Origin of the sequence: Bacillus badius NBRC 15713 (assembly GCF_001591605.1) — a bacterium.
GTDB classification, from domain to species: domain Bacteria; phylum Bacillota; class Bacilli; order Bacillales; family Domibacillaceae; genus Pseudobacillus; species Pseudobacillus badius.
Map to the genome: position 1 here is coordinate 1 of NZ_BCVF01000016.1, position 83,738 is coordinate 83,738.

72 protein-coding genes are annotated in these 83,738 nt (G+C 43.0%); 18 read left to right on the forward strand and 54 right to left on the reverse strand.

What is annotated here, in order from left to right; translation table 11 throughout:
• Positions 1-126 precede the first annotated feature (126 nt).
• The 15 genes from BBA02S_RS09760 to BBA02S_RS09830 form a co-directional block, all read right to left on the reverse strand.
• Positions 127-633, reverse strand: coding sequence for a flavin reductase family protein (locus tag BBA02S_RS09760; protein WP_041113041.1), 507 nt, complete (start codon positions 631-633; stop codon positions 127-129).
• Positions 634-975: a DUF3870 domain-containing protein gene (locus BBA02S_RS09765; protein ID WP_041099486.1), complete on the reverse strand. Its 342-nt coding sequence runs from the start codon at positions 973-975 to the stop codon at positions 634-636.
• A 72-nt stretch (positions 976-1,047) separates the two neighbouring features.
• Positions 1,048-2,172 carry a muconate cycloisomerase family protein gene (locus BBA02S_RS09770; protein ID WP_041099484.1) on the reverse strand — a complete coding sequence of 375 codons (1,125 nt, stop codon included), beginning with the start codon at positions 2,170-2,172 and terminating at the stop codon, positions 1,048-1,050.
• Positions 2,138-2,818 (reverse strand): 3-oxoacid CoA-transferase subunit B, encoded by a 681-nt coding sequence (locus tag BBA02S_RS09775; RefSeq protein WP_041099482.1) that lies wholly within the window; start codon positions 2,816-2,818, stop codon positions 2,138-2,140. Before BBA02S_RS09775 ends, BBA02S_RS09770 begins: the two co-directional genes overlap by 35 nt.
• On the reverse strand, positions 2,811-3,500 hold the full coding sequence (locus BBA02S_RS09780; RefSeq protein ID WP_041099480.1) for a CoA transferase subunit A: 690 nt from the start codon (positions 3,498-3,500) through the stop codon (positions 2,811-2,813). The genes BBA02S_RS09775 and BBA02S_RS09780 overlap by 8 nt, the downstream gene beginning before the upstream one ends.
• Positions 3,501-3,522: 22 nt before the next feature.
• Positions 3,523-4,239 carry a carboxymuconolactone decarboxylase family protein gene (locus tag BBA02S_RS09785; RefSeq protein ID WP_041099478.1) on the reverse strand — a complete coding sequence of 239 codons (717 nt, stop codon included), beginning with the start codon at positions 4,237-4,239 and terminating at the stop codon, positions 3,523-3,525.
• A 259-nt stretch (positions 4,240-4,498) separates the two neighbouring features.
• Complete coding sequence (locus BBA02S_RS09790; protein WP_041113040.1) at positions 4,499-5,344, reverse strand: alpha/beta fold hydrolase; 846 nt, start codon at positions 5,342-5,344, stop codon at positions 4,499-4,501.
• A gap of 262 nt (positions 5,345-5,606) precedes the next feature.
• Positions 5,607-6,377, reverse strand: coding sequence for a dioxygenase family protein (locus BBA02S_RS09795; RefSeq protein WP_041113039.1), 771 nt, complete (start codon positions 6,375-6,377; stop codon positions 5,607-5,609).
• Positions 6,378-6,447: 70 nt separating this feature from the next.
• On the reverse strand, positions 6,448-6,990 hold the full coding sequence (locus BBA02S_RS09800; RefSeq protein WP_041099472.1) for an FAD synthetase family protein: 543 nt from the start codon (positions 6,988-6,990) through the stop codon (positions 6,448-6,450).
• A 133-nt stretch (positions 6,991-7,123) separates the two neighbouring features.
• Complete coding sequence (locus BBA02S_RS09805; RefSeq protein WP_041099470.1) at positions 7,124-8,671, reverse strand: 4-hydroxyphenylacetate 3-hydroxylase family protein; 1,548 nt, start codon at positions 8,669-8,671, stop codon at positions 7,124-7,126.
• Positions 8,672-8,912: 241 nt separating this feature from the next.
• Positions 8,913-10,724, reverse strand: coding sequence for a XylR N-terminal domain-containing protein (locus BBA02S_RS09810; RefSeq protein WP_052477217.1), 1,812 nt, complete (start codon positions 10,722-10,724; stop codon positions 8,913-8,915).
• Positions 10,725-11,219: 495 nt separating this feature from the next.
• Complete coding sequence (locus tag BBA02S_RS09815; protein ID WP_041113038.1) at positions 11,220-11,783, reverse strand: glycerophosphodiester phosphodiesterase; 564 nt, start codon at positions 11,781-11,783, stop codon at positions 11,220-11,222.
• Entirely contained in the window at positions 11,783-12,151 is a 369-nt protein-coding gene (locus BBA02S_RS09820; protein WP_169799354.1) for a hypothetical protein, read from the reverse strand. The genes BBA02S_RS09815 and BBA02S_RS09820 overlap by 1 nt, the downstream gene beginning before the upstream one ends.
• 628 nt (positions 12,152-12,779) lie before the next feature.
• The gene (locus BBA02S_RS09825) at positions 12,780-13,493 is read right to left on the reverse strand and encodes a GNAT family N-acetyltransferase (protein WP_041113036.1); all 714 of its coding nucleotides are present in this window, start codon (positions 13,491-13,493) and stop codon (positions 12,780-12,782) included.
• A gap of 16 nt (positions 13,494-13,509) precedes the next feature.
• Positions 13,510-14,619 (reverse strand): mandelate racemase/muconate lactonizing enzyme family protein, encoded by a 1,110-nt coding sequence (locus tag BBA02S_RS09830; RefSeq protein ID WP_041099467.1) that lies wholly within the window; start codon positions 14,617-14,619, stop codon positions 13,510-13,512.
• A gap of 107 nt (positions 14,620-14,726) precedes the next feature.
• Here BBA02S_RS09830 and BBA02S_RS09835 point away from each other — a divergent pair, with 107 nt between their 5' ends.
• Positions 14,727-15,992 (forward strand): hypothetical protein, encoded by a 1,266-nt coding sequence (locus tag BBA02S_RS09835; RefSeq protein WP_041113035.1) that lies wholly within the window; start codon positions 14,727-14,729, stop codon positions 15,990-15,992.
• 50 nt (positions 15,993-16,042) lie between these two features.
• On the opposite strand, the gene nhaC is transcribed toward BBA02S_RS09835, so the two are convergent.
• The 4 genes from nhaC to glnA all read right to left on the reverse strand — a co-directional run bounded on the left by nhaC (position 16,043) and on the right by glnA (position 22,222).
• Positions 16,043-17,464: a Na+/H+ antiporter NhaC gene (nhaC, locus tag BBA02S_RS09840; protein WP_041099463.1), complete on the reverse strand. Its 1,422-nt coding sequence runs from the start codon at positions 17,462-17,464 to the stop codon at positions 16,043-16,045.
• Positions 17,465-17,593: 129 nt separating this feature from the next.
• Positions 17,594-18,688 (reverse strand): amidohydrolase, encoded by a 1,095-nt coding sequence (locus BBA02S_RS09845; protein WP_041099461.1) that lies wholly within the window; start codon positions 18,686-18,688, stop codon positions 17,594-17,596.
• Positions 18,689-18,961: 273 nt separating this feature from the next.
• Positions 18,962-20,812 (reverse strand): asparagine synthase (glutamine-hydrolyzing), encoded by a 1,851-nt coding sequence (asnB, locus tag BBA02S_RS09850; protein ID WP_041113034.1) that lies wholly within the window; start codon positions 20,810-20,812, stop codon positions 18,962-18,964.
• Between the two features lie 75 nt (positions 20,813-20,887).
• Positions 20,888-22,222: a type I glutamate--ammonia ligase gene (gene glnA / locus BBA02S_RS09855; RefSeq protein WP_041113033.1), complete on the reverse strand. Its 1,335-nt coding sequence runs from the start codon at positions 22,220-22,222 to the stop codon at positions 20,888-20,890.
• A 433-nt stretch (positions 22,223-22,655) separates the two neighbouring features.
• On the opposite strand from glnA, the gene BBA02S_RS09860 reads away from it, so the two are divergent.
• Positions 22,656-23,048, forward strand: coding sequence for a hypothetical protein (locus tag BBA02S_RS09860; RefSeq protein ID WP_041113032.1), 393 nt, complete (start codon positions 22,656-22,658; stop codon positions 23,046-23,048).
• Positions 23,049-23,103: 55 nt separating this feature from the next.
• Here the strand turns inward: BBA02S_RS09860 and BBA02S_RS09865 are convergent, their stop codons facing one another.
• The 12 genes from BBA02S_RS09865 to BBA02S_RS09920 form a co-directional block, all read right to left on the reverse strand.
• Positions 23,104-23,451, reverse strand: coding sequence for a rhodanese-like domain-containing protein (locus BBA02S_RS09865; protein ID WP_223662996.1), 348 nt, complete (start codon positions 23,449-23,451; stop codon positions 23,104-23,106).
• A gap of 136 nt (positions 23,452-23,587) precedes the next feature.
• Positions 23,588-23,953: a YidH family protein gene (locus tag BBA02S_RS09870; RefSeq protein WP_041113031.1), complete on the reverse strand. Its 366-nt coding sequence runs from the start codon at positions 23,951-23,953 to the stop codon at positions 23,588-23,590.
• A gap of 171 nt (positions 23,954-24,124) precedes the next feature.
• Positions 24,125-24,523 (reverse strand): hypothetical protein, encoded by a 399-nt coding sequence (locus BBA02S_RS09875; protein ID WP_041099451.1) that lies wholly within the window; start codon positions 24,521-24,523, stop codon positions 24,125-24,127.
• A 178-nt stretch (positions 24,524-24,701) separates the two neighbouring features.
• Positions 24,702-25,925: an MFS transporter gene (locus BBA02S_RS09880; protein WP_041099449.1), complete on the reverse strand. Its 1,224-nt coding sequence runs from the start codon at positions 25,923-25,925 to the stop codon at positions 24,702-24,704.
• A 226-nt stretch (positions 25,926-26,151) separates the two neighbouring features.
• Positions 26,152-27,495, reverse strand: coding sequence for an aspartate aminotransferase family protein (locus tag BBA02S_RS09885; protein WP_041099447.1), 1,344 nt, complete (start codon positions 27,493-27,495; stop codon positions 26,152-26,154).
• A gap of 28 nt (positions 27,496-27,523) precedes the next feature.
• Complete coding sequence (locus tag BBA02S_RS09890; protein WP_041113030.1) at positions 27,524-28,981, reverse strand: CoA-acylating methylmalonate-semialdehyde dehydrogenase; 1,458 nt, start codon at positions 28,979-28,981, stop codon at positions 27,524-27,526.
• Between the two features lie 121 nt (positions 28,982-29,102).
• Positions 29,103-30,698: a PucR family transcriptional regulator gene (locus tag BBA02S_RS09895; RefSeq protein ID WP_082040153.1), complete on the reverse strand. Its 1,596-nt coding sequence runs from the start codon at positions 30,696-30,698 to the stop codon at positions 29,103-29,105.
• Between the two features lie 180 nt (positions 30,699-30,878).
• Positions 30,879-32,852, reverse strand: a complete 1,974-nt coding sequence (locus BBA02S_RS21745; RefSeq protein ID WP_052477216.1) for a methyl-accepting chemotaxis protein — start codon at positions 32,850-32,852, stop codon at positions 30,879-30,881.
• Between the two features lie 179 nt (positions 32,853-33,031).
• The gene (locus tag BBA02S_RS09905; RefSeq protein WP_041099443.1) at positions 33,032-33,460 is read right to left on the reverse strand and encodes a cell wall hydrolase; all 429 of its coding nucleotides are present in this window, start codon (positions 33,458-33,460) and stop codon (positions 33,032-33,034) included.
• Between the two features lie 221 nt (positions 33,461-33,681).
• Positions 33,682-34,395, reverse strand: coding sequence for an NAD(P)-binding domain-containing protein (locus BBA02S_RS09910; RefSeq protein ID WP_231557128.1), 714 nt, complete (start codon positions 34,393-34,395; stop codon positions 33,682-33,684).
• A gap of 90 nt (positions 34,396-34,485) precedes the next feature.
• On the reverse strand, positions 34,486-35,001 hold the full coding sequence (locus BBA02S_RS09915; RefSeq protein WP_041113029.1) for an isoprenylcysteine carboxyl methyltransferase family protein: 516 nt from the start codon (positions 34,999-35,001) through the stop codon (positions 34,486-34,488).
• Positions 34,998-36,068 carry a type III polyketide synthase gene (locus tag BBA02S_RS09920; protein WP_041113028.1) on the reverse strand — a complete coding sequence of 357 codons (1,071 nt, stop codon included), beginning with the start codon at positions 36,066-36,068 and terminating at the stop codon, positions 34,998-35,000. Before BBA02S_RS09920 ends, BBA02S_RS09915 begins: the two co-directional genes overlap by 4 nt.
• A 242-nt stretch (positions 36,069-36,310) precedes the next feature.
• On the opposite strand from BBA02S_RS09920, the gene BBA02S_RS09925 reads away from it, so the two are divergent.
• Positions 36,311-36,727: a PaaI family thioesterase gene (locus BBA02S_RS09925; protein WP_041099437.1), complete on the forward strand. Its 417-nt coding sequence runs from the start codon at positions 36,311-36,313 to the stop codon at positions 36,725-36,727.
• An 88-nt stretch (positions 36,728-36,815) separates the two neighbouring features.
• Here the strand turns inward: BBA02S_RS09925 and BBA02S_RS09930 are convergent, their stop codons facing one another.
• The 3 genes from BBA02S_RS09930 to BBA02S_RS09940 form a co-directional block, all read right to left on the reverse strand.
• Complete coding sequence (locus tag BBA02S_RS09930) at positions 36,816-38,258, reverse strand: aldehyde dehydrogenase family protein (protein ID WP_041113027.1); 1,443 nt, start codon at positions 38,256-38,258, stop codon at positions 36,816-36,818.
• Between the two features lie 375 nt (positions 38,259-38,633).
• A complete protein-coding gene (locus BBA02S_RS09935; protein WP_231557127.1) occupies positions 38,634-39,989 on the reverse strand; it encodes an aminotransferase family protein in 1,356 nt (451 codons plus the stop codon).
• A 262-nt stretch (positions 39,990-40,251) separates the two neighbouring features.
• Positions 40,252-41,658 (reverse strand): sigma-54 interaction domain-containing protein, encoded by a 1,407-nt coding sequence (locus BBA02S_RS09940; protein WP_052475246.1) that lies wholly within the window; start codon positions 41,656-41,658, stop codon positions 40,252-40,254.
• A gap of 297 nt (positions 41,659-41,955) precedes the next feature.
• On the opposite strand from BBA02S_RS09940, the gene BBA02S_RS09945 reads away from it, so the two are divergent.
• Genes BBA02S_RS09945 through BBA02S_RS09975 form a run of 7 tightly spaced genes read left to right on the forward strand, consistent with a single transcriptional unit; the run spans position 41,956 to position 49,516 of the window.
• Complete coding sequence (locus BBA02S_RS09945; protein WP_169799355.1) at positions 41,956-42,912, forward strand: D-2-hydroxyacid dehydrogenase; 957 nt, start codon at positions 41,956-41,958, stop codon at positions 42,910-42,912.
• A 28-nt stretch (positions 42,913-42,940) separates the two neighbouring features.
• A complete protein-coding gene (locus BBA02S_RS09950; protein WP_197072547.1) occupies positions 42,941-43,699 on the forward strand; it encodes a class II aldolase/adducin family protein in 759 nt (252 codons plus the stop codon).
• 16 nt (positions 43,700-43,715) lie between these two features.
• Positions 43,716-44,747 (forward strand): DctP family TRAP transporter solute-binding subunit, encoded by a 1,032-nt coding sequence (locus tag BBA02S_RS09955; RefSeq protein ID WP_231557126.1) that lies wholly within the window; start codon positions 43,716-43,718, stop codon positions 44,745-44,747.
• A 32-nt stretch (positions 44,748-44,779) separates the two neighbouring features.
• Positions 44,780-45,274: a TRAP transporter small permease gene (locus tag BBA02S_RS09960; RefSeq protein ID WP_041099431.1), complete on the forward strand. Its 495-nt coding sequence runs from the start codon at positions 44,780-44,782 to the stop codon at positions 45,272-45,274.
• Positions 45,271-46,617, forward strand: a complete 1,347-nt coding sequence (locus BBA02S_RS09965; protein WP_041113026.1) for a TRAP transporter large permease — start codon at positions 45,271-45,273, stop codon at positions 46,615-46,617. Before BBA02S_RS09960 ends, BBA02S_RS09965 begins: the two co-directional genes overlap by 4 nt.
• Positions 46,618-46,659: 42 nt before the next feature.
• A complete protein-coding gene (locus BBA02S_RS09970; RefSeq protein WP_052477213.1) occupies positions 46,660-48,279 on the forward strand; it encodes an amidohydrolase in 1,620 nt (539 codons plus the stop codon).
• Positions 48,272-49,516, forward strand: a complete 1,245-nt coding sequence (locus BBA02S_RS09975; RefSeq protein WP_041099427.1) for a M20 family metallo-hydrolase — start codon at positions 48,272-48,274, stop codon at positions 49,514-49,516. The genes BBA02S_RS09970 and BBA02S_RS09975 overlap by 8 nt, the downstream gene beginning before the upstream one ends.
• Positions 49,517-49,624: 108 nt before the next feature.
• Here the strand turns inward: BBA02S_RS09975 and BBA02S_RS09980 are convergent, their stop codons facing one another.
• Positions 49,625-49,963: a hypothetical protein gene (locus tag BBA02S_RS09980; RefSeq protein WP_041099425.1), complete on the reverse strand. Its 339-nt coding sequence runs from the start codon at positions 49,961-49,963 to the stop codon at positions 49,625-49,627.
• A 351-nt stretch (positions 49,964-50,314) separates the two neighbouring features.
• Between BBA02S_RS09980 and BBA02S_RS09985 the strand changes: the two genes are divergently transcribed.
• The gene (locus tag BBA02S_RS09985) at positions 50,315-51,382 is read left to right on the forward strand and encodes a thermonuclease family protein (RefSeq protein ID WP_052477212.1); all 1,068 of its coding nucleotides are present in this window, start codon (positions 50,315-50,317) and stop codon (positions 51,380-51,382) included.
• 61 nt (positions 51,383-51,443) lie between these two features.
• Here BBA02S_RS09985 and BBA02S_RS09990 read toward each other — a convergent pair whose 3' ends face one another.
• The 3 genes from BBA02S_RS09990 to BBA02S_RS10000 all read right to left on the reverse strand — a co-directional run bounded on the left by BBA02S_RS09990 (position 51,444) and on the right by BBA02S_RS10000 (position 54,586).
• Positions 51,444-53,096 (reverse strand): FMN-binding glutamate synthase family protein, encoded by a 1,653-nt coding sequence (locus BBA02S_RS09990; protein WP_052477211.1) that lies wholly within the window; start codon positions 53,094-53,096, stop codon positions 51,444-51,446.
• 327 nt (positions 53,097-53,423) lie between these two features.
• Complete coding sequence (gene fdhD / locus BBA02S_RS09995; protein ID WP_041099423.1) at positions 53,424-54,227, reverse strand: formate dehydrogenase accessory sulfurtransferase FdhD; 804 nt, start codon at positions 54,225-54,227, stop codon at positions 53,424-53,426.
• Complete coding sequence (locus tag BBA02S_RS10000) at positions 54,224-54,586, reverse strand: Na-translocating system protein MpsC family protein (protein ID WP_041100249.1); 363 nt, start codon at positions 54,584-54,586, stop codon at positions 54,224-54,226. The genes fdhD and BBA02S_RS10000 overlap by 4 nt, the downstream gene beginning before the upstream one ends.
• Positions 54,587-55,029: 443 nt before the next feature.
• Here BBA02S_RS10000 and fdhF point away from each other — a divergent pair, with 443 nt between their 5' ends.
• The 4 genes from fdhF to BBA02S_RS10020 all read left to right on the forward strand — a co-directional run bounded on the left by fdhF (position 55,030) and on the right by BBA02S_RS10020 (position 60,281).
• The gene (gene fdhF, locus BBA02S_RS10005) at positions 55,030-57,957 is read left to right on the forward strand and encodes a formate dehydrogenase subunit alpha (RefSeq protein ID WP_041113025.1); all 2,928 of its coding nucleotides are present in this window, start codon (positions 55,030-55,032) and stop codon (positions 57,955-57,957) included.
• Between the two features lie 18 nt (positions 57,958-57,975).
• The gene (locus BBA02S_RS10010) at positions 57,976-58,455 is read left to right on the forward strand and encodes a helical membrane plugin domain-containing protein (protein ID WP_041099419.1); all 480 of its coding nucleotides are present in this window, start codon (positions 57,976-57,978) and stop codon (positions 58,453-58,455) included.
• A gap of 286 nt (positions 58,456-58,741) precedes the next feature.
• A complete protein-coding gene (locus BBA02S_RS10015; RefSeq protein WP_041113024.1) occupies positions 58,742-59,554 on the forward strand; it encodes an ABC transporter ATP-binding protein in 813 nt (270 codons plus the stop codon).
• A 169-nt stretch (positions 59,555-59,723) separates the two neighbouring features.
• The gene (locus tag BBA02S_RS10020; protein WP_052477210.1) at positions 59,724-60,281 is read left to right on the forward strand and encodes a hypothetical protein; all 558 of its coding nucleotides are present in this window, start codon (positions 59,724-59,726) and stop codon (positions 60,279-60,281) included.
• A 156-nt stretch (positions 60,282-60,437) separates the two neighbouring features.
• Here the strand turns inward: BBA02S_RS10020 and BBA02S_RS10025 are convergent, their stop codons facing one another.
• The 5 genes from BBA02S_RS10025 to BBA02S_RS10045 form a co-directional block, all read right to left on the reverse strand.
• Positions 60,438-60,671, reverse strand: a complete 234-nt coding sequence (locus BBA02S_RS10025) for a hypothetical protein (protein WP_041099414.1) — start codon at positions 60,669-60,671, stop codon at positions 60,438-60,440.
• A gap of 24 nt (positions 60,672-60,695) precedes the next feature.
• Entirely contained in the window at positions 60,696-62,168 is a 1,473-nt protein-coding gene (locus BBA02S_RS10030) for an NCS1 family transporter (protein ID WP_041099412.1), read from the reverse strand.
• 130 nt (positions 62,169-62,298) lie between these two features.
• The gene (gene hydA, locus BBA02S_RS10035; RefSeq protein WP_041099410.1) at positions 62,299-63,708 is read right to left on the reverse strand and encodes a dihydropyrimidinase; all 1,410 of its coding nucleotides are present in this window, start codon (positions 63,706-63,708) and stop codon (positions 62,299-62,301) included.
• A gap of 21 nt (positions 63,709-63,729) precedes the next feature.
• Positions 63,730-64,998 (reverse strand): NAD-dependent dihydropyrimidine dehydrogenase subunit PreA, encoded by a 1,269-nt coding sequence (gene preA, locus BBA02S_RS10040; RefSeq protein WP_041099408.1) that lies wholly within the window; start codon positions 64,996-64,998, stop codon positions 63,730-63,732.
• A gap of 29 nt (positions 64,999-65,027) precedes the next feature.
• A complete protein-coding gene (locus BBA02S_RS10045) occupies positions 65,028-66,413 on the reverse strand; it encodes an NAD(P)-dependent oxidoreductase (protein WP_052475240.1) in 1,386 nt (461 codons plus the stop codon).
• A 415-nt stretch (positions 66,414-66,828) separates the two neighbouring features.
• On the opposite strand from BBA02S_RS10045, the gene BBA02S_RS10050 reads away from it, so the two are divergent.
• Both BBA02S_RS10050 and BBA02S_RS10055 read left to right on the forward strand, forming a co-directional pair.
• On the forward strand, positions 66,829-67,371 hold the full coding sequence (locus BBA02S_RS10050) for a hypothetical protein (protein WP_052475239.1): 543 nt from the start codon (positions 66,829-66,831) through the stop codon (positions 67,369-67,371).
• Positions 67,368-67,757, forward strand: a complete 390-nt coding sequence (locus BBA02S_RS10055) for a hypothetical protein (protein WP_041099406.1) — start codon at positions 67,368-67,370, stop codon at positions 67,755-67,757. The genes BBA02S_RS10050 and BBA02S_RS10055 overlap by 4 nt, the downstream gene beginning before the upstream one ends.
• Positions 67,758-67,891: 134 nt before the next feature.
• Here the strand turns inward: BBA02S_RS10055 and BBA02S_RS10060 are convergent, their stop codons facing one another.
• The 3 genes from BBA02S_RS10060 to BBA02S_RS10070 all read right to left on the reverse strand — a co-directional run bounded on the left by BBA02S_RS10060 (position 67,892) and on the right by BBA02S_RS10070 (position 71,760).
• Positions 67,892-68,650 (reverse strand): ABC transporter ATP-binding protein, encoded by a 759-nt coding sequence (locus BBA02S_RS10060; protein WP_041099404.1) that lies wholly within the window; start codon positions 68,648-68,650, stop codon positions 67,892-67,894.
• Between the two features lie 4 nt (positions 68,651-68,654).
• The gene (locus BBA02S_RS10065) at positions 68,655-70,973 is read right to left on the reverse strand and encodes an ABC transporter permease (RefSeq protein ID WP_041099401.1); all 2,319 of its coding nucleotides are present in this window, start codon (positions 70,971-70,973) and stop codon (positions 68,655-68,657) included.
• 160 nt (positions 70,974-71,133) lie between these two features.
• The gene (locus BBA02S_RS10070; protein WP_041099399.1) at positions 71,134-71,760 is read right to left on the reverse strand and encodes a TetR/AcrR family transcriptional regulator; all 627 of its coding nucleotides are present in this window, start codon (positions 71,758-71,760) and stop codon (positions 71,134-71,136) included.
• 541 nt (positions 71,761-72,301) lie between these two features.
• Between BBA02S_RS10070 and BBA02S_RS10075 the strand changes: the two genes are divergently transcribed.
• On the forward strand, positions 72,302-73,537 hold the full coding sequence (locus BBA02S_RS10075; RefSeq protein WP_041100242.1) for a Zn-dependent hydrolase: 1,236 nt from the start codon (positions 72,302-72,304) through the stop codon (positions 73,535-73,537).
• A 200-nt stretch (positions 73,538-73,737) separates the two neighbouring features.
• On the opposite strand, the gene BBA02S_RS21750 is transcribed toward BBA02S_RS10075, so the two are convergent.
• The 8 genes from BBA02S_RS21750 to BBA02S_RS10125 form a co-directional block, all read right to left on the reverse strand.
• Positions 73,738-75,441, reverse strand: a complete 1,704-nt coding sequence (locus BBA02S_RS21750; protein WP_041113023.1) for a methyl-accepting chemotaxis protein — start codon at positions 75,439-75,441, stop codon at positions 73,738-73,740.
• Between the two features lie 296 nt (positions 75,442-75,737).
• Entirely contained in the window at positions 75,738-76,007 is a 270-nt protein-coding gene (locus tag BBA02S_RS10085) for a hypothetical protein (protein WP_041099395.1), read from the reverse strand.
• A 405-nt stretch (positions 76,008-76,412) separates the two neighbouring features.
• Positions 76,413-77,678: an ethanolamine utilization protein EutH gene (gene eutH / locus BBA02S_RS10095; protein ID WP_041099390.1), complete on the reverse strand. Its 1,266-nt coding sequence runs from the start codon at positions 77,676-77,678 to the stop codon at positions 76,413-76,415.
• Positions 77,679-78,021: 343 nt separating this feature from the next.
• Positions 78,022-78,687: a DUF1266 domain-containing protein gene (locus BBA02S_RS10100; RefSeq protein WP_052475238.1), complete on the reverse strand. Its 666-nt coding sequence runs from the start codon at positions 78,685-78,687 to the stop codon at positions 78,022-78,024.
• Between the two features lie 16 nt (positions 78,688-78,703).
• Positions 78,704-80,206, reverse strand: coding sequence for a J domain-containing protein (locus BBA02S_RS10105; protein WP_041099388.1), 1,503 nt, complete (start codon positions 80,204-80,206; stop codon positions 78,704-78,706).
• Positions 80,206-81,906 carry a molecular chaperone HscC gene (locus BBA02S_RS10110; RefSeq protein WP_041113022.1) on the reverse strand — a complete coding sequence of 567 codons (1,701 nt, stop codon included), beginning with the start codon at positions 81,904-81,906 and terminating at the stop codon, positions 80,206-80,208. Before BBA02S_RS10110 ends, BBA02S_RS10105 begins: the two co-directional genes overlap by 1 nt.
• Before the next feature lie 192 nt (positions 81,907-82,098).
• A complete protein-coding gene (locus BBA02S_RS10115; protein WP_041099384.1) occupies positions 82,099-82,737 on the reverse strand; it encodes a FusB/FusC family EF-G-binding protein in 639 nt (212 codons plus the stop codon).
• A gap of 240 nt (positions 82,738-82,977) precedes the next feature.
• Positions 82,978-83,253 (reverse strand): CD3324 family protein, encoded by a 276-nt coding sequence (locus BBA02S_RS10125; RefSeq protein ID WP_041099380.1) that lies wholly within the window; start codon positions 83,251-83,253, stop codon positions 82,978-82,980.
• Positions 83,254-83,738 lie beyond the last annotated feature (485 nt).

An 83,738-nucleotide genomic window follows, 5' to 3' on the forward strand; every position in this document is an offset into this window, starting at 1 on the left:
TCTGAGCCGGCTTGTCAACCAAGCCGGCTTTTCTCCAAATGTGCATGGATTGTATATAAAAGAGTTAAATAACTTATCAATTGTTCCTTCACGCATATAGAAATATTTGCTAATTCATTTTAGTCCTTATTTTACATAATTATAAAACTCGGCCGGAATCGGGCCAAAACAGCGCCGGTGATAAAGCATTGGATCTTTCTCCTTATCAAGACGAATATTAGTCACATTGCCGATAAGCACTGTATGATCACCTGCTTCCACCGCTTGGAACGTTTCACATTCAAATACACCAAACGCTGCTTCAATAATAGGCAAACCGGTTTCAGACATTTCCCATTTGCACTGGCTAAACCGATCTACTCCTTTTGTAGCAAACGTTTTACATAGGTCCTGTTGTTCCCCTGCTAATACATGGACAGCAAATTTTCCGCCTTCTGTAAATGCCTTAATTGTAGAAACTCCATGGTCAATAGACCAAAGGATCATTAATGGATCAAGTGACACCGAAGCGAATGAATTTACAGTCAAACCAACGGGTGTTCCATCTTCTGATACTCCTGTAACAATTGTGACACCTGTTGGATAGTTCCCCATTACTTCTTTAAAGAGCAATTGTTTTTCTGCTTTATCCATTTACTCTCTCTCCTTTTTTAATTTTCTTGCTTCTAGACTGTCTTTATACCTTTGATGAGCCACTTTTAGTGCCACAATAACCGCCTGCTGGGAGGGAGCTATAAAATCGCTTGTAATTTCCTCAATCAATGGTTTGATATCCTTGCTGAAGTCATAACCGATAATCATTCTTTTAAAGTAATCCTGAGCAAGGTTTGTTAGAAAAGTAAATTCGGCATTTAGGATAATATGACTCTCCTTATGAATTTCAAGCACGATTCCGGCATATTTATAGTTTTCATACATGCTTGTATTTTGCGGTGCCTTCGCGTAAGCAGTAATCAATACACTTGTCATTCGCATACAATTACATCCTTTCAAGATCCCGTGTATCTAAGGCATTCGCCCTTTGAGGGAGTATTTCCCCTTATAAGTTTATACTATATACACTTCTCTTGAATAATGTTTTACCTTTTCCTTATCTATCTCCATGCCAAACCCTGGACCTTCCGGCACTTTCACTTCAAAGTTTTCGTACTCAATTCGGTTGAGGGTCACGTTATCTTTAAATAACAGCGGTCCAAATAATTCTGTACCAAATGCCATTTCTGGAATAGTAGAATATAACTGTGCACAGATAGCTGTCCCAAGTGAAGATTCAATCATTGTTCCTCCGTATAGAGGAATGCCAGAGGCTTCCGCAATAGCTGCTGTCTTTTTAACAGCAGTTAAACCTCCTGCTTTTGCTATTTTTAAAGCAAATACATCCGCTGCACGGTGTTTGGCAATTTGATAAGCTTCGTGAATCGTTCCAACCGATTCATCTGCCATGATCGGCACTTTAAAACGGGAAGAAAGCCTCGCCATACCTTCATGGTTCCAGCGAACAAGCGGCTGTTCAACTAAATCCACCCCGCCATCTTCCAAAGCTTCGATGCAATATAGAGCAGTGGCTTCGTCCCAAGCCTGATTGACATCGACCCGTATACTTCCGGCATTCCCAACTGCTGCTTTAATCTTTATCACATGAGCTACATTTGCTCTCGGATCACCCTTTCCGATTTTCAGCTTAAAAATGTTATGCTTTCTTTCGGCCAAACAGCGCTGTGCTTCCTCGATGTCCTTTGCAGTATCCCCGCTCGCCAGTGTCCAGGCAACAGGCATTGAAGAATGGCACTTTCCGCCAAATAAATCATAGGCCGGAATATTTTGTGTTCTGGCTGTCAGATCAATCACTGCTGCTTCAACAAGCGCTTTTGCATAATAATTTCCCTTTACATGAAGGTTGATCTTATAAGAAAGGGCATCGAAGTTTCTAGCGTACTCCCCTATAATGAGCGGCTTAATATATTTTTCAATGTTAAATTTAATGGCTTCCGGACTTTCTTCTGAATAGGAGGCTCCCCCAATTGTCGCTACTTCTGCCCACCCCTCCACGCCATCCTCGCTTCTTATACACGCTAACACAATTGTTTGCGTTACAATCGTATGCATAGCTAAATGATGAGGACGGATTGTCGGCAGATCAACTACGTATATATCCAGCGAATGAATTTTCATTATTATCAATCCTCTGCTCTATAAATTCCGCTTCTGTTTTTTTCCGCACTTCTTCTATTGTCACTCCGGGCATTAATTCAATTAACTGTAACTTGCGATTAACTACTTTAAATACAGCCATCTCTGTAATAATCATGTCCGCACTTCTTGTAGAAGTAACAGGAAAAGTGCATTTCTTTAACAGCTTGCTCGTGCCATCCTTTGTCGTATGTGTTGTTGTTACTATTACTTTTTTTGCTCCTACAAGCAAATCCATGGCGCCTCCTACCCCCATGATGTTCTTCCCCGGTACTGCCCAATTGGCGATAACACCGGTTTGATCGACTTGCAGCACACCAAGAATTGCAACATCTATGTGCCCCCCGCGGATCATGGCAAAAGACTCTGCACTGTTAAAGAACGAAGCACCAATTGTTTCGCCGACTGGCAGCTTTCCTGCATTCACCCTGTTTGGATCGATATGTTCTTCTTCCACGTCCGCTACGCCAAGAAGCCCATTTTCCGTATGCAAGTGGATATTTTTATCATCAATATATTTTGCGACTAATGTAGGGATCCCAATACCGAGATTAACAATGCAAGGCCCTTTTAATTCACTTGCTGCTCGCTTGGCAATCAATTCTTGAATGTCATTCTTCTCACTCACAGCTGACCACCCCGGCTTTCGTCAGTATTTTCTTCGCTTTAATTATCTTGTCTACAAACAAGTGCGGTGTCACAATTTCTTCTGGAGAAAGCTCTCCCTGTTCAACGATCTCATCTACTTCAGCAATAACAACATCAGCTGCAGTTGCCATTAACGGGTTAAAATTACGGGCCGTTTTATAGTAGATGAGGTTTCCAAGGGTATCCGCTTTATGGGCCTTAATTAAAGCGATATTTGCCCGGATTGCCGGTTCAAAGACATATTTGACTCCATCAATTTCCCGTTCTTCTTTTCCTTTCGCCAGTTCCGTTCCCACACCGGTTTTCGTGTAATAACCGCCAATTCCTGCTCCGCCCGCCCTCATGGATTCCGAAAGAGTTCCTTGAGGCAACAGTTGCAATTCAATTTCCCCTTTTTGATAATAATCGCCAACCTCCCGATTGCTTGTAAAATATGATCCAATCGCTTTCTGAATTTTACCTTGCCTAAGAAGCACACCTAATCCCCGGCCGGCTTCACCAAGGTTATTGCTAATAACTGTCAGATCGGTTACATCTATCTCAGCCAGCCCATCAATTAGTGTAAGAGGCGCGCCGATTAGACCAAACCCTCCGACCATTAATGTATGGCCGGACTGTACACAAGATAAGGCTTGCACTGCATTGCCATGGATTTTGTCCATACATTTCACCACCGCTTCAACTTTATTTTTCAGCTAACGAATCACTTGCCTCAAACCAAGCAGGAATACCGGCTGTTAATAAACAAATAAATCCTACATCCGCTAACTCCTCTTCAGAAGCTCCGTTCTCCCTGGCTGTCTTCATCCATTTTCCTGCTTGTTGGCCCTTTAATTCTGTAATGAAGATTCCGACCATTAAAAGCTGCTTCATTTTCCTGGAAACCACTGCATCGTCCATTATTTTTTCTATCAGCAGATCGTCTCTCTCCGATCGCAGCAGCGATAATGCTCCTTCAATAAAGGTTGTGTCTTCGCCGTCCATTAACTGAATTATTTGTATAAGCAATTCTTCCATTGTTCCGGCATTCTTTATGGAAACAGAGTTTCTTTTTCCTTGTAACGATAGAGCATACTCTAATGACTTCATAGCCGTATTTAATGCTTTAGCTCCATTGTATAGGTAGGGAACCATTAAATACTCTACCAATTCTGGTATGGTAGCACCGGCATCTATTGCTCCTTTTGTGTGATAGAGCATGCTGCGTTCATACAACCTTGCTGCGTTCATGCCGACTAAAAGAATATCCTTTTCTTTTCTTGTTAGTGCACTATCACTCATAATGCCTCCACGCAAATTTGTATAACATTCAAGCGATTCAGGGCTATAGTCATGCATTTTTTGCACCCATCCCGGCACGGTATCGTATACTTCTTTAAAATAGGCCAATCCACTTCTCATTCTTCAACACCCTATCCCAATGATTTATAAAAGCAGCATTTACATCCCTTGCCTCCACCAAAAATTCTCATTGTTCAAGCTTCTGTGTAATTGCCACAAAAAAATGGCTGCCTCAAACATTGCTACCTACTAAGATAACAATTGTTGAAGACAGCCATTCGTTCATTAGTTAGTATTAAAAAGGGTATTTTTTAATAGCTAATGAATAGGCAATCACTTATTCATTTATATTTATATTTTACACCAAATTCTAAATATTTCAACTTTTGATATAGATATTCTCTAAAAATTCTGTGATCGCCTGATTAATCTCTTCCCTATTCTCAAACACCATAGTATAGTGATTGCAGGCTGAAACAATCATCTCGATATTTTTTGTATATTTTTTTGTTTCAATATAGTCTGTCTCATAAAATAATGGAGGAAATGGGCCGATTTCTCCTTTGGCATATACTAACAAAACAGGGCATTGAATAGAGGCGCATACTTCTTTTGGCGAATAAGAATAAAAACTCTCAAAGTCAGCCAAAGTTTTAGACTCACATGACTTATGTTCCCAATGGTCCCCTTCTCTCCGAATTTCATACTGGACAGTATTTTCTAATATAGGAGACCATTCTACACCCAAACGTTCATAAATCTCTTTTGTTTCCTGAATATAGCTCTCAGGCGAATCATAGTCTTTACTCAATCTTCCAAGTGACGGCTTTACGATATCACGCTGATGATTAGACATTAAAGCAGCACCATCCAATAAAATAACAGCTTTCACAGAATCTAATTTACTGGCGACAATAGTTGAAATAAATGCTCCCATTGAATGCCCCATTAGAATAGGATTCTCAATTTCCAATTCATTGATTAAATCAATAATATCCTCTGCATGCTGAAAGATTGAAGGCTTCTTATCCATCCGTGAGCTGTTGCCTCTCCCTCGTAAATCGAGGGCAATAAATCTGTAATCGTCTTTTAACGCTTCAGCGTAGTAATGCATATTTTTATGTGTTCCTGTTAATCCATGAATAGCAATGATCGTGCCTTTTTTCCCAGGATAATCAGCTAGCTGAAGCTTGCGACCATTTATCTCTTTCATGTACATTTTCATACTATTCGCTCCTTGTAACAAAAAATGGCTGCCTTAAATATTGCTATCAAACTTTGATAGCAGTTATTTAAGACAGCCGGTTTGTTCATTAGTTGATAACTTATTTTATCATATCCCCCTTAAAACCTAGACCATTATCTAAACTGCCTCGGGAGTGTCAAGCGCTGTCCGACTATTTTTCTAACTATCTCCTATGCTGTTTTCTATAGGGAGAAAAAGAAGGGCTATGAGAATTCCCCCTCTTTAGTTTGTAATTTTCATCTTATTCAATCCGCATCACAAAATCTAATGATGCTTCTTTGTGGCCTCCTTTATCTACAAGCTTCGTAAGAAGAGACGTACGGACACCGTTTGCTACATCTGTATCCAGCCATTCATCCCCTTCAAAGAATACCTGCGTAATAAGAGGTTCATGGCCTTCCTTCTCAAATTTCATATGCAAATGTGCCGGACGGTAAGGATGATAGCCAGCTGCCTTCACAAATTCCCCCGTCGGCCCATTTGTCGGAATTTGATATGGAACCGGCACAATCGAATGGACCTCGAAACGTCCATTTTCATCTGTATAGAAATGTCCTCTTAAATTATAGTCAGGTGCGTCCGAATCAAAATTAGAATAAAACCCATCCGCATCATCCTGCCACCATTCCACTCTTGTCTGCGGAAGCGGCTGGCCGTTTACCGAGCTGACAGTTCCGCGAAATACCAGTTTCTCTCCTTTCTCGTCCGGTCTCTGCGGGAGGACAAACGGCTGCTCTTTTAACAGCGGGGTTCCCTCTACAAAATAAGGACCTAGAAGAGAAGGCTCTGTTCCCGGAAGACCTTTGTATTTTGCTTCTAAAACATACGTTTCTATGAATACGTCCAAAAACAGGGGAACTTCTCCGCTTGTGCCCAAACGATTGGCCCACTTTACGAAATTGGTATATTCTTCATGATTGATTTGCTGCTCGTCTAAAAAGTTTTTCATATGCTTAACAAAACTTGCATATATTTCCGTTACTCGTTTATTTTTCACGATAGATTCGATCATAAGAATTGCTCCTTTTCAAATTAATTTTTTGTTTGTAAATAATGTAAGGTTCCTTTATGCTATTTTGAATTTAAACACTTGCAAATAACTCTCTTCCGAGTAACTCATTTGCCAGATGCTCCTTCTGCTGGTGTAGTAAGTTTCTAATTCTAGTAGAAGAGACAGTTTGCCCGTTTGCACACTTAACTAGAGGGTGAATAAACGTATTAAAGCGAGCAGCCAGATCTTCCGTTGTTCCCCGTTTCCCCTTTCCAAATTGAAAATTAGGTCCCACCCATATTTCTTTTGGAGATAAAGCTTCCAATTCCTTTAGAAAGTCTCCTGCACTCTTTGCCAAATAATCCTTATCAAATCTCGCCACAATAACATAATCGATACCCAGCTTCTTCAAAAAATGCACTTTTTCCTCTACGCTCGTTAAAACCATTTGATTTTGAAAAAAGGCTCTCGGCGGAGGATCAAAAGTGTAAACTACTGAAGAAATGTTACATTGGCGTGCACGACGTACCGCCTTCTTAATGAGTGACTGGTGTCCAATATGAATGCCATCAAATGCGCCAATCGTCACAATAGACTGTTTCAAATGTAAACTGTTGTTTTTGATTACTTCCATAGAAGCCCCTCCATGTCCTCACTCTCCTGACCACATACCCATTTCTCCTCCAATAGAGCAAGTGGATTTTATATTACACGAGCCTCTTGTGAGATTATTTAATGCAAACTTCTATCTCATTTGTTTTGACTTGTCACTTTGAAAAATAGCTGACATCATCGGGATTAATCCATGTCTTATTCTGCCAGCCATCTAAATCGTAATCATTCATACATTCCTCAACAAACCTTTCCATCATCTCTGCTTCTCCATTGCTATTAGCAACGACAAGGTTCTCAAGACGAATGTTTTCGTGATTGCCGGAATAGTTTCTTTCATATAATTCATGTCGGCCTCCATACTCTGTTCCTACTACGTCCCAGAGCAATTTAATTAACTTGATTTTATTTACCGCATCAACATCGTTTGAACCTCTGTACAGCTTATCGATAATTGGCCGGAGTTCCGGATTCTTGAAATCTCGTATGCTTGAAGGTTGAACAATTAAGCTTCCTGCCACCACATTTTCAATAACTTCTTTAATTTTCGGCCACCCTTCCGACATGAAGACACGATAAGCAAGACCATAATTTAAGTTAGGCAAAACTGTGCCGTTCTTCCCCTCGTTCGGGTTCATTGCCATCGCATCGCTTAGTGCCCAGAACATATTCTTCCAAGCTATGACTTCTCCAACATTGGCTTGTACGCCACGAAATTGATCGGTTCCATTTACCTTGACTGCCTTAATCAATAAGCCGGCGATAAAATCTAACTTTACTGCCAGCCTTGTGAGGCCATGGAACGTAAACCGATGCAAAAAACCGCTCTCTGCAAAGAAGTTATTAATCTTTTCTACATCTTTATAAATTAAAATGTTTTCCCAAGGTATTAAGGCGTTCTCAAATACAAGAACGGCATCATTTTCATCAAAACGGCTGCTGAGTGGGTAATCAAATGGACTCCCCATAACTGCAGCATTCATTTCATAGGAAGTCCGGCATATCAATTTGACACCCGGCGTATCCATTGACGCAACAAAGCACAGAGCCATATTTTCATCCTTAATCGGCGCTGCTCCATAATGAGCGACAAAGTTATAATTTGTTAGAGCAGATCCAGTAGCAACCATTTTTGCACCGCTCACAATGACGCCTTCTTCCGTTTCTCCTACGGCTTTAATGAAAATATCTTTTACTGCTTCTAACGGCTTATTGCGATCCACTGGCGGATTAATAATTGCATGGTTGAAAAACAAATTCTTCTCTTGCGCTTCTTTGTACCACCTTCTCGCATTATCAGCATAGGGAGCGTAATAATCAGGATCAGCACCAAGAGTTGCCAAGAAAGAAGCTTTGTAGTCTGGAGACCTCCCCATTTGCCCATAGGATAACTTTGCCCATTCAGCAATCGCATTTCGTGAGGCTAGCAGATCTTCTGCTGTTTTATCAAACTGGAAAAATTTTTGCGTATATCCGCCATTGCCGGTATCTGTCTCTACCGTTAAAACGTTTTTTGTTTTTTCATCATGCAAAGCATCATAAAGACGTGCAATTGAACGGGCTGAATTGCGGAAAGCTGGATGAGTCGTTACATCTGCTACCTTCTCACCATGGATCCATACCTCGCGCCCATCTCTTAAACTTTCCAAGTACTCTGCTCCTGTTAAAGGTCTATTGCCTGTAGCCGTTGATTGTGCGTTCATTTCTATTCCTCCTTATTTTTCCCCTCCGCTTTTAAAGCGCTTTCATGTTGTAATTAAATTATGCAGATTATTTAGAATAATTTGAACTGCAAAAATATAGGGTGTATTCGTGTCTTTATTTCAGTTTTTGTGGTTTGAATTTCAAAGAGATGTTTAAGACATAAATTATTTATGTTAACTCTTGTCTATTAAAGACAAAAAGATCGCCTATTCAATCCCGAAGAACGAATAGGCGATCTTTTTATATTTTTAATACGGTAAAAGCATCCTCTCCCTCTATCACCCGTAAAGCAAAATAAATCTGTACAGCTAATTGACAGTTGAAACGTCCGATTCCTGTCTTTAAGTTAGATCGACAAAGCGACTCAATCTTTTCCATCCGATAACGCAATCCCGCAATGGATAAATGTAAATCGTCAGCTGTTTGCTGAAGGTTGCCGTTATGTTCTAAATAAGATTTTAATGTAATAACTAAATTTCCCTGACTTAGTTCATCGTGCTCAATTAAATCGCCAATTGTCCTTCTACAAAACTCAATCAACTCCTGCTGATTACTGCCTTTTAAGAACATAATAACCGGTTCCAATTCTTCAAAGCAGGAAATCCTGCTGTCTGTCGGATAAGCGATCTCCAAAAAGTCACATATTTGGCAAGCATCTTCATAACTTTTTGATAAGTTTTTTAAATGATCGACTTTGCGCCCAGTTCCGATATACATCTTTACATACTTAAATTCTTTTTGAATGGCAGACTGCAACTTTGCTGAAAACCGTTCTATTTTTGAATAGTCTTCTTCTAACAACACAAAGATAATGTATTGATCTTTCAAAAACACCTCCATCTCTGGATACAGCAAGCAAATATAATGGAGGATCCCTTTCCGTTTTGAATCAGTGTCAACTTTCAATGTAAGAATGCGGCTTGAGTGGTGGGGGTTAAGATTAAAAATATGTGTATACCTTTGAAGAGTGTGTTCGTCATAGTTATTATTTAAAATTTCTTCAAAAAAATCTTCTTTTTTTCTCCAGAGAGCTTTCGTTAATTTATGCTGATGAAACATTTGTATTGAGAAAACTGTAAGTGCCCGTTCGGTTATCATTCGCTCCTTTTGCAAAAGTTCTTCGTTGCCAATAACAACTAAGCGGCCGAGGTTTTCATTATGAGCGCGGATAGAGAATGTATCAATCTGCTTTAGCTTCTTCTTACGCCCTCCCTTATCCTTTATCCAGTTTTGATAAGCCTCTTCATCCTCTGAACACACAAAAGCGCATTCCAACTTTTCAAAATAATAATCGATCACAATGCTTTTTTGCAGCGTGTCGGCAAGAAAGTGAATGGTATCTTTGACACTCTTGTCTGCCAGCAGCATGTCCGTTAATTGCTTTTGAACTTGCTCTGAATGGATAATATTTTCATTCAACTGCTGAACTTCTTTATAAGCGCGATCTAGCTCTGATAATAGCGATTCCGCTTTATAGTACCGCAAATCTTGCTGATGGCGCTTATCCTGTTCATCAACTGTTTTCGCCACAAAACGGCAGTGCGGATCCCCCTTTCCTTGGCATTGCTCTTCAATAACCAATACCTCTTTTCCGAAAGTTTTCGTTAAATAACCACTTGCATAACCAATAAGCGTCCAGCAAATCGGATCCTCACTGTAGCCATAATGATTAACGTGTTCCACGGCTTCAAAGGAGTTTTTCCAAAAACCTGTAAAACAAAGGCCTGCCTCGTTCAGTTCAATTACATCCTGTTCGACTGTAACTATTCCTTCTAATGTGTGTAAATAAGGACCTGCCAATATAAGCTCCTGCTTTGAATCCCAATTAAACATTTTTTCAATGGTTTCTCCATCTCTATATCCCCAAGCCCATCCATATCTCATTAAAAATCCCTTTGCCCGCTCCATCCCTAAGGTATTGACTAAATCCCTGCGCAGAATCCCCAATGCTTCCACAGGCACTAGAGCCATTCTTCTATCACTAAATTTAATCTCGCCAGTACGGGGATTTACATCAATTAAATTGTCAAAAAGCAACTGATAAGATTTCATTTCTCCCCACCCCCAGATCAAAAATGTTTACGCTTACAATAATCTATATTTAAAATATTAGCAATATTCGTTCTCATTACAAACCATAAAAAAGTGCAGGCTAAAGCTGTTTTTATATACTTTTTTACAGTTGTATAAAAAGCCTTCATAAAAATAACCGCTTTTATATGTTTTTATAAAAGTTAACCTTTAGTTTTATTTATATACTTTATGGAGGTTGATCTTTTTACGGTTTTCTCTTTTTGTTAAGTAACAATAAAGTCATTTAAAAAATAATAAAGTTGTTAAAGAAACATCAGTCATGCTATTTAACAATTGGGCCAGATTGTGGAGGATAATTGCTGCAAACGGGGTGTTGATAAAAATTACAATGCTATCCGTGTTTAAATATCAAAAATCTCGCCAATTCACAATCGATTGACGAGATTTTATATTTTTCTTAAAATCCCATTACGTAGAACACCTTTGTCATATTCATTTATTCTAACAATGATATTAAGGTATAATCACATCTGTTTCAATCAATCGAGGATGAATACTTTTCGCTTTTTCATATGCTTCAGCAGAATTAACTGAGTATACATGCAGTTTTAGGCCTGCTTTTTTAATTTCTTTGGCAGTTTCTTTATCTACATTGTTAATTGATGTTGAGTAAATGGCGTTATCATATTGTTTTAATTCTTCAATATCAGCATCTACATTTTTTAATGCATTTCCAAGGAATGTCACAGTTGCTTCTGGGTACCATTCGTTAAATTGATTTCGAATATCATCATTGCTTAGTACAAAGAATGAATGATTTAATACTTTGGCTTCCTCAGCTTCTTCCATAATACTGTCTACGAATTCCTTATCACCCCAGTCGCCTTTTGAACCATCAAAATTAATACCAATATTGTATTTATGAGCTTCCTCTAAAACTTCCTCAAGTGTTGGTACTTTATAATCTGTTACATTTCCTTCTTTATCTTCAATATCAAAACTTTGAATTTCTTCTAATGTTAAATCTTTTACCTCTCCAGAGCCTGTCGTAGTACGGTCAACCGTTTTATCATGCATTAATATGTATTGGCCGTCCTTGGTTTTTTGGACATCAATTTCAACAAAGCCATACCCCCTAATAGTCCAGCCTGAGTTATCGCTTCTAATGTGTTCTCAGGAGCCGCCACTTGTGCGCCACGATGAGCACTTAACTCCGTTTTGCTGCTTTGTAACCAGTTATCATTCGGGGCTGCACTTGCAGCACCTCCAAACAAAGATGTTGCCAACATAAACGGCACAGTCAACGACAAGATTCTTTTCTTTTTCACTGTTCTCCACTTCCTATTCTTTAATATTTGGTGCGCTTTCACAATACATAAACAGTGTAAATAGCACATTAATTTTTTATTACGTTTAAGATAATTTTGTTGTTTTTTGTCGTTCACTTAAAAAACACTTGTTGACTATGTGCTTCAATCTGCCATTGGCCTGTATAGTAAACCTTCCCCTATTAAAACATTTGTTACAAGCAGCCTGACCAGCAAATACCAGCGGATTGTGCAGCAGCACATGTGAAGAAGTTCTGAAGCGAATGTTACCTGTATGTTGCGCGGCAACTGAGTAACGTTCCATAAGTCGATATCGAAAATTCTTTAAACCAATGATGCTCAAGTGAATGAAATGAGAGAAATCATCGTTTATCTGCATGTTCAATTTGTTCTAAAATTTCTCTGTATACTTTTGCATACGGCTTTTTATATTGTTCAGGGTTTTGCATTTCTGCATCAATAATTTAATTCAGATTTGATATTCATTTAAATATTTAGGATCACATTCCGCAGCCAAATAATAAAGAATCAACTATTACAAACAATAACCGATTAAGTTTAGGATTTTTAAATTTCCCGACTAGTTTACACTGTTTTAAATAGCAAAAAGCCATCTATTCATTCCAAAGAGCAGATGGCTTTTTGCTTTACATATTCTTTATTAAAGGTGAAATTCAGTTTAGGGACTTAGCCCATTGTAGAGATTTAAAAAGGTACACTATTCAATTAACGGATAATGAAAAAATCATCCCTGTGCAACATTTTTTCTAAAATCAACCCACTGCACACCTTCACGGTTTTCCATACGGATTCCTCTCCATCCCTGTGCAAGCAATTTCTGCTGTCCGGCTGTGTCATCCATACGGAGAGTTGTAAATTCCCAGTTTTCTTTGCTGTTATCCTTGTCTAGTTCCTTGACGAAGATGTAACGCAGACGATTGCCGTATTTTTCTTTCAGTGCAGCAATCTCCATTCCTTGGGCAAATTTATCCTTCAAGCTAGGAATGTTAAAGGGGGCTACTGTACAACAAACATACTTGTATTGTTTGTCAAGAAGCTCTAATTCTTTCATGATCCATTGGGCAAGCGTCTTTTGCAGACCATTTCCGCGATAATCCGGATGTACATTTGAAATTTCCTGATAGATTACATCCAATAATTCCTCTTCTGTTAAACCGATATCGCGGCCTAAATGGCCATCCTCGTCGACGGGAGGCTCCATGAGCGCCCGGAAAGCGATCAGCTGATCGTCTGCAAATGCGCCGATTACCAATCCTTTGCCTTCTAGAATGTATTGAAATTGTTCACGAGAAAGCGGCTCTAATACTGCCTTGTTTTCCAACGTTTCCGTCACGAACTGCTGCAATGCCAAAATATCGTCCAGCTGAGCAAGCGACAACGGCACAATACGGACGGATTGGCCGCTGCTATTTAATGTTCCTTCATAAATTACTTTCATCACAGTTCCTCCTTTATTACCGGATAGTTGCTTCAAAAACCGTTAAATCTGCCAACGTATGTTCATCCACATCCACACCAAGTCCCGGCTTGTCAGTTAAGCGGATAAACGGTACATCATACGCCAAATTCCCAACATCTTTTGAGAACTTTAACGGCCCAGTTAATTCTACGCTAGTAATGACTTTTTTCGCGAAAGCGACATGAAAGCCGGCAGCAGAGCCAATGGATGACTCGACCATGGAACCGACCTGGCATTCAAGTCCGGCCATTTCTGCTTGATGAGCAAGCTTTACAGCAGGGTAAATGCCTCCGCATTTCATCAATTTGATATTCACTTTATCAGCAGCCTTTTTCTCGATTACTTCACGCATTTCGCGAGGACCTTTTAGTCCTTCATCCACCATTAAAGGGATGTCTGTCTTTGACCGGATAAAGGCCATCCCATTCATATCATCCGCTAATACAGGCTGCTCCAGCCAGTCGAGGTTTGCTTCCTGAAGAGCGCGAATGGCCGTTAACGTTGTAGCGCTGTTTACCCAGCCTTGATTCACATCTACGCGAATAGCAATCTCCTCTCCTACTCGCGCTCTGACCGCTTTAACGCGCTCAACATCTCTTTTTACATCCTTGCCCACCTTCATTTTAAATGATTGATATCCCTGTTCGACCATAGCAGCCGCCTCTTCAGCCATATGCTCCGGCTCTCCAATGCTTAACACGTGTGTGATCGGAAACTCGTTGTGATAGCGCCCTCCGATTAACTGATAAACCGGCTGTCCCAGCTTTTTACCTAAAATATCGAAGCAAGCAATGTCAATGGCGGCCTTAGCAGCTGGCGCTCCATAAACAGTTTTGTTCATGATATCATGCAGCTTCTCCAACTCGAGCGGGTTTTTGCCAATAACAGCGGGAGCCAATGTATTTTTTAATGTATAAAACGCTCCTTCCCAGGTTTCGCCTGTTACATGTTCATCGGCGACGCTTTCTCCGTAGCCCGTAATTCCCTCGTCCGTTTCAACCTTTACAATGATGGAAGGCATGTAGTCGTATGTGTGATAACTGACGATAAATGGCGTGTGTAAAGGGAAATGAGCTGCGTATAAGTGAATAGCTGTAATTTTCATAAAATGTTCTTCCTTTCAGTTTACAATAGATTTTTATATTTGGTATAGTTATCGTTAAATAGACGCTAAATAACTAAAGTTTTACATTTCATATAGGAGCTGGAATGATGACAATAAAAATTGCAGTAGTTGGTTCAGCGGATTTTATCCGCACTATTTTATCAGTTGTTCCTCAGATCGGCGAGCTGGAAATCGAGCCGTATATCTATGAACGGCCGGAGGAAGCTGCCGAGCTTATCAAGTACTTGAAGCCTTGCGATGCTGTATTTTTTTCCGGGGCCCTGCCCTACTATTTTTCCAAAGATCTACACGAATCGCTGCCTATCCCTTCCCATTATCTGGAGCAGGATGAAACAGCCATTGCTACATCGCTTCTTGCTGTCATTTCTCAAAAAAACATTTCATTAGAACGGATCTCCATTGATTTAACCGAATATGTCTTTATTAAGAATGTTCTTGCGGATATTGGCGTGAAGCGTGAACCTATTCATGTCATTGATTATGCGGATAAGCTGCCCAATAAATTTGATATAAATGATATTGTTCATTTTCATTACTCCCGCTTTAAGTCCGGAAAAATCGACCTGGCACTTACAAGCATCCATGCTGTATACAACCGGCTCCGTGAGCTTGGCGTTCCAGCCCAGCGAATGGTTGATCCAATCAAATCATTAGTGCGAGGCCTGCAAGATACGAAAGCGCAGGCAGAGCTTGTAAAAAGCCACTCGGCTACTATTGCGGCCGGCTATATTTCCTTAAAGCAGCCGGAAGAAGCACAAACACTGTATTTGGAGGCTTTTGCCCGGGAGATGAATGCGTCTATTCAACAATCGGCAGAGTCTGCTTTTTCATTGTACAGCACCCGCGGCGATATTGAAATCGTGATGAATAGCGATGCATTTCACGAATTTCTGCTCAAATGGGAAGAACCGGTCGCCGTAGGCTTTGGGTATGGATTTACCGCGGCCGAAGCCAGCCAAAATGCCAAAATTGCGCGCAGTTTTGCCCTCCAGCATGATCATGAAAGCTGCGGGTATATTTTAACAGAAGAGAAGGAATTGCTCGGACCGTTTCCGAAAGAAAAGAAAACGCAGCGATTAAAAAACGATCACCCTGAGCTGCTTCGAATAGCAAAAGAAACCAAAATGAGCCCGGCAAACTTATCAAAGATCATCCAATTTAGCAAATCACGGCAATCAGTGCAATTTACAGCTGCTGATCTTTCAGCCTACCTCCAGGTTACCCGCCGTTCAACCGAACGAATCTTAAAAAAACTCGTCGATCACGGATTTGCAAAAGTCGTTGGCGAAGAAATGACTTATCAGCAAGGCCGGCCGCGCTCCATTTATGAATTAAATATGCCGATTTACTAATGAAGGAAAAGAAAAGTTCATTTCTATGAGCTTTTCTTTTCCTTTGCTTTTTATTGGTTAACTGCAGCTTCCTCTTGCTGCTCTAACGCCAATTTCTCCTCTGAAGTCAGCTTTGTGATTGAAAAACCGGTTAAAGCATAAATGATGGAAAGGATCGGAACAACAAAATTCAGCACCGCATAAGGAGCATATTCAAATGTATGGACTCCCAGTGTTCCTAGTATAAACACTCCGCACGTATTCCACGGAATAAATACAGAGGTTAATGTTCCTCCATCTTCAAGAGCACGGGAAAGGTTTTTCGAATGCAGCCCTTGTTCCTGATAGGCTTTTGCATACATTCTTGAAGGAATAACAATAGAAATATATTGTTCAGAGCAAGTTGCGTTTGTTGCAAAACAAGAAACAACCGTTGATGCTACAAGGGTTTTTGCTGTTTTGGCCAGCTTTAGAATTTGTTTGACAATAGCTTCAAGCATGCCTGTGTTCTCTAAAACTCCGCCGAACGTCATGGCCACAATCGTCATCGAGACAGTATACATCATCGACTCCAAGCCGCCGCGGTTAAACAGGTTATCTACCATCTCATTCCCGGAATCAATGACGAAGCCGCTTTGCAGCGCTTGGACTGCTTCCGCAAAAGAGCCGCCTTGAATAAATACTTGAGAAGCAAAACCAAGGGAAATTCCGATAATAAGCGCAGGAATGGCAGGTACCTTTTTAGCTACTAATATAATAACAAGAAGCGGAATCAACAGTAAAAAAGGCGAAATAACGAAATTATCCTGCAGCGCTCCCATCGTTTGTTCAATATCTGCTGTATCCAGCCCGTTTTTTCCGAAATCTTTGCCTAAAAAGGCGTAGACGCCCAAAGCAATGAGCAACCCGGGAACAGTCGTGTAAAACATATGGCGGATATGCACAAATAAATCCGTATTCGTTAAACCAGCCGACAGGTTTGTCGTGTCTGAAAGCGGTGACATTTTATCCCCGAAATAGGCTCCTGAAATAACAGCTCCCGCAATCATTGGTGCGGGAATTCCCATGCTGAGGCCGATCCCCATGCCGGCAACACCAATCGTTCCCATTGTCGACCATGAACTTCCGATTGCCAAGGATACAATCGCACAAATTAAAGTAATAGATACTAAGAATAATGAAGGCGTAATAATTTTTAATCCATAATAAATCATCGTGGCGACGATGCCTCCGCCAATCCAGGCGCCAATTGTTAAGCCGACCAGTATAATAATTACAACAGCCGGCAGCGCCAGGCGGATTCCTTTGTACATCGCTTCTTCAATTTCTGACCATTTAAATCCTGAACGCCAGGCCACAAGCGCTGCTGTCGTTGTGCCGACAATCAGCGGAATGTGCGGCCCTTGCTTCAAACCTACTACAGTTATGCCCATGACAATGATCATCACAACCAGCGGAATAATAGCTACCCAAAAAGACATCTCTTTTTTCATTTTCTTCCCTCTATTCGTCATTTTTTGGAAAAATTTCAATTGTCGCATAATAGACGCTAATAGGGTAATAATAACTTCTCGATGGCTGTACGTCAATTTGAATTTTTATTTTTTTGTAAAAACTTTTTCTTATTTAACTCTTTTTAATGTTTCTGCTAAAATTCGTGCGCCCATCGGCAAGACCGTTCGATCAAATGTCATCTGCGGATGATGCAGGCCGGGAACTAAGCCAACGCCCGCTCCAATCATTGTTGCCTTCACTTCAGGATGCTTGGTTGTATAAAAATGAAAATCATCGCTTCCCGAAATAACGATCGGTGAAGCAGCCGCCTGGTCTCCTGCCACATGCCGGATCGCTTCTTCTGCCACAGCCGCAGCTTCAAGCGACACTTCCGCTCCTGGCGTATAATCGTACCATTCAAATTCAATGTCAATGCCATAAAGGTTTTTTAATCCTTCTATGCCTTCTGTGATGCGATCTTTAAGAACTTGCAAGACTGAATTTTTCTGCGCGCGCACATCCATGGCAAACTCAACGCTTCCTGGAATAATATTGGCATTCTCCCCGCCAGCCATAATTTTTGTCAATTTCGCCGAATAGCTTTCAAACGGCGACAAGTAAATGGATTTAATAAATTGATGAAGAGCTACCACAACATCAATGGCATTTTTTCCTTGATGAGGCCTTGCCCCGTGAGCATCAACCCCAAGGATTTTTCCTTCCAGAAAAATGCCGGCTCCATGATAAATCGCCGGCGCAAATTGGCCAAGCGGAAGCTCTTCGAGTGGACGCACGTGGACGCCAAACAGGTGGGTGACTCCCTCCATTGCTCCCCGTTCAATCATCGCTACTGAGCCATTTCCTTTTTCTTCAGCAGGCTGGAAAATAAAGCGCACCTTTTTATTTAACGGTTCATTTCGCAAATGAAGCAAAGCGCCGAGCACCATCGCCATATGAGCATCATGCCCGCATGAATGATTGGCCCGGAACACGCCATCTACCTCTTGCCACAATGCATCCATATCCGCACGAACCGCTACTGCTGTCTCCCCTTCTCCAATTTCGGCAATAACGCCTGTTACATCTGGAAAACGGCGGTACGGCACATTTAGCTCGTCCAAAATCCCCGCTATTTTTTCGGTCGTTCCCTTCTCCTGCCAGCTCACTTCAGGGTGCTCATGGAAATAGTTAAACCATTCCATCATTTTGTCTTCAATATTCATGCTTCTCTCTCCTTTTTCTATCCATCGCTTCGAAATAGTTCAGTGAGCAGCTATGCTAGCATTCCTGACATTTGCTTTCCACCTTCCTATTTATCTAAATATTATCATTTTTTTAATTAGGTATCTGTACTTGCTTTTAAATTTTTTTGTCATGCAGCCGATGAACGGTTACTAGCTGACAAACTGCCAGCCTAACCCCTATGACCCACCATCGTCTTTAAATAAGCCAGCCGCCGCGTTTATACACTAACGCGACGGCGGCTGTTCTGTTGATTAATTATCCACGATATTAATATTGTAGTGCTCCAGCCAGCCATTTATTTGGACAAGATGCGCGATAAGCTGAGGGCCTGTCATCAGCTGGCCAAACCAAGGTGCTTTAAAAGAGGAGCCGTTAGAATTAATAATATCTGTGACTTTTGTTTTTGACAGTATTTCAAGAATAGGAGAGGAGGGTTTATCAATGATATCCGTCAACTGTTTCGTGACGCGTGCGGTGTATTCTGGGTGATAGGTTTTCGGATAAGGGCTTTTTTTCCGGTAAAGCACATCATTAGGCAAAACCCCTTCTAAAGCGAGGCGCAAAATCCCTTTCTCCCTTCCGTTCAGCATTTTCATATCCCATGGAATATTCCAGGCGTACTCTACAAGCCGGTGATCAGCGAATGGAACGCGAACCTCTAAGCTTGCCCCCATGCTCATGCGGTCTTTGCGCTCAAGGAGTGTCGTCATAAACCATGTCATGTTCAAATAAAACATTTCCCGGCGACGGGCCTCCAGCGGACTTTCCCCATCTAACCGGGGCGTTTCCTGAATAGTCTCTTCGTACCGGTCTCTTACATATCGCTTAAGATCGAGCCGTTTCTGCCAATGCGGAAGCAGCAGCCGCTGCCTTTCTTCCTGGGATTTCATCCATGGAAAGCTGTCATCATTCAACAGCTCCTCTCTATAAAACCACGGGTAGCCTCCAAAGATTTCGTCGGCGCATTCGCCAGATAGAGCAACGGTAAAGTTCGGTTTGATCTGTTCACAAAACCATAACAAAGAAGAATCCACATCCGCCATTCCCGGCAAATCTCTTGCTTTCACAGCATCCGTTAAATAATCAGCCAGCTGATCATTTTGAATAACAGCAGCATGGTGAACTGTTCCTAAATGCTGCTGCATTTTTTCAATCCACGGTCTATCTTCATCCGGCTGAAATGTGCTTGATTGGAAGTACTGGCGGTTATGAATGTAATCAATAGAATACGTATGAAGCGGACCATGGCCTTCTTCTCTAAAAAAGTCGGCGGCAAACTGGCTGATCGCGCTTGAATCCACTCCTCCTGATAAAAACGTGCAAACCGGCACATCAGCTGTCAGTTGCCGCCGGACTGCATCTTCCATAAGAAACCTGACTTGCTCTGCCGTTTCCTTTAATGATTGGTTATGTTCTTTGCTAACGACATTCCAATATCTCCAAATCTTCAGTCCGTTTCGGCAATAGCTGAGTGCATGGGCGGGCCTCAATTCTTTTATGCCGCGAAAAATTCCGTGACCCGGCGTGTGGGATGGGCCTAACCCAAGCACCTCCTGAAGCCCTTCTCTTCCTATCTCACTTTTAACAGCCGGATGGGACAGGATCGCTTTCAACTCTGAGCCGAATACCAGCGAGCCGCCCCCTTCTTTATAAAAGAGCGGCTTTACGCCTACACGATCCCTTGCCATAAAAAGCCGCTCCTTGTTCTCATCCCAGACAGCAAATGCAAAAATGCCATTTAAATGATCAACGCATTTTTCGCCCCATTCTATATAAGCTGTCAGCAATACTTCCGTGTCAGAACGAGAACGAAAAGCATGCCCTGCCTTTAATAATTCTTGGCGAAGCTCTTCGGTATTGTAGAGCTCTCCGTTATAAACGATTGTGTAATGGTGTTTGTTGACTGTCTTTTTCATCGGCTGGATTCCGCCGGCAGGATCGACTACAATGAGCCGAGTGTGTCCAAACGAGACATGCCGGCTGCTCCAAATATTCGAAGCGTCCGGACCGCGCTTCGCCAGCGTCTGTGTCATTTTTTCCACAATGAACGCCTGAGTTGTCAAATCCTGATGCCAATTAACCCAACCTGTTATTCCACACACTCGCTATCACTCTTTCCTGTTAGATTTTCGGGGCCGCTCCGGCCTTTTTATTCATCAGCAGAACAACAATGCCCTTTAGTATTGTGTGATATACTGCTCGCGCTCCCACGGGTGAACTTGCGTGCGGAATAAATCCCATTCAATTACCTTGGCTTCAATAAAATGTTCGCATAAGTGCGGACCTAGAGCCTGAGTCATCACCTCGTCTTTCTGGAAATTTTTGATCGCCTGAGCAAGAGTCGGCGGCAAATCCACAATGTTGCTTTCTTCCCGCTCTTTTTTAGACATCGCATAAATATTTTGATCCACCGCAGCAGGCGGCGTTAATTGATTTTTGATGCCATCTAGTCCGGCTGCCAGCTGCACAGCCATGGCTAAATAGGGATTGGCCGAAGGATCAACACTGCGCACCTCCACACGTGTGCTAAGCCCCCGCGAAGCCGGAATGCGGATCAGCGGGCTCCTATTCCTGGCAGACCAGGCTACATAACAAGGAGCTTCATATCCAGGAACTAATCTTTTATAAGAATTGACTGTCGGATTGGTGATCGCCGTGAAATTAGGAGCATGCTTCAAAATACCGGCGACAAACTGTCGAGCTGTATCACTTAGTTCAAGGTCACCCTCTTTGTCATAAAAAACATTTTCGCCGTCTCTGAACAAAGATAAGTTGCAATGCATGCCGGAGCCGTTTACTCCGTACAAAGGCTTTGGCATAAATGTCGCATGCAAGCCGTGCTTGCGGGCAATCGTCTTTACGACTAATTTAAACGTCTGAATGTCATCACACGCCTTCACAGCATCTGTATATTTAAAATCAATCTCGTGCTGGCCGGGTGCTACTTCATGGTGGGAAGCTTCAATTTCAAATCCCATCTCTTCTAATTCCAGCACAATATCGCGCCGGCAGTTCTCCCCCAGATCTGTAGGAGCAAGATCAAAATAACCGCCGCTGTCATTTAATTCGAGAGTTACTCCTCCTTTCTCATCTAGTTTGAACAAAAAGAATTCAGGCTCAGGTCCGACATTAAAATCAGTAAACCCCATTGCCTTCATTTCATTTAATATCCGCTTTAAATTGCTGCGGGGATCTCCCTCAAAAGGTGTTCCATCCGGATGATAAATATCACAGATCAATCTGGCAACTTTCCCTTTTTCAGCTGTCCAAGGGAATATAACAAACGTATCCAGGTCAGGATATAAATACATATCCGACTCTTCAATGCGGACAAATCCTTCAATGGAAGAGCCATCAAACATCATTTTGTTGCTTAATGCTTTCTCCAATTGAGAAGAAGGAATTTCTACATTTTTGATCGTTCCTAAAATATCCGTGAATTGCAGCCGGATGAATGTCACATTCTCTTCTTGAACTAATTTAGAAATCTCTTCTCGGCTAAATTTCACCATATCCTTCTCCCCTTATATTCATTTTTCATTTATAAAAGTACTGTCTCTCCCATGAAGCAATCAGGATTCTCACGCTGAAAACATCTCCGCTTCTTTACTATTATTATTTAACATGCGATGATATTTTGTTCGTTTTCAGTCTTCTGCAGCAAAAAATCTATCCCAACACCCCATGCTCAGTTGTGAACAAGCTTTCTGAAAAAACTGATGCAAAAGGCAAACCACCATTCCCGTGGTGTTTGCCGATATTTATTATATGTGCGCAAAATAAATCCGAATAATATATTGTTCAGATTTATTTCATCTATTTTTGATATCGCTTCAGAGGCTACAATAAAAAATAACCTATTTTTATAAACAGAAAGATTAATTTTCTGATAATCTAGCTTAAAAAAGGGAATAAGAGTAAAAAAACAAGAAGGAGTGAATGATGATGAGGAAAAATAAACTCATTCAAAAAGCCAAGAAAACAGTCAGCCACGCAGCTGATTATGTAAAAGAAAAAGCGAAGGAACTAGCCAATCCGCCTTCCACTTCGGTTCCTAAGCTGGAAAGGTATATTGAGAGCCATCCTGAAACGAATGTGACTAAACAAACTTGGCTTGGGATCACGTTTCGGTTTTACTATTTAGAAGAAGATGAAGCTTCCTATTATATGGAAAGAAAAGGCCCCTATCTTTTACAGCTGGATGCCTATGATAATGAGGGAAAAGAGCTTATCGCTTACCGTTCCTATAAAGACCGGCGCAAGCTGCATGACACCATGCCCTCCCTTTCACAAATCCTCCGCTCTAAGCACCGCAAAAAAGCCGGCTCATTTGCATAATGAGCCGGCTTTTTTGCCGTTGCAAGAAAACAGGTTTTGCTGTTTTGCCAGTGATTTATGCGGATGCCGGTGAATAAACTGCTTCCTTCTTGCAGCAGTAGCCTTTCACTTTGAATCCGTATTTCTTCAATTGCCGGATGCTTAAATTACGAAGCACTTTGTCTGAGACAATCACAATCACTTCTTTGTCGGCAATTTCGTTATGCTGCCTTGCTAAGTACGGCAATGGAATGTGAATCGCCGACGAAACTGGATTGCGGTTTGCTTCATGAAAATCACGGACATCCACCAATTGAACATCTTCGTTTTGATTACATTGAATTTCTTCTGCTCCGACAACCGGAACATAACGTTTATAAAGTACAGGCAGCATCAGCAATAGAATTATGCCCACTAGAAACACGATCAGTCCCTCCAACTCAAATCAGGCGTATATTTTAACAAATAAAGAAAGGAAGGAGCACCTGAAATACCCCTGTATGTATAGTAAACCAAACGAAACCGCGAGTCAAGATTTTCCGCTTGATCCTGCGGCAAGATTATAGAATGGTTATAAAATAAAATCCCAGCATAAAAATCAGTATACTGACCGCAATAGTGACAACGGCCATTACAACTGATGACGAACGAAAGGACGCTTCGTTAATCTCCTTTCGTTTCATGAAGTAGCTAAACGATCCCATAATCAAAATAGCCAGACCGGTTGCTAAAGAAAAAATCATCATCAGCAGCGAAATTTCATCGGTAAGCTTGCTCACCTTTGATCCGTAATTAAAATGCAGCGTGACTGCCAGAAAACCAATTCCCACAACAGCAAGACCCGTGCGCAGCCAGGCAAGAAAAGTACGTTCATTCGCTAAATGCTGCTGAATGTATTTTGACTCATCAGCCTTTTGTCCTTTCATGGTCGCCTCTCTCCGTTCTTGCGTGTAATTTTAATATCCTCCCCTCCCTCATTTTACATATCAAGAAACAGTATGCAACTTCTCTGCCTGCCCTTCTGACAAATTCGCACAAAAAAAAAGCTTTTCGAACGCGGACTGCCGCCCATTCATCGAAAAGCTTTCTTCTATTTATTACACAGGAATCCCTGTTTCCTCTTTCACATAGGCAGCTATCACATCGACAGACAGTTGCAGATTATTCGTTAACAAACTGTTTTTTATATACGACAGCTTATTGCCTTCAACAGCATAGGACTGAATGTTTAAAATACTGTCAATATAAAGAATCCCTTTATGGGTAATCATCGGTATTGTAATTTTATCGCCGCCATTTTCTACTGGAGCTGATGGAATAGCGTCCATTCCATTAAGCATTCCTTCTCTTGTCAGCTGTTCCATAATCGATGGATAGGAGGGCATCCCCTCAGTCATCATTCGATGCAACTCAGCAATATCGTTTGGATCGTTCCCCAGATAATATTGAACATAATAAGCAAGGGTGACTTGTTCTCTTTCGGTTAATGTTTCCATTTTCCATTTCCTCCTTTGTTCTTGTTGTTATATTTCGACAGAAAAGAGGAACATTCCTGCAAATCCCAAATAGCTTTTATACAGCCTAAATTCGAATGAAGAAAAGGAAAAAAGCTTTTTCAATAAACCTTTTTAATGACAGACAACCCGCTTCAGACAAGGATTTGCCTCGGTTTTCTTATCCGCCTGTCGTTTGCTGCTCCTTCGGAATCGCTAGTTTTTCTCCTGCCGCTTGCTTATGCAATTGTGTCGAAAAAATGAAACTTAGCAACAACAGCACACTGCAAAGCACCAAGGAAGAACGAATCCCGCCAGCATGGTCGACGAGCCATCCGCCAAGCCCAGGGCCAAGCAGCTGCCCGGCAGCGAAGTATACAGTTACATAGCCTAGGGCCACAGGAGCATACGACGGGTGAATTTGCTCTGTCGATAGTGCCTGAATAAGCAGCAGCATTCCAACAACCGTGATCCCCCATAAAAGCTGGCTGGCCATAAACCCTGCATATACTGGAAAAACAACCGGGAGAGCCATGGCAGACGCTCCGATAAAGAGAGCAGTAAGCAGCGACTTCTTCCGGCCGACCCGATCTGAAATCGTCCCCCATAGCGGACCGCTGAAAATGGACAGTAAACCGCCAGCAGCCATAATTTGTCCGGCTTCATAACGATTAATGTCCGATTCCAGCATAAAGCTGAATAAAAAGCTTTGTGGAATCAAATAAGCAAAGCCAATCAATCCATAAATAAGAGCCACGAGCAGCACCCTTTTATGAACGTACACTTCGCGAAACAGGGATTCTTCTGCTTGTGCATTTTTGCGGGCAGGGATCGGCGGATCGCGCAACACGATTTGAGCGGCAAGGGCAGATAGCAAAGAAAGAAGGCCGTATACAGCCCAGAGATAGCGCCAGCCGCTCATCGAAAACCATGCGGTGAAGAACGGAATCATTGCACTGGAAATTAAAGTCCCTAACCCTAATCCGCTGCCAAGAAAGCCGATCATCATGCCCCGCTGCCGCGGGAACCAGCCGACGACAATATTCACAAGCGGGGTATAAGTAAAAGCCGTCCCAATGCCAAGAATCGCCATTCCGAGCATGCAAGAGAAAAAGCTTTGAACGAACGACAGATAAAATAAACCGGCGGCGACGAGCAGCGTTCCAATCACGACTAGACGCTTTGATCCCCACTTTGCAGCCATAATTCCCGCAAAAAGAACAAGTCCCAGATACCCGATGGACGTGATCGTTCCCAGCATTCCTGCCTGTTCATATGTAAGGGTCAACTCCTCCTTCATAAAAGGCATTAAAATCCCGTAAGACATTCGTCCAAATCCTAGTGTGCTGATGGTTACCATGACACACGTTAACGCATATTTCCACATCTGCTGCTCTCGTTCCATCCCCATCCCCCTTTACAGCTGCTCCCCTTTATTTTCTCAGGCATCCCATACAAAAAGTAACATGGGCCGCCTTGCTCATAATAGGAAATAATCTCCCATTTCAACTTCTATTACGGTACTCTTCATCAGTGTACCATAATAATTTACTGAATTGTCAAATAATTATATTTGGTTTTTATTAGATCAGAAAAGGCTGCGCCAGAAAATCCAACGCAGCCCTCTCCATTTATTGAAGTGCACGCAAGCAGTCTTTTAATGTTTGCGTAATAAACTGAAAATCTTCTTCGGTAATGCTTAACGGCGGAGCCAGCTGCAATATGTTATTATAACCAGCTACTGTGTCCCCATTTTTCCCGACAATCAATTTCTTCTCCTTGCATAGCCCAATTACTTTATTGACTAGCTCCACACTTGCCGGTTTCTTTGTTTGCTTATTCTCTACTAATTCTATTCCGATTAAGAGGCCTTTCCCTCTAATATCTCCAATAAACGGCAAATCCTTGACCTCTTCCAATTCTTTAAGCATCCGTTCTCCAAGAACACGGGAACGCTCAATTAATTTCTCATTTTCATAGATTTCCATATTTTTCAGCGCTAGCGCACAAGCAGCCGGATTGCCGCCGAATGTATTGACATGACGAAGGCGGTCATATTGCCCGTCGCCGCAATATGCTTCATAAATCTCTCTTTTGACAGCAGTAGCAGACAGCGGCAAATAGGCACTTGTAATTCCTTTTGCCATTGTAATAATGTCAGGCTTTACATCATAATGCATAAACCCAAATGGCTTTCCTGTCCGTCCGAACCCGCAAATCACTTCATCGCAAATCAGCAGCGCTCCATGCTTTTCACAGATTTCCTTTACTTTTTTCATGTAATTTTGCGGCGGAATAAGACAGCCTCCACCCGTGATGATCGGTTCCATAATCATGCCGGCTACTGTCTCGCTCAATTCCCATGTCATCACCCGATCCACTTCTTCCGCACTTTCCAGCGTCTGTTCATCCTCTGGACGGCGATAGAGATCCGGCGGATTTACATGGATAAATCCGGGTGCGAGCGGCTCATATTTATATTTTCTTTCTGCCTGCCCGGTCGCTGACAACGCTCCCATTGAGTTGCCATGATACGCACGGTAGCGGGAAATAAACTTATACCGGCTATGGCCTCCTTTTTGCTGGTGATATTGCCGGGCAATCTTAAATGCCGTCTCATTTGCTTCCGAACCGCTGTTCGAGAAAAAAATGACATACTCGCCGCCCAGCCATTCATTCAATTTTTCAGCCAGCTTAATAGCAGGAACATGGCTTTGGGCCAGCGGAAAATAAGGCATTTCCAACAATTGCTCATAAGCAGCTTCTGCCAGCTCTTTTCTTCCATAACCAGTATTCACACACCACAGTCCAGACAAGCCATCCAGGTACTTATTTCCATCTATATCAGTTACCCAGGCGCCTTCTGCTTTTTGGGCAATCAGATTTGCCGGAGCGGGAGCCGATCCTCTCATTGCATGCCAGACAAAACGTTCATCCTTCTTTTGCAAATCCTGTTCCTTGTGTGTTACTTGCATGTTTATTTCCCTCCTTTTTACTATTCTCTTAATGACGGGCAGTCATCATCTTTTTACGCGTATAAAACTCTACTCCGTCTTTGCCGTTCGCATGAAGATCACCATAGAAGGAGTTTTTATAACCGGAAAACGGGAAAAATGCCATCGGAGCCGGCACGCCCAGATTAATGCCCAGCATGCCCGCATCGATTTCTTCGCGGAATTCGCGGATGGCCTTGGCGCTATCTGTATACAGACAAGCCCCATTCGCGAATTCCGATTCATTCGTAATCGCGATTGCTTCCTGGAGGCTGTCAGCACGCACAATGGAAAGCACAGGCGCAAAAATCTCATCCTGCCAGATTTTCATGTTCGTCTTTACATGATCAAAAATTGTCGGGCCGACAAAATACCCTTTCTCTCCTTGGCCTTCTTTTCTGCCATCACGAACGATTACTGCCCCTTGCTGTTCGCCGCTGTCAATATAACCGATCGTCCGTTCTTTATGTGCTTCACGGATCACCGGTCCGAGAAATACATCTTTATCCATGCCATTGCCCATTTTGAGGGCATCGGCTTTTTGTTTAAGAAGGCTGACGAGTTTGTCGCCAATATCGCCAACCGCCACCACAACGGAAGCAGCCATGCATCTCTCACCCGCTGAACCGAAAGCAGCGCTCGTAATATTCGTGGCGGCATTTTCTAAATCAGCATCAGGCATAACGATAGAATGATTTTTCGCTCCGGCAAGTGCCTGCACACGCTTGCCGTTCGCTGCCGCTGTCTTATAAACGTATTCAGCTACCGGCTGAGAACCGACGAAGGAAATGGCCTTCACATCGTGATGCTCCAAAATTCCGTTCACCACATCATGCGCACCGTGAACGATATTCAACACTCCATTCGGAAGGCCGGCTTCCATAAATAATTCAGCTAAACGGTTAGCCAGTAAAGGAGTGCGTTCCGACGGTTTTAAAACAAAGGTATTTCCGCAGGCAATAGCGAGAGGAAACATCCAGCACGGCACCATCATCGGAAAGTTAAAAGGTGTAATGCCGCCAACGACCCCAATCGGATAGCGGTACATTCCTGATTCAATCCCGGCAGCAATATCCGGAAGCTGGCTGCCCATCATAAGGGTCGGAGCACCGGCAGCAAACTCGACACACTCAATGCCTCTCTGCACTTCTCCGTAAGCTTCGTTATAGCTTTTTCCGTTCTCCCGCGTAACGATCTCAGCCAGCTCTTCCCAATGCTTCACTAACAGCTGCTGGTAACGGAACAAGATGCGGGCGCGCTGCGGGACCGCCACCTTTTTCCATGTCTGAAACGCTTCTTTCGCAGCTGTGACCGCCTGTTCCACATCATCCTTAGTGGAAACCTTGAGTCTGGCAATTACTTCCCCAGTGGCCGGGTTAGGAACTTCTTCTATCTTCTGGCTGGATGACTCTGTCCATTGTCCATTAATGAAGTTTTTTACTGTTTTAACGTCTTTTGTCACTACCATCGCAAGCCCTCCTGGAATGTTTTAAACTCTCTTCATAGCCTTATTATAGATGTCGCAGATAGCGCTTTCATTAGACAAAAGGTAAATTTATCTGAATATTCGTTCTACACTTTGTCTTGATTTAGCTATTACCGCTGCTGCCTGAAAGATATTCGTGAGCCGAAACGGCAAATTCAATGGCCTGCCGTTTCGGCGGCTCCATAAAATCCTCGCCTAGAAGCTCATATAGCTTTTCCAAACGGTGATAGAGGGTTTGTCTCACAATATACAGCCGTTCTGCTGTTTCTTTTTTCGAACCGTTGCATGCTAAATAGATTTTTAGCGTATTCATTAATTTAGCATGGTGAACCTCATCATATGATAAAACAGGCGCTAAATAATCCCAAACAAATTCATGGAGCATTTCTTGTTCATGAAGGGCATAAATCAGTCTGTATATATGTAAGTCTTCATAAAAATACTCCTGCATTCCCAATGGAATATTTTCCTTAATGGCCGCAGCTATTTTTGCTTTTTCATAACTGGATTGCACTTGTGTTAGTTTATCAACAATCGTTCCTGCACTAATTTTCACAGGTGCTGAGGAGTAATTTTCCATATCGCCTGCTTTTTTCATGGAACGGATTCCTGCGTGTATACGCTGCTTGCAGTTATCTTCTTTTCTTTGATCAAGGAGGATAAACACCATCTCATTTTTGCCGGCCGTTGCTAACAGGAAGAACCCTTGTTCCTGAAAAATAGAGCGCAGCAGTACCTTTAAATAGGTGCTATTGGAACTTTCCTCATCGATTCCAGCGGTTTGCAGCAGGAAAACGACGGCGCGTTCCGGCTTTAATCCCGGCTTAATCTCTTTAAGAAAGCGGGTAATTTGCTCCTCGGTATGTTTGCCTTCAAGCCACTTTTGAATCCAATCTGCTTCTTTTGCCTTTCTCCGCTCTTCTATCCATAATTCTCGTAAAATCACTTGCGCAAGCGCCGTAGCGGTACGATCGAGAATAAGAGTTTCAAATTCAGTCACCTTTCCTGTTTCAAAGATGATCATCAGCTCTGCGAAGCTTTGGCTCCAAATATGAATAGGCTGCCGTGCTATGCTGCTTTTCTCTGACGTGCCCTTAATGACTCGATCTAAAAGGGCGCGTTCTTCTTTTGCCGGTTTATTTGAAACAATCTCGGGGTGCCCTTCTTTCGGAAGATACACAACGGGCAGTTGAATTTGCTTGTGCATCATGTTAAGAACTTTCTCCCTCGGTCCGGCCTCCAGAAGCACTTGATTGATCCTCCGGGAATAATCCTCTAAATCGGTAATCATTTGATATTGTTTTTTAATAATAAGGGTATGCACACCTTCAGTAATATCAACAAACCGCACTTCTTCATGAAAAACGATAATTGGAAAATCATGCATATCGGCAAGTCGAAGAATCTCAGCAGGAATTTCATCCATGTATTTCCCTAATTCAATACAGAGTCCAGCCGCCCGGCAATCAATCAGCTGCTGCACAAGCAGCCGGAGCGTTGCTTTTCCCGACTTCCAGCCCACTCCTGTGGAAAGAATCAATTCATCACCGTTCAGCAGATTGCTTACATCGGAAACTTCTATAACATGCACCCATTTAACCGCCCGGTGCCGGCCATTGTGTCCAGCTACCATCTTGGCCTGCTGAAAATGATCCAGCTCTAAAATTTCCTGAACGGATAGCTTCATTTCATTCTTCACGTCGCTCCCCACGCCCCTTAAAGAATTGATTCTATTTTTATCCAGTTTAATATCAAAGCTGGTAATATTCAATTATATGAAAAACTTAAAAAATCCCGGGAAAAGCCTTCCCGGGGTTTTCATCTCCTTTGTCGATCCGGCCAAAAAGTCAACATCCACTCATCTCAAAGCTGACAGTCACTACCATGTAAATCTTTTTAATAAGCTATTTAACTCTCGAGCCACGTCTGCTAATTTATTTGCATCGCCTTTCACCTTTTCCATGGAATGGTTAGCTTGCTGGGCGGCAGCAGCCGTTTCTTCTATGCCTGCTGCAGATTCTTGAGAAATAGAGGCGATATTCTCAACAACCAGCTGAATAGTGGCAGATTCCCCATTGATCTGTGTGAGATAGTCTGAAATGGCTGCAATCTGTTGGCCCAGAGCAGAAATCGCTTTTGTAATTTCCTCAAATGTCGCCCCGGTCATTTGAATTTGCTCCGCTTCTGCTTCTACTTTCTTGAAGCTATCTGTTAACGATGCTGTCACTTCTTTAGAACCTTGCTGAATATGGCTGACAGTCTGAGTAATGCCGCTAATAGAATGAGTCACTTGTTCTGAAAGCTTACGCACTTCTCCTGCGACTACCGCAAATCCTTTTCCATGCTCTCCTGCCCTGGCCGCCTCAATGGCTGCATTCAGTGCTAGAAGGTTTGTTTGTTCAGCAATGTCATGAATCACCTGCACCATCGTTGAAATCTGCTTTGTTTGCTCGTCTAAATCTTTCACTTGAAGCACCGATGCTTTGACAACCTCCTGAATCGCATGCATATCACGAACAGAGGTATCCATGAACGTTTTTCCTTTAGCCGTTAAATCCAATACCTGCTTTGTTGTTGCTGCCATGTCCTCCCCATTCTGATGTGCATGTTGAATGTTCTTAGAAAATCCGCTCATCTTTTCTGCAAGCTCCGCCGATGAGTGCGCCTGTGTTTCCGCTCCTCCTGACAATTCCTGCATAGTCGCAGCAATCTGTCCGCTCCCTTCGTTCATTTCACTGGAAATATATTCAAGGTCATAGCTTTGCTTGGTAACAATATCGGCCGTAACTGAAATGCGTTCCACTACCTCTTGAAAATTGGAGCGCATGGCTACTATCGCCTTCATTAATAAGCCGATCTCGTCCTTTCTCCTGTTATCTTCAACGGCAGCGTTTAACTTACCTTTGGAAAACTCATCCATAAAATTAGCCGCTTTCTGAATAGGTTCAGCAATGGAGCGGCTGAAAAGAAAAGCAGCAGCCACGGCGCATAATAAGGTGAAGCCGCCGATCATTAATGCCAGCGTGATCATTTTCTGCTGGGCTTCAGCAATAACCGATAGATCCTGTGCAATTTCGATCATGCCAATCACTTCAGTTTTAGTAGGATCAAACATTGGCAGGTATGTATGAAGAAAATTCCCCTTCTTTATAGAAACTTCTTTCCCGGAAAGTACCTTGTCCGTAATCGATGTATCTGTTAATTGTTTTCCCGTATTTTCCTGTACAGATGAAAGAACCACTTCACCTGATGGATTATACAGTTGAATATCCCCTCCTTGCGCTGTCTCCTTTAACTGCTGAAGAAAATTGCTGTCAATTCCCATTTGCAATGTGCCAATGACTTCATGATTAAACATAATGGGCGCAAATGCCCGAACAGCCAGTCCGCTGTTCCCAAATTCAAACCCGGACACACTCTCTCCTTTTAAGGCTTTTTGCACAGCGGGAAGCTTGCTTTTATCATCTCCATGCTTTTCAAGGTTGTGCCCCCTTAGAAATACATTCCCCTTTTTGCTGCCGAACTCAAAAACACTCACGCTATGCTCTTTTTGAAGCCGCTCAAAAACAGGCTGGACTTTCGCAGCGAGCATGGCCCGGTTATTTGTTTTGAACGCTCTGACTAACTCTTCATCTTGTCCATATCTTTTTGTCAAATCTAATAGCTCAGTTGAAGTCCGTTCCAGGCTTTTTACAACTGATTGTTTAGTTGATTGCTCGCTTTGCTGTGTAAACACTGAAAAAGCCCGGTTGGCATGAGACAATAAAACAAAGCTTAACAGCAGCAATGGAATAATAGAAAATGATAATAAAACAACAAACACTTTAGTCCTCAATGATGTCAACTTAAACAAAATGCTTCCTCCTTGCCCTTAAACAGGAACAATTTACTAATCTTTCAAATTGCTCACATTATAACTTATGATCTACTCTTTTTGCATATATAGGTCTTTTTATTTACAAAATCTTAATAAAAGAACTAAAAAAGAAGCCGCTGTTGGCGGCTCCTTGGCAGAGAATCATTCGTTTTTTCTTAAAAAACATTGTATATATTTTCGCACTCTTCACCTGTCGGCTGATAGAAGCAATGAAGCTTATAACGGGCCACAAGCGGCTGATCGTACCATGTCGGCGGGCAATTTCCTTCCGGCCGAAAATACCATAAAGCATATTTCGACGGCCAAATCCTTTCCCCATTAACAGCCCTTCGAGCCAACCTTCTCTCGCTTTCCCGCGGCCGCTGGTAGAAGTATCCTTTTTGTACGGCCTCAAAAGCATGCGGCTGGTATACCATTTGCGGAATCGTACGCAATCCTTTAAAATCCGAGCAATTAGCCCTGATTCTATTGACGCCCACATTGCCAACCATAAGCATTCCTTGTGTTCCTTCACCTTCCGCCTCTGCCCGCAGCAGCCTCGCCAGCAAATCAATATCAGACGCTCTATGTTTTACGACTGCCATGCCTTCACCTCCGCAGCATATCTCTTTTATTATATTCTGCACTCCCCAAATGATGAATCGCCCTCTTCGAAATAAGGCTTGGACAAGCCCTATCCAACGGAGGGGACGAACCAATTATCATTGAGGCGGTTAGACAAAAGATTTCCCGGGCAATGCCCGCTGCAGCTGCGTACCTTGCTTTTTATAAGCTCCTGCACAGCTTTTTGCGGTGTGCAGTCGGATCATGTGGACAGCTTAGACGCTGCTTCATTGTCCAAACCGACTTTCAACTCTTTGACAACCTCTTTTCCAAAATGCCCCAGTGAGCCTTCGCTATAGGAGCGCATCACCTCTGGCGAAAGTGCTCTTAAGGCTCTCTCTGCATATTGAGGGTCTAGCCCCTGCTTCGCAAATTCCGTCTCTATTTCCACAGCTGTTTTCACCGCATAGTACGTAGCCAGCTTGTTAACCTTCATAACCGTCTCTTCGCTATCCCACTTCATTTCTCCAAGGTCAAAAAATAGGTGCTTCACTTGATCGGGGAGCAGCGATTCTGTAATGAACAGGCCTTCCCCTCGTTTAAACAAATCAGCCGCATGTCCCATAAATTTCACTCCCCACACAGATAGCTGCGGAAATTCTTTTTTTATCTCTATTGTATGAAGAGCTGTAGCCATATTGATGATTGCTGTCCCGGAGAATACGCCATTCTCAGCGATCACATCTCGCAAAAAAGGAAGGACTTCTTTTGCTGGAAGAGCCAATACCAGTATATCCAAACCTGACATTTCCTTTTTGTTCATCGTGTATCCGTTCGGGTAGTTTCCCACAAATTGGCGCGCCTTCAGCATTTCAGGATGATATACGCCTATTTCCCGATTCTTTTCACACCAATGATGCATCATAGCTGTTCCTAACATTCCCATACCCGCCAGACCAATTTTTATCTTTTCCATGATTGCCCCAACCTTTTTCTTTATAATGGATCTCCTTATTATTTTGACAAAACCCGCGCTGCTGGTCTACTCTGCAAAAACCGCTAGCAGCTACTGACTTTCCAATCTTTCCAGCGCTTTTTCCTCTGCAGGGATTCTTATAAAAAGCAGCAGGAGGGCATTGGCCACGGAGAAAATCAGAGCCGTTCTCCATGCGCCAAATATAAGCGGAAGAGAGGCGATTTCCATTGCTACCACCACGTAATTAGGATGGGGAATCCAGCGGTATGGCCCGCGTTTCACTTTAGAGGCTCCCGGCAGCACAAGGATTTTTGTATTCCAAAAGGGACCAAGAGAAGCGAGAGACCATACACGGAGAAGTTGAGCAATTAAAAAGCCGGCAAAAAACCATTGCCATCCCGGAGCCAGGTCCATTCCTATGTAGAATACTTCTGCCAGCAAAGAAACAAAGAATAGTACATGGAGCAAAACAATCCACTTATAGTGTTCCGCCCCAAACTCAATCGCTCCCTGCGCTCTCATCCGTTTTTCATTGGATCGAGCATAAATGACCTCTAGCAGCCGTTGAAGAACAACGAATGTAAATACAAGAAAGAAAAGGCTCACTTGTTGATTTCCCCCCACTCCATCCATACCATTTCCGAGCTGAAACCCGGGCCCAAAGCTGTCAGCAGCCCCGTTTCTCCAAGGGACGGGCCGTTCTCGATTACTTCCTTGAGCACGTATAAAACGGTAGGTGAAGACATATTTCCATAGGAAGCTAGCACGTTTCGCGAAACAGCTGTTTTGTCATCTGAGAATCCCAGAGACTGTTCATAAGCATCCAGCACCTTTTTTCCCCCTGGATGAGCAACGAAATGATCAATGTCAGCCAGTTCCTTCCCAAGCTTACTCAGAAAAGAGAGTGCATTAGGCTTTAGCCAGCTCTCTACAATGCTTGGAATATCCCTTGAAAATATAACGTGCAGCCCTTCGTCTTTGATTTCCCATCCCATTACATCCTCTGAATCAGGCATCAGTGTGGATTGGGTGTCTTTCGTAAAAAATCCCTTCCCTGTCACTTTTGCCGCTTCTCCTGTTACCAAGGCACAGGCTACCCCATCAGCAAATAAAGAGGTTCCGATCAGGTTGCTTTTCGACATATCATCGTGCTGAAAGGTGAGGCTGCACAGTTCAATGCAGAGTACAAGCACGTTGGCTTCAGGATAAGCAAGGCAATAGTCATGCGCCCGGCTAATTCCTGACGCGCCGCCCGCGCACCCCAATCCCCAAATCGGAATTCGTTTGGTGTGAGCGGGAAAGTTCAATTGATTCATAATCCGAGCATCGATCGTTGGTGTAGCCATACCTGAACTGGATACAAAGATAAAAGCATCAATGTCTTCTTTATCAACGCCTGCTTCCTGCAAACATTTCTCCACCGCCCGGCTTCCAAGCTGCACCGATTCTTCAATATATTTATTGTTTTTTTCCTCCAATCCCCTTTCTTCTTCAAACCAGGAAAGAGGGGCAGCAAAATAGCGCTTTTCAATTTGGCCGTTGCCAAACACCCGCAGCAGCCGCTCAATATCAGTATAATGCTTTCTAAATAAACTTCTGACTACCTTTACAACTTCCTGCTGATCAAAGCAATACGGCGGATTCTCAGTCACAACATTCCGGATAAACGGCATCTCTCTTCTCATCCCTTCTGACAACCAATGATTTTATCTGTATCTTTCCCTCTTTAATTGTCTCATACACCCTCCTCCCGCTCGTTTTTCATTTGCCGGTTTTCTCGCCTGATCCAAATGTGTATTCTAACGATTTTTTTACGGTCGTTCAGTTCACCATTAAAGAAGGAGATTTCTCAAAGCTGCCGAATAGTATAGGTATCAGTTTGAAAGCGCTTATTTACATAGGAGGATGAGTACGTATGATAAAGACAGTAAATTTAAACGAAGTGATCCGCGGGGAAAGCGCTCCGCCCGCGTGTGATACAACACTCGGTGTAAAAGCATTGGAGGCTGGAGAAGGGTATGCGAAAGGACAATGGATTATTGAGGACCGCCTATTGAATGGGAATGGCGTCATTATGGGAGGATTTGTCGCGGCAGCTGCCGATATTATGATGGCCTATGCTATTACTCCCTTATTAACCGAAGATCAAACATTTGCTTCCATTAATCTGCAAACAACCTTTCACCGTCCGACATTTACAGGCGAAGTAGACATAGAGGTAAAGGTGGAGAAGTTTGGCCGGACTGTTTCTTATCTGACGGCTGATTTAATGCAGAACGGCAAATTAACGGCAAGTGTCACCTCTTCTATTATGATCATGGCTAAAAAGTAATCATTTGCCGGCTTTAGTATGTGAACCGCTAGCAATAGCCCTTCCCCTCTGCGAGTGGGAAGGGCTATTTTTTTAATAAAAGGACCGATTACATCCGGTCGACATACACCGTTTTTACTTGCGTATAGAATTCGATGGCTGTTTTTCCCTGTTCACGTGAGCCGGTGCTGGATGCTTTACATCCGCCAAATGGAACTTGCGGTTCCGCTCCAGCTGTTTCGGAATTCACATGAACAATCCCTGCTTCAATGTCATCCACAAAACGGTTGGCCAGCGTAAGATTATTCGTACAAATCGCTGCACTTAAGCCATATTCTGTATCATTAGCCATATCAATGGCTTCTTCATAGCTATTGACTTTAAATAGCGCAATCACAGGACCGAAAATTTCCTCTTTGGCAATCCGGGCATCTTGAGGAACATTTTCAAAAATCGTCGGCTTCACATAAAATCCGTTGGCCAATTCTTCCTCAGCTGGAGTCTCACCGCCGCATAGCAATGCTGCCTCTTCTTTTCCTGCTTCAATCATTGCCAGCACACCATCACGCTGTCCTTTTGAAACAGCCGGTCCCATAAATGTTTCTGCTTGGAGCGGGTCTCCGACTTTTAGCTCTTTTGTACGCTCCACCAGCCGATCGCGGAAGGCTTCGTAAATTCCTTCTTCAACGATCACACGGCTCGTTGCCGTACATTTTTGGCCAGTAGATTTAAAAGCGCCATTAATCGCAATGCTGACTGACTTTTCAACATCCGCATCAGCAAGAACGATCAGCGGATTTTTTCCGCCCATCTCCAATTGCACTTTCTTTCCGTTGGCTGTTGCTTCTCTTTGGATTTGCAATCCGACTTGGTTAGAGCCAGTAAAGGAAATGGCTTTAATCCCTGGATTTTCCACAAGCTCATTGCCTACTACAGATCCTCTGCCGAATACACAGTTGACAACACCAGCTGGCATACCAGCTTCGTCAAAGGCTTTCATCACATGATAAACGGATTTCGGCGTAAGATCCGCCGGTTTAATCACCACTGTATTTCCATAGATAAGGGCTGGGGCAAGCTTCCAAACCGGAATAGCAATCGGGAAATTCCACGGAGTAATCAGCCCGACCGGCCCAACTGGTACACGATTTGTATACAAAAGCGTCTCCGGGTTTGCCGATGGAATCACATCACCGGTTGGCTGGAGCCCTTCCGCTGCATAATATTCCAAAATGCTGATTGCCCGCTGTGTCTCACCGATTGATTCTGCCAGCGTTTTTCCCTCTTCAAGCGCCAGATCCCGTCCTACTTCTTCTATATTTTCTTTTAAGAACGCTGCAGCTTTGCGAAGATAAGATGCACGCTCTTGAAAAGAGCTTTTTTTCCATGACAAAAACGCTTCCTTCGCAGCCGTTACCGCTTCTTGCACATCTGCTTTTGCACTGGAAGGAAACTCCCCAAGGTTCTCTCCGTTATGGGGACTAGTATTCTCTTTATACTCCCCTGTAGTTGGTTCTTTCCACTGTCCATTGATGTAATTTAAGTAACGCATCATTTCTCCTCCTCTAAAACAATAATCACTTATCCTGCTATATAAAACAGCAATTTGGCATATGTTCCTGTTCGTTTGCTATCTATACTTCACTCGCAAATGAGTGGCAGTTTTCCCCTGACTATGCCGAAAAGTGAGCGGAAGTGCGAATTCTTCATTTGGTAAAAGTGTCGTGAATAGTGGAACTTTTTTTAGTTTAGCATATTTTCAGTTAATAGAAACACGAAAATTTGACTTTGCTATAGAAACCTTCTCTTTAATGTAAAAAAAGAAAAATGCGGATCTTCCTTCTCTTATATCCAAAAACCCCGGAATCAACTGGCTTCACGTAGTGAATTCCGGGATTCAACAGATTTTTATAAATCAGCTTTATGCTTATTCTAGCTCAAGCTGCTTCTCCACAGCTGTCAGTGCCTTGTCTAAAAGGTTAATCATCTTATGAATTTCCTCTTTCGAAATGACTAAAGGAGGAGCGAAAATAAGAGTATCTGCTCCTTCGTAAATAACCCCGCGATGAATAAGCCCGTACTTCATGGACTCTTCTACGATTAGCGGAGAAATCGGTTTGTCAAATCTTTGAGCTGTCTGCTTGTTTTTTACTATTTCAATGGCACCCATCAATCCTAGTGCACGTACTTCTCCTACAATGCTATGTTCTTGTTGCAGCCATTTAAAACCCTTAAGCATTTCCTCGCCCATCACTCTTGAATTCTCCACTAAACTTTCCCGTTCTATAATATCTATATTCTTAAGAGCCACCGCACACGATACCGGGTGACCGCTATATGTGTAGCCATGCATAAACAGCCCTTCCGTCTTTTCAATTAAGTCCTGATGAATTTTCTCTGATAGGATCACTCCGCCCAATGGAGCGTATCCGCTTGTAATTCCCTTTGCCACACTCATAAGATCTGGAATTACACCAAATTGCTCGATTCCGAAATAGGTGCCGGTTCTTCCAAAACCGGTAATCACTTCATCCGCAATAAATAAGATATCGTATTCATCACAAATTTCCCTTACCTCTTTAAAATAATTTTGAGGCGGGAGATGAACCCCTCCTGTTCCCTGTATAGGCTCAGAGATAAATGCAGCAATGGTTTCGGCTCCCTCCGATTCAATAAATGACCGCAAGGCCGCCCCCGTACTTTCCACATAATAAAAATCAGGGGCTAATGAAGTAGTGAAATCACGGAAAGGCTTAAGTCCCGTTGCGCTTGTAGCACCCATAGCAACCCCATGATAAGAACGTTTTCGGGAAATAATTTTTTTCTTTTCTGGCTTTCCTTGTAATTTCCAATAGTGGCGAACCAATTTAAAAGCCGTATCATTAGACTCTGAACCACCGGAAGTAAAAAAGATTGTGTTTAACCCTTCTGGAGTTAATTCAGCAATCTTTGCTGCCAGCCGAATCGCCGGCTCGTGGCTAAATGTTGCAAAACACGAACTAAAACCTAGCCGGGCCATTTGTTCCATAGCTGCTTTTCCCAATTCTTCTCTCCCGTGCCCAATATTGACATTCCAAAGTGAAGAAAGCCCATCAATGACTTTATTTCCATGTATATCTTTTAAATAAATTCCTTCTCCCTTGTCAAAAATAAAAGTTGCACCTTTTTCTTGCTGCTGCTTAATAGGGGAAGTCGGATGCAAAAAATGTTTCTTATCTAGCTCAATCAGCTCACTATATGTGCTTATCATCCCTTGTTCAACTGCTGCATTTGCTTTCTCCATTCTTTCTCCTCCTTTTAATATCTTCCAATTCTCATACTGCTGCTATCTGTACAGGAAACAGTTGCTGCCCATTTTTACTATTGCAAATTGTATGCCAAATCCATCAACATCCCTTTTGCAAGTATGACGGCCATCCCTGATAGATAATGTCACGGAAAATATAAAAAAAGTTGGGCCCGCCTCTCCGGCTTTCCCTACATGAAATAAAAAAAAGCAGCCTTTGGGAAGCCCGCGTCTTCTGGTTCTTTTCAAAATATCCTGGCTATTTTTTCGTCAACTGATACTTTTTTAGCCTTCTCATTAATAAAGATTGGCTAATTCCTAACTCCAATGCCGTTTTTCTAGTAGTATCATATTTTTCATACGCTTGTTCAATGATCTTACGCTCGATCTTCTCAAGTGTCTCTGTTAACGATTGCCCTTTTTCAGCTTCAAGAATGTTCAAGGGGAGTTCTTGCGGTTCATGAAAATGTGTTGATAACTGTTTAGAAGTAATTTCAGATGTCGGTGCGGTAATAACCACGCGTTCTAAGAGGTTTTCTAACTCTCGTATATTGCCAGGCCAATGATAGCTTTGCAGTATTCGAAAAGCTTCTGAAGATAGCTTGCATTGCCGGTCATAACGTTGGTTGAATTTATTCAAATTAAGCTGAAGCAAGTGAAAAATATCTTCTTGTCTTTCACGCAAAGAAGGGACTTTAATGGGCAAAACATTTAACCTGTAATATAAATCCGACCGGAAGGCACCTTCGCTCACTAGCAGCTGCAAGTTTCGATTGGTCGCAGCAACAATTCTGACGTCAGCTATATAAGATTTTGTATCACCAATAGGAGTGTACTTTTTTTGTTGCAAAAATTGCAAAAGCTTAGCCTGTAAATGAATTGGCAGTTCCCCAATTTCATCTAAAAATAACGTTCCTCCGTCTGCCTGGGCAATTAAACCTTTTTTCCCGCCCTTGTCAGCTCCTGTGAAAGCTCCTTTTTTATAACCGAACAACTCAGACTCAATCAATGAGTCGGGCAGTGCGCCGCAGTTGATTTCTACCAGCGGCTTTTGACTGCGCTCACTTAATTGGTGGATTTTTCCCGCTATTTCACTTTTTCCTACCCCTGTTTCCCCAGTAATAAGAACAGTTGTATCGACCAGTGCTGCTTTGTCCATAAGGTTAATCATCGAAAGGGAGGCCTTGCTTTTTCCCACAAAGAATTCATTGGATTCTTCCTTCTTGCTTCTCCTTTTCATCTCCATGATTTCTTGGCTGTATTTTTTTAAAAGCGCCTGCATTTCTTCTAGTTTGGAAGTAGTCCGTACAGTTCCTGTAATATCTCGGCTATGTGTGATGATTAGCTCAATCTCTCCCTCCTCACTTTTAATAGGGTGCCCTGAAACCATGAATTGCCGTTTATTCTCAGTAGATTGCACCGTGCTTACCATTGTTTTTTCTTTTAATACCATGCTAGTGACGGAAGGATTAAAAATCCCCATTTCTTCCAAATCGCTCGAACTCTTTCCAATGATTTCCTCCCTCGACCGGTTAATTAAATTTAGGCAAGATTGATTCACCCACAAAGCTACTCCCCGGCTGTCGGAAATTAGAATTCCATCAGAAATAGCATTTAAAATCTCTCCAAAATACTCCGGCAAATATAAATCTTTTTCTTTTAACACTCTCTTCCCCCCTTTGATTAATGAAAAAGGACAAGCTTGCATTCACTAGCCAGTTTATCACGAATAATTGAAGCGATAAAGAATCAAAAGAACAAATATTCTAAATAGTATGATTTTTTAAGCGGGTATTTGAACCGAAATAAAATCAAGATTGAGTTGCCATCGATTCAAAGCTTGAAATTTAAACTTCAGAACGGGAAAAATTTAATGGATCTCTTCTCTTTTTCCCGAAAAAATGTCCTTAATGTTGGTATGAAATTTGCTTTATATCTGATACAGGAGCGAAAGGGGGAAAATATGCTATTAGTGTCGCTGCCAGATCCATTGCCCGAAAAAGAAAGGGGTTATCTTACTGCATTTGTTTATCCGATGAAAGTGTATTTCCAAGAAAAGTTTTTAAATGCTGCACACGAAATTCCCTTACACAAGATCCAAATTTGGTTGACATATGGCTCTGATATCACAAAAGAAGCACTTAACCAAATGCCTTCATTGAAATGGATACAAGTGTTTCAATCAGGGATTGAAAAAGTTCCTTTGGAAGAATTGAAAAAACGGGGAATTTTATTAACAAACATTAAAGGAATCCATGGCATACCAATGTCTGAGCATGCAATAAGCACCATCTTATATTTCGCTAAAAACCTTGAGAAATATACCTTTAATAAGCAAAAACATCTATGGGATCGCTGCGGCCATGACGATGAAATATACGGAAAAACCATTTCTATCTTCGGGGCTGGCACAGTCGGTACAGCGATTGCAGAAAGATGTTGTGACTTTGGAATGCGTGTTATTGGAGTAAATACGAGCGGTGAACACAAGTCACCTTTCGATGAAATGTACGCTATGAAAGACAAAGAAACGGTATTAAAGACAAGTGATTTTGTCCTGTTATTGCTTCCGAGCATTCCTGAAACCTATCACTGCATCAGCAGGCATGAACTTTCTTTAATGAAAGAAAGCGCTTACTTAATCAACTTGGGACGTGGCTCCCTCATTAATAACCAAGATTTAATACACAGTTTGAAAAGCGGTTCGATTAGAGGGGCTTCACTGGATGTGTTTGAAGAAGAACCCCTTCCAGAAGACAGCCCGCTATGGGAGACTCCCCATCTTCTGATTACGCCTCATATGGCTGCTCGAACATGGCGGTATTACGAAAGAGCTTTGGAGAAATTTGCTCTAAACTTCAACGCGTTTCAACAAGGCGAACAGCCCCCCTATATTATTAATTTGAATAAAGGCTACTGAAATAAAAACTTTATGGAGGCTAATGCATATGAAAAAACCAGAAGTCATACTTGGCAGCCAGCAAAGAAACATTGAAGAAGAGCGGCGATATCGGAAGGAAAGGTTAGCGGCATCTTTTCGTTTATTCGCCAAATATGACTACGACATGGGTGTAGCAGGTCATATTACTGCTCGAGACCCCGAATACTCTGATCACTTTTGGGTAAATCCCTTTGCTATGGATTTTAGTCAAATCAAGGTATCCGACTTGGTACTAGCCAATCACCAAGGGAAAGTAATCCAAGGAAACAAGCCGATTAATAAAGCAGCTTTTGCTATTCATTCAAGAATTCATGAAGCACGCCCTGATGTAATAGCTGCCGCTCACTCTCATTCGATTTACGGAAAAAGCTTTTCATCCCTAGGGAAGCTTCTTGACCCCATCACTCAAGATGCCTGCGCTTTTTATGAAGATCATGGCTTGTTTGATGACTATACAGGAGTGGTACTCGACCTCGAAGAAGGCGAAAGAATAGCAAGGGCGCTAAAAAACTATAAGGCTGTTATTCTTCGTAACCATGGGCTATTAACAGTCGGACGGTCTGTGGAAGAAGCGGCATGGTGGTTTATTTCTATGGAGCGCTCCTGCCAAGCTCAATTGCTAGCTGAATCTGCAGGGAAGCCAATAAAAATTGACCACGAACAAGCACTTAAAACCAGAGGACAAGTTGGCACATTCCAAGCAAAGATCAATTTCGAACCGATGTGGGAACGTATCATAAAACAAGAGCCTGATCTATTAAATTAATGAAGAGGTGCTATTTATGAAAAGAAAAATGTTATTGCCAATCATATCGGGCCTGCTAGTAGTTTTCTTTGCTTTAGCCGGCTGTTCTTCAGGGAACTCAAGTGCTGATGCTGGCGGCAAAAATGGCAAGATAGAGCTTAAATTAACTCATGCTGTACCGGAAGACCATGCCTCCCATTTAGCATTAGTAGCATTCAAAGAGAAACTCGCTGAAAAATCAAACGGGAAAATTGATTTAAAAATCTTTCCTAATGGTCAGCTATATGCTTCGGACCGTGAGGCTGTTGAAGCAACGCAGCTAGGAAATGTAGATATGACGATGGTTGCCACCCCGACAATGGCTAGTTTCGAACCTGCCTTTATGGTATTTGATTTGCCGTTCCTTTTCGACAATAGAGACGAGGCGCACAAAGCTCTAGACGGTGAATTAGGAAAAAAATTGAACGAGCTGCTTCCTTCTCAAAAACTTGTTGGCCTTGGATATGGCGAAAATGGCTTTCGTCAATATTTAAATAACGTGCGCCCGATTCACAAGCCCTCCGATTTCAAAGGATTGAAATTTCGTGTAATTGAAAACAAATTGTATCAAGACGCCTTCGATGAAATGGGAGCAAACTCTTCCCCACTTGCTTTCGGTGAAACTTACTCCGCCCTTCAGCAAAATACCTTTGATGGGATGGATAGCCCGGTTTCGTTAGTTTATGCAATGAAGTTTTATGAAGTACAAAAGTATTTAACTATTGGTGATCAAACCTATGCTCCTCTCATCACAGTCATCAATAAGGAAAAACTAGACTCGATGCCTGAAGATTTAAAAGAGATTCTACTTGCAGAAGCCCAAAAGATGTCCGTTCATCAGAGAGAGTTAGCTTATCAACAAGATACGGAACAATTGAAAAAGCTAAAAGAAGCGGGAATGGAAGTAAATAAACTATCTGATAAAGATAAGAAAAAGTTTAAAAGTCACCTTCAGCCTATCTACGATAAATACAGCGACCAAATCGGAAAAGACTATCTGGATGCAGCAATAGCAGCTGCCAAAGAATAATTAAGTAAAGGGCCGAATAGGGGGAGCAATAAATGATCCGAAAAAGTATACGGGATGCAAAAATTGAAGAATGGCTGCTCGTCGCCTCTTTATTATTGATCATTATTTTAGTATTTACACAAGTCGTTTTCAGATATTTAATTAGTTCTTCTCTTGGATGGAGCGAGGAACTCTCTAGATATGTATTAATTTGGATAGCCTGGATTAGTGCCGCCTATTCGGTTCGAACTCAAAAGCATATTCGGGTAGAACTGATAAAAAACATTTGCAATGAGCCTTTACGAAAAATCATTGAGCTCATTGCACTCGTTCTTTGGTTCTTCTTCGCTCTATTTCTTGTTGCCAATGGAACTCAGCTCATCTTAAATATTCATGGAACCGGCCAAGTCAGCCCTTCTAATGGCATTCCAATGTGGATCGTTTATCTAGCCGTACCAATTGGAGGAAGTCTGATGGCATTAAGACTCATCCAGCAGGCGGTTTACATTTTCAAACCGCACCTGCACGAAGAGGAGGCGGAAAATTGACAACGATCGCATTATTTTTATCTCTGTTTCTATTAATTGCTTTAAGCGTTCCGATCGGTATTGCGATCGGGCTATCTACTTTATTTACTGCCCTGTTTTTCACCGACAGCATTCCTGTCATGACCTTGACCCAAAAAGTCTTCACATCTCTTGACTCTTTTCCAATTATGGCTATTCCCTTTTTTATGATGGCCGGGATTTTAATGGGAAAAGGCGGTGTCTCCAAAAGACTGCTTGATTTTGCCGGCTCCTTGGTAGGGTTTGTAGCGGGTGGCCTGGCAATGGTAACTGTCCTTACCTGCATGTTCTTCTCAGCCATCTCTGGTTCGGGACCGGCCACCGTAGCAGCCATCGGTTCGTTTATGATTCCAGCAATGGAGCGGGAAAAATACGGACGGGGATTTGCAGCGGCCATTACAGCTTCTGCCGGAGCAATCGGTGTCATTATTCCGCCGAGCATCCCCTTTGTTTTATACGGAGTCATTGGCGGAGTATCCATTGGAAGCTTGTTTCTTGCAGGAATCCTTCCTGGGATTATGATTGGCCTATCTTTGATGATCGCCTCTTATTTCATTATTAAACGAAAATCTGTAAAAAACGCAGAAAATACAGCCAGTCAATTTAACGTGCTTGATGAGACTTCTGTAACCATTGAACAAATGAATGTAAAAAGAATCAGCTTTAAGCATGTTCTTCAAACATTTTATGAGGCAAAGTGGGCTCTTCTAACCCCAGTTATCATCCTCGGAGGCATTTATGGAAGCATCTTTACCCCGACTGAATCGGCAGCTGTAGCCATTATGTATGGTTTAATTGTAGGCAAATTTATTCATAAAGAATTAAGCTGGAAAGATGTATATGATAGCGCCCTGGAAACCATCCAAGTTATCGGAGCGACATTATATATGATCGGCTTGTCTATTGCCTTCGCCTATGTGTTAAATATTGAACAAATTCCGCAGCAAATCGCTGACTTCATTTTAGGATTCTCTACGAACGTGTATGTTGTTTTATTGCTGATTATTTTATTTTTGCTCGTGGTAGGCGCTTTTTTAGATACGATTGCAGCATTAGTTATTCTAACCCCTATCTTGCTGCCGATTGTCACACAAATTGGCGTTGATCCCGTTCACTTTGGAGTTATTCTGGTGACAGCCCTTGCTATTGGATTTATTACTCCGCCCGTGGGCGTCAATCTATTTGTCGCTTCTGCTATAGGAAACATTTCTATTGAAAAGATCGCTGTTGCGGCAATACCGTTATTTATTGTCATGCTGGCAATATTATTTTTATTAAGTTATGTTCCTTTTTTTTCCACCTTCCTGCCGAGCTTGTCCACCTAACTCAAAAACAAAAATGCTTCACGAACGATGGAGGTTTTTCACATGATGACTCACCTGTACGCAGACACAGTATTTCATAACGGCTTCATTGCCTCAATGGACAGTAAGCAAAACACGTACGAGGCGATGGCGATAAAAGATGGCAAGATTCTCTCCCTTCATACAGATCTATTGATTAAAGAATATATCGGACCTGATACTAACGTAATTGATTTAGAGGGAAAAACTGTTCTCCCCGGCTTTATTGATGCTCATCAGCATATGTTTAATACAGGATTTAATTTATTGAATGTGAATTGTGATTGCTCTTCTGCCGCTGAACTCATTTATGCCATAAAAGAACGGGCAAATGAAATCGGTCCAGATGACTGGATTATCGGATGGGGCTACAACGAATCAAACTTCACACATGACGAACCAATTAATAAGCACTCTCTTGCGGGGATCAGCAATCCCGTGTTCATTTCAAGATACTGTTTGCATACCGCCGTCGTCAATGAACGAGCACTTCAACTAGCAAATATCTCTAAAGACTCGCAAGTTGAAGGAGGAATCATTGAAAAAGATGAATCTGGAGAATTAACTGGCGTTCTGAAAGAAAGAGCCATGGACCTAGTAAAGAACGCCCTGCCTTCCTATGATGAGGAATCTCTTAAAAAAATGCTTTTACGAGCAAACGAAGAGTATATTCGTTATGGCATCACTAGTGTACATGAAACAGGTCTTGGATTCTTTTCCGGCTCCATGAATGAATTTAAGGTGTTGCAGCAATTGCAGGAAGACAAGAAATTAAATGTCAGAATATACGCCATGATTCTTACGGATTTCTTTGATTATCTGAACGGAATGAAACTGCAGGGTAACTTCGGCAATGAATACTTGAAGATAGGGTCTGTTAAGCTGTTTTGTGATGGAACATTAGGGGGACAAACAGCCGCCTTATCAAGCCCTTACCTTAACTCAGACAGCAACCAAGGCTTGTATATGTATTCTGATGATGAACTGGAGCGGAGAATTATAGATGCTCATGAAGCAGGATACCAGATTGCTGTTCATGCAATGGGAGATGCAGCCATCGAAAAAATCCTGCTGCTGTTTGAAAAAGCCTTGAAAAAGCACCCAAGAAAAGATCACCGTCATCGCATTGAGCATGCTGCTGTAACAAGAGAAGATTTGATCCAAAAGATGAGTGATCTTTCTGTCATCCCTATCCCCCAATACGGGCTTATTTATGAAATGGGCGACATTTATATGAAAGTTTTAGATGAACCGGCTTATAACTATGTATTTGCCAGTAAAATCTTTTATGATAAAGGACTACAACCAGCAGGGAGCTCTGATAGCCCGGTGATTCATTTCTCACCTTTACATGGTATTTATTCAGCTATGAGCCGAAAAACAAAAAGCGATACAACTTATCTTCCAGAACAAAGACTTAGCTTGCTGGAAGCTATTGAAACCTATACTGTATTCGCTGCTCGCGCTGCTTTTGACGAAAAAATAAAAGGAACCTTGGAAATCGGAAAACTGGCTGACATGGTGGTTCTTCCCGCTAACTTTTTGCAGTTTAGTGCGGATCAAGTTCGAGACACCAAAGTAGATATGACTATTATTGGCGGTGATGTCGTTTTTCAGCATGAAAGGAGCTATCACAATGGTTGAAAAGACACTGTCTATAAATCTTTGCAGGCTTATGGAAACCATTCAAATGAGCGGCCAAATTGGCAGTCTGGATAAAGGAGGGCTTTGTCGTTTAGCTTTGACTGATGAAGACAAGCAAATGCGGGATTTGTTTGTTAAATGGCTGAAAGAGGCAGACTTGGCTGTACGATTTGATGATTTTGGCAACATTTATGGCAGAAAGGAAGGAACAAATCCTACAGCAGCTGCTATTCTTATTGGCTCCCATCTGGATACACAACCAGAGGGCGGCCGGTACGATGGCATATTAGGCGTATTATCCTCTCTTGAAGTACTACGTACATTGAATGAACAGCCTATTGACCTAGAGCGTCCCGTTGAGATCGTTTGTTTTACCAATGAGGAGGGCGCTCGATTCGAGCCTCCGATCATGGGTGCCGGCGGCCTGGCTGGCGTGTTTGAGAAATCATTTATTTTTAATTGTACAGATAAGGACAACAAAACCTTCGGAGAAGAATTGGAAAGAATCGGCTACAAAGGGTCTCAAAAAAATCGGATTGATGGCATTTTCAGCTTCATTGAGTTGCATATTGAACAAGGTCCCGTTCTCGAATGCGAAAATGTTGATATTGGAATAGTTACCGGCATACAAGGAATGAATTGGTTAGAAGCTAAAGTAATCGGCCAAGCTGACCATGCAGGACCCACCCCCATGTCTATGAGAAAAGATGCTCTTGCTGCTGCCTCTAAAATGATCACGGAAATTCAACAGATTGTAACAGAACAAGACACAGAAGCTACCGCAACCGTTGGACGTTTATCATTAGTCCCAAATTCGATCAACTGTGTTCCTGGAGAAGTAACATTCTCTATTGATATTAGACATTCAGATGACCGAATACGTAAACACTTGCATTCAGAGGTTCTGCAAAGAATCAGTACTATTGCGGTGATAGAGAATGTTCAAATTGAAGTGAAGGAAATTTGGGAAACAGATTCCAGTCATTTCTCACAGGAGTTAATTGACTGTATGACAGAACAAGCGAGGCTTTTAGGTTACAGCACAAAGAAAATGATCAGCGGGGCTGGCCACGATGCTAAATACATAAACAAACTAGCAAATACAGCCATGATCTTTGTTCCCAGTGCTGGAGGGAAAAGCCATTGTCAAGAAGAGTTCACAGAGGAAGCAGCTATTGAAAAAGGGGCAAATTTGCTACTACGCATTGTACAAAAACTTGCTGGCGGGGATAAATAAGGAATCAAAAAATGAACCTCCTTCAAAGCCGCTTAGCCGGCCCATAAAAAAAGCTAGCGAAAGATCTTTTCTCAATCTTACGCTAGCCTTTTTTTAGCCTCTCCCCTGCTATTGAACAGGTTCGTATCCTTTCTCTTCTCTCTTTCCCTTTACTTTATCGATCTTATCAATAAACATTTGAAATACTTTTTTCTTTTCTTCCAGATCCGTGATTTCTACTTTCAGTTGATTGAACCTCTTCTCAAACGGGGCATGATAGAGCTCGCGGATGCTGTGAATAATATCCTCATTGATCGTTGACTGGATCACCTGTTTCGTAATGCTGAATTTATAGGAATAAATTTGCAGTTCCCGCTTCACCTCTTCATATTGTTTATCTATCTCATTGAGCAGTTCATCGATTTCCTGTTTCCATTCATCTAGAGATTTTTTTACATGTTCCTCCATACTTAGACTCCTTTTATACGTCGTAGTAGATCTTGATTTAATGACTATTTTTCATTGTATCAATTGGAGTTTTCGCCCCTATTTCTATGAAATTACATTGGAATGAAAAATAAGTAACAACCAAAGCATCTTCAAAACATTTACAGAAAAAGCGGAGTCACAAACAGAACGAGCCTTTTATCGTTAATGATATACAAAGATGCATAGTCAAAAATCTCTCATCAAAAGCGGAACGGTTTAGCAGCAGCCTTTATTCGTCTTGACAATTCCAGTGCTTTCCATAGATGATATGATTATAGAAGAAACTGGTTTGTTTTTGTCTGATAGTTTAAATAGATAGGAGTTTAGGCATTGAAAGCAATAAGATACGCCTTCATTACAGTCGGAGTGCTGTTCTTGTTAACAACCGTGGCCGTTACCCCGTGGGCAGCAGCCGGCCTGTTTTTATTTCTTTATGGCTGCTATCAGCTGACTAAGCAGCGAAACGGAAAACCGCATCTGCCAAAGCCGCGCTGGATTGCAGCTTTTGGCATTTTGCTGTCCGTCATTCTCGCTTTCATTTTTGTTGAACCTGTGGAGGAAGCAACACACAAACCAATTGAAACCGAGGAGAAAGCAACGGATCACAAGCAAGAAAAGCTGACGAAGAAGGAAAAAGAGTTAGCAGAAAGAGAACAGGCACTTGCGAAAAAAGAAAAAGAGTTAGCCGAAAAGGAAAAGCTGAAAGAACAGAAGAAAGAAGCCGACAAGGAAAAAGCACTCCCTGCCGACTCCCCCTCCTCAGGACTGATTTCTGCTTCTGTGACAAGAGTAGTTGACGGGGATACGATCAAAATCACGATCGATGGCCGCCAGGAAACCGTTCGCCTGATTTTAGTCGATACACCTGAAACGAAGCACCCGCGCCTCGGCGTTCAGCCGTTCGGACAAGAAGCTTCGGCTTTCACAGAAGAGCATTTGTCGGGAAAGGAAATCAAGATTGAACCGGGCATCCAGGAACGCGACCGTTATGGACGATTGCTTGCTTACGTGTATATTGACGGGCAAATGTTTAATCAGCTGCTTCTTGAACAAGGACTGGCGCGGGTAGCCGTCTACCCGCCAAACACCCAACACCTTGATGAAATGAAAGAAATCGAAGCTGCTGCCAAAGCGAAGAAAATCGGCATTTGGTCCATTGAAAATTACGCAGATGACGACGGTTATCATGCTAACGAAACGAAGCAGCAAGCACCGGCCGACAAGCCCCCATCAGCGCCTCCTGCTCCGCAACCGGAGCCAGCACAGCCGGCTGATTCTGAGTCTTACCAAAACTGTACGGAGCTCAGAAAAGTGCACCCGGACGGTGTACCTGACAGCCACCCGGCGTATGAATCCAAACACGATCGTGATAACGACCGGTGGGCTTGCGAAAGATAAATCATAAGAGCCTCTGCAAACAAGCTGCCCGTTTGTTCAGAGGCTCTTTTTGTTAACTTAATCAGACACCAATCGGACGAGTACGCTTTTGTCTCAGTTTAATGTCAGCCTGTTCTCTGGCTGCTGTCTGTCCTTCGATTTCATGGAGAATGTCTTCAAGCGACGTGACCACTCCTTTATCGTCCTTATACATCACATGCTTAGGCTGAAAATGAACAGGGGAGTCTAAGCCAGCTGCCGCTGCCAGGCGAAACAGCCCTTCGCGGAGAGTGATTAAATAATTGGCGGTCCGGTACTTTTTCTCGTCGATCACGAGTGCTTTTTGCAAATCCGGATCAGTCGTGGCCACTCCTACCGGGCAAATATTCGATTGGCACTTCAACGTCTGAATACAGCCTACAGTAATCATAAAGCCGCGGGCGATGTTTACAAGATCAGCCCCCATCGCTAAAGCAATCGCAATCCGATCAGCGGTAAACAGTTTGCCGGAAGCGATAATTTTCACCCGGTCACGCACGCCGTACTTCTTTAAGGTGGCTGCGAGAATCGGCAGGGCTGACTTAATCGGCAGTCCTACACTGTCAATTAACTCCTGATAAGAAGCACCTGTCCCGCCTTCTCCGCCGTCCACTGTGATAAAATCCGGGCCTTTCCCTGTTTCCTTCATATATTTAGCCAGCTCCTCGGCGCTATCATTGCCGCCGATGACAATTTTCATCCCGACCGGTTTTCCTGTGTGGGCGCGGATTTTCTCAATAAATTCGCAGATAGATGGCACATCGGCAAACTCCCGGAAACGGTTAGGGCTGTCAATCGATTGGTACGGTTCCACTTTCCGTATGGCCGCAATCTCCGGTGTCACCTTTTCCGCATCAATATGTCCTCCCCGTGTTTTTGCCCCTTGAGCCAGTTTAATTTCAAATGCCTTAATTTCAGGAATTTCACTTTTGCGCTTGAGCTCTTCCCAGTCGACTCCTCCTTGTTTGTCACGAATACCGAATAAGCCGGGTCCGATCTGCATAATAATATCGACGCCGCCTTTTAGATGATAAGGAGACAATCCCCCTTCTCCTGTATTCATCCATGCCCCTTTTGCCAGAGCCAGCCCTTCTGACAAGGCGGTAATGGCACGGTCACCCAGCGATCCGTAACTCATTGCTGACATTCCAATCTGACCCTTAACCACAAAAGGATGTTCGAGAGCCGGCCCGATCACGACTGCCTCATCATCATGCAATAAATAGGCATTCGCTTCTTCATCCTCCCTTTTCTCCTCTCTTTGCGCGAAAAGCGGGTCCTTTAACAAAATGTATTTTTTCGTTAAGACTTTGCCTTCTTTATCTACTTTTAATTCCTCATTTAACTTCGGAAACATATCATTCCGAATAAAAAAGCCTTCTTCTTCAAAATTGCGCTTGGAACCAAATCCGATAACATCCCGGCTGTATTTCGCACTTTTGACGATATGCTCGTAATCATCCCGTGAGAACGGCCGGCCTTCCGTATCACTGTTAAACCAATACTGGCGCATCTCAGGACCAATCTTTTCGAAAAAATAACGGATTCTTCCAAGCAGCGGATAATTCCGTAAGATCGAATGGCTTTTCTGGCTTCTGTCAAAAGCCAGCATATATATTAGAAAAGCAATCAGTACGATAAGAATCACCGCGAGCAGCACAGAGCCCAGCACGATCAAAAAATCTGCCACGTTCATTTTTATCCCTCCAAATCGTTAGCTTTTATTTAGTTTTAAATTACTCTAACTTAAGAAAATATATACAACCGCGTTTCCTGCGCTTTTTATTCATTTGTCCGTGCGCTTATCTTCCTGAGAAAGTGGCCTGGCTGTATGGCAGATCAAACAAAATAAACATCCTCCATTCCCGAGTGCCTTAGGAATGAAGGATGCCTTTTCTTGGCATATATTGAATACGCGTTAAAGCGATGAGTTTGTAAACAAGATGCTGTACGCCTCTTTTTTGTAAATGAAAAATCTTTCATAACACTACAACACCAGCTTTACAGACAGCTCCTCTGCCCGTCACAGCTCTTCCGTTGTATCAATCCGTTCAGAGCATGTATAAACATTAAATGACTGGTTGCGGATAAACCCTACTGTGGTGATCCCTAATTCTTCCGCCAGCTGGAGAGCCAATTCAGTAGGGGCCGACTTTGTCAGAACCATTTCACAGCCGATTTTAGCAACTTTTGATAAAATCTCTGAAGATAGCCGGCCGCTGAAGACAAGCACTTTGTCTCTGATCGTAATTTCATTTCTTAAGCAGTATCCGTAAATTTTATCAAGAGCATTATGGCGCCCAATATCCATCCTGTTCAAAATCATCCCCTGCTTGTCGCATAGGGCTGCATTATGGACGCCTCCCGTTTCGCGAAAAAGGGCAGCTGATTCCTGCATTTCCGCCATCAGCCGAAAGCAATCCGCAGGAGTAAGGGTCACGTGAACGCCCGTCATTTTTTTAGCGGTCAGAGCATCATTGACAAAAACAAATCCTTGCCGGCTCATCCCGCAGCAAGAAGTGATATATCTCTTGCTTTGAAAGCGCTGCGAATAAGGGTTCGCTTTATCTGTCTCGACATACACATAGCCTTCTTTTTCCTGCACCCTTATATCAGTAATGTCTTCACGGCGGCGGACGATGCCTTCTGATGCCAAATAGCCGATCACCATATCTTCGATGTATTCCGGTGTACAGACCATCGTCACAAACTCTTCGCCATTCACTTTGATGGTCACCGGATATTCTGTTACAATGCGGTCCTCTATCTCTTCCACCTGTCCATTTGCGAAGCGGAGAATGCTCCGTGTCACCTCTGTCTTGTTCATTTGCCCTCACCTTCTAAACAAATATTTTTATCGAAGACAAATACAGAAACAGCCATATCTTCCTCTACCTTAATATCGGAAAACAAATGAACGAGCTTGGCCCCCACAAGCTCCTCGAGTCCCTCTGGCGGATTGGAGGCATAGACTTCTTGAATCAATTTTGTCCTGGCCGCATGCACCATTTCTTTTCCTTCCGGTGTCTTGGCGATAAACTTTTCTGTCGGCGTCAAGTTGCCGTATAAAGTGGAAATAGCCATATTTTCCACAAATATACTGTGAATCCGCTCCGGTCCTTTTCCCAGCAAATCCTTGCGCAGTTTGCGAATGATATCATTAAATTGATGGATTTTTTTAGACATATTATTGATCTCCCTGCTGTCGCCTTTTTCATAAGCCCTGTTCAATCCAAAAGCGAAACCGTGCTCATGAATGAGCAGAAACAATAGGAATCGGTCCCTGGATTGAACTTGGAAGTTCCTTTTGTTTAAAAATAGTACACCTTGTTTATTTCGAGTGCAAACACTATAATAACAAGGAAGGATTCAGATCATAATTCATTGTTCTGGCTCTTTCCTATTTTAACATTTAAATGGATTGGCTGTTTAGTAGGCACTGCTAAATAACTATTCCACCATGAACATATTATGCCTATAAACAAGGCATAGCTTCATGGTGGTTTTTTTATGCCCGTTTTTATTCACTCTGCCGATCAATCGCTTGAAGCTTTTTAAACGAATGGAAAAACAGCCAGTCCAATATCATTATGTAACCGAACTTTCATTTTAAAAAGGAGGCAGCCCATATGGTGACCATCACAATTAATGGAAAAGACTGCACAGCTTCTCCAGGCTCCACCATCTTGGAGATTCTAAACAAAGAAAAGATCCCTCATCCGCAAATTTGCTATGTCCCTGAAGTAGATCCCATTCAAACATGCGATACTTGCATCGTGGAAGCAGATGGAAAGCTTGTCCGCTCCTGCTCAACGATTATACAGCCAGACATGAAGATTGAACTTGCTTCTCCTGCTGCTAAAGAGGCGCAAACGGAGGCGATGGATAGAATTTTAGAAAATCATTTGCTCTATTGTACCGTTTGCGACAACAATAACGGCAACTGCAAGCTGCATAACACTGTCCAGCAGATGGAAATTGAACATCAAAAATATCCGTACAAGCCAAAAGCAGCTGCTTGTGAAGTCGATCTGTCCCATCCGTTCTACCGATATGATCCAAATCAATGCATTGCATGCGGACAATGTGTGGAGGTATGCCAAAACCTGCAAGTCAATGAAACCTTGTCCATTGATTGGGAGGCTGAACGGCCGCGCGTTCTTTGGGATAAAGGAAGTTCCATCAATGACTCTTCCTGCGTCAGTTGCGGACAATGTGTCACTATTTGTCCATGCAATGCGTTAATGGAAAAATCCATGCTCGGCGAAGCGGGATTTATGACCGGAATGAAAGAGGAAATCCTCGCGCCGATGATTGATCTCGTTAAAACCGTTGAACCTGGGTATAGCGGCATCTTTGCTGTATCTGAAATAGAGGCGGCAATGCGGGATACGCGTACCCGAAAAACGAAGACCGTTTGCACTTTCTGCGGCGTTGGCTGTTCATTTGAGATCTGGACAAAAGGACGCAACATTCTTAAAGTCCAGCCGGTTTCTGAAGCGCCAGTGAACGCGATTTCTACCTGTGTGAAAGGCAAGTTCGGCTGGGATTTCGTCAACTCTGCCAAACGGCTGACTACTCCTTTAATCCGCAAAAACGGCGAATTTGTGGAAGCCACATGGGAAGAAGCATTAGAATTAGTCGCCAGCCGGCTCGGCACTATTCACCATGAACATGGTCCCGGTTCTATCGGTTTCATTTCTTCTTCGAAAATTACAAATGAAGAAAATTACCTGATCCAAAAACTGGCCCGCCAAGTATTTGAAACGAACGATGTAGACAACTGTTCCCGTTATTGCCAATCCCCTGCAACAGATGGGCTGTTCCGCACAGTCGGCATGGGCGGTGATGCCGGTACTATTAAGGATATTGCCAAAGCGGGGCTCGTCATTATTGTCGGCGCCAATCCGGCCGAAGGGCACCCGGTGCTGGCTACGCGGGTAAAACGCGCCCATAAATTGCACGGCCAAAAGCTTATTGTCGCCGATGTGCGCAAACATGAAATGGCGGAACGCTCCGATATTTTCATGAGCCCGAAACAAGGAACCGACCAAGTATGGCTGATGGCTGTAACCAGCTATATGATTGATCAAGGCTGGCATGACCAGGCATTCATTGAAGAAAACGTTCATTTCTTTGATGAATATAAGAGGGTACTCGAAAAATATACCCTTGACTACGCTGAATCTGTTACGGGCATTCCTGCTGAAACACTCATCCGAGTCGCTGAAATGATTCGAGATGCAGATGGCACTTGCGTGCTTTGGGGAATGGGTGTTACACAAAATACAGGCGGGTCCGATACGTCAGCAGCCATTTCAAACTTGCTGCTCGCTACCGGCAATTACCGTCGGCCGGGTGCAGGCGCTTATCCGTTGCGAGGCCACAATAACGTTCAAGGAGCTTGCGATATGGGGACACTTCCCGGCTGGCTTCCGGGATATCAGCACATTACAGACGATGCAGCCCGCGAAAAATTTGAAGCAGCCTACGGGGTAAAAATCTCCGCGGTCCCTGGCCGAGACAACATCCAAATGCTTAAAGCGATTGAGGCCGGTACAATGAAGGCCATGTACGTTGTCGGCGAGGATATGGCCCTCGTTGATTCAAACGCGAATCACGTTCATGAGGTCTTATCCTCCCTTGACTTTTTTGTCGTTCAAGATATGTTCTTTTCACGAACTGCGCAATACGCGGATGTTATTTTGCCGGCATCCCCATCTTTAGAAAAAGAAGGAACATTTACAAACACAGAACGCCGGGTGCAGCGTTTATACCAGGTTCTTCCCTCCCTTGGACATTCCAAGCCGGATTGGTGGATTGTACAAGAAATTGCCAATCGTCTGGGTGCTGGATGGAAATATAGCGGTCCTGGCGATATATTTAATGAAATGACAAGCCTTTCCCCTCTTTTCAGTCAAGCAAGCTATGAACAATTAGAGGGCTGGAACAGTTTTCTTTGGGGAAGCTTCGACGGAGCAAGCACACCTCTTCTCTATACAGCCGGCTTTCATTTTCCAGACAAAAAAGCACGCTTTGCCTTATCCGACTGGGTGGCACCCGCCGAGTTTCCAGAGGAGTATGATCTCCATATCAATAACGGCCGGATGCTTGAGCATTTCCATGAAGGCAACATGACAAACAAATCAACAGGAATCCAGTCAAAGGTGCCCGGAATTTTTGTTGAAGTGTCCCCGGAGCTTGCCAAGGAGCGCGGTATACAGGATGGGGCGCTGGTACGGCTTATTTCTCCTTTTGGAGCATTAAAGCTGCCAGTTTTAGTAACAAACCGCGTGAAAGCGAATGAACTGTTTCTGCCGATGAACTCGGTGGATAAAGAATCGGCCATTAACTTCTTAACTGGCCCTGCTGTTGACCAGCGCACAAACACCCCTGCCTACAAGCAGACAAAAGTAAGGATGGAAGTATTGACTTCCTGCGGAAAAACGCCGCTGCCCAAAACAAATCCCCGCAACAAAAAACGGCATCCTCAAAACGGCGTGGAAGTGCAGCGCAAATGGCAACGCCCCGGCTATGTTCACTTGACGACTAATTAATCGAAAGGAGAAAGCGCAATGGCAGAACCGATTACTTCAATCCGAAAAAAGGAAGAAACAAGTGAGGAAAGTGCCCAGCAAAAGCTGACAGATCTTCAAAGGCTGCTGGCAGATAACGAAGAGGCTTTAAATAGCATCGTTCATATGATCGGTGAATTGAATGACATGGGCGCTTTAGAAGCAGCCTCTTCTATCCTGCAGGCAAAAGAACAGGTTGCCGGCATTGCTCTTCATCAGGTGTCCAGGGAACCGGTCACCAATGTAATCAATCATTTCCTCAATGCAGCCGGCGCATTGGCAAAAACTGATCCGGACATGATGAAAAAACTGGCAGGAAGTCTTACAGCCGGAATGGCAGAAGCAAATGAACATCTCCATAGCAGCAAGCCTGTCGGAATGATAGACCTTTTAAAAGTGCTTAAGGACCCGGATATTAATCGCGCCATCCGATTTGGCCTTCACTTTCTAAAAGGCATGGGAAAAGAATTGCAAGAGTAACAATCGATGGCTTGCCTGCCAATCATGATTGACAGCGAAAAAAGGCCGACCTAAAAGACCATGAAAAATGACTTTTGGGTCGGCCTCTTTTTCTTCTCCAAACAGGCTGAGCCCCATTCCAATCAGCAGAGAAAAATCACGCCTTCTTCTCCGCCCTTTTCTTTTAGAAAAAATCTTCCTTCATCCAATTCATGTCTGATTCTCTGATGGAAAAAACAATAAAAAGAGGAATTTTTAACAAAAGGGATAAATATATACATTAGAGATTTCGCAGGAGGAGTTATACATGGAGGAAGAGAATAAAATAGTCGATCTGCAAAACATTACTTGGACAAGAACGAAGAAAAACGTATTAAATGACGTCTCATGGCGTGTCGCGAAGGGAGAGCATTGGGCCGTTCTCGGATTAAATGGTTCCGGGAAAACCTCTCTTCTGAAAATCATTGCCGGTTACCAGTGGCCAACGACAGGAACGGTGTCCGTTTTAGGCCATTTATTTGGCCAAACGAACATACCGGAGCTGCGCAAAAGCATTGGCTGGGTAAGTTCTTCCATGGACGAAAGATTTCATACCCGCCCAAGCGACTCTGTTCTGGAGATAGTATTGAGCGGGAAGCATGCCTCTGTCGGCTTGTATGAGGAAATAAGCAGGGAGGATATCGAAAAAGCTAAGGGCCTTCTCCGCCAGCTGAGAATGGATGATTTAGCGGATCAAGCGTTCTTTTCTCTTTCTCAAGGAGAAAAAAAGAGAACGATGATTGCCCGTGCACTTATGCCTTCTCCAAAATTGCTGATTTTAGATGAGCCTTGCACGGGGCTGGATTTGTACTCCAAAGAAGAGCTGCTGTCTGCTATTGAAAACATGGGGCGCTCTCCTGAAGGCCCCACCCTTTTGTATGTCACCCATCATATTGAAGAGCTTATGCCGGCTGTTACCCATGCCTTGCTGCTGAAACAAGGAAAGATTGTTGCTGCCGGTCCTAAGAAATCAGTTTTAACAGAAGAACTGCTAAGTGAAACGTTTTGCCTTCCTGTCTCAGTAGATTGGGAAGATGAACGTCCCTGGATTCATATTAAGTCCAAAACATACAACCAATAGATAGACCGAAAACGTTTTTTCTATGAATCTGTTCCCATAGGATTCATAGAAAAAAACAAAGGTGTAAGCGCTTCACTAAGCTTGGCGGAAAGCAGAAATGGACAGGGGATTAAGCCTCAGGAACGAAAGAATGTCAAGTGCACGATCATTTCCATAGGGAGGGTCTGAATTGGAGAGAAAAGCTTACCGAGGAGTTAGTTACGGAGAAGCGAAAAAAGTCGTTTTGGAGCAAAAGTACGAGCGCAGCGAATTAAGGGCATTTACTAACGGAGCAGCCGCCCGCTCTTTATTCGGACAAGGCATTTACCTCATTAATGACCTCGGCTTGGCAGCGCAATACGCCTTTTGCCACGCTGAGGTGGAGGGCGATGAAACAGCCGTTGTTTTACATCAAAAAATCTGTTTTAACCATCCTTTTATCCTCAATTACCAATTTAGCGAAGCCCGATTAAGAAAAGATGCCTTGCGCTGGAAATATGCCGGCAAGCACGCTCCCGATCCAGTACATCCTCCTGATTCGCTGGAGCTTTCCCGCCAGATCGGCAGCACGATCAAAGACTATCTGCTGGCCTTTTCCTATGACGGCATCATCTATCATGTGGATGATGAAATTATTTATTACGTTTTATATGACCAACAAAAACAAATCAGAGATATTGATGTAGAAATTGCCTTTAATATTAAAAAACCCTGCAAGGTAGAGCGGGTAGATTCTCTCCTTCTTTAACTGCCGTTCTCGGAAGGCAAACAAAACAGTCGTTTCCTGTTCATCCAACTGGCTTTTATCAAACAATCTCCCGCCGCCCCTCTGTGAACTGCGCCTAAGCAGGCAATCCATGAGGAGGAGGCGGGAAAACAGGAAAAGCGCTGGTACAGTCTTCTGCTATACTAAATTTTTTTGCTTAGCCATAATTAAATTGGAGAAATATTTACGGGCATCCGCTGTCAGGATTTGCAGCTTTACTTGCGTTACCTTGCTTTTTCCATTCAAGTTTGAACGCTCAAAAGTGAGAAAGGCTCCGCTCAAGTTCTCCTCCACCTTCGTAATTTCATAGCCGCTTTTATACAGCTCATCAATTTTTTGTTTTTCCGCTAAAAACTCTTTATAAGATGACATGATATCCTCCTCCTAACCTGCCAATTATACAGTGGCTTGTTCTTGACTTTCCGTCCCTCTCGCCGCCTCTTGACCGCCAATAATCCAATCACGTCCTGCAGTAATCCCTAAGTACTTTTCATCACTTGGATCCTCCAGCTCAGCCTGCTTATATTTTCGAAACCACCAATACTTCGACAATAGATAGTAACTAGCCGCAGAAAGAAGAAAACCAACGATAAAGGAGTAATTCGAAAAGGCAACGGAGGCGCCCCCTCCTATGGCCCAAGCTATCACGCCTGCCCAATTGACTCCTAAATAATAACTGTACTGGCCAGCTTGTTCATACAGATCAGGTACGTTCACTCTGCGTTTGCGAAGCAAATAATAATCAGCAAACAAAATGCCGACGATGGCTGACAATAGCCCGCCGCTGATGAGCAGAAAAGGCATTAGTGTATCAAAGAGATTCCATGGCTGCGTCACCATTCCGATGACTCCAGCCAAAATCACCCCTGCATAAAAAGGCACTTTAGGACCGCCAATATTAGAAAAAACAGTTGCCGCCGGGACTAAATTGGCTGCCGTGTTAGTTGACCACTGGGCAAAAACAATCATTAACAGCAAGATTCCCAATATAAGCCCTCCGGCAGCTTCCTGCAGAGCCACGATAGGATCATAGTTTCCTACTGCGATATAGGCTACTCCGCCAATCGCTACCACAAAAGTTTGCGTCAGCGGCAACGCAATCATACTGCCTACCAGAGCCCCTTTGTTTCTTTTAAACCAATTTTTCTCATATTTTGGAGCCTTGATGAACCTGGAAATCGAAGAAATATCGGCACATAAAGTCGACCAATAGCCCATATTTCCGAGCACCACTGTCAAGAAAGCCGCAAATAGAGCTGCTCCAGAAACCGGGTTCTCCATCCACGCCCATACACTCTTGCCTGCTGCGCTTGCCCGATCGGCTAACGTGTAGTACATCCAAATAGAAATTAAAATGATAGTCGGTGCGGCCAGGTTCGCAAATTTCTCGATCGCTTTAATACCGATCGAGGTATTAATGACCTGCGCTGTGACAAATAAAAGCAAACAAATAAACCAATTATCAAATCCAGTGAGAATGTTCAGTATCCCGTTAATAGCTGCAGCGCCGAAATACGAATTGATGCCGAACCAGATAGAAGCGGCTATTCCGCGAAGAAGAGAAGGAAAGTGTGTGCCTAATGTGCCAAAAGGCGCTCTTAAATAAACTGGAAAGGAAATGCCATGCTCGATGCCAATGTCTGCTATCAGGGTGATGAGAAAACCAATGACGAGACAGCCTACAAAAGAGGCCAGCAGCACCCAGGGCAAAGGCATCGCCTGTACCCCCGCCCCGCCGATCGCAAATGCTGCCAGAACCACTGCCATGCCTACCCACATTATCGAAAATCCAAACGTGCCAATTTTTCTGTCACGATGAGCAATAGGAAGAAGATCCGGAGACTTTAAATATTCACTCGTTCTTTTCATCACATATCTCCTCTATTTATTATCTGAGCTTCAGGAATAACAGTGATGCCAAATAATAAGAAAGCTTCCTTTCACTAACAAGGCAGCGTTCTGGAAAACACTCGCTCTTCAATCAAGCACAAGCCATTGATTAACGCACTTTCTCTGCCGGCTTCTCTTGGCTTCCAAAACGGGCGCGCTTTAAATATTGGCCTGAGCCCGGTTTTCCGACAAACTCTTTTTCGCGGATGACGAACTCGCCGCGTGATAAAACAGAGATGGGCTCTCCTGTCACTTTCATGCCTTCAAAGGCGCTGTAATCGACATTCATATGATGCGTTTCTGCCGAAATTACCCGCTCTTTATTAGGATCAAAGATAACAATATCCGCATCGCTGCCCACAGCAATCGTTCCTTTCCTCGGGAAAAGCCCAAACAGCTTGGCAATCCTTGTTGAAACAATGTCAACGAATTGGTTGATGGAGATCCGGCCTTTTTTCACTCCTTCTGAGAAAAAGAGGCTGAACCTGTCTTCAATGATCGGACCGCCATTTGGAATTTTAGTAAAATCCCCAACCCCCAGCTCTTTTTGGCCTTTAAAGTTGAAGGAGCACTGATCCGAGCCAAGCGTCTGCAACTGCCCGTTCTTCAAAGCATTCCATAACACTTCCTGATTCCATTTTTCGCGAAGAGGCGGAGACCAAACATACTTGGCGCCTTCAAAATTTGGTTTCTCCAAATAGGACTGATCAAGCACAAGATACTGCGGACACGTTTCTCCCCAGACCTGATAGCCTTTCTTTCGCGCTTCATCAATTTTTTCTACTGCCTCTGCACACGATACATGGACAACGTACAATTGTGAACCGGCAATACCGGTCAACTGGGCAGCTCTTCCAGTCGCTTCTCCTTCTACCTCTGGCGGTCTCGTCAGCGCGTGATAGATAGGGGCTGTGTTTCCTTCTTTCAATGCTTTGTTCACCAAGAAATCAATCACATCTCCATTTTCAGCATGCACCATCACGAGCGCGCCATGTTCCTTTGCCGTCAATAAGGTACGAAACAGTGTTTCATCATCGGCTTGGAATACATTTTTATAAGCCATGAACACCTTGAACGAAGTAATGCCCTCTTCCTCAATAATGAGAGGGATCTCTTCAAGCACCTGTTCATTGACTTCACTGATCATCAAGTGAAAACCATAGTCAATGACGGCTTTGCTTTTTGATTTCTCATGCCAGGTTTGAATGGCATTTTTCAAGGGTTCTCCTTTATTTGTTAAGCAAAAGTCGATAATGGACGTGGTTCCCCCGTAAGCAGCAGCAATCGTTCCTGTTTCAAAATCATCGCTGGTCACGGTTCCGCCAAATGGCATATCCAAATGTGTATGAGGATCAATGCCTCCAGGGAACACATACGCTCCCCGGGCATCAATCACTTCCTCTGCACCTGTTCCTAAATTCTTGCCAATCGCAGCTATTTTTCCGTCTTCAATCAACAGATCAGCCTCATACATATCAGCGGCGGTAACGATTGTCCCGTTTGTTATTAATTTCTTCATTCCATCTTTCCTCCTCTTCTTTTATGAATGGCAGATTGGAAGCTTAATAGCTGCTTGGCGCTCATTCCAGGTCATCGGCTCCCCGTTTGGTATTTCTACCATATCGATTGCCCCGTCTACCGGACACACGATGGAACATAAATTACATCCGACACAATCTTCCTCGCGAACCTTCAAATAAGCAGCCCCGCTCTCCGCTGTCAGCATATCAATGCATTGGTGTGAAGTATCCTCGCAGGCAATATGGCATTTGTTGCAATTAATACAAACATCGTTGTTAATACGGGCTACAACCTTATAATTAAGGTCTAAATTTCCCCAATCAGAATACGTATGAACGGACTTTCCGATCAGGCCGTCAAGCGCCGCGATTCCCTTCCCGTCAAGATAATTGTTTAATCCGTCAATCATATCTTCAACAATGCTAAAGCCGTGATGCATAGCCGCTGTACATACTTGAACGCACCCCGCTCCCATCAGCATGAATTCAACAGTATCCTGCCAATTCGATATGCCGCCTATTCCAGAAATAGGTACATTCAATTCCGGATGGCGCGCACACTCCGCCACCATGTTTAAAGCAATTGGCTTGACTGCCGGTCCGCAGTAACCGCCATGAGCACCTTTTCCGGCCACATTCGGAATCGTCTTCCAAGAGTCGATATCTACTCCCGCCAAGCTGTTGATCGTGTTAATCATACTAATCGCATCTGCTCCGCCTTGAACAGCAGCATACGCTGTGGCGGTGATATCCGTAATATTCGGCGTGAGCTTAACAATCACCGGCACTTCCGCCGCTTCCTTTGCCCAATAGGTTTGCTTCTCTACCAGCTCCGGCACCTGACCGGAAGCCGCCCCCATTCCTCGTTCTGCCATGCCATGCGGACAGCCAAAGTTTAATTCAAAACCGTCTACCCCGACAGCTTGGACTTTCTTTACAATTTCATGCCATTTTTCCTGTTTCGGCTCCACCATCAAGGAAGCAATCACTGCATGATTCGGAAACCTTTTTTTCGTTTCATAAATTTCCTTTAGGTTCTCTTCAAGCGGGCGGTCTGTAATCAATTCAATGTTATTGAATCCAGCTACCCGCTGGCCGTTAAAATGAGTGCCGGCAAACCGGGAAGATACATTCAAAATCGGCTCGCCCAAAGTTTTCCAAACAGCTCCTCCCCAGCCGGCTTCAAAGGCCCGCTGCACTTGATAGCCGGAGTTTGTCGGCGGAGCAGAAGCCAGCCAAAAAGGATTAGGAGATTGAATTCCCGCAAAGTTCACACGCAAGTCTGCCATCTAAATTCCCCCTGTCTTTTTTTATTGGTTTATACGCTTTCCAATGTAACCTTATCAGCAGTGAATTGCTGATGAATGGCATGAGCTGTCAGTTTCCCTTGCTGGGCGGCCGTTACAACCATGGCCTCTCCCTGGCCGTCTCCGAAAATAACATCGCCAGCCGCGTACACTTTCGGATTGGATGTTTGATGCGTCTTTGTATTGATCTTGACAATTCCATTGTTATGCTCCAGTCCCAATTCTTCAATTAGGGATAAGTAGCGCGTCTGTCCAATGGCTTTCACTATGGCATCTGCCTCTATAATGAACTCTGACCCCGCGACAGGAACCGGGCGTCGGCGGCCGGATGCATCTGGTTCTCCAAGCTCCATGCGAACACATTCCAAGGCCTCCACTTTCCCTGATTTATCTGCAATAATTCTTTTCGGCTGGGTCAGCCATCTAAACTCTACTCCGTCTTGCTTGGCAAATTCATATTCAAATTCATACGCAGTCATTTCTTTTTCCGTCCGGCGATAAACCATTTTTACATTCTCGGCCCCTAAACGGACAGAGCAGGTCGCCGCATCAATGGCTGTATTTCCTGCACCAATAACGACTATCTTCTTGCCGATAAACTGCTGATCCAGAGGAGGAGTTTTTGTGCCTTCGACAAATTCAATAGCATCAAACACTCCTTCAGCTTCCTCGCCATCAATGCCCAGCATCGGCACCTTTGACATCCCTGCTGCCAAGATAACTGCATCAAAGTTCTCGATGAGTTCCCGCACCTGAATATCCTTGCCTACTTTTGTATTGGTTTGAATGTTTACGCCCAGCTTTTCAATCTGCTCTACTTCCCATAAAGAGATTTCCTGAGGAAGCCGGAATGAAACAATCCCGTAAGTATCTAATCCTCCCGCTTTTTCTTTTGCTTCAAAAATGGTCACCTCATACCCAAGTCGAGCCAGTTCACGGGCTGCTGATAACCCGGCTGGACCGCCTCCGATGACGGCTACACGCTTTCCATTTTTTTCGCCAGCCTTAAACAGCTGCTCGTTGTTGTGAATAGCCCAATTCGTCGCATGACGCTGCAAGTTCCCGATCATAATAGGCAAGGAAGCATGATTCAATACGCAAGCGCCTTCGCATAATTCTTCTGTCGGACACACGCGGGCACAGCTTGCCCCTACTGGATTGGCCTCCATAATGACACGGGCTGAGCCTTTTAAATTTCCGGAAGCGATTTTTTTTATAAAAGACGGTATATTAATGCCGGTAGGACAAGCTTTAATACAAGGCGCATCATAGCAGTAAAGACAGCGATTAGACTCTTCAACAGCTTCCTTTGGCGTTAAATCAGGCTCAATTTCCTGAAAATTCATCCGTAAGTTGTCCAACGAAATGGTTTTGTTCTTTACTCGGTTTAAATGCATGCCGATTACCCCCTCATTTAGTTCCAAGCGTCCTATGATATCCGACATTTTTATCTTTCTTATCCATGTCATATATCCCGCTTGCTCAAGATAAAATAATGACAACTGCTGCTTCGCCCCGTATCCCCATCCCCTCGATTGCAAGATTGCCATACAGCATAAAAAACGAACAAAATATTCTTACTATTCCAAATATTGTTGGAAATAATAGTATGATATCAAAACACTTTTGTCAACACATTAGATTGCATTTTCATTTTAAATATAATGCAATCAATATCTTTATATGACTATTACATTCAACTAATTTCCTGTCTTTTTTATTCAGCTTAATTTATTTGCCATATGAAAATAGTGTAAAATAGAAATATCTCTAGATTGTCCGGCACACTATGGAAGGAAGGCGGGAAAGTTTTTGAACAGAAAAGATTTAGAAGCCCTGCTAAAAAAAACGGAGGAAAAAATAAAAGAACAGCAGATGCTTCTCAAGGACTTATCTAAACGCTTAGAAGCGTTAGAAGAACAAGAAAAAGAACGAAAAAATTATATTTCCTCTAAAGAAATCATCGACTTGGTTTTCAAGAAAATTGGAAAAACACTTAATATGTCCACAATTAAAAGATGGGCTGATGAAGGGTACCTTGGAGAAGTGATTGATGAAAAAGAAAAATTTTGGGCTCTGCGCTCTAAACAAGGCAAAAAGCGATTTCTTTATCCAAAAGTCGACACGTTTCATTTTTTATATGAAAAAGGATATTTGCTTCCTGAATTTGATGTACTTGACCGTGTACTTGTAAAGCTCCCTTCTGACGAAGCTGTTATTGGCATTGTTATTGATGCCTATCTACACAAGGGCCAGTTTTTCTATACGATTCAAAGGGAAGGATCTTTTGAACGGTTGAACGATGTGAAGGAGAGCAATCTAGCAAACGCGGCAGAGGAGCTGATGAATCAATGAAAGCGAAGATAAAGCTAACAAACACTGTGCCAAATCAAGAAATCGCCCGAAAAATTAAACGGGCCAACCAAGCTATCAATAATGTTCTCGATATTTCCTTTGCAAAAGATTTGTCTGCGATCTTTTTTGAAGGCGAGATCATCGTCATCCCGGAAAAAGCTTGGTTTTCTGATAGCGTGATCCTCGAAGGACAGGCAAAAGAAACGGATAACGGCTATGAAATCCGGCCAAAAGATAAAGGAAAGACTATTAATCTTCATCTGGATGCTGAGTTAGTTGCTGAATTAAATGAAATCCGACAGCATGTCATGAGCAAAACTCAGCATGAGATTATCCTTGATTTATTTAAAAAAGGACTAGAGCAGTACAACAAAGAAAAACTTTAACAAAAATCTCTCATTGTTGGCTGCTCATCAGCCTCTAGGGCTGCTTCTGCCTTTACAGCAGCCCTCTCTAATATATGGTGGCTTTAAAAATAAAGTTTTGTAGAAAAGTGGCGATAATTCGCCCTTTTCAACTATTATATGCCTAATTCTATCATTTTCCTTGTAACCTTTTCGATTCTGGTATCCATATTGGTCCCGTCATATTTGGAAAGTTTCAGCTCGCTTACGATTTTTCCATCACGCATAAACATAACACGTTCTGTCCGTGCAGCAACTTTTGCGTCGTGAGTTACAAGCAGAACAGTTGTGCCTTCCTCGTTGATTTCAGAAAATATATTCATAATCTCCTGTGCAGATTTCGAATTGAGAGCTCCGGTAGGCTCATCTCCAAAAATTATTTTCGGGTTGTTTATAAGGGCTCTGCATATCCCCGCCCGCTGTAGTTGACCTCCTGATACCTGTGTAATATCGTGTTCTTCAAGCTCTCCAATGCCGACTCTTTTCATAAGCGCTCTTGCCTTATCAGAAATGCTTGCGACGTTTTTTCTGTTGTCACGCATCATAGGAAGAATGATATTGTCGATAATGTTTAAATTTTTCAGCATAATAGGTTGCTGAAAAACAAACCCCATTTTTGTTCTGCGTATATCTGAAAGCTCATTTTCTCCCATGGCGGATAAATCCCTGTCTCCAAATACGACCTTTCCGCTATTAACCTCATCCATTCCACTTAGTGCAAACATCAGTGTCGATTTTCCTGACCCCGATGCACCCATTATCGCAACGAATTCGCCTTCGTTTATTTCAATAGAAAGCTCATCGAGAACATTTCGCTGTTCCTCTCTCTCTCCGAAAGATTTTGTTATACGGTCACCGATAATAATCTTCTTCATTTGCTTACCCCTTTATATTTTCTGAAATTTTGATTTGTCCTGCTCCCGATGTGCCGCCTACTGTTGCGATTAGTACCGCACATACCATCATCAGCGGACAAAGTAAATATGCCGAAAGTGGATTAACCGTAAACTTAAACGAATCCGCTCCAAACGAGGAGATGATCGCCCCCGCAAGTAATTCTCCGAGAGTATTTGCCAGAAGCGTGCCTAGAACAATTCCGATAATTAAAACGAATACTGATCGTGACATATACTGTATCCTGATATCTGATTTCGTAAAACCTAGGGCTTTCATTGCAGCAATGGAGGTTCTGTCCTTTGCAATAAGCAGTTTCATAAATAACAGTGTAATTAATACTGTTATAATGAGCGACACGGCAACGGCTGCGTAGGATGCCGTTTCGACAGAACGTATGGTTGAGCCAAATGTCTGTGTCACAAATTCATCAACATTGGAAATTTTCGCATAACCAAATTTACTTAAGTATTCAGAAATTTTATTATCGACCATAGATGTATCCGAAAGTTCAGCAATGATAATACTCCACATAATATCTGCCGAATTATCGGTGAATACAGCCTTTGCAGTTTTACCGCCATTGGTAATATCAGAATAGATCCCGCTTACCGAAAAGTCTTTCTCCTCTCCTTCAATCACTAATGTAATGCGATCGCCTATCTTTTTATTCAATTCATCGGCGTTTATAGATGAGAGGGCAATTTCGTTTTCTTGAACGGGGGCTTTTCCCCCAGAATATGCTATAGGAAACGCAGAATGGTCGCCCAGTTCAACTTTTAGATTTTCCTCCGTTCCGTCTTCCATTTTTGCCTTGAATATTTTGGTTGTCAGAGCAGCATAATTGGAAATCGCACGGTCATTACTTATTTCCTTTAAAATTTCGTCAGTTTTTTCAGAGATATTTGAAGTCTGCTGTATGTCAATACGCATATCGTAATCACCGATACCCATATATTGTGTAAAGCTTTTTGAGGATATCGTGTTATACAAATTCTGTGGAACAATGATGATAAATGATGAAACGACCAATACAGCAAGCATTGTGGCGTAAAGCTTCTTTCTTGTGAGAACATCTTTGATACCAAGAAAAATATTCGTGTTAAATAACCAATTCCTATTCAAACAAAAACGCTTTGCACCTGAACTCTTTTCTTGTGAAGTACCAAAGCGAATGGCTTCCACAACGGATATTTTCCGAAAATGCTTTAACACGCCATTAACATAGAGAAGAATAGAGAATAATACCAGCAGTATGCCTATAATTCCGAAAAGAATTGCAAAGGAAGAATTTTCGGCTTCCCCCATATAAAGGCGGATATTCTCAAGCAGTATGCCTTTGAACAGAATCGAAAGCCCAAAACCGAGTATGCTCCCCACCGTAGCAATCGCTACATATTTTACGAGATAAATCCTTTTTATATCGGAAATGCGCAGCCCTATTGCTTTCATCACACCAATTTCATGATAGTCATCTTCCATTTTCGAAAGGAGTGTAAAGCGAATGCAGATAAATGTGATGGCAACAACAAGTGCGCTTACAAAAAGTATAACTGCGATCATCATTCCATCTGAAAGTGCATTCATCATTTTGAAAAGCGTATATGTAACTGTTGGACCGTTCGCTTCTAGCTCTGCGGCAGCATAAGCAGTTTCAAATTCTCCAAGCGCAGACAAGTCTTTTAATCTGAACTCAATCAAATGTTCTATACTGCCTAGATTTTTCATTTTTTCGTAATCATTTTCACTGACAAGAAATCTCTTGGAAGCGGAGAGTGTAGAATTCATTTGCGAATCGCGAAGAAATCCCGCAACGACGAATTCCTGACCGCTTATTACCGCCTTGTCACCGACCTTTGTGATGTTGTCCCTCATATAGCTTATTGGAACATAAAGCTCCCCTTCAGATACATTGATGATATTTCCATCAAGATCAAGAAGGTAATCGAATTGTTCGCTCTGTGTGCTAAAACCGTTATCCTGAACACTATCCACTAATGAATTTTCGCCAAGTATAATTTCTGAGCCGTCTATGTTGAGGAATTCAATTACCTGAAATTTATCGACATTGCTATTCTTCTCTGCAAAAGATGTAAGCCGGGCATGATCAATCTCCCCCGAATGCATCTGTAGAAAATGGGGAGTTTTAGATTTTGTCATCAGAGTATCTAGTGCACCTGAAAGATTAATGGTCAGGATCGCCGCCAGCGAGACAAGCATAGCTGCGGCAGCGACAAATATCATAGTTACCAACGTAATCATTTTATTCTTTAAAATATCATTGCCTATTATTCTGAAATACATAATTCACCTCTGTTTTCAAATTTGCCGATTTTACATGATGAAGAAGTGCTGAAATCACACCTTCCAGCATTACCTCGATAATAATGAGAAATAATCCTCTTTTGCCTGTGCAAAAACATCCCCCATTCATTACTCCGACTATCAAAGAAATTTTTCCGAGCTATTCATTGCTCATAAACATTTGTATAACGGACATAAGGCTCCCTTTTTCAACATCCAGTAGTCTTTCTACATTAAAAATAAACGCCTGAATGCGGGTAACACGATCCTCTTCTGTCATCTCAACCATATCATTATCAAAAATAGTATTTGCATATGTCACAACCATTTCCATGCATTCATACGGGTATGGTGTGCTGAATACGCCTTGTTCAATGCCCTCACAGATGATTTCCGCCAAAATAGGTGTAAGGCCGTTAATAATGATTTTCTGTATTTTCTGATGCATAAGCGCATTTTGAGGTCTATGAAGGTGTTCCATCATTTCCCCGCTACTTCCGCTGCTTAGATTCATTGACATGACAACACGGATAATACGATCGACTAAGGGGATCGTTTTGTCTGCAGCAACCTCTCGTGCGGCACCTAAAAGCCGGTCACTATAACGCTCAATCAGCGCATCCATAATATCCTCTTTTGATTTGAAATGATGATACAATGTGCCTCTCGCAATTCCTACCTTTTCGAGAATATCGTTTGTACTCGTACCGTCAAATCCCTTCTTCCCGAAAAGCTCGTCTGCCACATCAAGAATTTCATTTTTGCGTACTTCTGCTTCTTTTCTCATTTTCTCCTCCTTTATAGACCGATTGCCTGTCGGTAAAATTGTAACATGCTCTATAAATCTGTCAAGTTTATTTTCTGGGATTAATTTATACTCATATTTAATAAAAAGAATGCTGCAGGACGGGATTTAGTAACGACGAATTCAAACTCCAGCTTCGCACAGCAAAATTGGTTTACTCTTTTTTGGAATGTCCAATAACTCTCCTTATAATTAATGCTCGGTCACTATTGCGGCACCTAAATTTCTGAACATAGCCTAATGTTTTGCGCGAAATGTTGGGGAGACGCCTAATAGAATGATTCATATTTATCCAATAGCCCTACTAGGCGTCTCATTCCTCAAGCGGCTCTCAGGAAATGATCAAACTTTATTCCAGGCCAACATAGGTGGATTTCCTCTCTATCGCTTCTCCCCTCCTCCTCTTCATAAAATAATTTTAAAAGAAGGATTATTGTCTATCCCATAGAATCTTAAATCAATAGATATATATTTATTGATTGATAACTTTTTTCGCAAAAATATCTTAATCGGGGTGAGCAATTTGTATAAGCAGAAACTAGCTATTAATGGTAAACGGTTAAAAGACACACTGGAAAGCTTCGCAAATTTCGGCCGTACAAAGAACAACGGGGTGACCCGGCTGGCCTTGTCTGAAGAAGACCTCCATGCCAGAAATTACTTTCGTTCCTGCTGTGACGAATTGGGCATGTCTGTCCGTGTAGATGATATGGGCAATATGTATGCAACCTTGGCAGGTATTGAAAACAAGCCGCCTATCGTTGTCGGCTCACATATGGATACGGTGAAAAAAGGCGGACGGTTTGATGGAATATTAGGCGTGGCAGCTGGTCTGGAGGTAGCCAGAACGTTAGTCGAACATAAAATTCAACCGCAAGTTCCCCTGACGATCGTTAACTTTACGAATGAAGAAGGCGCGCGGTTCGAACCTTCGATGATGGCGTCTGGTGTTTTGTCAGGAAAATTTGATAAGACGGTTATGATGAAAAAAGCAGATAAAGATGGAACTACTTTCGAAGAAGCTCTTCAGTCTATCGGCTATGCCGGCGACAGTAAAAATCGCTTAACAGAGGCTGCGGCTTTTCTCGAATTACACATTGAACAGGGGCCGATTCTTGAACGGGAAGCTCTGACAATTGGTGTCGTTGAATGCGTGCTTGGAATGGTATGCTATGAAATTGAAGTGAATGGGGAATCTGATCATGCCGGCACTACCCCTATGAATATGAGGAAAGATGCGCTTTTTGCTGCTAATGATCTGATTGCAGCCATCCGCCAGCAGCTCGCTTCACTGGACGAGGAGCTCGTCTTTACTATGGGCAGAATGAATGTTTTTCCGAATATCCACACGGTTATTCCGAACAAAGTTGTCTTTTCACTAGAAGCGAGACATAAAGATCCTGCAGTTATTAAGCAAGTAGAGAAAGTGATCCACAGTCTCCCTGCGCTCTCCGCGAAACAGAACTGCTCTGTAAAAACAGAAAAGCTGTGGGGCCGTGACACCGTTTGGTTTGATCAACATATTTGTCAGGCTCTGGAGCAGTCTGCCCAATCCTTAGGCTATTCTTTTAAGCGCATGGTCAGCGGCGCCGGCCATGATGCCCAATTTATCGCCAGCTATATACCTTCTGCAATGATCTTCGTTCCGAGTATTAACGGAAAAAGCCATTCGGAGGACGAACTCACTACGTGGGAGGATTGTGAAAAGGGCGTTAACGTCTTATTGGAAACAGTCCTTGCTCTGCAATCACCCTCTTAATTGCTGCTGGATTACAAAAGCAGAATTTTGCTGAATGAATTCAGCAAAGTTCTGCTTTTTTCTGTTATACAGGAGAGAATATTTCCCGGGAAGTGATCATTCGACCAGCCTGACGCGAAATGGCTAGAAGACTCACCATTGTTCTCTAATCGGGCGGATCGAAAAAGGATAAGTACACTCGACAGCAGCAAGTTCTTTTTTTAAACAACAAACTTGCGGATTAAGCTGTTCAGATCCTCAGCGAGCACGGACAGTTCCCTCGCTTTTCCGGCTACCCCCTCCATAGAGCTGCCTGTTTGAAGTATGGAAGCAGATGCTTGTTCAATTCCCGCCGCTGATTCTTCTGCAATCGAAGCAATGCTTTCAATAACTCCATTCATTTGCTCACTGTCGGCCGCTATATCCCCCAGGCTTTCCGACACCGTTTGAATTCTTATTGCCATATCGGATACAGAAGCTTCAATCTTAGCGAATGTCTCTCCTGTATCTTGAATTTTCTCTATGCCGTTGCCTACCTCCGTATAGCCTGTTTCTAAAGAAGCAGCGACCTCAGCTGACTCTTCTTGAATGCTGGTAACAATATCCGTAATATCTCCTACCGAAACAGCCGCTTGGACAGCCAGTTTCCGCACCTCATCTGCCACAACTGCAAACCCTTTTCCCTGCTCGCCAGCCCGGGCTGCTTCAATAGCGGCATTTAAAGCCAATAAATTTGTTTGCTCAGCAATGCCTTGGATCACAGCGACTAATGCAGAAATCTCCTTCGTTTGTCCATCAAGTCCCTTTACTTTCCTGACGGCGTTCTGCATAATGACATCAATCTTATTCATCTGGCTTACAGAAGCAGTCATTAAGCAGCTTCCTTCAGAAGTTAACTGTAAAACCGCTTTTGAAGCGTCTTCAATGCACTTTCCATTGCTATTGGCTTCCCGAATCTTTTCCGCATAGCTGACCATCGATTTTGACAGTTCATTTGTCTCGTCTGCTTGAACTCCCGCTCCATGCGAAATTTGCTGCATCGCAGCTGCCGCTTGCCGGCTTCCCTCTCCCACTTCACTGGAGGTTTTCGTCAGCTCTTCACTTTGGCCGGATACATGCTCAGAGACAGCCGTCATTTTCCCGATCATCTCCTGTAAGCTTTCAAGCATTTTATTCATGGCACAGCTCAAGCCGGCGATTTCATCCTTTCCTTCATAGGTGCTTTTCTCAATAGTTAAGTCCCCTTCAGAAATACTAGCAGCCATTTCTATCACTCGGTTCAAACGGCTTCTCACTAAACGGTTGATCATGTAGACAGCAGTCAAACCAGCAATAATAGATAAAAGAATAGACGCCACTAATACTAGGATTGATTTATTTAAGCTGTTTGCAGCCTCTGCAGACGCCTCCTCTCTTTGCTTATGAATTGCGCTCTCCAGCTCCTCAAGCTTCCCGACCGTCTCGCTTCTTAAGGCTTGCGCTCTTTGCCTGGCAAGCAATATGTCCAACTGATCCCCGCGTTGGACAGCAGAAATCATTTTGTCGTAAAAAAGCGTAGTCATTTCCTGATTATTTTTTTTAATCTGTTCAAAGAGTTCTGCTTCCTTATCTGTTTGCATAGTAGCTTGCAGCCTTTTCTCCAACGTGTGGAAGGCTGCTTTTCTTTCCTCGAACTCTCGAACAAACCGGTCATCCGAATGGTTAATATAGTCTGCGATGCGAATATCTTGCTCTTGAAATAAAGAAGCCATTTTAGTGATTTCAATAGACCTGTTCCCCTTTTGCTGGAGAGCGGCAACCGCTTTCTTAACATCCGACAGCTGGATATAAACAATAACTGCGGAAATACAAAAAAGAAAAATGACTCCTCCTAAAGCTAAGCCGTACTTTTTTCCGATATTCATGTTTCTAAACAGCTTTGCCAACAAGTTCTCCCCCTTCTTTTGCTCTTGCTGAAAGAGCCCTTTATTCAAAATCAAACAGCTGAAAAGCAAATCTTTAGACCTGAATCCTTATTCCTATTTTATACAAAACAAATTATTCATTCAATTCTAATTATTGCGTCTAGTTTCATCCGTATGGAAGAACGCCCCTTCATGGCTATACAAAAAAGGAGCTGGCCCAAAAGGTCATGAAACATGACTTTTTTTGGGTCGCCCCTTTTTTGTTGCATCTTCACTCTGCTCTTTTCGCAAACAGTAAAAAGGTAAATAACTCCACACTAACCTCCGGACTTCTCTTTCATGCGCTCCGTCACTTCCATAAACCACTCTTTCTGATTTAAATCGACTGTCAGCCTGGCTAAATCAAGAAGCTCCTCTGTTGTTAACTCATCATTCATTAATGTTAATTGATGATAACTGTACCTATGTTCTCCTGCCGGCTTTCCATTCCTAATGACAAACACCATGGCGCCATGATAACTTGCTTCTAATACAAAGCCGATTGCATTTCTGTTTTTGATTTTCACCCAAACTCCTGCTTTATACAAGTTAATGCCCCCATATCCCGCCTTCTGCGAGTTCGTTTTCCCGTCTACTTCCCGCGACATAATGAGCAGCACAAACAAAAAACATAATGGATGGTCTAACTAACCAGGCTGTTTGAAAATGCCGGCCCGCCAGCGAATACAGCAGCACATTTAGCAAACAGCCAGCTGCCAATTGAAGAAGGGCTGCCGCCAGCCTGGATTTATATTATTATATTCAGCTTGTGCTTTCGATGACAACCTGACTGTTACATTTTGCCGGGCAAATATTACAGGGGACGCAATTTTTAAAGCTTATGAGAGAAGCTCCTTTGTTTATGAACGCTTCTTCTTACTTTTGGTGAAAACTTTCCTCGCCGGCGGCCAAAGAAAAAAGAATGGAGATGCATTTGCATCTCCATTCAGCTATTAACTAGTTGCTTCAAGCGGATTTTTATTCTCATCTGCCGCCTGTTGATTTTTCTTTTCTCTTTTTTCCAGATTCTCAATCCGTTCAAGCTCCAAGGCTTTCGGAATAGAAATCCAGTAGCACAGGAGAATAGCCAGGATCGCCCCTAAGAACTTGCCCAGCATGACTGGGATAATGATCGTCGGCTGGAAATTCGCCGGAAAGGCCAGCTGATCGCCAATCATCCAGCCGCCGGAAATAGCATAAGCAATGGTTAATACTTTATCCTTTGCCGGCATATCCTGAATAATTTTGAAAAGAGCAAGCGGGTTAGCTGTAGCGGCAATTACACCGGCACTTCCGATGCTGCTTAAACCAAGAAGCTTGCCAAAGTACTGCAGCGGCTTGGCCAAATACTTTTGGATCGCATACACCATCGGAAAAGCCCCGGCAAGCATAATTCCGATATAACCGGCAATTTCAAGCCCTCTGAATTGATCCTTTTCATCTGCAATGATAGGGTCAAATCCCCAATGTCCGAATACGGCAGTGAATACACCTGTAAAATATTCAACAATTGTACAAGCTAAAACAAGTTTCATCGCCGTGCTCATAAACCAGCCGATTCCCATAAACCCTTTAATCATTAAATTAGGAAACATGCGTAAGCCGACAGCGATAAATATTCCTACCGCCGTTAAAGGAATTAAGTTAATCAGAATCGTGCCGATCGACATGGATAATTGATAGGCCGGTTCGGCTGTTGTGCTGATTGTATCGCGAATTTTTGTTTCTGTCAGAGCTAAGATACTTGTTGTAATAAATACGCTGATAGGCACTGTCAGTACACCTGACATCATTCCAAGAGCTAAATATTTATGGTCCCGCTTTTGCAGCATCGCGAGAGCCACCGGAATCGTAAAGATAATATGAGGCCCCATTATAATGCCGTTTACCGTGGCAATAATCCAGTTTTCACGATCACTGGCCAGTACATCGGCCAGCTGATAGCTGCCCATGTCACTGGATATAAGTGTGGTTGCTGCCATCGCCGGATCTGCGCCGATAGCAGAAAAAAGCGGACCGAAGGCAAACTCGATAAATTTTGATAAATACGGAATAGACGCCAGCGTGGCGGCAATCGGAATGAAAATAGGACCAATTGTATGAATCCCCTGAATAAATTCCTTCCCCATTCCTTCTTCTTCATTACGGACAGCGGCAATGGCTCCAATAATCACAAAAGCCATGATTACATAAATGACATAAGTCCCCAGATGCTCCATAGACATCCTCCCTTTCCCCTTCAAAGTTGTTACGCATGAAGATGCATTCCTACGTAAATAAAAGAACAGATAAAAACGGCTTGTATACTGTTTGCAAATTCCATGCCACTTTTTCACAAAAAAGACACAATTCTACTATTATTTTCTTACTTTTCTTATTTTTCAGCTGATTCTCAACGCAAGAAAAGACAAAATAAGCGGAAGCGAAAAGAAACAGTCATACTTTTTTATGAAGAAATGCATTTTTTATTCATTTTTTCATATTTTTTGGAAAGAATAGTACACTAGCTTAAAAAAGAGAACGACAAAGAAGGCTGTCCAAACATCGGACAGCCTTCTTGTTTTAAATTTCTGTATTCCAATCTATTTTCTGCAGCGGACTATGACGAGAGGCGAATAATTTCCTGATAGTCGGCTTTTGTATCGATAAATATGGCGGGGACTTTTGCGGAAGGACACAATCTACAAATTGCACGCCAATAATGTAAGCCGTGGCATACTCTACCCAACTGGAATAGGAGGCTTGAGCGAGCCGGGCAGCCTTGATCATATATTCTTCTGCTTCATCCGGTTCCATATAGCCCAACTTCATGCCGTATCTGCTTAACAAGATACAATAGGCATAATCAAGCGCGGCGATATTTCGCGGAGACACCCGGCGGAGGTAGCGGTTAGTAAAATCCGCTCTTTTTCGAGATTCCTCTTTTTCATCGGGCATGGCTTCAATCGCTTCCCGGCGGCTTTCTTCCGGAATGATAGAGAGATAATTTTGCAACTGGGTGAATTCTTCTCTGCTTCCTGACTTCAGCAGATTGTCCAGCACGGGCTTCAACTGCTCCTCCTCGTGGATTTCCCATTGCTCTAACACTCCGCGCATTTTACTCATATTCATTTTAAACTGCTGGTTCACAGCAAAATAATAAGCAGATTTTCCGCTAAAGCACACAGAGGTCAGCGCATACAAATAACGCTCTTTTCTTCTTCGCTGTTTGAACTCTTCAAATGCCATATCATCCTCCCCCTTCTCAATAACGGGCCGCCCGCCAAGCCTTCCGTATCTCTCTAATAAATTTCCTGAAAATCCAAGCAAAAAATAACAACCATATACAACTCCAAAACCCAAAGAAGCTGGCGCTAATCTCCTCGACAAAGAAAGAGAAAACAAGCACTAAGACAAACTCGAAAGGATTCAGATAAACCATGTCGGTAAACACGTGCCAGCTATAAGCCATCAATGCAAACAGAAACATCATCTTTATTTTTGGAAGGCGGCCTAGAAAGAGAAGGAGCTGCTTCCCTGCACCAGGTTTTTGCAGTTCCTTATTCAATTCACTAAGCGGCGGCCGTTCATTCGCTGGCAGCTCTTTGATCATGCGCACATGAATAGCCGCCAAATAAGTGACTGCCTCGCTGGCATTCGGTTCCATTTCCTCGATCCGCTTAAATATGTTTCTTGACTCCGCCAGCTGATTTTGTTCAAACAAGCTTTTTCCATAAATGCTGAGTGTATCGATATGGTCCGGCTTGGCATCAAGAATGATCTTGCATTGCTGTATCGCTTCCGGCAGCTGTTTTGATTCATAAAGAGTATAAGCAAGCATCATCCGTGCTTCTATATCATCCGGATTGATTTGCATCACCTGTCCGAGCGCTTCACTTGCACGCTCCAGCCGTCCCGTATGCAAATACACGCTTCCTTTCAGCCGCAAAAGCTCCGGGTCGCCTGTAAAAATCGCTTCTGCTTTATGAAGCCACTCTTCGGCCTGCTCCATCTCGTTCACAATCAGATGTTGCAAAGCACATTCCCTGCAGTAAAGATAGGCATCGAAATCTATGTTTTTCGCTCGCAGCAAGAACGAATAAGAGAGGCCCGGATAATAGGGTTTGACTTGATGTTGAAAATACTCGGAAAAGCGGTCCGATGCATAGTCCCAAAAAGGATGATCCTCGTCGAAAGCTTCCTGGCTCCATTGAAAATTGCTGTCGAGCAGCTGCCAGATGCTTTTTGGCAGGAACGGATAATCTTCCAAAAAAGCCAGCAGCCGCTCGCTTGCTTCCCTTTTCAGCTCGAAATTCCAAATAACATCTGAATCGAGAAGAGCCGTCCACTCCTCAATATCAATGCGTTCAGCGAAATTCTCATAAAGCTCTTCCACTCTGTTCATGAATTCATCGATTAATTTTTCGTTTCTGCGAAAAGGGTCCTGGTAGTCTCTCCAGTCAACAGGCGGAGGCGTGGGGATATGGACGTCAGCCTCTGCATAGTTATCCATCTCCACGGCTGCTTCCGCTTGATCATTCCCCCCTATATCATATTCCTCTGCCCTCACGCCGGCTTCCACTGGTACAGACGCTCTTTTGACCGCTGTTCTCTGGTATTTAACAGCCCAATCGTAAGCTTCCCTTAGCCGTTGATAGCCAGCCGGGTCCTCTTCTGGATGGTGAACTTTTAATTTCCGGGCATATGCTTTTTTTATAGCTGACAGCTCTTCCGTAGGTTCAATCTCCAATATGTCCCACGCTGTCATTAATAATCAGTCCACCTTTCAAGCGAAGCCAGTTCTGCCTTGAATACCTGAGCCGCTTTTTTAATGGCTATTTCATCTTGTGAAGCCAGCACTCGCTCGAATTTTTCCAGTATGAAGGCTACCTCCTCGCGCTTATCTCCTAAAGCTTCTTCATACAATCTTTCTCCCTTGGCAAGCAGCAATCTATTTTCCGTTCTTTCCCGAGGATGAATTTTAATAGCTTTCAATTCTTCCATTCTCTGATTCATTTCCGCTTCTGACAGGGAACCAGGATTTTGCTCGATCATGATCGTCTGTTTTTCCCCTGTGCTGAGAATGGTTACCTCTACCTCTAACAAGCCGTTCAAATCATAAGTATAACGAACATCCACCGCCTGCTCTCCTGCCGGGGATACAGGAACTTTAACAAGCATTTCCCCCAGCTTCAAATTATTTTCAATGCGCCGGCTTTCCCCTTGATATACATCAATCAGGATGTCGCTTTGTTGATCGTGCATGGTATAGAAGCGCTCTACTTTGCTGACCGGAATCGGGGTGTTGCGCTCAATGATCGGCTTAAAATGCCCCTCATCAATTTGATGGTTTCCTAGCCGCTTGGCAATGCTTGTTCCAAGCGTATACGGGCAAACGTCCGTTAAAATCAGTTCCTGCAGCGCTTCGTTTCTTTCCTTCAGCGCTACTTGCACAGCGGCTCCAATTCCAACCGCTTCGTCTGGATGGATCGTGGAAAAAGGCAAGCGGCCAAACATTTTGCTGACAACCGTTTTTATAATGGGCATTCTCGTTGCCCCGCCAATCAAAATAACAGCGTCAATTTCCTCTATGCGAAGAGACGCATCGCTTAACGCGCGTTCTACCGGCTGGCGCAGCCGTAACATTAACGATCTGGCGAGCTTTTCAAATTCACTTCTGCTCACCTGCACTTCAAAAGTCTCTTCGCCGTATGTAAATTGCATGCTTCCTGTATGACTCCCCCCAAGCTCCCGCTTGCATAGCTCCGCTTGCTTCCACAAAGCAGAGTGAGCATTTGCATCAAGTTCCTGCGGATCAATCTTTACAGACTCAATAAAGTGAGAGAACAGCAGATTCGTAAAATCCTCTCCTCCTAGAAAGTTATCGCCAGCAATCGACTTTACTTCCATAATTCCTTCGAACAGTTCTAAAATGGATACATCGAAGGTGCCCCCGCCTAAGTCAAATACAAGAAACTTTGTATCGGACTCTTCTAAATGAAGACCGTAAGCGATAGCCGCCGCAGTTGGTTCACTGATCAGCCGTTCAACCTTTAATCCGGCAAGCTCAGCCGCCTTCTTAGTGGCCTTGCGCTGCCTGTCGTTGAAATACGCCGGCACACTGATCACTGCCTCTGTTACCTCCTCGCCAAGGTAAGCTTCTGCATCACTTTTCAAAGCTTTTAAAATAAAGGAAGAGAGTTCTTCCGGAGTAAATGTATAGGAGCCTAATGAATAAGTTTTTTCGCTTCCCATGTATCTTTTAAACGCCGAAACTGTCATGTGCGGATGAGAGATTAAACGCTCTTTAGCAATTTGACCAGTTAAAATTTCGCCGTTATCGTCGACACTGACAATCGACGGAGTAAGATGTTCACCGAGAATGTTCGGTATAATAACTGGACGATCTTCCGACCAGTAAGCAACAATACTATTAGACGTGCCTAAATCAATACCAATGGTTGTCATCAAAATTCCCTCTTTTCAACAGTTCTTCCACTGTTCATTACCTTTTACAACATTTAGTATAAATATAAAAAACATCCTAATCAATAAGAACTGCTATTACATTTGCTTCGGCCAATAAAAACTGCAGCCTCTTGCGCTTGTTTTTCAAATAAAAAAGCATACCGCGGGGATCAGGCATGCTTTTTTCGTTTATTATTGATTCAGCCGGCTGATGAAGTCGTGCAATTTATCAAGCGATGTTAAAGTTAAATTGCATTTTTCACTATCCCGGCAAATATAATTCCCTCTTTTTTTGAAGGTTCCTTTGTCTGCTCCTTTGACTTCGGCGCTAAATAGACCGATCTCTTCATAACCGTGGCAAATCGTGCAAATCCCTTTTTTGCCGGCATATTTAAACGTTCCTTGCACTCCGATCAGTTTTTGATGATGATTAGCAACTAAATACATTTTGCTTGACCCCTGGTCGTTCCAAGCCAGATAAGATATTTCCCGCAAATCCATTGATTCCAAGTCCGGCAGCTTTAGCTTCTTAGCTTTCGGGAAGAGTTTTTTCAGAGTTTGTTCCGACACCTTGTTAAAAGGAATGACATAACGCTTTAGTCCATTCAGAAACTTTTCTCCCTGCTCTTTATTCTCCACCTCTGTCACCGGGCTAAGCAGCTGCCGCTGCTCTTCCGTTAAGCTGGTGAATGCTTCTATTACATTTTCTTCCGTCATTTCTTTTAATGCTTTTAATACCCCTTCATGCTGGGCAGCTGCATGCCCGTTCACAAGATTTTTCACTTGTCTTTTAATTAAATTATATTGATCATTTCTTATAAATGCTTCCATGGTTCTCACTCCTGTTCATTCTTCTTTCTACGTTATACGATCGGCCTGTTTTTTAAAAGGCAAAGAATGACTAGGAAACAAATTTGCCATAAAAAGGGCTTGTCTTCATGGCGCGGCCGCTTCGTGCCATGAACCCGCCAGCCCTTTTCAAATAAAGACCTTTATCTATCAAAAACAGGCGGAGAAAAATAGCTTCTTTTTCTCCGCCTTTTTTATTTAGGGACTTATCGGACAGCCCCGTCATGACATACATGATTTGACATACACAATTTTTTTGACGGTTTCCACCGACAGACAATAGTCGTCTGCTAACTGAGGAATCGTTTCACCATTCCGGAACGCCTTGCGGATCGCCGCATTGCGCTCATCAATCAGCTGCCGTCCGCCGGAACGGGCTCCCCACTTTTCATATGAACTTTTTGGCTTGGGAATATAAATCGTTTCCCCTTGCACATACTTTTGGATTTCTGCAATTAAATTTTCTGGTAAAACAGCGGTTGCTTTTACATACTTCACTTTTGCCAGCTCCTTATTTTTTAAAAGTAAAATAAGGTGCAAAGCCAAAGGATAGGAAACACACTAGCAACACACTCAGGCGATGGCTTTCTCTCATCACCCCATGCAAAGTATCGCCTCTCCACCCTCGGGCTTTGCATGAGACGCTGCAAACTTTGGCAATCTGCTTGAAATCGCCATATCATCACCTCCCCGCTCTTTATTATACTTCCTCCGCGGAATAAAAATCCAGATTCCCAATGGCCTGCTCTCTTTTGAGCGCACTCCAGCCCGGTTGCTTGAAAACCATTTGACAAGAGAAGAAACCGGCGTAATGCCACTCATTCCATCTATCACTCAGGCAATAGTTTTTCTCTTACATGTGACATTGCGAACTCTTTTTTCTAGTTAAAAGCTTACGTTCTTTGCATAAAAAGAAAAGAAAACCAGTGTACGCGGCAAGCGAAGCACTGGTTTAGACTATGGGTAGAAGCTATTGATTTCCA

Coding starts and splice junctions, on each gene's coding strand:
- BBA02S_RS09875 (WP_041099451.1), bottom strand. CDS start 24,523: ATGGAAACATTAACCGAAAGAGAACAAGTCACCCTTGCTTATTATGTT.
- BBA02S_RS10110 (WP_041113022.1), bottom strand. CDS start 81,906: ATGACAACCATTGGTATTGATTTAGGCACGTCTAATAGTATTGTTGCT.
- BBA02S_RS09810 (WP_052477217.1), bottom strand. CDS start 10,724: ATGAAATCTTATCAGTTGCTTTTTGACAATTTAATTGATGTAAATCCC.
- BBA02S_RS09765 (WP_041099486.1), bottom strand. CDS start 975: ATGCGAATGACAAGTGTATTGATTACTGCTTACGCGAAGGCACCGCAA.
- BBA02S_RS09955 (WP_231557126.1), top strand. CDS start 43,716: ATGAAAAGAAAAATGTTATTGCCAATCATATCGGGCCTGCTAGTAGTT.
- BBA02S_RS10045 (WP_052475240.1), bottom strand. CDS start 66,413: ATGCATTTAAACCGAGTAAAGAACAAAACCATTTCGTTGGACAACTTA.
- BBA02S_RS09830 (WP_041099467.1), bottom strand. CDS start 14,619: ATGAAAATTACAGCTATTCACTTATACGCAGCTCATTTCCCTTTACAC.
- BBA02S_RS10065 (WP_041099401.1), bottom strand. CDS start 70,973: ATGTATTTCAGAATAATAGGCAATGATATTTTAAAGAATAAAATGATT.
- fdhD (WP_041099423.1), bottom strand. CDS start 54,227: ATGAACAAGACAGAGGTGACACGGAGCATTCTCCGCTTCGCAAATGGA.
- fdhF (WP_041113025.1), top strand. CDS start 55,030: ATGGTGACCATCACAATTAATGGAAAAGACTGCACAGCTTCTCCAGGC.
- BBA02S_RS09800 (WP_041099472.1), bottom strand. CDS start 6,990: ATGGAAGTAATCAAAAACAACAGTTTACATTTGAAACAGTCTATTGTG.
- preA (WP_041099408.1), bottom strand. CDS start 64,998: ATGGCAGACTTGCGTGTGAACTTTGCGGGAATTCAATCTCCTAATCCT.
- BBA02S_RS09785 (WP_041099478.1), bottom strand. CDS start 4,239: ATGAGAAGTGGATTGGCCTATTTTAAAGAAGTATACGATACCGTGCCG.
- BBA02S_RS09815 (WP_041113038.1), bottom strand. CDS start 11,783: ATGCATGATAAAACGGTTGACCGTACTACGACAGGCTCTGGAGAGGTA.
- BBA02S_RS09835 (WP_041113035.1), top strand. CDS start 14,727: ATGACAATAAAAATTGCAGTAGTTGGTTCAGCGGATTTTATCCGCACT.
- BBA02S_RS09980 (WP_041099425.1), bottom strand. CDS start 49,963: ATGGAGGAACATGTAAAAAAATCTCTAGATGAATGGAAACAGGAAATC.
- BBA02S_RS09770 (WP_041099484.1), bottom strand. CDS start 2,172: ATGAAAATTCATTCGCTGGATATATACGTAGTTGATCTGCCGACAATC.
- BBA02S_RS10010 (WP_041099419.1), top strand. CDS start 57,976: ATGGCAGAACCGATTACTTCAATCCGAAAAAAGGAAGAAACAAGTGAG.
- BBA02S_RS09945 (WP_169799355.1), top strand. CDS start 41,956: ATGCTATTAGTGTCGCTGCCAGATCCATTGCCCGAAAAAGAAAGGGGT.
- nhaC (WP_041099463.1), bottom strand. CDS start 17,464: ATGAAAAAAGAGATGTCTTTTTGGGTAGCTATTATTCCGCTGGTTGTG.
- BBA02S_RS09870 (WP_041113031.1), bottom strand. CDS start 23,953: ATGAAAGGACAAAAGGCTGATGAGTCAAAATACATTCAGCAGCATTTA.
- BBA02S_RS10025 (WP_041099414.1), bottom strand. CDS start 60,671: ATGTCATCTTATAAAGAGTTTTTAGCGGAAAAACAAAAAATTGATGAG.
- BBA02S_RS10100 (WP_052475238.1), bottom strand. CDS start 78,687: ATGGCATTTGAAGAGTTCAAACAGCGAAGAAGAAAAGAGCGTTATTTG.
- BBA02S_RS09975 (WP_041099427.1), top strand. CDS start 48,272: ATGGTTGAAAAGACACTGTCTATAAATCTTTGCAGGCTTATGGAAACC.
- BBA02S_RS09935 (WP_231557127.1), bottom strand. CDS start 39,989: ATGGAGAAAGCAAATGCAGCAGTTGAACAAGGGATGATAAGCACATAT.
- BBA02S_RS10030 (WP_041099412.1), bottom strand. CDS start 62,168: ATGAAAAGAACGAGTGAATATTTAAAGTCTCCGGATCTTCTTCCTATT.
- BBA02S_RS09950 (WP_197072547.1), top strand. CDS start 42,941: ATGAAAAAACCAGAAGTCATACTTGGCAGCCAGCAAAGAAACATTGAA.
- BBA02S_RS09920 (WP_041113028.1), bottom strand. CDS start 36,068: ATGCCGTTTATCCGGAATGTTGTGACTGAGAATCCGCCGTATTGCTTT.
- BBA02S_RS09990 (WP_052477211.1), bottom strand. CDS start 53,096: ATGAACGTGGCAGATTTTTTGATCGTGCTGGGCTCTGTGCTGCTCGCG.
- BBA02S_RS09845 (WP_041099461.1), bottom strand. CDS start 18,688: ATGAATATTGAAGACAAAATGATGGAATGGTTTAACTATTTCCATGAG.
- BBA02S_RS09795 (WP_041113039.1), bottom strand. CDS start 6,377: ATGATCGAATCTATCGTGAAAAATAAACGAGTAACGGAAATATATGCA.
- BBA02S_RS10015 (WP_041113024.1), top strand. CDS start 58,742: ATGGAGGAAGAGAATAAAATAGTCGATCTGCAAAACATTACTTGGACA.
- BBA02S_RS09930 (WP_041113027.1), bottom strand. CDS start 38,258: ATGCGTTACTTAAATTACATCAATGGACAGTGGAAAGAACCAACTACA.
- BBA02S_RS09805 (WP_041099470.1), bottom strand. CDS start 8,671: ATGAACGCACAATCAACGGCTACAGGCAATAGACCTTTAACAGGAGCA.
- glnA (WP_041113033.1), bottom strand. CDS start 22,222: ATGGTGAAATTTAGCCGAGAAGAGATTTCTAAATTAGTTCAAGAAGAG.
- eutH (WP_041099390.1), bottom strand. CDS start 77,678: ATGGAGCATCTGGGGACTTATGTCATTTATGTAATCATGGCTTTTGTG.
- BBA02S_RS09885 (WP_041099447.1), bottom strand. CDS start 27,495: ATGCAAGTAACACACAAGGAACAGGATTTGCAAAAGAAGGATGAACGT.
- BBA02S_RS09960 (WP_041099431.1), top strand. CDS start 44,780: ATGATCCGAAAAAGTATACGGGATGCAAAAATTGAAGAATGGCTGCTC.
- BBA02S_RS09925 (WP_041099437.1), top strand. CDS start 36,311: ATGATAAAGACAGTAAATTTAAACGAAGTGATCCGCGGGGAAAGCGCT.
- BBA02S_RS09790 (WP_041113040.1), bottom strand. CDS start 5,344: ATGAAAATGTACATGAAAGAGATAAATGGTCGCAAGCTTCAGCTAGCT.
- BBA02S_RS10055 (WP_041099406.1), top strand. CDS start 67,368: ATGAAAGCGAAGATAAAGCTAACAAACACTGTGCCAAATCAAGAAATC.
- BBA02S_RS09910 (WP_231557128.1), bottom strand. CDS start 34,395: ATGGAAAAGATAAAAATTGGTCTGGCGGGTATGGGAATGTTAGGAACA.
- BBA02S_RS09970 (WP_052477213.1), top strand. CDS start 46,660: ATGATGACTCACCTGTACGCAGACACAGTATTTCATAACGGCTTCATT.
- BBA02S_RS09905 (WP_041099443.1), bottom strand. CDS start 33,460: ATGGCAGTCGTAAAACATAGAGCGTCTGATATTGATTTGCTGGCGAGG.
- BBA02S_RS09860 (WP_041113032.1), top strand. CDS start 22,656: ATGAGGAAAAATAAACTCATTCAAAAAGCCAAGAAAACAGTCAGCCAC.
- BBA02S_RS09825 (WP_041113036.1), bottom strand. CDS start 13,493: ATGAAAGTAATTTATGAAGGAACATTAAATAGCAGCGGCCAATCCGTC.
- BBA02S_RS10115 (WP_041099384.1), bottom strand. CDS start 82,737: ATGGAAGCATTTATAAGAAATGATCAATATAATTTAATTAAAAGACAA.
- BBA02S_RS09890 (WP_041113030.1), bottom strand. CDS start 28,981: ATGGTAGTGACAAAAGACGTTAAAACAGTAAAAAACTTCATTAATGGA.
- BBA02S_RS10070 (WP_041099399.1), bottom strand. CDS start 71,760: ATGAGAAAAGAAGCAGAAGTACGCAAAAATGAAATTCTTGATGTGGCA.
- BBA02S_RS10105 (WP_041099388.1), bottom strand. CDS start 80,206: ATGACAGCGTGGGACATATTGGAGATTGAACCTACGGAAGAGCTGTCA.
- BBA02S_RS10060 (WP_041099404.1), bottom strand. CDS start 68,650: ATGAAGAAGATTATTATCGGTGACCGTATAACAAAATCTTTCGGAGAG.
- BBA02S_RS09780 (WP_041099480.1), bottom strand. CDS start 3,500: ATGGACAAAATCCATGGCAATGCAGTGCAAGCCTTATCTTGTGTACAG.
- hydA (WP_041099410.1), bottom strand. CDS start 63,708: ATGAAGAAATTAATAACAAACGGGACAATCGTTACCGCCGCTGATATG.
- BBA02S_RS09760 (WP_041113041.1), bottom strand. CDS start 633: ATGGATAAAGCAGAAAAACAATTGCTCTTTAAAGAAGTAATGGGGAAC.
- BBA02S_RS09880 (WP_041099449.1), bottom strand. CDS start 25,925: ATGGAACGAGAGCAGCAGATGTGGAAATATGCGTTAACGTGTGTCATG.
- BBA02S_RS10000 (WP_041100249.1), bottom strand. CDS start 54,586: ATGTCTAAAAAAATCCATCAATTTAATGATATCATTCGCAAACTGCGC.